We start from the raw sequence: 115,343 nt of genomic DNA on the forward strand, positions 1-115,343 counted from the left end.
CGGTAGTTGGTCTTGTATTAATTCTAAGGCTTCAACACAATTTCGCCCAACTCGACATAGCCCGATGGCGAGATCCACAATCCTTCAACATTCTTCGAGATCGCAACCAAGTTTTCCGAGCTCCGGAACGGATACAACGGCACTTCGTTCAGCTCGATTTGCTGGGCTTGCTCGTAGAGTATTTTGCGCTTATCCGCATCCTTCTCCTTACGTCCGTCCTCAATCAGTTTGTCGACCTCCGGATTGTTATAGAACGAATGGTTGCCCGGCAGACCGGCAGAGGAGCTATGGAACAAATTATATTGGTTGTAGTCCGCATCCCCCGTCGCATTTCCCCATCCGCTGATGAACATATCCGTCTCGCCCTTCGTTGCTGCTTCAATATACGCGCCAAATTCCATCACCTTGACTTCAAGATCGATGCCGATGCCCTTCAACTGCGATTGCAGCACCTCGGATACATTGACACGCGCCTTATTGTCGTTGGTGTACAGCGTCGCTTTAAACCCTTTGGCATAACCGGCATCCGCAAGCAGAGATTTGGCTTTGTTAATATCATAAGCGTATCCCTTCAGATTCGGACTGTACCCGATGACCTTCGGACCCAGCGTGGAATGAGACACTTTACCGACATTGTTGTACACCCCGTTGATGATCGCTTCTTTATCGATGGAGTAGGCAATCGCCTGCCTTACGCGAACGTCGTCAAACGGCTTCTTCTTCGTATTAAATCCAATATGGTCGACGGCAAAAGATTCAAAACGCCCCAACGACATCGTCGACGAATTCGATACGCGGTCGATCTCGGTAATCGGCAGTTGCTCGGCGATATGCGCTTCGCCTGTTTCCACCATGGCTACGCGGGTGGCGTCTTCGGGCACTGTCCGGAACACCACTTTATCAAGTTTTGCTTGATCTCCCCAGTACTTGTCGTTCCGCACCAGTATGATGTCTTGACCCGGCGTCCAGGATTCGAACGTGTAAGGTCCGGTCCCTGTCGGATGATTCGTCAGTTCTTTGCCGTACGTGTCAATGGCCTTCGGACTCAGGATGCCGCCCTCCGCGCTCGCCAATACGGACAACAGAGGGGCATAGGGGTATTCAAGCAGCATTTGGATCGTATAGTCGTCAACCGCTATGACTTCCTTAATCATGTTGAACATGTTGGCTTTTGGCGTAGGCTCTTCTTTGCTGGTGGCGCGCGCGATGGTCTTCTGCACCGCAGCGGCGTTGAATGGTGCACCGTCCTGAAACGTTACGCCTTCACGCAATTTAAATTCCCAGGTGAGATCATCGATCTGTTTCCATTCCGTGGCCAAAAGAGGCTTGTACTCGCTGTTTTTATTCAACTCGACCAAACCTTCGTACACCTTATGCTGTACAACCGCCATGGAATTGAGCTGGGTGCTGTAATGCGGATCGAGGTTGTTGGCGTCGCTTAGACGGGCAATGACGAGTGTTCCGCCCGTGGCTTGCTTCTCCGGTTCCGCTGGCGTGTTCGTCGCGGCCGGCTCCGCGTTATTGCCCGAGCAACCGGTAAAGAGCGCCAAGGCGAGTAACAGCGTTGATCCGATTTTCCATTTATTTCTAGACTTCATCGTCGTGTTCATCATCATGGTTCATCCCCTTTTTATTTTCTTAATGCAATGCTCCGGATACGATCCGGCCTTCCTTTAACACGGCTTCACGCTTCGCGCGGCGAGCGACCGCCTCCGAGGAGCAACTCGCGCGGACCAACACGCCGCTTGCTTCGTCACCGACGACTGGCCACGACCGGTTGCCGTCCCGGTCCAGCGGCAGGACGCCTCCCGTGATGTAGCCCAGCGCCTTGGCGAGGGGCCGCTCCGCGCTCCAACCGAACCGCTCGGCCAAGCGCCCCGCCTTCTCGAGAGCGTCCCCTTGGCCGAACGGCGACCAATGGTCGGTGATGCTGTCGTCCCCAAGCGAGACGCCGACCCCTGCCGTTGTCAGCAACGGTACCGGAATCGTCGGTCGGTTGATCGGCACCGTGGAGGTGATGTCGATGCCTTGGGCCGCCAATTGCGCAGCCACATCGGCTTGGACCTCCGGCGCTACGTCGGCCAGGCCAATCGCATGGGAAAACGTTACACGCCCTTGCCAGCCCGCGTCTTCCGTCAGTGCGGCCAGCCTCCTGAACGTGAACACGCCCAGGTGTCCCGGATCATGGATATGGATATCTACGGCGGCATCCGCTTCGACGGCTAACTCCATGATGGTGTGCAGCGATTTCTCGATATCCAAATCCACCGTGGCCGGATCCACACCGCCCATATGGGTTGCTCCCATACGCAGCGCCTCCCTTGCCAACCCTGTTACGCCGCTTCGTAACAAGCCGTGTTGAGGAAACGCCACAATCTCATGCGTGACTTTCCCCTTATAGGACTCTAGTGCCGCCAATGTCGCCTCCAGATTGCCCAATCCCGTGTAGGGATCCACATTACAATGCGTGCGAATATGGGTTGTGCCATGGCTAAGCAATAGACCAATTATCGCCTCCGCCCGCTCCCTGGCCGTCGGCAGCAGCTCCAACAACAGTGTCTCCTCCTGTTGGAGCCGTGAGAAGATGCTGGTTGCCGGTCTCACGGCTTTCCAAGGGCCGCTGTAGTAGGTTTTGTCAATATGGATGTGCATGTCCCGAAACGGCGGCAGCAGCAACATCCCGAAGGCATCCTGCTGAGGCAATGGGATATTCCCGGCGACGTCCCGCTGAGTCAATGGAATATCCCCCTCAGTGACGTTCCGCTGAGACAATGGGATATCCCCGCATCCGTCCAGTTCAGACAGCGGCGTCGTCCCTGGTACAATCTTGGCAATGACCCCGTCCTCGATCCGCAAATGACAGCGTTCCGTCTCGGTTCCCGTAATCCGCCCGTCTTCCCGCCGAAACCCTTTCTCCAGCGTCACATTCGTCAACCAATAAGCCGCTTCCTTCATGATTTCCCGCTCCCCTCTCGCTGCATAACTCTAAATGAACTCCGGAACAACACCTCCGCAGGCAGCTGCTGATAATCCCGGTCCATATAACTCCTCTTCAACCTGTCAAAATAAAGCTGACCCCGCACACGCAACCCCTCCATATCCACGCCGGGGATCATGCGGTCTTTCATCACGACGTTTCCGTCGATGATCGAGAGCAACACATCCCGCCCCGAGCAAGTGGTGAACATGGTGCGAATCGGGTCGTCGATCGTTCCGACATGGAAGCCGCTCAGGTCGATGGCGATGATGTCCGCCTTCGCGCCTGGCGCCAGGCGGCCGAGATCCGGCCTGCCCAGGTACGCAGCCCCGCCAAGCGTAGCCGCACGAAACACATCCGCGTATGAAGATTCGGCCACTTCGCCCTCGACCACCCGGGATAACATGCTTGCTGTCCGGATGTTTTGGAAAAGGTCAGGCGGGAACGTATCCGTCCCGAGCGCCAACCGAATGCCGCGCCGTTGATACTTGGCGAATGAATCTAACGCCGATCCGTGTCGGCCGATGATGAGCGGACAATGGATGACGGTTGTCCCCGTCTCCTGCAGTAACGCCGCGTCATCCCCTTCGCCATAGGGCGCGTGCCGGCTGCCCGAGACCACATGCGCATGCGGAATCGCGGTGCGCTCGCCTAGGAACCCCAGATCATACAGATGACGGATTGGTGTCTTCCCGTATTGCCGGTGGATTTCCTCGTACTCGAACAATCCTTGTGCCGCGTGCAATCGTACCGGACAACCCAGCTCATCGCTGTAGGTTTTCGTGCGCTGCAAGTTTTCCGGCGTCTGCGACTCGATTCGCTCCGGGGCAAGCATACCCCGAATTCGTCCGCCGTAGCTCCCGTCAAACGCCTTGACGAAGGCAACTGCCCGCTCTAAGCCGGCTTCGCCCTCCGCCTCATCCCAGTGCAAGACGATGGTCCCGTCCGGCTTTACTACACGAATGCCCGATTGATAACTTGGACCAAGATAAATGCGCAAGCCTAGCCGGCCCGCATGTTCCGCCGCGGCGGCAAGCTCCTCGTACGTCTCCGCCCAGCGCTTATAGAACACCGAGGTGATGGGCATCGCCGTCGTGACCCCGTGCAGGATCAGCTGGCTGTAGGCATAAAGCGACTTGAACGCCTCATCCTCCGGCGTCATCGCTTCCCTGCAGCCCTGCTGCACGTAGGCTTCGGACCATAGCAAATTGCGCTTTCGGTCTTTCCCCGCTTCCAGATGCACCAGGTCATGGTCAATGTCGCCCAGCGCGTTCAGGTCAATGAACCCCGGCGAGATCACCGCCTGACCTGCATCGATCACCTCATCCGCTTCCCCCGGATAGTCATGCCCGACAAACACAATCGTGTTACCTTCGTACACGACTTCCCCGTCGGGATACACGACATGATCCTGCCCGTCAAACCCGATGACGAATGCGCCTTTAATTAATGTTTTCATGATTCTGCACCTCCGCCTAGTAGCGTATTCACGGCCATTTGTAGCGATATCGCTACTATTTGCCGTCCTTCGGTCTCTCTACACCCCAACTGTAGCGATATCGCAACAATTCACTCGATCCACCACGCCTAACCACCCTATTGCCAGCCATTTGTAGCGATTTCGCTACTATTTGCCGTCCTTCGGTCTCTCTACACCCCAACTGTAGCGATAACGCTACAGATGGCTGGTACGTCCAACCACTCGCAAACCTCTTGATTGCCTGTTCCTATCTGACCTTACAACGCATCCGGGTCGAACCGCTTCTCGTCCACGTACGCCCGCACGCTGCCCCACATGTACTTGGTCGGCTGCATATACTTGCGCAAGCCCGCGCGTTCGATCGTCTCCTGCGCCATGCCGTTCGCTTCCTCCAGCACCTGTTCCTCATCCACAGTCAATACCCGCCGCTCATCCATCAGCAATTCCCCGTCCACCAGCACATGGCTCACATCCCCGGCAACCGCCTGATGGACCAGACGATGCACATACATATACTCCGGGGCCAAATGAGGCTGACGCATATTCACCGTAATGATATCCGCCTTCTTCCCGGCTTCCAGCGAGCCCAGCTCGTCATCCCAGCCGACACAACGGGCCGCGTCGATCGTCACCATCTCCAGCAGCTTCCCCGGCGGCAAATAATAATAGTCCTTCAGCGCAGCCTGGTGGACCATCTGCGTCTTTCGCATCGCCTGGAACATGTCGAACGAGGCGGCGGGCGCCGTCCCGTCCGTGGAAATAGCGACGGTCGCGCCCATCTCCATCAGCTCCGTTATCGGCGTGCGCGCCAGCACCTGACCGAAGCCGGGAGCGGATGATACATTTGTGCCCGTCTCCGCCAATATCCGCGCCTCGTCGAATGAGATCCCCCGGCAATGCTGCAGATGCACATCCGGCCCCAGCAGCGCGTTCTCCTTATCCTGCGCGGCCAGATGGATCATCCCGCCGAACGCGTCCGAGTGAATGCGCGTGTTATATTTCCGCGCAATCTCCCTGATCCTTTTGGCCTGATAACGATCATGATCCGTCAACCCGTACAACTGATCCGTAGGTGTAGGCGCCGAGGGATTAATCGAAGTCACAATAACAAACGGCGTAATAAACGCCCGAATCCGATCCCCATTGGCATGGTTCAACGCCTCTATAACCGCCTCCGCGCCCGCCAACACCTTCTCGTAAGTGACCTCTTGTGTAACCTGCTTCCCGTCTACCCAACGAGAGAACGGATGCGGCCAAGGCGGGTTGCACGGACCTGTGCACACAATCTCGCGAATCCCCGTCTCCGCATAAGCACGAGCATGATTCAGCGCGAACACCGGATCATCCGACCGCGGCATCGAGCCCAGCACACAAGCCCCCGTGGTAATGCCCGCTTTCAACCGCTCCAGCGCGTTTAGCTTCCCTTCGTAATACCAGAAATCATCCGTTACAAAATGCTTATAAGTTCGTGTCATAATCGGCATCCAGAAGGAGATATTGTCCATGGCAATGGTTTTGAAGAGGGAATGACCGCCGTGACCGTGCACATCTATCAGCCCCGGCAACACGCAATGATGCTTGCAGTCGATGACCCGCTTGGCCTCATACTTACCGACCAGATTCTCTGTATCCCCAACTTCCAGTATTCTCCCGTCCTGTACCGCCACCGCGCCGTCCTCCAAAATGCGCCGTTCCCCATCCATCGTAATGACGACACCATGCACCAGCAACGTATCAATCATGATCAGAAGACCCTCCCGCCACCTTGGTTCCGCGATAAAATACCATCACCCGGCGCGCCCGGCGAGCTACCGCTTCGGCGGAACAGCTCGCCTCGCACAGCACCAGGCTGGCCCCGTCCCCGACCCGCGGCCACACTTGCTCCCCGGCGTCGTTCAACGGTGTCACGCCGCCGGTGATGTAACCGAGCGCGCGCGACAACGCGAACTCGTCTACCCAGCGGAAGCGCTCGGCCAACCGGCCCGCGCGCTCCAGCCCATCGCCGTTGCCGAACGGCTGCCACGTGTCGAAGATGTTGTCGCTGCCGACGGCAACGGCAACCCCCTTCGCGCGGAGCAGCGGCACCGGAGGCAGCGTGCGGCGGTGGGGCACGCTCGTCACCACCGTGATGCCGGCCTCGGCCAGCAGCGATGCCAGCGCCTCGCCTTCGCGCTCAGGCACCTCCCCCAGTCCGAACGCGTGGCTCACGGACACCTTGCCCTGCAGTCCCGCTTCCACCGTCAGCGCGGCCAGCCTGCGGATCGTGAACGCCCCGAGATAATCGGGGTCGTGCAAGTGCAGGTCGATCCCGGCGCCAAAGTCGACCGCGATCTCCACCATCTCCTGCAGCGAGCGTTCCACGTCGCCGTCCACGGTCGCGGGGTCAACTCCCCCGACCAGCCCGGCTCCCTGCCGCATCGCCTCCCGCACAAGCCGCCCGGACTCGCTGCGCAGGAGTCCGTGCTGCGGAAAAGCCACAATCTCCGAGGATACCCTCCCCCGGTATTCCTCCAAAGCCTGTTGCACACCCTCCAGGTTGCGTGTGCCAACCTCGGGGTAAATGTCCACATGGGTTCGCACATGAGTCGATCCCGCCGCCAGCAACACATCCAGCAAACTTTCGGCGCGTTCCCGTGTCGACAAAGGCACCCCGGCCAGCACCTTCTTCTCAATCCCGCACCGCTCCACCACCCCGCTTGCGGGGAGGACGGCGCGCCAGGGCTCGCCGAGCAGGGTTTTGTCCAGATGCACATGCTTCTCTATAAAGGAAGGCAAGAGCAAATGACCGCCCCCTTCTACAATTGGAAGCAACCCTCCGCCCGTTGAAGTAGGATGAGACCCTGCAGGAATCTTCTCCGCAGACTCCGCCCCTGCGTGAACCGTCATTGCAGCGAAATCTCGCGCCGGCACGATCTCCGCAATCACGCCATCTTGGATGCGCAGATGCACCAATTCCGTTTCGGTCCCGTCCACGCGGCCCTCCTCGTCGTAAGTAAACCCGGTCTCCACTAACACATTCTTCAGCCAAAAAGCTCCTTCTGCCATCGTTCAACCTCCTGCGAGTTTATTACTCCACACTAGCTTCGTTCACCATCAGGTAGCCCGATGGGTTGATCCAGAACCCTTTCACCTTTTTGCTTATCGCCGCGTTGTTCTGCAGGTTCCGAATCGGGATGATTGCGGCTTCCGTCAGCTCAATCTCCTGCGCCTTGTGATATATTTCCTTCCGCTTTTCCGGATCCGTCTCTTTGCGGCCTTCCTGAATCAGCGCGTCCACCTCCGGATTGCTGTAAAACGTCACATTGCCCGTCGTCCCGTGCGATTCCGTCAGAAACATATTCGACTGATTATAATCCGCATCCCCAGTGGCGTTGCCCCAGCCCGTCATGAACATCTGCTGTTCCCCTTTGGCCGTGGACTCCAGGTAGGCGCCGTACTCCATCACCTTCACCTCTAGCTCCACACCGATCTCTTTCAACTGGGACTGCACCACCTCGGCCAGCGCGATCCGCTCCTTGCGGTCATTTGTCCAATATTCGGCCTTAAATCCGTTTGGAAACCCGGCTTCCGCCAGCAGCGCCTTCGCTTTGGTCACATCATAAGGGTAAGGCTGCAGCTTGTCACTGTATCCGAACACTTTGGAGCCCATGGTCGAATTGGCCAGCTTGCCCGCACCGTTATATACCCCTTGAAAAATATCTTCCCGCTGAATCGCGTGAGAGATGGCCTGACGCACTTTCATATTGTCAAAAGGCTTCTTCTTCACATTAAATCCGATAAATTCCGCGCCAAACGCTTCGCTCTTGTACAGATCGACAACGCCCGCGCCTTCCACCCGCGCCATCTCGGTCACCGGAATGCCGTCCGCAATATCCGCTTCGCCAGTCTCTACCATCGCTAGCCGCGTAGTGTCCTCGGGAACGACCATGTACACGACCTTATCCAGTTTCACCGGTTCCCCCCAATACCCCTCGTGCTTAGCCAAAACAACTTCCTCACCCGGGGTCCAAGACTCAAATTTGAAAGGGCCGGTTCCGGTCGGATGCAAGCTCAGCTCCTTGCCGTAGGTTTCCATCGCTTTTGGACTCATGATACTGGACTCATGGGACGCCAGCACCGACAATAACGGCGAAAACGGTGTTTTCAGCACTATTTGTAATGTGTGGTCGTCGACGGCTTTGATTTCTTGTACCATTTTGAACACGACCGCTCTGGGAGATTCCAGTGCTCTTGCAATCGTGGCCTTGACCGCTACCGCGTTAAACGGTGTGCCGTCATGGAACTTTACGTCATCGCGCAGCTTGAATTCCCAGGTGAGATCGTCGAGTTGTTTCCACTCTTTGGCCAGCATCGGTTGGAACTCCATGTTCTTGTCGCGCTGGACTAACATTTCATATACGGTACGGTGAATCACACTGGCGGAAGCAATATTAGTAATGTAATGAGGATCGAGCGATGTGGCATCGGAAAGCCGCGCAATTTTCAACGTCCCGCCCGCAGCCGCAGGTGCTGCTTCCTTCTCCGTGCCTGTTTCCGCGGTTGTTTCCGTCTTGGGTGCGTTCCCGTTCGATTTCATGTTCGTGTTGGTGCCGTTCCCGGATGAACAGCCTGCGATCCCTAAAGTCATTGCGCATATCAAAATAAAACTGCGAGCCGTTCTTGGAGCCTTTGCTAATCTCTTCAACATGGTTATTTCCCTCCCGCGTTATGAGTTGCACTCCTCACCGACTCTCTATCATGTTCGGTTATCTAACATTATATAGGACGAAATCGTCCGCGTTTTTCAGGATCTTTACCTTTTTTTATAGTTTCTTTACCTGTTGGGTGTTTTCTGTATCCAAATCAGAAGGGTTTTGTTAAATTTTCAGTAGGAACTTTAATTTGTGTCAGGTTATCTTACGTAACATATTCTTTTCAAAAATAACACTTAGGAGGAACTGCTATGCAGCAAGCCCGCGTCGAAGGTCCGGCCTGGAAGCTTTCTCAAACCACACCATCCGTTCGTTGGAAGCGCACCAGGGACTTTTACAAGAAACTCAGCAAGAACAAACTGTCGCTCACCGGAGGCTATATCGTTCTCTTCTACTTATGTATCGCTGTGCTGGCTCCGGTGCTTCCGATTGCGGACCCGTTCAAGATTGACCTTGTCCATAAACTGCAGACTCCGTCCCTTCAACACTGGATGGGAACGGACGATAAAGGCCGCGACATCCTGTCACGCCTCGTGTTCGGCACCCGCATCTCATTATCCGTCGGCTTTGTATCCATGTTTATGGGAGCCATAATAGGCACGTTTCTCGGACTTGTTGCGGGCTATTATGGGAGATGGGTTGACACCATCATCATGCGCGTTATTGATGTGCTTCTCGCCTTTCCCGGCATATTGATCGCGCTCGCGATCGTCAGCGCTTTGGGCGCCAGCCTCATTAATGTGATGGTGGCCGTAGGCATATACACGATTCCGCTGTTTGCCCGAATTGTGCGAGGATCTACGCTCTCGGTGAAACGGCTCGAGTATGTGGACGCGATCCGGGCGCTGGGCGCAACCGATGTGACGATCATCACGAAGCATATCATGCCGAACATTCTCTCGCCGATTATCGTGCAAGCCACGCTGCGTCTCGGGACGGCGATCCTGACTGTGGCCGGTTTGTCCTTCCTCGGACTCGGCGCGCAGCCGCCTTCTCCCGAATGGGGCGCGATGCTCAGCAACGGCCGCGATTTCCTCTTTACGGCGCCGCATATCGCGGTGTTTCCCGGTTTGGCCATCTCTACACTGGTGTTAGCCATCAACGTGTTCGGCGACGGGCTGCGAGACGCCCTGGATCCGCGTATCCGCAAATAGGAGGGGAAAGTGCATGCACATTTATCTTTTGCGCCGGATCATTCAGCTCATTCCGGTATTGCTCGGTGTTACTTTGGTTGTGTTTCTCATTATGCAGCTCATCCCCGGGGATCCTGCCGTTCTGCTCGCAGGCGAGGGGGCTACAGCGGAAACGGTGGCTGCCATACGTCACGAGCTGGGGTTGGACCGACCGATTCTGGTGCAATATCTGAGCTATGTAAGCGAAGTTGCGCGGGGGGATCTTGGTGAATCCATTCGCTCCAACCGCCCTGTGCTTGAGGAGATTAAGGTTCGCCTACCCGTCACCATCCAATTGGCCACCGCCAGTATCGTCATTTCCATCCTGCTCGGTCTGGTCGCCGGCATCATCTCCGCAACCCGCCAATACAGCGCTTGGGACACCGTGCTTATGCTCGTCGCTCTGCTTGGCGTCTCCCTGCCGAGTTTCTGGATCGGGTTATTGCTTATCTTTACGTTTTCCGTCAAAATGCACCTCCTCCCCGTAGCCGGCTGGGGCACGTTTCAGCATATGATTCTCCCGGCGCTGACCTTAGGCGCATCAGGGGCGGCCATCGTGGCCCGCATGACGCGTTCCTCCATGCTCGACGTCATCCGGCAGGATTACATCCGGACGGCCCGGGCCAAGGGACTGAAGGAGAATATCGTGATTTGGAAACACGCTTTGAAGAACGCTTTGATCCCGGTCATCACTGTGGTGGGACTGCAATTCGGGGCGATGCTCGGCGGAACGGTGATCGTGGAGTCGATTTTTGCCATTAACGGGTTAGGGCGCCTCATTGTGGATGCCATTCGTACGCGAGATTTGCCGATGGTGCAGGGGGGCGTGCTGATCGCTTGTTTTATTTTTGTCATGGTCAATCTGATGGTCGACATCCTGTATCGGGCTTTCAACAAACGAATTGAGCTTGATTAATCTCGGGGGAGGAATAGATATGGTGATGAACGCTGCGGTACAGCCATTATTGGAAGTGGAAAATTTACAGACCGTGCTTACGACCGAAGATGGTATGAACCGGGCTGTGAACGGGATCTCGTTTACGCTGCATCCGGGGGAAACGCTGGGCATTGTGGGTGAATCCGGCTGCGGCAAAAGCATGACCTCGCTCTCCATCTTGCGTCTCGTCGCTTCGCCGGGCCATATTGCCGGCGGGGCCATTCGGTTTCGCGGAGCGGATTTGCTGACGAAATCCGAAGCACAGATGAGGGAGATTCGCGGGAATCGGATCTCGATGATTTTTCAGGAGCCGATGACGTCGCTGAATCCCGTCTACTCGGTGGGGGAGCAGATTGCGGAGGTCATCCGCGTGCATCAAAAGCTAAGCCGCAAAGACGCTTGGGCGAAAGCGGTCGACATGCTGCGCAAAGTCGGTATTCCTTCGCCGGAGAAGCGCGCGCGGCAGGAGCCGCATGAGCTTAGCGGCGGCATGCGGCAGCGGGTCATGATCGCCATGGCATTGGCGTGCCGGCCGGAGATCCTGATCGCCGACGAGCCGACGACCGCACTGGATGTGACCATCCAGGCGCAGGTGCTGGCGATTATGAAGGAGTTGCAGCAGGAGTTTGGCATGGGGATGATTCTCATCACCCATGACATGGGCGTCGTCTCTGAAGCTTGCGACCGCGTGGCGGTCATGTACGCGGGACGAATCGTCGAGTACGCCACCACAGCGGAGCTGCTGCACGACCCGCGGCACCCGTATACGCAGGGGTTGCTGGAGTCGATCCCCAGCCTGGACGAGGACCAGGCGTCGTTGCCGACGATCAAGGGCACGGTGCCGAGCCCTTATCGGATGCCGGCGGGCTGCGCCTTCGCGCCGCGATGCCCGCATGCGCGGGAGCTGTGCAGGCAGTCGATGCCGGAGCTGACGGCCGTTGTCGGCGGGGCGGGCACTACGGGCGCCAACCCATCCGCGCTGAGCGAAGGGGACAACGCCACTTTGCACGCTGAGCAGAGTGAAGCGGCCATCGCCGCCAATCCATCCGTGCTGAGCGAAGGGGATAACGCCACTTTCCACATTGAGCAGAGTAAACATCCCTCCGTAGCCGAGCGTACTGTTCGATGCTGGATGGCCACACCACTGTGGGAAGCCTCCATAGAAGCGGATGCTGAATTCGAAGTGGCTGCTACTATTAATTAATTACGTAATTAACTCATAGAGTAACCATTTTCCTTCCTACGTTGCCCAGTTACATTATTTTCCTTGCTATTTTAATATATCAAGATAATAAAGTAGTGATTTACCTTCGTGTGCTGTCCGGACAGCACATGAAGGAAATTCGATACCTTATATCCTGAACATACCTCATAAAGGCTGAGAACAAAGAAAATAGACATTTCCTAAGCGAAATTCGTTACCTTAACCATCACACGTAGCTCAGATCTATCAGTAACCACATCAATTAACGAAAACCATAGTTACTAAAGCGAAACTCGTTACCTACCCATCACCGTTACCCTAGATCCACCAGTAACCAGATCCCCTGTGAGGAGCGTGAGCACCACATGACGAATACATCCACCCTGCCCCGAGAGTTAATGAAAGTCGAACACCTCAAGAAATACTTCCCGGTGAAGGGCGGCCTCCTTGGACGCACCATGCAGACCTTGAAGGCGGTGGACGATGTCAGCTTCTCCATCTATGAAGGGGAAACGCTCAGCATCGTCGGCGAGTCCGGCTGCGGCAAGTCCACTACCGGGCGCGCGCTCCTGCGGCTCGACGAACCGACCGAAGGGCAGATCCGCTTTCAGGATACGGATCTGCTCAAACTTGGAAAGCGCAAGCTTCGCCAGACGCGCAAAGACATGCAGATCATCTTCCAGGATCCGTTCGGCTCGCTGAACCCTAAACAAACCATCCAACAGCTCCTTTACGAAGCGCTGGACATTCAAGAGATTGTGCCGCGCGGCAAGCGCATCTTCCGCATCGCTGAGCTGATGGAACTTGTCGGGCTGCATCCCGACACGATGTACCGTTACCCGCATGAGTTCAGCGGCGGGCAACGGCAACGGATCGGCATCGCCCGCGCGCTGGCCGTCGAGCCCAAGCTGATCGTCTGCGACGAGGCGGTGTCCGCGCTGGACGTATCGGTACAGGCGCAGATCCTCAATCTGCTGAAGTCCCTTCAGCAGCAGCTCAAACTCACCTACTTGTTCATCTCACATGATCTGGCAGTGGTTAGACATATCTCGGATCGCGTCATGGTGATGTACCTGGGCAAGGTTGTGGAAATTGCCCCAAAGGCATCCCTGTTTCGGGCACCGCAACATCCCTACACTCAGGCTTTGCTGTCGGCGATTCCCAGTGTGCGCGCCACCTCGCCCAAAGAGAAAATCATCCTCAAAGGCGAGATTCCTTCGCCTCTGAACCCGCCGCAAGGGTGCCGCTTTCACACCCGCTGCCCGTTGGCCGTGGAGCGATGCGTAAACGAAGAGCCTCTCCTTATGCCGGTGGGTGCGGAGGGACATTTCGCCGCGTGCCATTTTGCGCCAAAAGATGCTTGTCATTCCGATTCCAACTAAGATACAGTAAATAGAAACACAGAATCCATGTCTTCCGAGCTGAGGTCCCGCAATGGTCCAATTTGAAGGGTTTACGATCCTCATCACTTTCTTCATCCTGTCGCCGATCTTGGGCGCGTTTACGTTGATGTTTTTGTTTATATTCGAACGAAGAATTGATCTGTTGGAGAACAAAAAGCTGGAATTGGAGCTGGAACGCAGCTTGCAGCAAGCGGTATATAATCAGTTGAATCAGCAGATCGAGCCGCATTTCCTGTTTAACACGCTGAATGCAGTGCTGAGCTTGGCCCGGTTGGGGCGCACGGAGGAACTGGTGAAATCCATCGAGTCGCTGTCGCTGTATTTTAAATTCAAGTATCAGACGACGGATCCGCTTATCCCTTTCTCGCTGGAAGCCAAGTATGCCGAGTACTATCTCGATATCCAAAAGCTTCGCTTCGGCCCCCGTCTGCACATTGACCGCGCCTATGAGTCAGGTATGGAGGACGCGATGATTCCCCCTTTCTTGCTGCAGACGCTGGTAGAAAATGCGTTCAAACATGGTCTGGAGCACCGGATGGGCGAAGCGCGCTTAAGCATTCAATGTCATGCCGCCCAAGGCGCTATGGAACTTATCGTAACAGATAACGGATGCCCTCCTTATGAAGGCGTACCCGAAGTGTCCGCCCTTCCGGCTGAACCCGCCGGACACGGATTGGATAATATCCGGAGGCGGTTAAAGCTTTATTTTGGCGAGAATACGGATGTGCGGTTGATCACTCAAGAAGAAGGCGGGACGGTCGCAACCGCCCGTTGGCCCCTGACTTACACACGTGAGAAAGAGGTGATGAGATGAATGTGCTGTTGGTAGACGACGAACCGTTGGAACTGGAGCAACTGGAGTTTCTCATCAAGCCTGAATTCCCGGAATGGGTGTTGTACAAGGCGCATGACAGCAGGCAGGCGATGGAAATTGCAGGGCAGGTGCCTGTGCACTTAAGCTTTCTCGACATTCATCTGCCCGGGGCGTCCGGATTGGAGCTGGGTCGGGAACTGAGGGCATCGCGCAAGGAAATGGACATGATCATGGTCACAGCCTATCAAAATTTCCAATACGCCAAAGAGTCCATCGGCCTCGGCGTGGTCGGTTACATCACGAAACCGCTTATTCAATCGGAATTTCTGGAGGCTTTGGAGAAGTATAAAGATCCGGGCAACAACGGCTTGGCGGCGGCAGGTATGACCGATGGAATTACCACCAAGAGTAGTGTATCTGGCGAGTTAGCTCGTTCCGGTTTCTCTTCCGGCTCTGCTCGGCACTCGGACTTGATCAAGCGGGCATTGGCTGTCATTCATGAGCGTTACGCGGAGCGACTAAGCCTGCAGGACGTGGCGGAAGCCATTCATGTGAATGCGACTTATTTGAGCCGGCGGTTTCATGAGGAAGTCGGACCCTCGTTCTCGGAATATATGATCCAGTATCGAATTGAGCAATCCCGAACACTGTTATTGTCCACCCGCAAATGGAGCATGTCGGAAATCGCGGAGCAGACGGGCTTTAACAGCCAGCATTATTTCAGCACGATGTTTCGCAAAGTGACTGGGGTAAGCCCCAAAGAATTTAGGGAAAAGGGGATTTGACCTCTTGCAGCCTCACCACTTCAATGACTATATCGCTACATCACTAAAGATTGGAACCAGTGCCGGCGCCGTTCTGCTGCTAACCCGTACTTTTGGCAACAATGCCATGTTGCTTCATCCGGAAGGGATGATTCGCTACGGCCTTGTCGGAGGCATCGGATACGGGATCATGGGCGCAATCGCATATCTGCTTCTGGGCATGCTGGCCCGGCGTGTGAAGAAAGAAGCCCCGTCCGCGATGACGATCGGCGATTATATGGAAGCCAAGCTGCAGCCGTTCGGATTTCGGTTGATGCTTGGCTTAGTTGCCTTTGGCGGGATGTTGGCGCTCTATGCGCAAGGCGTTGCGGTACTTGTGTTGTTGAAGGGGTTGTTCCCCGATTTTTATATTCCTGCGATGATGCTCTTCCTGCTCTTATGTCTGCTCTACGCAGGGATGGCCGGAATGCGCGGCATTCAGCGCATATCGATCCTGCAGATCAGTGTCATGTTCACCGTCGCGATCGCCCTGCCTGTGTACTTCTATATCCGCGACGGGATTGAACATATTTATTCTGGCATGCGGCTGTACCACCCTTACCTGTTGGTGTTCTCGCACAACGAGGGGTTTATGTTAATCGCGGCCGGGTTGGCAGTCGGCTTGGGTCATGCGCTTAGCGATCGTTTCGCTTGGCAGCAGCTGCTCGCGTTGGGCGAACGGAAAGTCACTTCCGCATTCGTAACCGCCGGCCTGATCGGGGCTATCTTTCCGCTAGTTCTTGCGTCGATAGCCATAACATCCATTTACAGCGGACTTATTCCGGACGGTGACTCGCTTGTTCCGCTGTTCATGGACAAGGTGCACTCGCCTTTTCTGGCCGCTCTGTTTATCGCCGGTGCCGTGTCCGCGCTCAGCGCTTTATTTGGCACCGAGCTGCAGGCATTGGTCAGCCTGCTCGTGCGGAATATCTTCAGCCCAATGCAGGATGAAGCCTCGGAACGCCAGAAAGTCACGATTGGCCGGAGAATGGCATCCCTGCTTGTGTTTGCTGTGTTTGCCAGTGTGATGTTATACACGCCGCCTTTGCCGGAATTGATCTTCTTCCTGGGCCTGTTCCATGCGGCATTGGTCACACCGTTGTTGGTGCTTATTTGGCAAAAAGATTCCTTAAGTAACCTCCTCCCTCTGTGCGCTATGGCCGGGATGATCGCAGGTTGTGTGGTGATGGGCAGGATAGACGGCATTCATGGCATCGTGTGGAGTTTGGCTGTGAGCGGCATTCTGGCCGTGGCGGTCATGGTGTGGGGCGAGCGGCGCAGCTTGTATGGTGAGCAGATTTAGCGAATCCGTGGAATATTTATCTCATATGAAATGATAAGGCTCCGTGTTAAACTAATTTAGCTAATGACAGCTAATGGTATGACAAAGGAGTTTTTTGGCAGGAATGAACATATAAGTCTGAAAAGAATAATCGCCGATTACGCTGGTGGTATCACGATTGGATTTTTATAGTATTGGATATCATCTTTGGTGGATATGTTCGCCCTAGTCTGATTGTGTCTCTCATTATTTCGATAATCGGCACAGCCTTAGTTGTGTCTCAAGTGAAGGAAACAATTGGACTCATCATAGGAAAATAAAGCCTCGATTAACCTCCCTCTCTGGTGGGTAAAGAAAAGTAAGTAAACTGGAGAGGATGATCACGAATGGGCCAAAGTAATCTTGAACGCAAAATCATCAAAGCCATGGACAACAATCCCATCGGTTCGTTAGCAACGGTAGAGGGAAAACTTCCGAGAAATCGTTATATGATGTTGTTCCACGACGGTCTCACGGTATATATGGCTACGGACAAAAAGACGCATAAAGTCGAAGAACTTGAAGAGAACCCCAACGTACATCTGTTGTTCGGCATGGAGAAAGAAATTGTGTCCTTGGAAGGTACATGCACCATCAGCGACGATAAGGACCTGCGCCACAAGCTCTGGAACAAGGAGTTCGAGAATTGGTACAGCGGCCCAGATGATCCGGACTATGTAGTTCTGGTTGTGGAGCCTTCACGAATTGAGTATTCGCTTAATTCGGAGGAAAACACGGAGATGGAAGTTTGGGAAGCCGAGAAAAGCAAGCAACTTCAATAATTATTCAATGTTCAAAAAAAAGGATCAGGACCTGCTCTGTTGGCAGGTCCTGATTTTATTTGGAAGAATTAAAAATTCTCTTGCGGTTATTTAGCAGCTAGGTTCAAGCCGACATTAGCCTCAAATTGTGTTGAGCTAGCTTTCAGCCGCTTGTGGTAGTAAATATAAGAGCCTGCAACGGCAATATACCCTACGATAAACACGATTAATCCTCCATTAATATCTCCAACAGCTATCGTTGAATACATCGCGCCCGTCAGATCAAACACGAAACCGGCATAGGCCCATTCTTTAATGCGAGGGTAACCCGGTATTAGAATCGCCAGCACACCGAGCAATTTAGCTACACCCAGGAACGGCAGAAGATAAGGCTGATATCCCAAATGTTCCATTAGCTCTACCGATTGAGGGCTGGATATAATATTTGGAATCGAACCTACCCCCATCAGCAAAATAACGATCGAAGTAAAAATCCAGTACAAAATTGTTTGTTTTCTCATTGTAATAAACACTCCTTATTAGGTTTAGTCTCCACCAGTCGATGAAGTGAATTTCTTTCTGAACCAAACATACCACATAAGGAATATTCCTGTAAATGAATATTTATATTTTTTTTTAACCTTACAAAAAAGCCGCGCTCCACTTAGCGCGACTTGTAACCAGAATACCTATGATTGCTTTTTGCCTCCCACAATACCGCTGACATCCGCCACAAATACTCTTCGGGTACCTCCCACGTAGGCGTTGAATGCAAACCGTGTGTAAGTTCGATCCCAAGCCGGGTGTGGATCTACGCGAAGTGTGAAGTCAAATGGCTGTTGTGTGGGCACGCGCGCAAGCAGCCTGTCATAACCGCTCTTAATATTAATTAAACGAATCGGCACTGTGTTGTCGCCAAAAGCGACCGTATCTTCTAAATAAGCATCGGTCAACAGATGAATGCCATCCGGATGCATCGTTGGGTGACCGGAGCCCTCAACCTCGTCCAGAAGCTTGCGCAAACCTTCCCCATCATATTGAACTTTCACGAACCGCAGTCCTTGGCCGTCGATGTTCAGATTCATCGTTAAGTGCTCTCCGTCCGGCGTCCAGTTGATATGATGGCCTCCCTTAGCCCACACATAGGAAGGGATGGCCAAGTGAATATCTGTTCCGTCGCTCTTCATCGTGATGACATGATTCTTCCGGATGGTTCTGTCCTTGTTAAACGAACGCAACACGAACAGTAACCGGGTTCCCTGAGGATTCCACTTGCACTGGAAACCGTAGTTCTCTCCTTCCATATAGTCATCCAAGTGGAGCTTGCCCTTATTGTGAAGCTCTTCCAGCATCGTTCGAATGGACACAAGCAGCCGGCCTCTACCGGTTTCAGTATCCGTCACATAAAGACCGTCATCCTCCGGCGCTCCTATATTTACCGGAACTTGATCTTCCGGCAGCATCACCCCGTAACCGACTTGAGTCCTCCTAGCCCGAGACGGGCACGTGGTGGCTGCCGTTCTGCCGTCTGGCGAAATCATGAAGATCCCGTAATCCAGAATTTTTCTTTCCCCGGTAAACGGATTCAGCTTGATCCCGCAAGCTTGCCATGAGTTTACATCAACGTCATTATAATAAAGCTCCTCATCGCTTACGCCCCATTGCACATTAGCGCCCACCTGGCTCTCCCATCCGCTCGTTGCGGCCGCTACACGTTCATCCCCCTCCCACAGATCGACGATGATGATCTCTCCCTGCTCCCCCGGCTCAGGGTTCCGATCTTCGAAAGGCATTCGGAACAGCCCAAGATAACGGCCTGAGGGACTGAATGGGGAGGTATCAAAAAATCGATGAATCACCCTTCCTTCATCAGGGGTTACACAGTGAATCGGAATAGAAGGTGCGTAATCGTTATATACAGGAAACTTATCTGATATGTTCATGAGCTTATTTACCTACCGCGGAATCATACCAAGCATTGACTTCCTCTGTAATCTTGTCGCCGCCCATTTTGTTCCACTTCGTCACAAACGCATCAAATTCATCAATCGAAGCTTTATCGTACACAATCTTCAGGAACGTCTCACTTTCCATCTTAATTAAAGATTCCCATTTGGACTTCATCGTCGGGGTTGGAGGACCCAGGAACAGGTTTGCCATCGTTCTATCCTTTTGTTGTAACGTGTGGTATGCTGCCTGCCATTCAATTACCTCTTTAGGATTACCGCGCTCTGCTTCAGGGATGGCGTTATATAATCTCGACTCATAGGGTGTTGAAGGCTTCTCACCGTTGTACAGCTTTATATACGAATTCAGTTCAAGTTCGGGATCCACATAGGATTGACCACCCAAAAAATATGTAGTTACGTTTATTCTTGTCTTGTCCGGAAAGTCTTCCTCTACCGAGCTTGCTTTACCATCCTTAATAACGTAGTCATAACCTTCAGCAAAGCCGTTCTCAAATTCACTGCCTTTCGCAGGGTCGCCTAGTTCATACATTTTGTTTAGGTAGAGGAAGAAGGCGTCAATATGTTTAAAGTCTTTGTTAATTAAGAACGCGCCGCCCGGGATGGTTGAACTCCTAAGTCCTGGTTGTCCGGAAGGACCTGCGGGAATCGGAAACGGTTTAGCAACAGCGCTTGGATTGTTCTTCTTCAAAAAGTTTCTTACGGCTATCGATTGGAAGGTAGGTCCGGTCATAATACCCGACTTCTGATTCCGGAACGTGTCATCGCTCTTTCCTACATCGATCAACCCTACATCCGGGGAGAGATACCCTTTCTTATACCAATCCTGCATCTTAGCCAGCGCCTGTTTCATCTCCGGTTGAACAGAACCGTACTCCAGTTTGTCACCGTTCCATTTGTTCCAATAATGCGGGATAACCCCATACCCGCCGAAAATCCAGCTTGCGTCTCCACGCCATTGTACAAACGGCATATTCGCATCCTTGATACTGATCGCCAGAGGGGGACTTACCTTTCCCGTGCCAAAATCGGTCTTAAGCATACCATCCATGATCTTTTCCAAATCATCAAGCGTCTTAGGCGGTTCCATCTTCATTTGTTGCAGCCAATCGGTGCGAATCCAGAGCAACGGATCATTCTGCTGAGCCTTGGAAAGCATCGGAATTCCGTATCGCTTCCCGTCTTTACTAACTTGTGCCCAGTACAAGGGATCTTGACTATATATTTGTTTAACTTTAGGGGAAGCGTATTGTTCGAACGCGCTGGTGATATCCATAAACTTACCTGATTCTATCAAATCGCTTAACAGCTGGGGATCTGAAATACTCATGACATCCGGCATCTTTTCATTTGCCGATAAATCCAGTCTTAGCTTCGTTGGGAATTGGTCACCGGAGGTTACCCATTTATACTTGATATCAATGCCAAGCTTTTCTTTAGCCCATTGGGTATGCACATTGTTTTCCAAGGTCTCGCCGTTTTTGAATCTGTGGGTAGCGCCTACAGAGCCAATCGTCGTTAACGTAATCGGCGGATCATATTTCCCTTTGCTGAAACCCTCGTTCGTTTCTGTTGGTGCTAAAGACGGTTGTTCATTGCCGCCGCCTGTGGAACATGCTGCTGTAAGTAGTGCGGTCACTAACAGGATTGCAGGTAGTTTCATCCATTTGTGTTTCATTGCATCTTACCCCTCTCAAATTTTGATTGCGCTTTCTTAACTGTTATGGATCTATCCTTTGACCGCCCCAAGTACAATCCCTTTCACAAAATATCGCTGGAGAAAAGGATATACAAGAAGGATGGGAAGCGTCCCGATAAAGATTTTGGCCGCTTTCAATGTACGTTCCGTCAGATCCGCGATATCCGTATCCGACACCGTTTTGGCGCTTAGGTCCGGCACCTTGATCATCGTTTGTAACAATGTGCTCATCGGCCAATTCTCTTTTTGCATATAAATCAAACCATCAAACCAAGCATTCCAGTGACCCACCATGACGAATAAAACGATAGTAGCAATCGACGGCATCGATATCGGTAAATACACACGAAGCAGTGTAGTGAAATGACCGGCGCCATCGATTAAACTTGCTTCCTCCATTTCCTTCGGAATGGCCCGAAAGAAATTCAACATAAGGATCATATTATACACCCCTAAAGCTCCCGGCAGCACTAAAGCCCAGATCGTATTCATCAGGTTCAGCTGTTGGATGAGGATATAGGAAGGGATTAAACCACCATGAAAGAGCATCGTGAACACGAAAAACCATGTAATGGCTCTCCCGCCTTTCAGAGACTCCATCTTCGACAATGGATACGCAGTAAGCACAGTAACCGTAATTCCGATGCTAACACCAAGGAACACGCGTAAGATGGACGAATAAAAAGCTCTCAAAAAATCGGCATCTCCAAACGTTCTATTATAGGAATCGAAGGTGAATTCCACCGGCCAGAAGGTTACCAAGTTCGCGCTCACAGCCAGCCCGCTGCTGAATGATAAGGCTAATACATGAAATAAGGGCAGTATACAGCTAATCGAAATCAAGCTGAGAAGGATGACGTTCAAGATGTAGAATACGCGATACGATCTTGACTTGTAGTACATATGGAACCTCCTAGAATATGCGATAGTTGGCAAAGCGGGAAGCCAGCGTATAGGCGATCATGATCATGATGAAGCCTACGGCAGATTTGAATAATCCAATAGCGGTTCCCAGACCGAACTGACTGTTCAATAATCCAATCCGATAGACGAACGTGTCTATAATATCTCCTTTATCGTAGACTAATGGATTATATAGATTGAAGATCTGGTCAAAGCCGGCGTTTAGCACGGAGCTCATCGCTAAGGTGCCCACTACAATAACAATAGGAATCAGCGCTGGTATTGTGACCGTCAACGTTTGTTGCCATCGATTGGCGCCGTCCACCTCCGCAGCCTCGTACAGTGAAGGGTCAACATTCGATAAAGCGGCTAGAAATACGATTGTAGCGAATCCGAATTCCTTCCAATTATCGGAGACGATGACAATGAATCGAAACCAATATCCATCCGCCAGAAATAGGATTGGATTCAGCCCTAGCGAAGGAAGTAAAACGGTATTGATCAGCCCCTGCGAGGACAATAAATCGCTTACAATTCCTCCAAAGACGACCCAGGACAGGAAATGCGGCAGATAGACCAGTGTCTGAACAGCCTTCTTAAATCCAACATGTCGGATCTCATTCAGCAATAAGGCAAAAACTACAGGAACCGCTAAGTTGACAATAATTTTGGCAGTTGCGATAAATAAGGTGTTCCATACCACCTGCAAACTATCTTCCCGTTGAAAGGCCGTCTGGAAGTTATCCCATCCAACCCAGGGGGATTTGGCAAAACCAAGCCATGGCTTGAAATCCTGGAAAGCAATGACCAATCCAGCCATTGGTAAGTATTGAAAAACAATTGTCAGTATGATGCCCGGTAGCAGCATCCAGTAGAGTACCGCGTTCCTTCTGAGTCCCATCCTCATCCTCCTTCTCCCCTAACTCAGCTTTACACTTGCAAGTTATCTGTTTATTTAGAGTAACACTGTCAGGCGTCAGACTAGTAGTAGAGGAATTTAACTTCAGGTATGTTATCTTAACCAATTCTCAAAAGTATTTACTTAGCGATATATTTGGTCTAGCATTTAGAATAATTCGCCACTACACCCATAGTCAGGAGAAATCTTATGCTGGAGAGATTCAATACGTTAAGCACATTTCTCAAAATTAACTTGCTGCTACTGATGCTGCTGCTGCCGTTGCTAGCTTTAAATTACTATTCGAACCAAACCAGCAACAAGGTGGTGCGCAATGAAATTATGCGGTCAAGTGAAACCTATCTATCCCTCTTGACGAGTCAGATTGATACAACCATTAATCAAATGTCCACGTTCGCTCTCGGCATGGGACGTGACAAGGTTGTCAAATCCTATATGAATTATGAGTCGTTTCAGCAACCCTATGAGAAGCTGATTATCGTAACGAATATTCTTGAGAAATTAAATCTAAACAGCTCATCCATGCCATGGACCAACCAATTTGCTGTGTATTCACCCATGACGAAGGACGCTATTTCGACTACAGGAAATGTTACCTATGATGCCGCTTTTTTGACCAAAAACTTAAAAAAGGACTGGCAGCGTCTTCCCGAAGATTACAGATACGGTCAACCTTACTTTATTCGTCATTTTGTCGAGCCCCCTCTTTCAGCCAGTCTAGACTTATTATCCGATCAGCTCATTACTGAAATTACTTTTCCGGTTTATGAGCTGGTAAAGAAGCTTGATCAGTTTAAGCATAAGGGGAGTGTGCATGATCCCTTCTTATTTAAACCAGGTGAGAAACCCATTGTGAATACTTCATCCAATGTGCCGCTCATCCACACGCTGGTGGAGCACATGACAGATCAATGGTTGAAGACTTCCGGCAATGAAACGATCGTGATGCAAGATAACAAGTACGTTATAACGTATCAGTTGTCCAACGATTTGGGATGGTACCTTATCGACTACGTCCCTCTGGATGAGGCGCTGGCGCCCATTAAACGATCCGGCCAAATCTTCACAGGGTCTGTATGTATTCTTGTTGTGTTGGGTCTGGCTTTTTCATTCTTTATTTACCGAAATGTACAAATTCCTATATTGAAGCTGATGACTAGCGCTCGCGCAATAGCCAGAGGGGACTTCTCTGCTCAGATCTCCTATCATGCGAAGAATGAATTTCACTTCCTTATTACTCAATTTAATACGATGGCCATGCAAATTAAGGGGTTAATTGAGACCGTTTATGAATCCAAAATACGGCTGCAGGAAGCCACCCTTAAACAGCTGCAATCCCAGATTGATCCGCACTTCTTGTACAATAGCCTCAATTTCATCCAATATAGCGCCAGAAAACACGATGTGGACGCGGTCATTTCGATGACTCTGCATCTGGGAACATATTATCGCTCTGCTACCAGGTTGGGCAAAGATATGACTACGCTGGGTGAGGAAATGAAGCTCATCAAGAGCTATTTGGAAATACACAAACTACGCATGTATGGAATGAACTACGAACTGATTCTTCCTCCGTCCATGGACAGTCTGGAGCTTCCGAGGCTGCTTCTTCAACCTGTCGTGGAAAATGCGATTATTCATGGGATCTCCAAGCGAAATCAACCCGGATTTATTAAGATAATGGCTGGGAACGACAATGGGTTCTTTCAAATTACGGTGGAGGATAACGGTGTCGGAATGGAGGCTGCTGAACAGCAGGAGCTGCTTGCCTTGATCTTGAATCCGAGTGATGATACCAATGTCTGCGGACTTTGGAATGTTACACAAAGGCTTATTCTTCAATATGGCGCCGAAGCAGGTGTTTCCATCGAGTCTTCTGAATATGGCGGTTTAAAGTTTGTCCTATACTGGACTATCCGCGAATTGGAGGAATGAAAGAAATATGATTCAACTATTAATTGTAGATGACGAGCGGCTGATTGCCGACTCATTAGCCGAACTGCTGCCTTGGGATGAGCTTCATATTAACCAGGTTTATCGCGCATACTCGGGTCAAGAGGCCCTTCAGTTATTGGATACACACCCTATTGATATTGTAATTACGGATATACGCATGCCGGAGTTTAGCGGACTTGAGCTCATCGAGGAGATCAGAAAAACAAACAGCCGAATTAAATGCATTATACATTCGGGGTATGCCGATTTCGAATATGCGAAGAAAGCTATGTCTTCCCAAGTAACCGAGTTTGTTATTAAGCCGGCAAGCGATGAGGACATCTTGAATGCGGTTAGGCGGATGATGAACCAACTTCAAGAAGAATTGCAGCTGCAGTTTTCACATCAGAAGGTATTTGACGCGTTGAAACAACAAGTGCCGCTTATGCGTTCCCAGTTTCTTCATGATCTGATTAAAGGCAAGAAGATCGGATTCTCCGAGCTTGAAAACAAGTTGGAACTTATGAACCTGTTCTTGCGTAACGATGATCCTTTTGCATTGCTAGTCATTCGATTGGAGGAAGGTTTTCAAGGGTTCGATCAAGGAAGTCTCTCGCTATATGAATACGCTATCTTAAATATTACGGAAGAAACGTTGCGAGAACATTTCCATGTGCTGACCACACGAGACGTTTATGACTATTTGATTGTCCTTGTCCAACACAAGGACCCAACGAATGGGGATTCCGGCCATGGTACCAGTAAATATTCCGTATTATTAGAGGAGATGGGGCTTAAGCTTCAGAAGAATGTAAACACGTTCCTCAAAGGGAAAATTTCTCTGATTGTCAGTCCGTGGGGATCCTTTCCTCACGATGTGCCTGGTCTATATCAGGCATCCATTACTACCGTTAGGCGCAATGTCGGTAATGACCGCGAAATTTTTCTGACCTTGACCGATAACAGCTTGAGTACGCAAGTGAAATCACTCCGCAGCCTATACGAACCCCCTTCATTAATGCAACTGTTCGATATAGGACAAAAAGAGCTGACATTATCCAAAATAGATACGATCATTAAAGAGCTTGAGGAGCATTGGGCCGATTCTCAGGAACATCTGTTAGAAGTTTTCCTCCACTTTGGCGCTGCCTTCACTTATGCCGCTCATAAGAACGGAAAATTACTCGAAGATTTAATTGGCAGTGATTACGAATTGCTGATTGCACGCAAACCTTTTTTGAGTATTCGCCAGCTAAAGAATTGGACTTCTAACGTTTCCGAACAACTTTATGAGGATCTGAACCGGGATTGGATTGATGCGAAAAGCAATACGGTAATGCAAATTCAACAATATGTAACCCATAACTTATCCATGGATGTGACCCTTCAAGCGATAGCTGACCATGTTCATATGCATCCTGTATATTTATCCCGAATGTTTAAAGCAAAAACCGGTGAAAATCTAAGTGATTATATCATTCGACTGAAAATGGAAATGTCAGCTTATTTACTTAAAGAAACCGACGCCCGGATCTATCAGATCTGCATCGAGGTAGGCTATCAAAACCCGCCCTATTTCAGTAAATTGTTCAAGAAATATTATGGCGTCTCCCCGCAGGAATTCCGTGAATCAACACCTGATGGATAGGCATTTTCGCAGAATAAAATAAGAAGCCTGGGCTCGTATGACGAGGCGGGCTTCTTACAGTTGGTCAGTCATGTCTTTATTTACTTGGCTCTCATCATTAGGGGATGGTCATCATTTAACTGCAGCAAATCCCACAGGTTCCCATATAGATCTTTAAATACCGCTACCATTCCATACGATTGTTCTTTGGGTTCGCGTACAAATTTAATACCTCTGGAGACCATTTCATTATAGTCCCGCCAGAAATCATCTGTGTTTAGAAACAGAAACACTCGTCCGCCAGACTGGTTACCTATGAACGGTTCTTGTTCGGGCTTAGATGCCTTGGCAAGCAGTATGGTGGTGCCGGTGGAACCAGGAGGAGCTACGACCACCCATCGTTTATCTTGTTCGGGTTGGTAGGTATCTTCGACTAAAGTGAAATTCAGTTTCTTCGTATAAAATGCTATGGCGTCATCGTAATCTTGTACCACCAGCGCGATATGTACTATCGATTGGAGCATCCTTTAACATCCTCCTAATTTAATTTTCCTTGCGGTAACATCTGATGTAGCTCAAGAAGTTTCCACAACTGGTCTGTCATGTCTTTGGCCGAGCAAGGCATCTTCTGAACAAACCACCACTCGATCACACCGACTGTCGCTGAACTTAGAAACTGCGCTAGAATATCCTTTTGCAATTCACCCAAGTCCATATGACTTTGATCGATTTGCTCGTGAATTCCCCTGATCATCAGCGCTTGCAAATGGTTTCTGAAGGAAGGAACGCCTTTGTTCGTAAGGAGTGTGGTGTAGAAGAGCGCATTCTGTTCCATCAGTTGGAACGTGCGCAGCAAGGTGTCTCTAGCGGGATACAAACCAGTTTCATCGGCGGGCGAGCAACTCTGAACTAACTGTTCCATATGAGTTTGCAAGCATTTATCCAACAGATCATATTTATCCGCATAGTGAGAGTAGATCGTTCCCCGGTTGACATCCGCGCGCTCCGCGATTTCATTAATCGTGATTTTCTCAAAATCTTTCTCCGCCATCAAACCAATCAACGCGTTCATTATAGCTTCCTGGTTTTTTTTAATTCTTCGGTCCAAGGTCATTCTCCTGTTCTTCAACTTAGTAGACATTTGGGAGTAATCTGTTGAATAATCAACAAAATCCATACATTTAACGATTGATTGGAGTTGACTAAGCTGATATCCTAATTATATTGGACACTTGTTCAAAAAACAACATTTGTTTATATGAATAGGGGGTACTCTTTTGAACATATTAGTTTTTGGCGCAGGCGTTTTGGGCAGTTATCTTGCTCATGCGTTAGTGCGTGGAAGAAATGATGTTACGGTACTTGCCCGAGGTAAGCGCGCGGAAGACTTGAGGCGGGACGGCCTTGTCATCCGCCATTATTTCCAGCGTAAAACCACGGTCGATCAAGTTAAAGTCATTCACGAACTGCGGGCTGATGAGCGGTATGACCTTATTTTTGTCGTGATGAAATATAATGATTTTCCTTCTGTACTGTCTATTTTGGCCGAAAATGTGAGCAGTAACATCGTACTTGTGGGAAATAACGTCGACGCCCGCGGCATGCAGACTTATATTGAACAACATAGCCCTGTTAAGAAACATGTGATCTTCGGCTTTCAGCTCAGCGGCGGACTTCGAGAAGCAGGCGGTCGTGTGGTCTGCATACGCGGAGGAGGGCAAATGGTGCTTGACGCGCTTGACGGTGATATTCCCTTCAAGCCCATGCTGGAGCGCGCTTTCCGTCATAGTAAATATAAATTAACTTATCTTGAAGATATCGATTCTTGGCTGAAGAGTCACGTCGTCCTCGTTGCGGCCATGAATTCCGCAGGCTATCTGCACAACAATGATTTCCTTAAAGTATCCAAAGACAAAAAGCTGTTAATGCAAGCCCTTTCGGCCATGGACGAGGGATTTCAAGTGTTAGAGAAATTAGGATTTGCGGTTATTCCGGCGGGTCAAGTTCGTGCTATTCGTCAACACAGACAGCTTGTATACTATGGTTTCAAAATCCTGCATCGGATGCCGTTTATGAAGTCGATGGAAGGATTTTTTGGGGAAATTATGGCCATCTATGAATCGTTCGAGAGTTTGAAACGAGCTTCGGGGATCGCTACGCCGAACTGGGATGAACTTGAGAAACGATCTACTTTGAAGTTTGCCGGAGAAAGATAAACTAACGCACAAATAACCCTCCGAAGTAAAGTAATCTTAAACTTTACTTCGGAGGGTTGTTCTAATAACAACGCACCTCATACACGCCCGCGGAAGGATCTCCGTTCGTGGCCAATATGACTATGCGCAGACGGTCGGTCTGTACGGGATGCTCAAGGGTATGTCGAACCAACCTCTGGTAGTTGCCTTCCATATGAACTAGCGTGGTCCAGGTATCTCCTACGAAAGCTTCAATCATGTAATCCTTAGGGCATTGCGGATCACGATAGAACGGTTGATATTTATGATATTCCTGATATATATGTCCGGGGAAAACAGTTTGAACCTCACGGATCGTCTGCATTTCTTGCCATTGAAGCTCAATGAAAGGCGGAACCGGATCCGAAGGATCAGACAGCCATACATTCGTATATTGATGCGGGCGAGTCACACCGCTGACCACATTCTCTCCGCCAAAACATGACTGAGCCGGTGTAATGCGGTAACTGAGTGTACCGCCATCGGATAGGTAGCGGCGCATTTTGCCCCCGCCCATGTCAAACGCGGACACGTGCCCCGGAATAACCGTGCCGGCTGAATGCCACTCCACGGATGGATTCGCTTCAATCTGCAGCCTTACATAGCGATGTTCTGCCGAAGAATGATGCCAATTCAGCTTCCACTCCACCCATTGCTTCGTACCTACAGGTACGATGAGTTCCGTCTGGGCATACACCTCACCTGTCTCTACCCGGTAATCCCAGATATGATCGACAGGCACAATGCTTGCCTGAATGCGTTGAGGCTGCTCAGACGTATTACTTAAACAGATCGAGATCGTATCGATGGTTCCTTGCTCGATAGCAATCCATTGTGCGCGCATATGCGTAAGCGGTTCAGCCTGTTGTTTACGGAGTTGCTGCTGCTCCGCCGAACGGAAGCCATTCGTGTAATCTCGATTCTCAGGTCCGACACCATGGACCATGGCCGAAGAACTCACGCTGATTGTTGCGGTCCTCGCCAAATCATGGTCATCTTCATTCTTGTAATTAGGCAGGAAACAGCCGTCACGAAGCAGATGTTGCTGGATGTTGACTACATTCGCACCTGTAAGCTCATCCAGATCCAGCTTATGCTTGACCGCATAAGCCAAGCCTGTACCCGCTGCCTGCCCCATCAACGCCGTCGTTGACATCACTCGGACGGTTCCTAGCGCGGCGTGAGTCACACTGACATTACGACCCGCCATCATCAGATTGCGGACGTCTTTAGAAACCATAATGCGGAATGGAATGCCGTATGGTCCGCAATAACTCTTTTGGGCATAATCGCTGGTCTCGCTATAACCCTCGGCGCTTGCCGGCTCCGCCGTTTCGGCGAGAAGGCCTCCAGGCGTGTGAAGATCCACAAACCATCCCCCATAGGCGATTTCATCTGGAAACACGGTGCGATTCTGAATGTCATGCTCCGTCATGAAATATTGGCCAAGAATCCGCCTACTCTCCCGTTTACCGGGGACTTGACCGATCCAATCCAATGCTAGGTTCGCTGTTTGTTCTTTTAACGCAGGGTCATGATTCTTCATCCAGTCCCATATGCCAAGCGTATGCCTGGTAAGTTCATGCCGAATTGTTTCATTATCATAGACGGTATTCCAGGGGATCCCGATTTCAATCCACCAAAAGCCCGATTCCGTGTCGTAAAAGGTGCGTCCTTGCTTATAAAAGTAGTCGGGGTCTTCGTGTTGGACAGCCCAGGAAGGCGCTTTGAAAGGCACGGGGCGTCCCATATCCTTGGCTCGAAAATGGATGGAACTCCCCATTGTATTAGAGCTCGCTTCAAGCGGAGCATGGGGCTCTCCGAATTCTTTTTTTCCCTCGGAGCCCCAACGCCATTCACATCCCGCCAGATCGGCAACTATACCATCTCCGGTGCTGTCAATAAAGTAATCACCTTGAATCTCAAGTTCCGTCTCCGCATTAGCTATTACAGCTCGTACAGAACGAATCTTCTCACCCTCCATCTGAACGCTTAGGACGGAGGTGTTCAGATGAAAGGTCAAGTTAGGCGTCCTTACCGCCATATCATACATAACCATATCCCACACGCTGTTAGTCCAGCCATTCTCACGAATCTTCTCATGATTGACAGCGCGCTCTTCAATAAGCAGCTCTGAAATGATGCCCGTTTCCCTCCCATAAGCGTGGAAGTTCGCCGCTCCGTGCGGGGTAACACGAATTTCCGAGGAACTGTTGCCGCCGAATACGGGTCGATCCTGAATGAGACAGGTGCGAGCTCCATGTCTGGCCGATGCAACCGCCGCGCAGAAGCCGGCAAGCCCTCCGCCGCAGACAACAACATCATAAGTTTGTTGAATTGTTTTCATAAGTAAGGCCTCCTGAAGGAAACTGAATTCGAATGGTAGTTCCCATACCTAAATAACTGTGAAAATGAACGCCGTATTGGGAACCATATTGAAGCTTAATTCGTTCATCTACGTTGCGAATACCGTACCCAAGCGCTTCCTCTCCCAATCGGGACAGTTGCTCAATCGTGTACTTATCCATACCGATTCCATCATCAATAATCTTGAATTCAATGATTCCGTTGTCCAGCCTGCCTGTAATCCTTATATTCAAGCGATTATTCTTATACCAGGCATGCTCTAACGCATTCTCAATAAAAGGTTGAAGAATTAATTTAACGGATGACTGCGACAGAATGTCCGGCTCTACATCATAGATGACACTGAATTTATCGTCATACTTGATCCTCTGAATTTCAATATAAAGCTGAACCTGCTCCAACTCTTTGGCGATCGATATCAAGGATTTCCCGTTGTTCAACGTCAATCGGTAAAACTGACTCAGCTTGATAATCATTTGATGCATCCGTTCAGGTTGTCCCAGCTGTCCTAAAGTACTGATCGCGGATAACGTATTATAGAGAAAATGCGGATTAATCTGAGCTTGCAGAGCGGACAGTTCGGCAGAGGTGCTTCTTAGCTTGGTCTCATACACCTCTTCAATTAAATGATTAATTGTAGATGCCATTTGGTTAAAGGAATCCGAGATTTTAGCGAATTCATCTTTGTCCTTGACCTGAATACGCTTTAAGTAATTGCCCTGATGGAAGCTGTCTATCGCGCTCACGATTTTCGTCACTCTTCTGGAGAAATATTGAGAAATAAAGGCTCCGATGATGATCAATACGATCATACTGCTCAAGCAAGCTACCAGTGTTGCGATCTTCAGCTTTCTGGCCTCCGCATGCATTTCATGCATGGGGACGTATAGAACCATCTTCCCTTGCATGACCGGAATTTCCTCTTCTACTTTCAAGTAGGCAAGGTTGTTCTTCAAGGTTTCCAGAGAGACAGCCCCCTTGCCCTCGGGTTCACTCTTGTATACGACATTTCCGGAATGGTCGAGAATCATGAGAACACTATCGTTGCCCGGCTTCTCCATATTGTCCGTATCGAACAATTCATGTATAGGGACTTGGATTCGAAGAACACCCAGGTTCTCTATAGGAAACCTGGAGATTTCCTTAAGATGACGTACGACGGAGATGACTCCGTTGTCCGCATCATTATAGAACTGCCCCCACTCGGATTGATCCTGCTTGAGTTTTGCCTTGTCATCCCAGGGCCGATTCTGAAGTCTTGAACTATGATAGATGCTGTATTGTTTACGGCTTAAATCCGATCGTCTCTCTTTGGAATAAATCTCGGGCAAGCTTTCATTATTTATATATAAACTAATATGAATCGTATGCGTGGAGAGCTGCAAGGCGGATTCAAGTTTAGGCTGCAAATATTCCGTGTATTCCTCCCAGGCAGTAAGGGGAGTCTGCCGCTTGTTAAGCAGCTTTTGAGTTCTTGCATCCCAGAACAGGAAATCCGATACTCGCTGTATATCCGAAATTCTAAATTCAAGGTTGCTGCGCAGCTGTTGGATGACCAGTCTCGTGTTTTCTTCGGTTTGTTGGGTCAAACTATTGATAGAAACTCTGTATGAGAAATTACCTACTGCGAGAATCGTGATGAGAACAAGCGAAGAAAAGGCGATAAGTAATTTATTGCGAAAGCTCATGATTACCCCTTCTTTCGATAGTCCCCGGGCGAGAATCCAAACCTTTTTTTGAATAATCGGTAAAAATGGGTCATATTCTTAAATCCCAATCGGTCCGCCGCCTCATAAATCTTCATGGTAGGATCATCCAATAACTGCTTCACCCGATCCAGTCTCAGGTTCAAAATATAGTCTGAAAAATGCATCGAAGTTTCTTCCTTGAACATTTGCCCCAGATGATTAGGCGAGTATAGAAAATGCTTGGCTAAATCTTTGAGTGTAATCCCTTCTTCATAATGTTCAAGAATATACAACTCTACTTTTTCGATCAGCTTCTTATTCCGTTTAGCCAATTTATTATGCAGCAATTCAGAGATTTGAAACATCCTTTTCCTCAGCCAATCCCGAAGATCCTGCACCGTTTCGAATTGATAAATAATATCCAGATCGTGAAAGTCCCACTCCAGCAAATCATAGATATTCTCATTCTTTTCGTTCAGGAAATCATTCACTTTTCCAAATACATAGATCGTGAAATGATAGACTGAATTGCGGCTCTCCAGCTTCAGAATGAGAGTTCCCAATTGCTCCAACAGGTCATATATATCAACCAGTTGATAGTTTTGGATAGCGTAAAAAAGCTGGGTTAGAAGATCATCTGCAGAACCCAGTATTTGTTGGGAGGATTCCAGATTAAACTGAGTCGTTGAAAAGGGAAGCACTCTTCCTTTGCCGTTGAACATTTTCTGTCCCAAGGCTTGATTGGCTTCTTCATAAGACTTTTTGATCGCTTCCAACTCGTGCACCGGATTACCGAGTCCGACGGTGATTGTAAAAGCGGAATGCTTGGCAACCTCCTGAATGAGATGCTCAAGCCACTCTATCGTCGCCTGGTTGGATTGCTCCGGAATTAATACACCCAGCCTCTTGTTCTCCAACACCGCATTTAAATAATTCTCCTTCTGAAGAAAAGTTGTCAGATAGGACATCGTTGTTTTGATCAACTGTTGATGCTCATCGGGTTGAGTCGATTCCAACCGTAGGTCGACGTCATCTAATTCCAGAACCGCCGCTCTCCAGTGGATTGCGGACTGAGTATCGTATCGTTGCTTAATTTCATGGATATAACCCAAGTCAGATTCGCCCTCAAACAGTTGTTTTATGGCATTGTTCGTGACAATATGCCTTGTTGCGCCCCATTGATCCTTTAAGAGATTAAAGTCTCGTTCCCTCTCAATTCGCTTGACGGCATTACCCAGCGTCTCAAGAAGCTCGCTATAATCGATCGGTTTCAGAATATATCCTTCTACGCTGAATTGTATAGCCTTCTTGGCATACTCGAAATCCTCGTAACCGCTAATAAAGATAAAGATAATGGAGGGCTTGATCAGTTTGGTTCTTCTAGCCAACTCTAAGCCGGACATAATCGGCATCTTGATGTCCGTTATGACAATATCCAGGGGTATGTCCTGAATATAATCCAGCGCGGTAAACCCGTCATTGGCTTCAGCCACTAGCTGCAGATTAAGCTGTTCCCAAGGGATGAAGGTGCGTAATCCTGTGATTTCAAGTTGCTGATCGTCTACGATTAACACATTAAGCATTCGTCATCACCCTATCGAAGGTTTAAATCCTAATAAAATGGAGGATATACTAAGTATACCCCCCTCATTTTACTTTTTGTACAACTTTAACTTAGCCGCTAACTTTCTTCAAATTTTCTTGCCATTTGTCCGTCATGTATTTCAGAACTTGATCATACCCTGCTGCTTCTGCATCAGTTTGCGCTTTATTGATAATTTGAACAGCTTGTTCACTGGTATCTGCAAAAATAGCACGAGCATAGGCCTCTTTCATAATATCTTTGACTTGACCATAGATGATTCCCAGATCTGTGTCCGGCATAGGCTGAATACCCTCAAATTCAGTAGTATCATAGGAGCTTGCTTTCAGAACCTTAATCGCGGAAGGTCCGTCAAATTGACTTGGCTTCTTCTCTACATAACGTTCTTCATTCAGATCAATCAGGTTTTGATGCAATATGGAGTTTGCAAAATAGTTACCGGAACCAATCTTCAACTTGTCTTTATCCGCCTGTGTAATCGTCTTCGCTTTGTCATTAGGAATCGGTACGCCGTCAGCGTCCGCTTCATCCCACAGCAACCCTTTCGGTCCGAACGTAAACAACTGCTGCCCTTCTTCCGAGGTAGCCCAATCCATGAAGGCGAAGATTTTCTCGGGATCCTTGGCATTCTTCGTAATGACGCTCACATTCCAACCCAGCGTTGAGAAATTTGCCGGTTTAATCTTCGCTAGATCCAGTCCTTTCCCATGAAGGGGCGGGATAACCTGGTAGCCATGGTCAGCATTCTTTTCCGCCAAGACGGCATGACCTTCTTGTACCTGGAAGATATTATTTAGTCCTACTACGGCTACTCGGCCAGTCTTTAACTTTTCCTGGAGCTGATCACTTTTTTGCGTAAAAGCATCCTGTGTGATCAACTTCTCATTGAACAATTTGTTCAGCTGTTTCACTGAATCTAACAACGCAGGATCTTTCAGTATCGATTGGAATTGATTGTTTTCAGGATAAGCTTTCAAGTTATCTAGGAAGAATGTCGTCTTCTCCTCGCCATATCCTGAGTAGATAAGATTGCCTGCCTGGATAATACCGCCAGGGGAAAGCTCGCCGGTTTCCAGCGGGATGACATTCGGATAAGCTTCCTTCACTTTCTTCAGATAAGCTTCAAGATCTTCGTAGGTTTCCAATTTAGGCGAACCCAGCGCCTTGTAAATTTCTTTGTTTACAGCCCAGCCTGTATTCCCGTTTGCGCCGCCATACCAGTTCGGAAAGCCGTACAGCTCGCCGTCAGAAGATTTCAACAATCCCAGCGTTTTATCTCCTGCCCATTTTTTAAGATTCGGGTATTTATCGACGTATTTGCTAATGGGAACCAATTGTCCTGCCTGAACTAATTTCTCCATATCCGCGCTGCGATCCAACGTGATTACATCTGGCAATTGGTCTGACACAATCATCGTGTTGAACTTCTGCCCTGCTGCGCCGCCGGATTGAACGTATTCGATATTGACGCCTTTTTGTTCCTTAATCCATTGGGATGTAGGATCCTGAGCCCATGGTTCCGGTACAGCCCAATCGTAGTGAATATACCAGCTAAAGTTCAGACCGCTTAGTTCCGCCAGAGCGGATGGATCAGAATTCTCTTCATTCTTAGCCGGGGCATTTGTTGCTGTATTCGTTGCTTCATTCGTGCCCTTACTCCCATTGTTACCCGAGTTGTTACTGCAGCCTGCCGCTACAAGACTCATGACAATTAAAGCGATGGCGATTACAAATATCAATTGTTTAGACCTTCTCATCTTTTTTTCCCCTCTCAAATTACAATCTATATGTGGAACAAAGGCATTGCCTCTGCTGACACCGTCTCTATTCTTTCAGAGAACCGATTAAAACACCTTTGACAAAGAATCGCTGCAGGAATGGATATACCATAATAATAGGCAAGGTGGTCACCATCATCGTCGCCATCACGAGCGATTTGGTGGAAACTCCCTTTAATTTCCTTACGAACTCACTAGCTTCTCCCCCTGCGGACGACAGTTGTTCCGACATCGCATTGGAATTAATGATCTGATTTAACAAGGTCTGAATTGGAACCAACTGGGGATTGTTAATGTAGATCGATGCTGTGAACCAATCATTCCATAAGCCGACAGCCGTAAACAGAGACAGCGTGGCGATAACCGGACCGGAGATCGGAACGATAATGGAGAAGAAGGTGCGAATATGATTGCATCCGTCGATCTTCGCCGCTTCCTCCAGCCCTTCCGGCAGTTCTTGAAAGAACGTGCGGAATATAATCAAGTTCCATACAACAATCATTCCCGGTACCACCAGAACCCAGAAAGTATCGATCAAGTGCAAGCTTCTAATCAGGATAAAGGTTGGGATTAAACCTCCGGTAAAGAACATCGTGATGATACACATCACCATAAAGAGTTTGCGCCCGATTAAATACTTCTTCGTCAGACCGTAAGCGAACATGGCCGTAAACGTAATCGACAAGAACGTTCCCACCACTGTCCGCAGGATTGAAATGAAGAAAGCCTGCACCAGCCGTTCGTCCTTAAACACAACTTGATAATTCTCCAATGTGAAAACTCTCGGCCAGAATGTAATGCCGCCCAGCGCAGTATCGGAACCTACATTAAAGGAGATGACGAGGCTGTTCCAGAAAGGATACAAGGTTACGAATGAAAGGCCCAGCAAGATCACGACAATGACAGCATCAAATATTCGATTAGCTATATTCAACAGAAGGACCTCCTACCATAAGCCTGTTCGCCCCATACGACGAACCAAGAAATTTGCAAGCACTAGCAGCACAACACTGATTACGGATTTAAATAATCCAACGGCCGTAGCATAAGAGTATCGCTGTCCCAGTATGCCGACTCTGTAAACATAGGTGTCTATGACATCCGACACGGGTCTCAGTAAGGTATTAGCGCCGTTATTGGTCAGATTCAAGATATCATCAAAGCCGGCATTTAATATACCCCCAATGTTCAGAATCAAGAAGATGATAATAATAGGGGTAATGCATGGAATCGTAATACTGAAAATCTGTCTAAATCTTCCCGCTCCATCTATTGAAGAAGCCTCGTACAAATGTGGATCAATGCCCGCGATCGCCGCGAGATACACAATAGCCCCGAAGCCGACATCCTTCCACACCCCGGTTGATACTAAAATTCCCCAAAAGTAATCTGAAGTTGATAGCCAGTTTATAGGTTCATCAATCATCCCGAGCTTTTGCAATAAAATATTGATACTCCCGTTGTCTACGGAAAGCATGGAAATGACAAAGCTGGAAACGATAACCCAAGACATGAAGTGAGGCAAGTACGATACGGTCTGAACAAATCGCTTGAAGCGAAATCCCTTAAGTTCGTTCAGAAGCAAGGCTAGCACGATGGGCGCCGGAAAAGCAAAGAGAAGCTTCAACAGGCTGATGGAAAGCGTATTTCGCATGACGCGATAAAAATCAGGGGAGTTTATGAACGTTTCAAAATGCTTCAGCCCCACCCATTCACTTCCGAGAAAGCCAGAGAATATATTATAGTTTTGAAAGGCCATCAGAACGCCCCACATCGGAACATAGCTGAACAGGAGAACTAATAGAAATCCCGGGATCACCATCACCTGCAAATCAAGTTGGTCTATGTAGGATCGGAACCAGCCTTTCCTAGCGGGATAAAGTTTCTTTTTATTTGGTGTTGCTGCGAACTCTGACTGCATGATACTCTCTCCCAACTCTTTTTATTTTCATTATAGGTGTATCCTACTTAGGGAGATATGTCCCCGGGCAACGAAAACATATACGAAAAATCGGGATCCCGATAAACGAAAGAAGCCGCATCTACGCGGCTTCCGTAGATACAGCTTCTTTACTTATGCAATAATTGATACTTCTTAGGTGTATCCCCGAATTTTTCTTTAAAGATTCGAATAAAATGATTGGTTGAATTATAACCAAGTTTATTGGCAATTTCTTGTACAGATAAGTTATTTTCCTTCAGCAGCTTAGCGGCTTCCGTTAATCTGCATTCGGTTAAATACTCCGTAAAGTTAATACCCGTACTTTTCTTAAACAACTTCCCTAAGTAATTTGATTTGAAATTCAATTCATCAGCTACCCGTTCTAAGCTGATATCATCGTATAAATGAGCTTGAATATAGTCTTTAATTTTCATTTCGATGTTGTGATGAATACTTAGCTTTCTTTCATCAATGGACTCAATTGCTCTCTCAACTAACCCGTTTATCCACGCCATTACTTTCTCTATGTTATCGAATTCCTTATACTTCTCTCTAATATCGTAACCAAAGTGTTGTACGGAAGGAAGTCCCATAAACTCAATGGCGCTTTTTATCTTAACTAACAGGTCTGAAAGTAAGAATTTACAGTAATCTACCGTATACAGCCCTCTAGTCATTTCATTCTCCAGTTCCGTAATGAGATCTTTGGCCTTCTTCTCATCACACATTCGAATGCTTGCTTCAATTTCACTAAGAATGTCTAAAGAATTACTTGAAGAATGACGTAACTGAATACTTAAGTCTGAATAGGACAGAATTCGGTTATGGGGATACAAATACTTATATTCAAGTGCAAGATTGGCTTGCTGAAACGAAGTGGATATCGCTTCATCAACTAACTCGTAAGTCTCCCCGTGAGACAACATATAACCTCTGTCATAAATCATTTCAATACTGTGAACGATCTTGCTGATGACTTCAGTTTCGAAAGTTGTTTCATTCAGAAAAACGATCCCATTAATCTGTTTGCCGTAATCCTTAATCGCCCACACTTTATAACCCTCATTTCCACTTGACTCCAATAATCCTATTAAGTGATATGAAGAAGCTTGCTCTTTATCAAATGCCTCCATATTCGGGGTTTGTATGACGAAACTAATCAATCGTTTCCATCTGTTGCTTTCCATTCCCATATCGGAGCCTAATACGTTATGATTCGAAATGAGATCATTATGAAGCAAACCCATAATATAATTATGCCGAATGACAGGTTTATTAATTTCAACCATTTGATTTAAATTAACAATTTGAGATGAATAATCTCCTATTACACTCCGAATAGGTTTATGCGCCTTTCTGGTAAGTATGTAAGATATGAGGATACTAATTAATAAAAAAATAATTACGAAAGACATGAGCCAGTTTCGCAATTCATATGTTTTCTTATAGAATAAATCTTTGTTTACAAGCGAAACATAACGCCAGTTATTAATTTCTGATTTCTCAAATGTAATCATTGTTGAGTTGCCATCTAACTCATCGTTGAACATCCCGCCTTTTTCCGCGGATATTACCTTTTCGATCCAAGCTCCCTGATATTTTTTAAGATGATCAAGCCCAAGATTCGTTTGGTTGTTTGCAATCATGTTTCCTTGTTCATCCATAATTAGAATAAGACCATCCGACGGATTTCTTAATGCTGTTAAAGACTTTCTCAATTTAGCGTCGCTGATATGAATAGCTATGGTTGCCTTTCTTTTCTCCGGCGGAGCAAAATATGGAATACTTCTAACATACGTTATAACCGACTCGGATTTCTCTGAGTCTATAATCCTAGGAGGCAACCACTTTACTTGCTCATCTGAATTTCGGAATCCTTCCACCCAGTCTATTCTTGAGCCTATTGTACACGATTGCTCACTCATAAAACATAAACGTGAATTATAGAAAATCACATTGTCATTCTTATAATAGACATCAATCGAATCCACGTTCGGCATATTACTTTGAATACTATTTAATTGATTAATGACATTTAGAATAGATTTGGAGTCGTTGCGAATGGAGTCTTCCATTGGCTTAATCAAACTATCGTCTTGGAGGGAGTCAACAAAGTTATTTTGCACTAACTTCACACTATCTTTTAAGTATTGTTCATCTATTGTATTGCGGAACTGTTTAACAGTCTGCAAATTAATGTTCTCCAGTTGCTCATTAAAGGATATTGAGAAGTACTGATAATAAATAATTACCGGAATAAAAGTGACCAGCACGACGATGACCACATTAAATATAAACAGTCTTGGAAAAAAATACGTTTTTACTCCATGTTTCTTCAGACTCATAATGGGCCCCCCTGCGTTCATACAAGATCATTCTATTTCATTATACTGTTCAACTAACTAACATAAAAATTAGAAGCAGGTTAGTTTTAACCTGCCTCAAAATTACACTTTATTCAATATGAGTTTGGTTCATTACATAACTTGCATCACGCAGTAAGTAATCTGCTGCTTCACTAAAAATATGCTTACCCTTCTGAGCGCGAACTTCTTCCATGAATCCAGTAAACTGACCATGGGTGAGCTTCATCCTTAGACTATTGGCTATCCCTTTATTATCAATCCAATGATTTGCTTCAAAACGATTGATTAAGGATTGCAAACTTGTGATTGATGCGTAGGTTTGAAAGGTTACCTTAGTTAATTGGGCGTTCCCCGCCAGATCCGTAGCATTGACAACTAACGTATGATTGCCAAGATTTAAAGAATACAATTCTATACCATGTCCAACATCATATGCAACAGCATCCAGATACGCGGATGTCATTGAGGCATCCACCCCAGAGTAATTATCTTTCATACGGATTATAGGAAACACATCTTCACTATTCAATAACGTACCATACACAATGCCGGTTACAGAGATATTAGGCGCAGTCTGATCTATATGAATCAAAGCAGATTGTGTAGTTTCCGCATTTCCCGCTTTATCCACCGATTTATAGAACAATGTATGTTTGCCGTCTTCTTGATAAGATACTGGGGTCAGGTAGGGTAGCCAATTCAGCCCTCCGTCCACACTGTATACGGTTTTCTCCACTCCTGAACCTGTATCCGTGGCGTTAAGAGTTACTGTAACCGGTTGCACGTACCATCCATTAAGTCCATCTGGCGCTAAAGGGGATGATATTAACTTTGTTATGGGAGCATCTAGATCCGTTTGATTCCGCAAGGTTACATTTCCCCATCTGGATGTGTTCGAATACCCCGCGCCTTTCGGATCACTCCATATCGCCGTGCTTGTTCTGGATCCTACGCCGTTGTCGTCATTGACTTGTGAATCAAATCCAATCACTTTTCCTTCTGCTCCTTCAATAGTCTTAAAGGGAATCTTAACTTCTACTATATAACCAGTAGATGTTATTGCGGTTTGACTTATAAATTCACTCACATTCCCTTGACTTCCTATTGACTTCTCATTCTCGAAGTTAATTCTGTACTGCCTGTCATCCTTCTCGTGCGATGTTGTCTTTGCGTTATTTTCGTCAAGGAAAACTTCCACAGAATCTTGTTGATATGGAATAACATTTAACTTGCTTAGAAGTGGATCTGTAACTTCGGTAAAGACATATAAATAGTTCTCGTCCCATAAAATCCGGGTGCTGGCTGTCGCCCCTGAAGTTACAGGTGCTGTTAGGTTGTCAATGAACTGGTTAACCTTTATGACTGGAGCTGTACCCCAAATACGATCCATCGTACCATCAATAACAGGTGTCCCCTTGTACGCCAAACCGCTCTTAGGTGTGAAGATCATAGACTTCCTTACGGCTTCAATATCAATGATATCGTTTCCAATAGGATTTTCGTTGGTATAGCTGGACTCATACGCCCCTATATCGAACTTGGTTCCCTTCGGACGAGAGGCTTTATTGTAATCTTCCGACGGTGCCAATGTCTGTGTGCCTCTGTCGATAGCCGGCGAATTAGAGTGGAGTTTGAGAAAATCCGCACTTAACGGGTTTAATGAAAGGAATTTAGGATCGGCTATAACGTCATTTATCCCGATAACTCCAGGCATACCATTGTAATACAGGTTATTCGCATAAATTACAAACTCGCTTCCGCTCGAGCTGTTGAGCTTATAATTGGCTTCGCCTGGCCGGAGATCCCTTGCATATACTATATTATTAAAGATGTTAATGTTATCCGACCTGCTCGCGAATAGCTGAGCGTAGGATAGATATGGATTTAAATTATTATTGTATAAAGTATTGTTGATAATGTCTACGTTCGCTGAATTGAAGGAGTGAATACCCGAGCCTCCGTTATTATAGGAAATGTTATTTTCCACGAGGGTTTTCCCTTTATAAGCCGGATAACTTTTCCCCGTATTTTTATTATAATCGATAATGATCCCGTTTCCGTCTGAATAATTCTGTACCGCGCCCCACTTCACATTGGTTTGATTATCATGAACTTTATTATTGCGCACAATACTTTTGTAGCCCGTATTCACGTCAATATCCACCCCGCCTAGAACACTTATTCCGCTTGTAGCATATATCGTGTACCAACAATTGTTGTATATGTGATTATTATCGATTGTCACGTAATCTGCAGCGAGAGCATTAACACCGGCGCCCGGCATATCATGTATAACATTGTTACTAATTATTATATGATGGAATGGATTAAGCCCTTTTTCTACAGCTGATCTGCTATCGATTGATATGCCATTGGTATTCGTATTCGTGAATCTCACATCTCCATAATTTACGGGACTACCGCTCTTGACACTGTCAACATAGTAATTATAAGCTTGATTTCCATCTTCTACTGTAAGACTTTGGTTATTTCCTTTAACCTCGATGCCGTCGATTTTAATATAATTAGCCTGTATCATGATCGCGTCCCAACCGGTTTGCGCGAACAGTACAGGATGTGCTCCTGGTGCCGCTTTATAAGTAATATATGCCGGCTCATTAGTTTCAGGATGAATCGCTCCCGACTTGGTGATCGACAACATTCGGCCTCCACCAGTGTAAGTCCAAGTCCCGTCCATTAAATAAATCGTATCGCCTGGCGCAGATAAATCTGCTGCCTTCTGTAAAGATCTGAATGGCGCATTAAGCGACTTTCCTGGATTGTCATCATTTCCGTAAGGGCTTACATAATAGTTCACGGGTTCTCCGATTGATACCCCGGTATGAAACAATTCCCCGGGACTAGCATGAATGACCGGAGCAGTTCCTGGTAGATTTGAAGCGGATACTCTGATGTTATCTACCAACACTGTCGATTCAGCATGTACACCTTTTTTAATAGTAAGCATGAATGCCGCTATTCCTGAAGTGTAGTCTATATTTCGGAGTGGTTCACTATGTACCAGCTTGGTTGAAACACCGTTGCGTTCATGGTAAAGGTCGTAACTTTTACTATCGGTATGCAACACTAGCTTTAGAGAAAAGGGTTGGTCAACATCCCAAGTGGTTCTGGCTGCCATGGAGCCACTTATGTTATTGGAGGAACGCGCATATATGTTTCCATTCTTTGAGATTAAAACCATACCGCTTCTTGAATCACCCCAAGTGCCATTGATCGAATTCAGTTCGTAGTCCGCATTCCGATCTTTAAGCGTCAAATCGGCTTCCAACGTATAACTGTTATATCGTGTGGACGCATCCGATGCCCAGCTTGGATAAACGGGGAAACCAATATCTCCTGCTTGATCCTTGTTCGTAGTCACTTCCACCCATCTGGAGCCGTTCTGCTCAACGATCTTCATAGTAGAAGGAGAAGCCGCATCAAGAAGATTAGACTTAATTACAGAACCCGTAGCTGTCCCGGCAATGATTGAATCAGAATCCGTTGTTTCAAAGGTCGTAGTTCTTAGAACGCGTACATCCGCAGCGGGCATGTAAGAATCTCTCTTATCATTAGAGTATGAAATTCTAACATCGTCATAACGTATACTGGTAGCAGTTGCAGCCGCTGTACCCACAGCTTCAATATTATAATAAGCGATTCCGGATTCTAGAAACTTATGATTGTTATAGTTCATTAAAGGCTCTCCGCTGGCTAGCATATTCGTAATGCCAGTTGCTGTATCGGTGAGGAACAGGTCGTATTTATTGATGTCCTTATAAAGGTCCAGTTTCACCTTGTAGGCGGTGCCTGCTGTCCAGTTTCCCCGTTTAGCCCAGATTGTCTGAGATATGGTTCCTGATTTCACTTGTATATCGCCGGTAGGCAAGAATTTGGCAATGGGCAAGTTCTGCAACCAGTCTCCCGGTATCACCTTCAAGTCAAATTCTTTGTCTTGATTGCTGAAAGTAATAGAACCCTCGAATGAAAACCGATTTCCGGTTAGTTGCACGCCGGAGTTTGCGCCATAATAAAATCGGGTCTTACCTTGTGCAGCAGCCGGCACGGTAATTTCCATTGCACGATTTCCGCTAGGATCCGCTACAATCTTACGCACGAAGGAAGTTTCGGTACCCACCATCGTGGGAATCGGATTTATATCCGCACCTACAGCAAACTTACCGAAATTTGGATCTGCCGTCTCGAAAGTGTGACTCTGAGTAACTGTCGTAGCCGCGGAGGCTAGATTATTAGTCGGCGGAAAGGTTACACCAATCATTGCAAGCACAAGTGTGAACATGGAGATGTAATATCGATATCTTCTCATCCTTTATTCCTCCTAATTAAAGAGAAGAAACAGATTATTATCAACCTGCTTCTCTCTATTAATGTAACAAATGTTTACTGACCGATATTTTTATTGTAAATGTCATTTACTTCTTTCTCGATCTCATCGCCGCCGTTAGCTTTAAATTTCTGGACAAATTCATCAAATACATCTGGGCTTGCTTCGCCAAGGATGATTTTCAAGTAGTAGTCATCGGTTAATTTGGTTAAATTCACCGCATGTTTTCCATAGGCATCCACAGTTGGAGCAGGAAATGGCACGTAGCCTGTTGTTTTCACACGATCCGCAAACTCATAATTAAATGCGTCATTCTTCTTGTTAAAGTCGGGTGACTCTATCATATGGAATACGGATATTCCTTTTTTGTTAGCATCGGCTGTTGTGATCGCAGGATTTAGACTTATGATGTTGCCCGACTCATCTTTCCAGTCTTCGCCTTCAACACCCCTAAATGTGGTTGTATAGTAGCTATAATCCGTAATTGAAGCCTCTGCCATTTTCAAAATGGTTTCCACTTTCCTAGGATCTTTAGCCGCTTTCGTAGTAATTCCCACAGGAACGGAGTTTACTCCCCACTGAATCGTACCGGATTTGCCGTCAGGTCCGACCGGAGGTTTCCCGAAAGCGATTTCAGCAGTTGGCTGCGATTTCTTAAGGTTCTGGAATAGCCCTCCACCCAAATCTGTTGAGATCACTGGATTTAACGTATCTCTCCAATGGTAATACATACCTTTCCCTGTTAAAGAAATCCGATTATTTAGCATCGCGTTGGATTCCGCCCAGTACCCTCCCGTATTCTCCGAAGTAATAAATTCCGGATCAATTAATTCAGCTTTATACCATTTATGAAGGAGCTTAAGCGCATCTTTCATCTCAGGTTGAATCGCGGCAAATGTAATCTTACCATCTTTCTGGATGTAATCCAGATTTACAATTCCTTTACCTGCATTCTTGAAATCAGATATTCCGGGGTGTCCGAAGGCGCCTAAAATGGCAGGTAATGCATAATCAGACAAACCATAGGTATCTTTTTTACCATTCTGATCCGGATCATTATTACGAATCTTCGTCAGTGCCTCTTCGAATTCTTGAAGTGTCTCGGGTGTTTTCGTTATCCCGACATTCTTTAACCAATCCTTGCGCCAAATCAGTGATGTGGGATAGTCGCCATTAATATTGACAGAAGGTAAAGCATAGATTTCGCCGTCACTTTTCACAGTGTTCCACAGCTCATACTTATCAATTAACGCTGCGTAGTTAGGAGCAAATTTCCTTATGGTATCTTCGGATATAGGGGCCAACACGCCATTGGATACGTACTTATTAATCGTGTTGTAATCTGGCTTAATGTACATCACGTCAGGCATTTCACCAGCTGCCAGCTTTACATTTAATGTATCCACCCATTTATTCGTGTCAATGTACCAAATATTGTATTGGGCATTGAATTTTTCAGAAACCATCTTCTGAATTTTCGTATCCGGGTCTACTTGACCAAATGAATTATACGCTAGCCAATCGATCGTTACCGGTTCCTGAGCTTCCGAAGTGCTGGTTGGCTTAGATGTTGTTTCGGTTGTATTTACCGCCTCCTTATTCGTACATGCAGCAAACATACTTGCTGCAAGCGTAAGGGTAAGAATTACACCTAGCGTCTTTGCAGTTTTTTGGGACATAGAAAACCCTCCTGTTATTTGTTTGTATAAAATCAACCCGAAAATCCGGGGAAAAACCCAGTTCAGTTATCCTTTAATGGATCCAATTAACGTTCCTTTTACGAAATACTTTTGCAAAAAGGGATACACACAGAGAATAGGCAATATGGAAACAACCAATGTGGCCAGCTTCATGGATTGTGTGTTAACATTGGCTATTCCAGTTTCCGTTCCCGCCGCGGAAACATCACCATCCAGAACAATCTTACGCAGGATCAACTGAAGAACTTGTTTATGCTCCGACTGAATGTACAACATACTATCAAACCAGGCGTTCCAATGATATACCCCTGTATATAAAGCCACCGTCGCTAAGACAGGCATGGATAATGGCAAAATAATTTTCCTTAAAATGTAGATATCATTCGCCCCATCCATCTTCGCGGATTCTTCCAGCGCTTCCGGAATTTCATGCACGAAATTTCTTACAATCAGAAGTAAGAAGGTGCTGACCGCTCCAGGCAATAGCAAGGACCAAATACTGTTCATTAACCCAAGGCCTTTCACCAACATATAAAGCGGAATCATTCCGCCTGAGAAAAACATGGTCAGAACAATAAACCCTGTCCAAAACGTTCTATGCGGCAATGTTTTTTTGGAAAGCGGATACGCCCCCAGGAACGTTAATGTAACCGTAAGTATAATGGCTAGAACGGTTCTAACGATCGTATTCTTGTAAGAAATCCATATTAATTCGTTATGGAAGACTTGTTTGTATCCCGCGAAATCGAAGGAGGTAGGGAAGAAGTGAAAGCCATAACTGTTTACTACTTCAATCGGACTCATAGACAAAGTTACAACTTGCAGAAATGGCAGTAGTGTACAAATGGAGAGTAAGGACAATATTACATATACGAAACCAATAAATATTTGATCAGACAACTTTTTTTTAGCAATCATGTTCACACGCTCCGTTCTGTCTGTACCTGTAATTCTCTAGAAAATTGTCTCATCACTGAACCGCTTTGCTATAAAGTTTGCAGTTAACACAACGATAAGCGCGATTACATTCTTGAATAAACCCACCGCAGCCGCATAGCTGTAATTCATTTTTTGAATGCCCTCTGTATACGTATAAGTTCCAATAACATCACCCACACTCATGACCTTCGCGTTGAGCATGTTATAAATCTGATCGAAGTCATCATTAATAATCTGACCTGATGTCAAGATAAGCAGGATGACAATCACCGGTGTGATGGATGGTAAAGTAATATACCAGATTTTCTTCAATCTGCTAATGCCGTCCACATCCGCCGCATCGTACATTTCGGGATTAATTCCGGCAATCGCAGCAAGATATATAATGGCGCTAAACCCTACTGTTTTCCAAATTTCGGTACTGACCAGAATCGTGCGAAACCAATCTACGCTAGCCATAAAGAAGATAGGCTTAAATTCAAGCATGGTAAGAATAATGTTGACAGGACCGCGGCTGGGAGACAGAAACTCTGTAATAATCCCGGAAAGTACAATCCACGACAGAAAATAGGGCAGATAAGTGATGGTCTGAACTGTTTTCTTAAACAATGGTTTTCTCACTTCATTAATCATGAGAGCAAGGATGATCGGAGCCGGAAAGCCAAAGAGCAACTTATAAAAATTAACAATCAATGTGTTCTTCAGGACAGGGATAAAGTACAATCCCGTAAATAACTCTTTGAAATTATCAAGTCCCACCCAAGGACTCCCGGAAATTCCCTTCATAATTTTGTAATCTTTAAACGCTATAATTACGCCGTAAATAGGAGCGTAATGAAAAATGATGTAATACAGCAATACTGGAGATAACATAATGAAGAAGTACTTGTGATCTAAGTATCTTTGGGCTGTATTTCTCCGTTTCAGAGTGCTGCTTACGCCCTGTGTTTTAATCAACTCCGTGGCCATATTATTCATCTTCCTTCTCCAACCTCTCTTCTCATTATTTATTAAATCTATTTTGTTAACGTTTTCTTTTTGTTCTGTGCCTAATTTAACCCCATGTAAACCCTTTCATCAATAGCACATTTGTGAAAATATAACGATTTACTTCTACTTACCGGGAATTTGCTCGAATTTAAAGTGATTGGAGCCGTTAAGCGAAGCATCTTTCATCCTGAAATTCAGCCTGTAAATACAATCTCCCCACACTTTATTCATCCATATATCGGGTGTATCGATTACTTCAACTGAAAACTCTAATGCCATAGCGTCATAGTGAAGCAGGACATTTCGGCCATTTTGAACGAATAGTACAATCTTTCCTTGCGCCAATTCTTCTTGCACGCAACAAGTCAGCAGATGCCACTCATTACAGGAACTTTCTTTATGAAATTGGAACTGATCTTCTACGGTGATGAGCGAGTCCAGTTTTCGTTCCAAGGCTACATTACGAATCCAATAAATCAATCCCGTTTCAAGCGGATATGCATCCGTAATATCCATTGTAAGACTTGCCCTTTCTTCATTGGAGGAATATGTAACCGATTTGGCTTTATATGCCGGACCGGGTAGCTGCTCATATCCTCGGATTGTCGGCACATTATGATAAGAGGATTTCATGGTCCATAACGAATACCGCTCTTCGCTGAACGTCTTCTTGTTATACGAATTTACACCAGCATCAATAATTACCGGTTGCCCGTCGGAATATACGATAAATTGTCCGATATCGTTGTGATTATGACTTTCATCGTTATGCCCCCCTTTAGCTGCCAGATATAGACCGGTTGACGAACCGTGTCTTTCTCTTGCTGCCATCACCTCAATACCGTCCATCCAAACATCACGTAAATAAGGCACCGTGATTTCCCGGTTAATCATTTCTTTATATAATTGGATCTCGGAAAGCATCCGAGACATAGGAAACCATGCTTGTTGCTTAAATTTCTCCTCTGAAATCTTATATTGGTTGGCTGCCTGATTCATAAGGAGTTCATCTTGAATAAATATTCCGTACTTATACGCGAGTGCCGATTGAAAAGCGTATATTTTGGCAGAACCATCGGCAAAATTTATAAAATAGGATTCATTGATATGAGTTTTATAAATAAATCTGCCTATTTCTTGTATATGCGCGTCCTTATAAATATCAATCCATCCATCTGAAGCATGATGAAGCAGCTCCAGACATTCCAGCAGCGAGCCTCCCGCGCGATCCCAATAGGATGTACCTTCGTCACAGCCGCCGTCCTTCTCATATCCATCAATGAAAACATCTAAACTGCGCATCACTTTACGGAACATCTGCGCTCTCTCTTCATGATTATCTTCCAGCAATAAAACGGCTGTAAGGATGCATGAATTTATCCAGGGATTCCAATTATTTACCGGCTGACGGGCAAATCCCATCCAGCGATAATCATCTCTTGTCATATATGGATCCAGGACGCGCGTTTGTACCGTTTCTTTAATTCGCAAGTTGACCATGGGAGCTATTTTTTCGATCTTGGCATGCAACAAATAATAGGCCCAAGAAAGGAGTGCCCCTGTTTCCGCCGATCGCAATTCAACCATGTGCTCTTTTCCATTAGGCAGCACAGCATTGTCGTTGTGCATGACGCCAATCCATGAGGTTTCTTCACAAATACACCAGATACCATTCAGAATATCATCCGTAAATCGGTCTTGATTCTCTATACATTCCGCCGTAATTAAAGTACCCAGTGCGGATCTTCTAGCTAAATAAGCGTTATCCATACGATCAAAATAACCCGTGCGTGAGAATTCCATATAATACTCTGCTGTTAACGCAGGCCATTCATAAGCTAGATATCGTTCTCCCTTTACAATCAAACTTTTCTTTACTTCAGCAGGAATTTCTGTCCAAAATGTGCGCTCCGTCACAGGCGGGAATAATGTGAACTGTTCTTTACGAATGAGGTGTTGTTCTAAATCTTTACCGCCAAATTTCCCGAAAATCATATACCTGTTCTCCTTCTGTTAGTTATTTGTTAAGCAAATTGCTCAGCAAGCATTTCTGCCCAGCGAATGTTGGCATCTTTGGTTCTTCCCGCGATATGTGGAGTGTGAACGACATTGTGGCGGTTAAGTAAAGGATCATGAAGAGGCAGCGGCTCCAGATCGAACACATCCGCCGCTAAGCTGATTTCATCGGCAAGTACTCTTCTTCTAAGCTCGTTTGTATCGCAAATCCCCGCTCGTGTTACAAGAATAATCAAACATCCCTTAGGCAGCGCTCTTATGATTTCAGCAGTAACCAGACCTTCTGTATCGGGGGTTAACGGGACCATAGGTACGAAGATATCGGCATCATGCGCGAGTTTCTCTAAATGCCATTCTTTCCGACTTCCCGCGCGATGAAATGAAGCTTCACTTGCGAAAGGATCCCATGCTGCGACATCCGCTCCCAAAAACCGAACAAAGCTGGCATAACGGCTTGCAATGTTTCCGGCTCCTATCATGCGTACTTTCTTACCTTCGATCGTGCCATTAACAAAGTTGGGATCGTCACTGAATTGTTCGAGCGGAAAATCCCATGCATTCAGGTTCCCGATGATCTCCATATGCGCTTGAGGAATACGTCTTAGAGCCGCAATCGTAAGACCCAGGGCGAATTCGGAAACAGATTGTGCCCAGTATCCTGCCGATGGTTGAACATACTGGAAAATTCCCATCTCTTTTAGCTTGGCAGCTATTTCCTGTGATGGTTGCGCACCATATGGACCCTCTCCGATGTAAATTTCTTTAAGCGCTGTGAAATATGTTAAATCTTGTTCAGTTACGGTAACCGCTAAGATTATTAGCTTTGTAACGGTGGATGGTTCAGGGACAACTTCAGCAAGAATGCTATTGGAATCTTGTTGCAGTCTTATGAATGATACATGACCTAAGCGTTGCAATAGTTGAGATAATCGATCTGCTGTGTAAGGCCAAATGCGATCGAAATCAGGATGAACAATTATAACGGTTCTCATTGCGCTTTCCTCCTATTAAATAATGTCCAGCTCTCTTCGACCTTTGATATCGGAATGTCACCCGTAAAAATCAAAACATCATATTGAAATGTGCAAGTTTCTCCTTGTTGGATTGTCCAGGCCCCTGCAATACTGCAACTTGGGCATATGCCCAGCTCACCGTCAACTCTCCAAGGAACAGGATGTTCCAAATTCATTGAATGGTCCATAATCGCTATTCCGGCCACACCATCACGATCCGGAATCTGCATCTGTACCGCAACCCATCTTGCCCGCTTCCCTTCTGCTTCCTCATTGATCTTCCCCTCGCTGTTAAGAGCCATTCCGCCTGACTCTTGCCTATAAGGCATTCGAAGAAACAGCCCTCCATAAGGGTAATGGCCCAAAGTTAAATCAACTTCAGCATACATTTGTAAATGAAGATACATCTCATAGTGATCCCCGAGATCATTGAATTCCCAATTCTGGGTTTCTTTAAAGAGTAAATTGCCTTGAGGATCACGATAATCCGTCTCCACGGACCAGGTTACCTGTTGTTCCGTTACCTGTGCTTCTTTTATTAAGCGTGGATGAAATGTACCGTCAAGATGGGCGCGCGCGGGATTTAATCCTTCGCTCCAGAAACCATAGCCATTCACATCATTGAGCCCGATATACAATCCATGCTGCCAAGGGTGATGCGCTGGAGCATTTTCTGTTAACTCGCCCTTTCCATCCGGCGCCATTATCGGGTGGATATATGGCCTTCGATCTGATTCAGCATGTTGAACTAGTATGGCTTTCTCTTCACCGGTTCGATAAATCCGAATCTGGTCCTTCGTGGTTTCCGCAGTGAGTTGTAATGACTTGTGGATAAAGTTCATATGCTTCTCCTTCTTTAATCAATAATAATGTTAGCGGTTTCTTTCGGTCATGCACTCAATATAATCGTTAACAAAGCTGTGTTACAATGCGAAAATAAGGAATAAATCACCTTATTCTTCTTTGTCTTCTCCTAAAGGAAAAATGGCGGCTTTGTGCAAAAATAGTGATTATCTGCATGTAATACAAATCAGACGAAAAAAGCTGCATCTACGGCTTCCGTAGATACAGCTTCAAGATCAAGATAATTTTATGGAGTCACGGGCGACTCTATCACGTAAAAGTCATCGCCATACGTTGTTCCCGCGTTATTGTAAATATAGATGAGTGCTCTGGAATTGCTTGAGCCGGTAGTGAAGGTGAGCGTTTGTTTCGTATAGACGCTGGTGGAGATGGCCCCTTTTTTCTCCGTTCCTCCGTAATTCTTCACACCGATAAATCCGCCACCGCCTGATGTGCATCTACTGCTGTGCATTCTCCTGCATTCATTGCAGCCTGCATACTTATAATATTCGCTTCGATAATCCAATCAAAATTTGTTACCATATATATGGTCACTCTCCTGTACTTAGATTTGCGCACGGCAAATTAAGGGTAGCATAGCGGAGTTGTATTAAATAGGGAGAGTATTATTTAGCTCAAGTTATGTTTAGAGTACTTTTTTAAAGAAATAATGCTTTGCTCCATCCGGTGCGTTTTCAAGGATAGCATATTGGTCATATCCATTTTTTAAATAAAACTCCGGTGCTTGAAAACTAAAAGTATTGTTCCACTTCTGCTAAGAGTTGTGTCCCGATTCCTTGTTTCCTCAAATCCGCATCAACCCATAGAATATCAACTTCTAACCAGTTCCAACATATCTCAGCAAGAACGCCGCCCATTACGTTACTTTGTTCGTCTTTAACAGTAAGATTAATTTCTTCATATCGGGATGCCAAATGCTCCGGAACGTGCTTTGCGTTGTATTCAATACCCCCCTTAATTAGATTTCAACTGCATCAAACTCACCCACAGAAAATCCTCACCAAAGTGTTCGCTAGGCTGCGTAATCTTCTTCATCGCTCGAAAGTCGACAAACTCAAAATCATCTGCAAATATATCTCTAAGCCTTTCCTCGGTATACCCAATTCCACCTTTAAGACTTCCAGAGCGATAAATTTCCCAATCCGAAGTATCCTTTCCACCTGCAGTGTTAAAGCACACTAATCCGAAATGGCCGTGAGGCTTAAGTGCCTTCTTCAAAAATTCCAAATAAGTTAACCGTCGGTGTGGCGCTAGATGATGCAACAGTCCGCAATCGTATATAAAATCGTATGAATTCGGATTAAAGGAGAAATCAAATACGGACTCGCAATGAAAGTCAATCTCAATAGCAGCTTCGCGCGACCTTTCCTTAGCCCACTGAATCGCATTTTCTGAAAGATCTATGGCATCCACCTTACAACCTTGCTGAGCCATGTATATTGCATTTCGCCCTGGACCACATCCCATTTCCAGCACTCGACCAGGCATAAGACCATTACTGAAATACTCCACCAAATTCTCATCAGGACCTGCAACTCTAAAAAAAGGAACATCTTTTTCCCGATCAACATAGAAGCGCTCCCAGAATTCTTTGGGATCCCGCAACAAGTGATCAAGCATCCCCATCAGATCTTCATAGTTCAAAATAGACTCTTTCAATTAACATCCACCTCCACCTATATTTTACTGCAAATTGGAACTATGTAGGAGAATTTTATCCCCGGACGTCAAAAAGGGACTTGGCGCAAAATTCGCCAAGTCCCTTCATTTAAAAACTAATGCAAACTACGATACCCCGTCAAACACGATATAGATCGTGTCATCTCCGTTCTTCGTCCGCAAGCCGTTCCACCCCGCCGCATCGGTTATACCCGAATCGTTGGATAGCGTATATTTCTTCCCCGCTTCAAGCGGTGTCTTCAGTTGCAGTGTTACTTCGGTTACGATTTTGCCGGTGTTGTTGACGCCGTCCGATTCAATCTCAAGCTCAGCACCGCCCTGCAAGCGTAAATTAAACAAGGCTTTAGAGATGTTTTTGACAGGCTCGCTAAAAATCACTTTCACCGAATTTCGATTAACCGGCGTGACTTGCTTCACATAAGGAGTATGGTTCTCTACCTCAGTACCGGCAAATGATTTCCGGTTCGCTCCGTCCGAAGTGACCAGACCCGGGATGTTGGATACGGACACTTCATAAACATGACCTACACGCAACAGATTCGGATTCGCATCGCCGGTTCGGAACTGCACCGTCACCGCATGGTCGGTACCTGATTTCCGCTGAACGAAGGTTTTCCAATCTTGAAGCGACACTTGCCCGCCATTGTCCTTCACACTTTGAATTCGCAGGGCCGACACTTCACTGTCCGAAAGAGCCCGATTAAAGTAAACTTCAATGGTGTTCTTATTCATCGTTCCGATGGACTGCAGTTGTACCGCTTTCTGCGGATTGGAGATGCCCCCGAACGACCATTCGCTGAGCGTTTCCATATGGTTTCCGCCCAGGTCCACAATATCTTTGACCGTTAATTTATACAAGGTGGCGTCTTTCTGCTGCGATGTGGTGATAATGACCGTCTTGCCGTCATCTTGCAACGCCAGACGTTGGATCGACAAGCCGTTATTAAGGCTATAAAAGCCGGGATTGCGCGCTTGGTCCGGGTTGACTTTTTCACTAAAAACAAGCGTTAAGGTTGCATCCGGATTCAGTTTTGCCGAAGTCACTTTAGGCCGGTTACCGTCCTGATTTCCTATGAAAGAAACCACTTTGTCATCCATCACATTGCCTGATAAATCTTTAATTCTACGGATCGTTAATTTATAGGTTTTACCGTCCTGCTGCTCTGTGGTCCCGAGTGTCACTTTGCGCTTGTCTGAAGATACATTGGCGGACAGAACTCGAACACCGTTGTCGATCGTATAATTCCCTTCCGTCGTTGCCGTTCCTGCATCCACGGGTTCCTGGAATGTAATCTCCACGGTGCGCTTTGGAAGATTGACGACAGACGTAACTTGCGGTTTGCCCGAATCATCTGATAATGCTTTATACTTTCGTTCTGATCCGTCGATGTACAGGGAGTAGGTTTGATTGTAATTCTGCTTATTGGTCAACAACACAACCGTCAACCCGTCCGCGCTTAACGTTGCTTGTTGAATAAACACACCGTTGCCGCGGTCGTCTTTCAAAACAAATCTGGATTTATCCGCCGATTTAACAGCAGTGTTGAATGTAATGAGGATGATGTTGTTTTTTAACGGCACTACGGATTTCACTGACATCGGTACCTTATGAGTGTCTTCATAGACAGTGTACGCCGCTTCCACCAACAACCCCCGGGTCGCATTGTCCGTATAATTAGCCCGCGGGGAGAACCACTTGCGATCCAGTGCGATGGCTACACTGCTTGCCGCCCATTTGGACACGTACCCGTTCACTTTCGTCGAACTGGACCCGGAAATGCCATACGTCCTTACGAGGACCGTGGCCAATTGCTCCGCGCTAACTTTCGTAAGCGGCTCAAAGCGCCCGTTGCTTACGCCTTTCATTAACCCCGCCGCGCTAACCGCAGCAATCTCGTCGAACGACCAGCGCGTCTTGAGTACATCGTTGTACTTCGATGCCGTCGACTGATTCGAAGACAACTCCAGCAACCGAAACAGCACAGCCGCAAACTGTTCCCTTGTCATCGACTCGTTCAGCCTCGAGCTCCCATCGCTAAACCCGGCAAAGATCCCTTTGTTCACTAACACCTCATATTTCTGGTCTACCGTTAAATCCGCCGCAAAAGCCACAGGTGTTACCGCACTTAACATCAGAAGCAGAACTAAGCCAAATGACATGACTTTCCTCATTAATTACGCCTCCTTAGCGTGAAATTGGGTCATTGTGAATACCCGTTATACGCTGTTAAACCCATTTTTGTTGCTCGAATCTCCCGATACTTTCAAATACAGGTCTAACGTCCTTCATGCTGTCGAATGGTGTAAATCTCGACATTATGCCATAGTTCTGTTATTCAAGAACGCAAAAAAAGCCCCGTCAGGGACTCTGATAGAATCACTTGCTATATTTTAGACCCTATTCCAGTCATACTCCATAATTCTTGCGGTGCTTAGCGCTCTTTCTTCACCAAACAATCTCTCTATGACATACAAAGAGGCATCCATACCTGCAGAAACGCCTGCGGATAACACGATTTTTCCGTTATCAACATATCTAGCTTCCTCTAAAATTTCAGCTGAGGGGAGGATGGCCCTTAATTCGTTGATTGCCAAACGATTTGTAGTCAGTTTTAATCCATCCAATAGGTCGGTCATTGCAATGATTAAAGCTCCTGTACATACGGATAGAACAATCTCAACTCTATGGAAAGCCTCTTTGATCCAATCTGTGATAACAACATTATGCATTTCCGTTCTTGCTCCCCATCCACCAGGTATGATTAAGATGTCTGGCTGTGGACAGTTAGCAATGGTGTACGAAGGGTTTATACTAAGTTGCCCCAATGCAATTACTGGGCGGTTGTGCTCCGCGACTGTATAAACATTCAGATCCTTGCCTCTGTTACTCCCTGTGATAAACACCTCAAACGGCCCTACAAAATCCAACGGCTCCACACGATCATAAATCAAAATAGCTACATTTTTTGCTTGGCTTTCCTGATTCATAACATCATCTCCATCCTATGTATGAAAGACCGTTACTTGGGGCCACTTGCTCTTTAAATTCTTTTGCACAATGCGCTTTTCATATATGGCAGCCAGTTCCGGAGAGGATTGAAATAACGGGGTTGGTTTAATGTTCATCTCCAGCACATCTTCAAGCCCCCACGGCGTAGTCACAATCACTTGATCCCACACATCCAGCTTTAAACCCAACCCAGTCGCGGTCTCGGGAAACTTAGAAATCGCATCCTCGGACGAAGTATACGGCGGTATGTCATTTACTAGATGCATCCTGGCTTCATTCTTTACTGACCATGGAATGGTTGGCGCGAGCTGTTGTAACCGAAGTTCAAGTTCTTTTTCATAACCTTCATCCACTTCCGCTGGGTCAAAAAAAATCACATCCACATCCGCAAGCGGCGTCCGCTCTCTATATCCGTGAAGGGTGTCCCAAATCTTGGAGCGAACGAATCCCGCACAAACCCACCAATCGGGGAGCTCTAGCGTCTTAACCGTTTTCAGGATGTCCATGATCCATCCGTCGGTTTGGAATAGGAGTAGAAGATCTTCTTTATTTTGAATCAAAATGGTGCTCCTTCCGGACTTAACCCAGTTTTTTAGTAAACAGAATCTCCAACGGTTCATTCTCTAACAACAAACAACCCGCATCACGATAGCTGAGACGTCTATAAAAGTGCTGTGCCTCTTCATTAGCCAATGTGGATGTCATCACAAGCTTGTACCCTTTCTGTACCATCTCCCGCTCCCAAAATAACACCGTTTCCTTCCCCCATCCCTTCCCTCGAAAAGGCTCATCAATCCAAAGCATGTTCATGAAAGGGGTATTGTCCCAGAAGTAACTGTAAAGCATCCATCCAACAGCATCCGCTTCAACTCGTAGAATGTATATCTCATTGGCTTTAATTTTCGGCAAAATTAAGCTCTCTAAGATATGAGAATCCCGTGTTTTGATATATTCATAGTCTTGTTCTACCGCAACAGTAATGTGCCATTGGGCTACTCCTCTCCACCGCAAGTTACAGATCTGTACCCGGCGTAAACACGCCAACCACTTCGAAATATAAATCTTCTAGTCGATACTCCTGCTCATCGAGAGGCAGCGCCTTAAACTCGTCGGTAAGGGTATATGCCTCACTTGTGGGATAGGGTCTCCAAAAAGTTAACCCAATTTCCCTGAATTTATAGAGACAGCCGGATTCCGTATAATCATTATATTTAGCAACCTTGCTTACATGCTCAACAATACGGTCCGCTAACGTGCAGAATACATCCAGTCCGTCATATTCAACATGGAGTCCACTCGCAATCTGAATAAAGTTCGCCCTACCCTCACTGTCAAAATCAATCCGGCCATACATCATATAATTTCGATCAACCGCAAACAGTTCTTGGTGCGTCATCCCCAGTAGATAAGGACCTATAGATTTCCCGGGTATTACTTTCATGGAATTCATGGTTTGTCTTCGCCTCCCCTTTTTATTGCGTTCGCTCTTGTGAGTTTATCAAGAAAAAGCTTTACTTGCTAGGAAATAAAAACCGGCTCAGCCTAGTGAAATCTAGGACCAAAGCCGCTCAATATGTTATACTTTGGATAGAATGTTAGGGGATAGGGCGTTACGACCGCCCTACCCTGTGATTCAAGCGAGTGCCTCAACTGTGATTCCAGTTGGGGCTTTTACATTTTTAGGCGTTCTTTCAATGCATTTTACCAGTTGAGCCCGGCTGTCAGCAAATTAAGAATCGCGCTAAGAAGTAAAAGCAGCTCACTAGTTTATTCTATTATTTCTTTTCTGAGCTAAAATGAAAATGATCGTTAAAAGAATATACAAAGCTAGATTGGTAGGTTTAGCTATACCATAGTATAGGGATTGAAAAATTCCGCCAACAATCATAATTAAAGCAACCACCGTCAGTATTTTACTTACTCTAACATGGCTTTTTTTTAATCCAAAAGTAAGGAATAACATAAGGGCTATTACTGGGACTAAAAATAAGCTTAAGATGACCAAATATGCCGAAATCATATGTTATCCTCCAATTACTCCTCAACCCACTTATAAGTCAAATACTCATCTTTATTCTCTGTAAATGGAGACTTATTCTTAAAGTACAATACATCTCCTGAACGCTTCACAAAAGTCAAATGATCGCCCCTATACGGAACATCATTAACCTCGACGTACTCTTGTTCCTCTTTTGACAGCAGCTTTTTGTACAATGCAGTATTGGTACCGAATTTACGATCGATCAGCATAAGGATGCCGCTGTCGTTAGGACGAATCAGCAATATATCCTCATCCATGCCTTCCACAAAATACTCATCTTTCTCCCCGCCCAGCTTCTGTAGATCCAAAGTTTCTGTTTCCGCACCTGTGCCGTCTTCAATGAGTCTTAACGTGTGACCGTCGGTAATCAGTAACTGATTGTTAACGTGTCCCACGTTCTCCTGAAACCTCATCCAATAATGGACATGCGATTGATGTATGACAGCGCCGTCTTTCATGATCACCGAGAATGTTCGATTGTTAATATGCGGTTCACCATAGTTATCATTCAGGGTCAGCTGCAGCAGTCCGCCCGGCGTTGTGCGAAATCGAAAAGATAAGTACTCATAGATAGGAGCTCCGAGCTTCGCCAACTTCTTCTCCCTACCCTGTCGGTCTACTACGTACAACGCCGATTCCTTAGGTTCCACAATATAGGTCAATCCGCCATGTTTGGCAGAGTAACTTCGGTACGTATTGAGCCCGTGTGCGGTAATTGTTCTGGTCTTGGCATCCCACCGCAGCGCATCGGATTCAATAGCACGCGCCAGAAACCGTATAGGGATATACAACTCTTCCTGATATTTAAAAGGAGCTCCTCCCACATCCGCCAACTTCCCGTCCAGCATCCCGGCGGAACTTCCCACACGAACCGCGAATTTCTTCTTCCAACTATCGAAGGCTGCCCGACGACCGTTGTTGTCCCATGTCAACTTGAGTCCCGATGAACTAAGTGTTTGTAGCACGGGCACATAGACAACGCCTTGATGTACAACCGCTTTGCCGTCGTTCGTGCTTTTGTTATCCCAACGCAATGTATAATTCACATTTATAGAATCAGCCTTTATCCATGTCGGATCTATGAATGCAGCAGTAATCATCATTAAAGCGATGTATAGTGTCTTCTTCATTTTTAAACACCACACCTTTCCGTTTATCTACACTTTAAGACGTGTTACAGGTTGCAATAGTTTCGCAAAAGGATAGCAATCAACAAGTAAAAACCGCTCCCCATGAATAGAAGAGCGGTTCTTGTTCCTGAAATTTGTTTATACGGTACCGAACACGATTTCGTTGGCTTTGCTCAGCACATTCTCATCTATCGGCTGTTCCAGCAATTCCACATTCTCCAGCAAATGCTTTACATTCTTCGTCCCGGCTAACACAGAAGAGATACCGTCCGTTTCATACAGGAAGCGCAGCGCCAAGGCGGTCAAGAGTGATGCATCCCAATTCACTAGCTCATAAAGCTCTCGCAACCGTCCATGTTCCTCCGGATTCGCCTTCACTACCGGATGCGATCTGGCCGTCAACCAACCGTATCCGAGCCCGCCGCGGATGAAGACACCGATGCCGGATTCTTTGGCGCGCTTGATATTGTCGGCATTCCCGGTGTTTAACAGATTATATTCCATCTGCATCACATCGAAGTCACCGCTCTCGATACAACGGGCTGCCAATTCACCGTCAATCGAGGCACCTAAGTAACCGATCTTGCCTTCCTTTTGAGCATCTTTCATGGCTGCTACCGTTTCTCCATCATCCAGCACCTTCTTCGGGTCAGGTCCGAAATGGATCTGCATGATATCGATATAGTCGGTCTTCAGCAGTTGCAGACTGCGGTCAATCGAAGCTTTCACGGCCGCATAGGAGAAATCGTAGTACGTATCCGGTTCCCGGTTATGTTCGCCGCATTTGGAAGCAAGGATATACTCATTCCTTCTGCCGTAGAGAAACGTACCGATCCGCTCTTCACTCTTGTGATAAGCGCTTGCTGTATCAATCAGGTTAATGCCTGAATCCAGCACCCGGTGAAGCACTGCGCCCGCCGTCTCTTCATCCGGTCTTTGAACGGATTCACCAGACCCGATTCCCCAGTCCCTTCCGATTTCAAGCGCCCCGAAACCAAGAAAAGTCACTTCTTTACCGATTCTGTCGATGTAGCGCTTATCCAGTGCTTTTATACTCATTTACAAATCCCTCCAATGTTCTTAAATATCCTCTTTGAATATGGGCAAAATGTTGAGGCTAAACCCAAATGTCTTCTGATTCAATCGGTAAGGCTCCAACAACTGGGGTCCGCAGGAATTGGATCCTACACCGCTCATTTGATAATCCAGATGAACAAACGTCTCTTTCGATTTTCGCAATTCATGAGAATGGGCTGCGCGCGTCAACTCGTCTGAAGTGTAGTGAGAAACATTCATCGAGAAAGCTTTCGGTGAAGTGAAATGTAAGCCCATACCCAACTCACTGGATACCGTAGCCCACTCGGTTCCATACCGGGAGCCGTTCTCTTGAGGCATAATGTAATTCTCAAACATAGAGTCTACGGTGGTAAGGTACCTTCCGCGCTTGACACTATTACGTTTATCCACGTAACTCTCATGGGGACCATTGCCGTAGTATTCGACCTCTTCATTGCCTTCGGGCATGGTTAACCTCAAACCAAACCTTGGTAGATACGGAAGCTCCTCCCGAACCTCAACCTGGGTATGCAGCCTAATCTCCCCGTTGGCATAAACAGTCCATATGGCTTCACCTTGCATAATCGGCCTTCTGATATATCCACCCAAGGAATACGTGACACGGATCTCAACTTCACCGGTTTCTTGTTTCTTCCATGTCGACTGGTATAGTTTCATACCGGCACGATCGTAGCCTTCGTCGATCCATTCTTTGCGAATATACATATCATTATCGGTCGGAGCCCTCCAGATAGTGAACTCGGCAGGCTGGCTGATCATGTCAACCTCATTGCGGCTGATTCGGACAAAACAGCCATGATACATGTCGAAAATATGCTGAAAATCCAAACCATTCATCATCAGTTCGTGGCCCTGTCTGTGTACATAAAGTCCGCTGTCGCTGTATCCTTGGTGAGATGACGAACGAATTTCTTTTTCAACCGTAACAGGCAGTTCAAACTGCGCAAATGACAGTTCCTGACCCGGTACGGACCCGATGGTTCCCTCCTCGGCGATACAAGTAAGAGTCACGATAACCTGTCCTTTAGCAGCTTCCGGCAGAGTATAAGGAACTTGAATAACCTCATGCTGTTGCGGAGGAACTATGTATTCACCCAACTTGCCTTGAGCCAGCAGCCTTCCCTCTTCTTCCATCTTCCAAAATAACGCTATCCCTCTCAGGTCCCGGAAATCATATAAGTTGGTGATCTTCACCAGTCCCTGAACCAGATCCACGGCCTCGAAGCGAACCGGAGCAAGCACTTGTTTGAGCTCCAAGAGCCCGTTATGCGGTAACCGATCGGGCGTAACGAGGCCGTCTATACAGAAATTCCCGTCGTTCGGCTTATCGCCGAAATCACCGCCATACGCGTAGTACGGTGTTCCATCCGAAGTCCGCGCCTTCACGCCGTGATCGCACCACTCCCATACACAGCCGCCCATCAGCTTTGGATAACGGTAAATGACGTCCCAATAATCTTTCAGGTCTCCCGGGCCGTTCCCCATGGCATGGCTGTATTCGCATAAGAACATAGGCTTCGTATTTGCCGGCTCGGCGGCATATGCCTCGATCTCGCTCACCGATGCATACATCCGGCTCTCGATGTCAAGGCACTCCGTGTTCTCATGCCCTTTATAGGCCGGTGCCGCACCTTCATAATGAACCGGCCGCGACGAATCCCTCTGACGGATCCAGTCCGCCATGGCAATATGATTCACATCATACCCGGACTCGTTTCCGAGGGACCACATCACGATACATGCCTGATTTTTATCCCGTTCCACCATACGCTCAGCGCGATCAACGAAAGCCTGTTGCCACTCCGGATCAGCCGAAAGTTTGTGAAAGGCTCCCTCCGCCCAGTTCTCCGCTATGCCGATGCCATGGCATTCGAGATCGCCTTCATCGATGACATAGAACCCGTACTCATTACATAATTCGAGAAAGCGGGGATCATTGGGATAGTGGGCGGTTCGAATTGTATTGATATGATGCTGTTTCATAAGTTTAAGATCACGAATCATATGGTTTATAGGAATCGTCTGCCCCAGCTCAGGATGAGAGTCGTGACGGTTGACGCCTTTCAACTTCACCGGGCGACCGTTAATCCGGAACACGCCGTCAACAATGTCCACTGAACGTATACCCACAGAAAATGAGAGTACTTCCTCTCCGCTGTACAGGGACAACTGATACAAATAAGGCTGCTCCGCATTCCACAGTACGGGTTCATGAATTTGGAGCCTCATGGCTAAGCTGCCATGCCCTTCGATTTCCGAACGTGTGATTTCATTTCCTTCCGCATCGTACAGTTCAGCCCGAATGTTCTGCTTACCGGTGGCCTCAATTTCCAATTGCAGCGAAACGGAAGCATAATCCTCATCGAACTGCTGTCGAATGAACACATCTCTGATGTGAGTTTTCTCCCTTGCCAACAGATAAACATCCCTGTAGATCCCCGAATATCTCCAGAGGTCCTGATCTTCTATGTACGTTCCGTCACACCACTTTAATACCAGAACCGCCATTTTGTTCAGACCGCTGTGGACATAGTCCGTAATATTGAACTCCGCCGGAATGCGGCTTCCTTTGCTGAAGCCAACAAACACGCCGTTAACCCACAAATAAAAACAGGAGTTCACACCCTCAAACACCACGTATTTCTCTTTGCCGTCCCATGTATCCGATATTCTGAACTCTCGAACATAGCTTCCCGCGGGATTGGTGTCGGGCACATAAGGCGGATCACAAGGAATCGGATAATTTACATTGGTGTAATGAAGCTGATCATATCCTTTGGCCTGCCAGCAGGATGGCACAAGCAGCGTGTCCCATGCCGAAATATCAGCTTCTTCCCGGTAAAATGATTCTTCTACCTTCGCAATGCTGTCATAATATTTGAATTTCCAGTTCCCATTCAACGTCTGGTAATAGGGCGAGCGGCCCCTTTTCCGTTCCTTAGCCGAAACGGTGTCTGCGTAAGGAATATAGTAAGCGCGAGGCTGTTCACGGTTTACATGCAACAAGCGCGGATTTTCCCAATAGTTCTCAAGTGAAATCATAAGAGTCACTCCATTCTTATAGCGTTTATAGCGTGCTGCTTACTGTTTAATACGTTAATTTGAAATCAACTCAATGATGAACCTGAACTTAGCGTCTTCCTCATACCACATTGGGAAATTGGTACCCCATTTGTTGTTATGAAGGCATACATGGAACCCATTTTGCAGCGGAGCAAAAGTATTGTCGAATTGAAACAATCTTCGATCTCCCGGCGAAATCAGCGGGGCATCAAGAGAGACCAGACGAACCCTGCCGTCTGCTCCATGGTAATTCATTCCCCCGTCATCGCATGCATGGAGATTTCGAGCTCCGTTCTTCACTACATGCAAGGGCGATACGTTTGCTCCCAGTTTGCTCAGGGTCCACAAATTCGGATTATCTGCCAGGAACGGGAAAGACAGCCACGAAGCTTCCGGAAGACGGTTGGCATCTTTATTGAACCAATTCAACGAGATTTCTATGCGCGGGTAATCCAAAGGGAAGCGATACTGCAGCTCCAGCGAGCGCGGCGCTCCGCAGTGTTCCGCGGCTTCAGGAGGCATCGTTACGCAGGCGATAACAACGTCAGCCTCCGCTTCCTGGCGGTAGTAAAGCTGCGCCCCGAACGGGCAGAACTCTTGATGCCTCGGCTGAGGATTTGCCCATTCAAACCCAGGCTTGCCGAAATCCGCGTCCGCCCAGCCGTGAGTCCAGCTATGGTTCACGTTATAGTCGCGGTTCCATTGCTGGATATCTTCATGCGCATATGTTTCGTATACATAGCTTCCCAAACCCGTCCGGCCCTCTCCGTCAGCCCAAACTTTTCCCGCCGCGTCTGACAGTCTCATCAGGGATCCGTCATCTCCAAAGGCAACTTCGAAAGTACCCAGCTTGTAGTTGTGCTTGGTTTGCAGCCTTTGGGTGCCGGCTGTGTTCTCCCGTTCCGGCCGAAGAACCAGCAAAGCATTCATGGCATCCGTCTTCAAATTCCCCGGCAAATGTCCCACTGCTTGAGAGATATACTCTCTTTGCTCTTTCCAGGAGTTCTCGAAAGCCGCGTAACTGCGCATAGCGGCAGCCTGCTTCCGTTCTTCGTCTGTCATCGCATCAGACTCATTCATGGAGAAGAACTTAAGATATGCATATCTATCGGGAATAAGCTTAGGATCAACCAAGTCCGCTTCCCTTGCCGCACGAAATTCTGTTTTTCCGTAGTTCGAGAAATCAGGGAGATACTTCTTCAGGTCCATGCCCCAGGTATGCTCCGCCACCATGAGTAATTCGCCGCTGAACTTCGCGTCCTCCTTGCTTCCCTCAACCCATTTCCCTTCACCGATCCAGTTGCTGCGAAGGCGTAACAGTTCCCGATAAGCAGCTACTTTCCAAGGGTCTGTGCCCGCTCCGTGAATCCAGGTATCCCCAATCTCCTCCGTTACCACGGGCAGATTTTCCTTCAGTTCCAATAACTTCGCGGCAAAGGCATCCATGGTCGATGCTCGAACCTTCGCTCCCGGGAACTGTTCTTGCAGCTCACGGAACTGTTGCCGGATCTCATCAGGTCCAGGAGGACCATGGTTATCACCGGTATGAGCGAAGACAAGCACATCCTTCAGACCTTCGATCTGCAGCACTTCCCCGTAATTCCCCGCATAATTCACAACGACCTCGGAACCGTCAGCCGCCCTCCACCGGAATACGGACGGTACGGAAGGAACCTTGGATGCAGGATTCACCCCAAGGTGAAGGTAGTGAATGCCCGCTTCGGCCAATAGCGGAACCAGCCCGATTGTATGTCCTGGGACGTCGGTCATCTTACCCGCAATCGTCTTCCTGCCGAATCGGCGATCCAATCCTGCAGCAATGGATAATCCGTACCTGCATAGGGATTCGTCAAGCAACTCCGTATGTGTAGTAAACGGCAGCCCGTGCCAGGCAATATACCCTTTCCGGATTGCATCCTCCATGCGCTCCCGCTCCGCAGGACCCGCAGCGTTCAGATAGTGATTAATCAGCCAGGATCCTGTGGTCCATACGAACCCTGCGTCCTCCCCGGACAGCGCCAATTGTTCCGCCGTCTCTATCGCTTTCGGAATAAAGGAAGTAACGTATTGCTGAATCACGTTCTCCGCCAAGTCGGTAAATCCGATATCCAGATGTGTTTTGAAAACAACATGTACCGTTTCAATCCCGCTCTTTCCGTTCATAGATGTTCCTCACTTCAAAGAACAAGCGGACGGGGTTTCCCCGCCCGCATTGTCTTCAAGATTTATTTTTTGGAGGCAAGAAAAGCATCAATCTGTTTCTGTGCTTCCGCTAACACTTTATCAATCCCCGCTGCTTTATACTCTTTAATGATCTTTGGAATGGTAGTTTCCGGATCCAGAGATCCTGCCACCATAGCACCGGTATATTTAATGTCGATATTGGACATCGCGGCTACTTCTGTCTTCACCGGCTCGGAATTGAACACGAATCCTACCGTTGCCGTTGGTTTAGCTTGATCGTTAAATTCCTTGTATTTATCCCAGATATCAGCTGGTGTTCCTTTGCGAACAAGGTTGATAAAGTTGTTTCCCACAAGCCAGGTGCGTTGCAAATCATATCCCGTAGTCTGTCCTGTTTGGCCTTCCGGATAATCTATAGTGCCGTCAGCCTGTTTCACATAATGCTCGCCTTCGATACCGAAGTTCACAAGATTGCTCACAACAGGATCTGTATTCAGAAGTTCAAGGAACATCAGGGCGCGCTCAGGATTTTTGGAAGTGCTGGAAATGGCTTGCATAACCGTGATGGCATCGTTCGTATCGAAATGCGGTGAGATCAACGGCTGGTTCACAAAATCAAATTTGTTTTGAGCGCCTGATTTGGTCTGCATTTCCGCATAAGGTTTGCCGTAACCGAAATTCAATACGGATTTACCTGCGACTAAAGCAGCGTTGTTATCAAAACCCGCGATCGGCGCGTCTTTAAAGATGTAACCTTTGTTCCACCAATCCCGAACCACTTTCGCGCTTTCCATATATTCCGGCGTTTCAAATATATTTACAACTTTACCTGTTGGATCGTCGAAACTGATCCATAGAGCGCCGTTGTCACCCAGAATCGGGTAGTATCCGGTTCCGGCAAAACGCGCAGGGTTAAAGCCGATCGTGCCTGCTTGCGGATTCAATTTCTTAGCCGCTTCCAGGTATGGGGCGAAATCAGCCGGTTTCTTTGCGCTTGCAAGATCGAATCCGGTTTGCTCTACAATATCTTTTCTAACCGTCGCGTCAAAGGAAGCACCCAGTTCCTTCACTACAGGAACAGCATACAGCTTGCCGTTCATAAGAGCAGCGTCGTACAGTTTGTCGGAGAGAAGTTCTTTGAGCTTCGGCGCGTGCTTCGGAAGCAGTTCCGTAATATCAAGGAACGTCCCTTTAGCTACGTAGGTCTGGTAAGGTGTCGACCATCCTGTAACCGAAACGATGTCCATCTCTTCACCTGAAGCAAAATTCAGATCAATTTTCGTTTTATAATTGGCGTAAGAGATCAATTTCAGGTGAATTTTGGCGTTAATTTTGTCGGCGAGATATTTGTTAAGTTCCTCTTCTACCGCTCCGACGTCCTTCTGCTCATCCGCTTCGATATACCAGTTCAAATCCACAGGCTCCAGCTTCGGTTCAGCCGTATTCTCCCCGGTTGCTTCTACATTGCTTCCGTTCTTGGCGTTTCCGGTATTGCCGGCTTCATTCTTGTTGCCGTTCCCGCTGCATCCCGACAGCATCATGCTAATCGCTAATACGGTTACCGCGGTCAAGCCTAGCAGCTTTCTTTTCTTTCTCATATTGTTGACCTCCGCCTTCTCTAATAAATTCTGTATGCTAACCGGTTGCCCGGGACTAGCCGTTCATAGTTACTCTTTTACCGCGCCTACCGTCAAACCTTTCACGAAAAATCTTTGAAAGAACGGATAGGCGAACACAATCGGTCCGATGGTAATCATGGCAAGCGCCATTCTGGCGGACTCGCTGGGCACCATCTGGGTAAGCTCATTCTTGTACTGAGCAAGATTCTGTGTAGAGTTCAGGAAATCCAACTTGGCTTGAACCTGGTACAGTAAATATTGCACCGGCATCAGACTTCTGTCATTTACAAAAATGAGGGCGTTATACCAATCATTCCAGTAGCCGATGGCGAGAAACAGACCAATGGTCGCCAGACCGGGTTTGGCCAGGTGAACCACAATGCTGAAGAAAATCCGGAACTCGCCGGCGCCGTCAATCTTGGCTGATTCCACAAGAGAATCCGGTATGTTGGAAGTAAAGAAGCTCTTCATCACGATGACGTAGAAGGCGTTTAACGCACTCGGTAAAATCAGAACCCAAATCGTATTATTCAGATGCATAAGCTTGGTCCAAGTAATGTACCACGGAACCAGTCCCCCGTTAAACAGCATCGTAAAGAAGACAATAAAGGCGAATACATTGCGATACTTAAAGTCTCTTCGGGATAGCACGTAACCATAGAAAGCGGTAATTAAAGTCCCCAGCAGGGTCCCGACAACGGTTACAAATACGGTTACGCCGTAGGCTTGAAGAATCGTCTGGTAATCGGCTAACACAAACTTATAGGCATAGGCGCTGAATTTTTCCGGAAACAGACTATAACCATTGACGGCTACTGTCTCTTCATCGGAAAACGAAATGGACAGCACCAGTAGAATCGGGATAATACATGCTACCGAGAAGAGCATAAAGAAGGAATTCAGGATCCATCCGCTCATGCTCGGTTTGGATTTGGATAGATTTGCAGTTCGCTTTACTGCTGTATGTGTTGCGTTCATATCGTCACCGCCTAAAATAATGCATTATCTTTACTGTAACGCTTTACGAGCATATTCGTGAACACAACAAGCACAAATCCAATGACGGCTTGATACAGCCCTGCCGCGGATGCCATGCCGATATCCCCCATTTTGATCAGCGAGTTATAAACAAAGGTATCCAGGGTTTGTGTAGTAGAATACAACGGTCCGTTATTTCGTGTAATTTGGAAGAAGAGACCGAAGTCTGAATAAAAGATTTTGCCGATAGCCAGTAAAGTAAGAGTCACCATCAAGGGCTTGAGGAAAGGGATCGTGATATAAATGATCTGCTTCCACCGGTTAGCACCGTCAATTTCGGCTGCTTCATAGTAGTCCCTGTTGATTCCCATAATCGCTGCCAAATACAATACCATACTGTACCCGACGTTCTTCCACAGGTTGACTATAATCAGAATTATCGGCCAACGCCCGGGCTCGGTGTACCAGTCTATATCAGCGAAGCCTAGTTGATTTAGAATCATGTTGGCATAACCCTGGGCAGGATTCAGAAAAGCGTATACCAGATAGGACACGACAACCCAGGATAAGAAGAAGGGAAGAAACGTAACATTCTGGTAAAACTTCATCAACCTCCGGTTGCGGATCTCATTCAGGGCGATCGCAAGCCCCACGGAGAAGATCAGTCCCAGGGAGATAAATGCCAGATTATACAGTACCGTGTTCCGGGTAACTTCATAGGCAGCGGTGCCTTTTGTGAAGTATTCAAAATTTTTGAAGCCCACGTTCTCGCTGTTAATCAAATTTACAATGAAATTCCCCGCCGAATATTTGATGTTTTTGAAAGCTATAAACACCCCGACCATCGGAATGTAATTGTTAATCAGCATGAGCAACAGCCCCGGCAGCAGCATCAGGAATAAAGCTTTGTTCTTGATCAGCTCTTTCAGGAAGCCGCTTAACGCTCCGGCTCTTCGTGTTTTCTGCATGTCTCCTACTCCTCTCTCGTCTGTTAGCTTTATTATAGACGGCGTGCCGGAGGACTTGAATAAAGGAACTATGGATGACGTTTGAAAACTATGAATGTTTGTAATAAAAAATTAAAAGCACCGGGAGAAGGTGCTCCCGGTACTTCTGCTAGGTTCATTTACTTCGATTTATACATCGCATTTAATCTGTCCGCTTCTTTCCGCAGCTGCTCTTTCATGTCCGCGCTCCCTTCCAGAACAGACACATATGCATTCCATCGATAGGGATCGTTTACAAACTTCGGCTCCGATAAATCCAATTGATCCTTGTCCCCCGGCAGAAATTCGTACGCATGGAGGATGGTGGAGAAGCCTTGATTAACAATGCCTTTTCTAACCGGCAGCGTTCCCGCGGCCATATACAGTTTTCGTTGAAAGTCATGGGAGTAAATAAACTTCCAAAGGTCCGCAGCCTCTTGGTTGTGAGCAGAAAAAGCATTAACAGCGTAGGATGTTTCCGGCTGTACAGTTAACTTACCTTCCGATGAGAGGGCGGATTGCTCAACAGGAGGCATAGCAACTCCCCAACTAAACGTTTGTCTTGTTTTGCGGACAAGATAGGCGAGGTCGTCGCTGGAGATCATCATCATGCCAATATCACCATCGGAAAATTGAGTTAGAGCCGTATCTCTTTTTAACGCGCTAAAGCCCGGAAATAACGTCCCGTCCTCTTTCATTCTCTTAAACATCTGAAGCAGCGGCACATAGTCTTGAAGGTCGTAAGCATTCGTCGTTGGATTGAAAAGCTCTATTCCGCTAAGCACAGCTGGAATCTCCATCGCCTGACGGAAACCATGCCAGTCGTCACCTGCGGCAATCGCAAATCCGTACTGTCCGTCCCCAACCCCTGTTTCACTTATCTGTTTGGCGTAGTCTTCCAACTGTCCCCAGGTTGACGGAGGTTTATCCGGCGACAAGCCCGCTTTAACAAACAACTGCTTATTATAAATCATTCTGGAGGTGGTAACGGAAGAAGGCAGCGTATATAATTTGTTGTCATGTGAGATTTTGGATGAGTACTGGACCGCCCACTCGGGGTAAGCTTCCAGCAGTTGATCGGCAAGCATCGGCTTTAGATCCACGAGCCAATCTTTATAAATATACGTCATCAGCATGTTTGCGGTTAGACCCATCAAATCAGGGCCTTCTCCCGTGGTCATCATCAGATTCACGGTTTCTTCGTATTTATCATCGGGAATCTTCTTTACTTGCAGGTGATAGGGCTTCTTCTCATTTTTTACATATTCCTGCAAAAGCTGCTCCACAACATCCTCATTCCCAGATGAGCGAATAGCAACGGTTACGGTTTTCTCATGGGGAATCGGCTCATTCTGTGTTTCTGAATAGTTAACTGTATAGTCAGCCTGTCCGCATCCGGAAACGAATAGAAGGAACCCTAGCGTGAGCCTTATACTCTTCATCTGTACTTCATTCCTCCCGCTTTATCAAAAAAACGTGTGTATTGTTTTTACTAATTACAGTAGAATAGTGAAAATAGATTGTCAATAAAACGCTTACTTTTACATGAGCGAGGAGGATTTCCTATGAACGCCTGGCTGGCTAAATTACGCAGCATTCCCCATAGCAGCATAAGGACCCGGCTCCTTCTCTACTTTATCTTAATTGCTCTTGTGCCGACTACCATCATTGCAGCTGCCGCCTATTCCAAATCTACTTCTGTAATAACCAGTAAGGTCGATGCATCCATCACCCAGAATCTGAGACTGATTAACGATGCTGTTATCCAAAAATTAGAGTCCGTAAACGACATCTCTACCTTTATCTATTTAAACCCGGACTTCATCGAGATCTTATCTACGGACCGACCGGACAAATACGCCCGATTCGATGACGCCAACCTGACGCAGGAACGTATAGAATTTACGAACGAGATCGCGGCTCTGGACAAAATGCTGACAACGTTCACCACTGAAAATATGTCCAAAACGGTTTTATATCCAAAGTTATTTATGTATAACCGTCCGGAATACATCCAAAGCCGATTTACGGACAAGATATCCGATCTAGGAGAAATTCAGGATCAGAAATGGTATCGCGCGCTCCCCAGACATTTTAAATACACCGTAGTCGGCCCTAACCGGATTATGACCCAGACGGGAATGAAAGACACTATTCGAATCGCCAAGCGGTTGTACGGACTGAAACACTATCAAATTCCATATGCCGGTTTACTGACCATCGACATTCCTGTTGAAGATTTTGTTTCCATATTGGAGGATTTCGAGCCGACCCCCAACAGTCTGATCTATATTGTAGACCAACAACACAAGGTGAATGTAGCTGCAGACCCGATGCAATTCGGCAAGATTTCGCCCTATGCGGATACAGTTCCTCTCATTTCTTTAGGCATTTCGTCACAAATCAGGAACTTGAACGGCGCGTCCATGCTGGTATCCCAGAAGAGAATCGATGAAACCGGCTGGACGATCGTCTCTCTTTCCCCTATGAAGGAGTTGCGCGAAGAGCTTCATTCCTTCACCAAAATACTGTACGGTGTCATTCTTCTCTGTGCCCTGTTGGCCTTGGCAGGCGCGCTGTACTTGTCCAACCATATCTCGATGCCCATCATCAAGCTGGTCAAATCTATGTCCAACGTAGGCGAAGGCAATTTCAACATCAGTTTGAATTACAAAAGAAAAGATGAGTTCTCTTATTTGATTTCCTCTTACAAAACGATGCTAGCCGAAGTGAAGCAATTAATCGATAAGCTATATATCAGTGAAGTGAATAAGAAGGAAGCGGAATTAAAGGCGCTTCAAGCGCAAATCAATCCGCATTTTCTCTATAATACATTGGATTCCGTGAACTGGCTGGCCATCGAGCACAAGGTGCCTGAGATCAGCAAAATTGTGACGTCCCTGTCCGACTTCTTCAGATACAGCCTGAACAAAGGACATCCGATTATTTCCCTGGAGGAAGAGATTCGGCAAGTCGAAAGCTATCTTCAGATTCAGAAAATTCGATTCGAGGATAAATTCGATTACTCGATCCATGTTCCACAGGAACTGCTCAGTTGCCTGACGGTAAAACTGACGCTTCAGCCCTTGGTGGAGAACTCCATTCTGCATGGGATTCAACAAACGTACGAGAAAGGCTGGATTACAATCGAAGCCGTCCTGAAAGAAAGCGACATTCATATCATCATTTCCGACAACGGGGCCGGGGCTGACACAAGCGAGTTGAATCTGCTGCTCAGTGAAGCTGCGGAAGGGACAGGACATTCCAAATCTTACGGTTTGCTGAATGTCAACGCCCGCTTGAAACAGACGTTCGGCGCCGGTTACGGAGTATACTTCTCAGACAATGAACCAGCCGGAGTCATTGCCGTAATCATCATACCGGCTGTCTATACAATGGAGGGATACCCGCATGCTTAAATTGATTATCGCAGACGACGAGAATAGAATCCGAAGAGGACTCCGCAGCGTGTTACCATGGGAGGAGTTAGGTGTGGAGGTAGCCGGGGAAGCAGGGGACGGGCTGGAAGTGCTTAAGCTGTGCCGAGAGGTGCAGCCGGATCTGCTGCTGCTCGATATCCGCATGCCCATGATGGACGGGCTGGAAGCCGCCATTAAGCTCCGCGAAGAAGGAAATGCGGTGCGCATTATATTCATCAGCGGCGTGGAGGATTTCAGTTATGTAAAGACAGCGCTTGATATTGAAACGGAAGGCTATATTCTTAAACCCGTTAAGATTGACGAGCTCCAGAGTAAAGTAGACCAAGTCTTGCAGAAAATTCATAGAGAACGAAACAGTCGTGACATGCTGCACAACTTAAAATTGCAGCTGCAGCAGAATCTCTCGGTGATGCGCGACAAGTTTCTGGGAAACCTTATTTCCAGCGTCTACATGTCAGAGAGAGATGTGTGGGAAAAGATCAGCTATTTCTCCCTTCCTTTCCGTAAAGGTGAGCTCGCGCAGATTGGCGTGCTCCGAATCGATGATTATGAGCAAGCCATTGATAAATTCATGGAAGAGAATAAACAGCTGCTATCTTTCTCGGTGGCGAATGTGACAGAAGAAATTATGAACACCCATCAGGCCGGCGTCTCACTTCAGTTAAGCGAGAATGAATTTCTTCTGATCTTCAGTCACCCGGCATACGCTGAAAGCGCCTATCTTGAGGTTTGCGAAGAAATTCGCCTCAATATAAAGAAATATTTAAAAGTGTCGGTTTCCATCGGTGTGGGCTCGCCCGTGCAGGATCTCCTCACCCTGCAGGCTTCTTACCAGGAAGCCGGCTATGCCTTGGAACACCGCTTCTTTACGGGAAACGGATCCATCCTGCATATCAAGGATATTCAGCTGAATGCTCCCGGTTCGGATTATCCGAATTTGCGACCGCTGGAGAACGACATTATCAATGCGCTGAAACTAGGGCATGTCCATGAAGTAACCGCTAAGTTAAATGAAGCATTTGACTACATAAGCAACCGTCCGTTTAAGGTAGAGTATGTACAAAGCATTTGCGTCGAGCTGATTAGTATGGCTTACAGAAACCTTCAGGAACTGGATGAACAGATCGAGGACGTGATGGGGAACCGTGCCGGCATTATTGATCAAATCTACGGTACAATGCACATCCTGGAACTTAGGGAATTCATGATTGGTACGTTCAGCAAGGCAGCTTCTTATTTCTCGGAAAGGTACATGCAGAAAAACAGCAAGCTCGTCGAGCGAATCAGGGAGACCATCCAGCAGCGGTACATGACCGATGTCAGCATTGCCGATCTCTCGAAAGAAGTGTATTTATCCGCAAACTATATCGGCCTCATCTTCAAGAGAGAAACCGGAGAGACCATTACCGAATTCTTAACGAAAACCCGTCTAGAAGCGGCTAAACACTTGCTGAAGACGACCGATATGAAGATCCTGGAGGTATCCGAAACGGTAGGTTACGAGAATCCTCAATATTTCAGTACGGTGTTCAAGAAGCACACCGGCATTCATCCGCAGATGTTCCGGAAGGCTACGGAAGTGTCACAATAATAAAATTCAAAGCCGGAGAGCGCACTCTCCGGCTTTCATAATTGTATGTTAATGTTCCCAAGGCATCGTTACGGTTTCCCCTATACGTTCGCCGCGGAAAACCTGCTTACCCTTCTCCGATAAGCCGTCGTAAGTATCCTGCGGAATCCGGATATAATGCCCGCTGCCAAACCAGGTCCGGTTATAGATTAAGGCTATATTCGTTCTCCTCCGATCGGAGCGGTTCGGCGTTCCCCTATGCCACATCCGGATGTCGCGGATGACGATTGAACCGGCCGGCATCAGAATTTTTTCGGACAACATGTATTCTGCAGCTCTGACGATATCTACATGCTTATTAACGGATCCGTCCAGCGTGTCATGGTTCGTCCGGTCCCCGTTCAGATGGGTTCCTCCCGGCCATATTTCCAAAGGCCCGTTCTCTTCGGTTGTATCAACTAACGGAACGTTCAGCACCAAGCTGTACGCCGGGAGCGCGGCAGAATAATCCGGAAACAAAGGCATAATATCGCTGTGCACATTCTGATAATCGGATCCCGGCATAGGCGTATCGGAAGCGAAATAAACACATTTGTGATCCTGCCCGAGAAGCTCATCGATAATCGCCATCGCCAGCGGGTGGGCAATAATATACTCATGATTGAACGGCGCCTGAAAAGGCAGATGCATCTGTGCCCGGTTCGTTCCGGTGTTGTACCCCTTCTTCTGAATGTACTCGTCGAACAAAGGATCGAACGCCTGACGAAGTTCCTCGATAACGGAATCAGGAACGACTTTCTCCAGCAGCACGTAACCGTTCACTTTCACTTGTTCTACCGCAAAGGCCAATGTCTCCGGCTCCAAACGCAAGGTTTCCAGCTCTTTAGGGGATAGTTGAATTTTCAATACGGGTCCCTCCTCTACTTCAGATTCGCCATTTGCTCTTTATTGCGCTCAGCAAACACCTGATTAATCTTGACAAGCGTCTCGTCTGTCAGTCCGTTCTGTTCCGCATAGTCCACCATATCGGTATATAGCTTCTCGAATTGCTCATCCGATTGGGCGGTATACACTTTCTTCATGGCATTCTCGAAGCCGGCGCGGGCTGACCAGAACTTCTTCACTTCAGGAATTACATCCGAGAAATTGTCAATAAACCAACCTTCCGTAGGAACTTGATTAAGCCCTTCCACATTGCCGTACCAGTAATGTTGGTCCCAATTCTCTCTGGTCACTTTAATGTCAACAGCTTCTTTAGTCCTCTTATCCGTAGCTAACGTGAAAGGATATTGAGGCCATACCTCATTCCGAAGTCCATACTTATCTTTGTAAACGGTGTTCGGTCTTGCCCCGGAAGTGGCATCCGCAATATCTTTATCGATAAATGTCCGCTTTCCGTTCTCCTCCTTGAATAACCCGGCGCTGCGCGGACCGTAATATGCCAGATTCTGTCCGGCTTTGGTGTAGGCAATATCGTAAAATCTTAAAATCTGGGGAAGATCCTCCGCTTTAATTCGATTTTTGAAAAATGAAACCGGTGACAGCCCGGTAGCATTATAAGGCTGTACAAACTTCTTCTCATCGGGAGGAACATCTAGATATACCTTGCGGTATTTATACGTCTTGCCCGCTTTAGCGAGTTTAGCACGGTCGGGTTCAATCCAACCCCATGTCATGGCGTATTGTCCTGTATCTTTCTTCTCATTGAATTGGGTATCCGTCTGGATGATGGCCTCCGGTTCGGCAATCTGCTCTCGCACCAATTCATTCCACTGTTTCATGATGTCTTTGTACCATGGCTGTTTAAACATGTAATCAACCGTTTGGCGTTCCTTGTCCCAATAGGTAAAGTAGTTGTTGTCCATTTGAACATGCGTGTTATACCCATTTAAAGTTCCGGACAGAATTGTGCCGATCAGCCAGCTGTCGGACCCGTTATGAGTCCAGAAAGGGACGACATCTTTCCCGTTCTCTTTCAGATTCAATTTCTTAATTTCTCTAAGGAACTGAATAAAATCAGCCATGCTCTTAATAGGCACATCCAAATATTCTTGCTTGGAAAGATTGCCATTCTTCTGTTCCATCAAGGCACCGAGCTCGTCGTAACTTTTGGCTTGCGGGTAAATTTTCTTAAGAATATCATCCCTCACGAACACGAACCCTCTGCCGGGCACATCGCCGCCGGTAGCCTGTTTGTATTCCAGCGGATTTGCGAAATCTTCTTTCTTCATTAATTTGGTGTTAATAAATGACCATCCTGCCACTTGGATGGAGTACAACTTCCCCTCTCTCTTGGAGCCCTTTAAATCCAGTTGAAAGGCTGGATTATTAATGAATTTCCAGTAATTTGGCATGTATTTGGGAATCAGGTCCGTCAAATCGTACAGCAGATCTTTTTCGACTAATTGTTCAAACCCGCTTCTCGAAAGCCCTTCCACTACATCCGGATAACTGTTCGTCGCTACAATTTTCGTCATCTTTATTTCATAAGAATCCTGCCCTCCGTTATCAAAGGAATTCTCTCTGTCCATCGTTACCCCGGTCGCCCGTAACAGCTCAGGCAGCACAACATCCTGTGTAGGAATTACCTTTGCGCCTGTACCGTTCCCGCCGGCATACCAGAATTTCAGTTTAATCTGCTTTCCCTTCCAGTCCGGCATATCCGAAGTATCTTCCACTCCTTCATAAGGATCTTTCTCCAGATTTGCCTCAACAACGGGGGAAGCTTCCCCATCTTTCGGTTTTACGGCCGTGTTCGGCTCATTGCCGTTGCTGGACATACATCCCGCTAACAGAGATAACACCAATGTCATGCTCAACAGCAGTTTCTTCCTCTTCAATACATAAGCCAACTGAATCCCCCCATAATTAAAATTATTGTTATTCCCTGAATGTGTAATCAGGAAAATGGTAAACCGGACAAAAACTACTCTTTGACGGAACCAATCATCGCGCCATGCAAGAAATATTTTTGCAAGAAAGGATAGACGCAAATGATAGGCAGCGTGGTAATGATGACTTGTGCAGCAACTAAAGATTCCGGAGTAACGACATTCAATTTGGTCAAAGCGCTTACATCTCCGCCTCTGGAAATCGTGTCACGGATGAGTTGGTTAATGCGCTCGCTTTCTTTAATGATTTCAGTCAATTTATACTGCAGCGTATATAAACTCGAATCGTTAACGAAATATAACGTCGTCGTCCAATCATTCCATTTACCTACAGCCGTCCAGAGAACAATGGTAGCCAGTATGGGTTTGCACAGCGGTAATATGATACGGAAAAAGATGGTGAAGTCATTGGCCCCGTCCATCCTCGCGGATTCTTCGAGACTCTCCGAAACGGTAGAAGCAATATACGTACGAATGACTATGAAATTGTAGAAAGAAAATCCGGCCGGAATGATATACACCCAGAAATTGTTCAGCAGATGGGTTTGGGAATAAAGGATATAGGTCGGAATTAACCCCCCGCTGAAGAACATGGGAATGACCAGAAAGATCAGGATTTTTCCGCGTCCTACCAGTGTTTTTTTCTTAAGCGCATAGGCTGCAAAAAATTGAATGAGAACCGCGTAAGCCGTGCCTAATACAACGATAGCCAACGTTAACATGAAAGCGCGCACAAGACTGCTGTCGTTGAGAAGGGTTACATAATTGTCCAATGTAAACACCCTGGGGAAGAAGGTAATTCCCCCAAGCGATGTGTCTCTGCCATCATTAAGAGATACGGCAAACACGTTCAGATAAGGCAACAGCGTTATAATGAGGATAAAGAACATAAACGAATAATTGAACCACTGAAAAACTTTATATCCTCTGGTCTGGCCTATCATCGGGCACCTCCTCTGTTACCATATGCTTACATCGGTTAATTTTTTGGCTAGACGGTTGGACAAATAGATGAGTAGAAAGGCAACCAACCCCTGAACAAAGCCGAGCGCTGTCGCCATGGAATAATCCCCTTCCGCAATCCCCTGCCTATAGACCAAAGTGGAGATCACCTCGAAGTTGATAAAAGCGTTCTGCAACCCATAAATCAGCTCGAAATTGCTGTTAAAGAGATTGCCCAGACTCAGAATCAGGAGAATTACAGTGGTAGGCAGCAATCCGGGCAATGTAATGTGCCGTACCTGTCTCCATTTGCCAGCACCGTCTATCGTAGCTGCTTCGTACAACTGAGGATCGATACTGGTCAATGCAGCAAGATAGATAATCGAGCCCCATCCGAACTCTTTCCACAAACTGGTCAGAACGACATTCGGTACGAAAAAGGACTGATCGGTAAGAAACAGCTGACGCTCCGTATCAGGACCCAATATGGCAATCCGGATATCGTTTACGATGCCGTATTTAGCAAATATGGTGTATAAAATCCCTACCACAGCGATCCAGGATAGAAAATGAGGCAGGTAGCTCACCGTCTGTACAAACCTTTTAAAATATTTGACCCGAACCTCGTTAATGAGAAGAGCAAATATGATCGGGACCGGGAAGCCAACCGCCAAGCTTAATATACTGATCCATAACGTATTCCATATAGCCTGGGAAAACGCGGGAACCTGGAAAAGTCTTTCGAAATTGGCGAACCCTACCCATTCACTCCGGAACTGATCGAAAATATCCCAGTCCATAAAGGCAACAACCAGACCCGGCATCGGGAGGTAGGAAAAGAAAAACACTAGCAGCAGTGTAGGCAGTAACATCAGATACAAATATCGATCCTGTTTCATCTGTTTCCATCTGCTGGATCGCTGTTTTTTCAGCGCGGCAAGCCGCCGCTCCTTTGTTGTTTCTACTACCGAACTCAAGGGCATCTCTCCTTTATAAAACGCTTTCATATTTATAATTATAGAGATTCGTCTCCATTGTGTAAGATTCGAAATAATAAATGATATAACGGGAATTGCAACAAAAAACGGCTCATTACAGAGCCGCAAATCCCTCTCTATTTCCGTCCGGCAGATAAAGCGTCACCTCCGTACCTTCTCCGTTCCGGCTGTGAATATGTATCCGGGCTTCGTCTCCGTAATAGAGCTGGAGCCGTTGTCTTACGTTTCTCAGCCCGTAACCGCCGAACCTGACAGGCTGGTATTCCTCCAGAACGGCTAACTTCTCAGGCGGTATGCCGTTGCCGTTATCCTTCACGGTGAGCACGAGAAACCCTTCTCGCTTCTCGGCTTCCACCACAATGCGGCCGCCTCCCACAGACATCCCGTTGATCCCGTGCAGCACCGCGTTTTCTACAATGGGCTGAAGCAACATCTTGCTGACAATACGATGCTCCGTACCGGGTTGACACCTGATTTCGTAAATAAAATCCGAATCATAGGCGAATTTCTGCAGCTTTAAATACTGGCTGATGAGCTCGAACTCCTCTTCTACCGTCAGCTGCTCTCTTCCCCTGCTCAGCGACCCCCGATAATACCTCACCATAGCATCGATTGTTTCGCCCAAATCCGGGTCAGGATAGGCCCACTTAATGGCAGAGAGCGTATTGTACAGGAAATGCGGATTGATCTGCTCCTGCAGCACTTGCAGCTGCAATTTCTTGCGCTCCTCCTTATCCTTCAGAGATTGTTGATGATACGTACGAACTTCCTGAAGGAATTCATAGAGCTTTGCATGAATTTCCGCGAATTCATCTCCGCCTCCATGCCTGAAATCAATATCCGTGGAGATTAAGGTATCGATATTACGGTTGAAACGATTAATGAGCAATTTGAGCCGGAACGTCAGCCTGGAAGTTACCGTCATGACGGAACCCGCAATGATCAGGAAAGCGGCAAACATCATGAGTGCAATCTGGAATGTCGCTTTCTTCAGCTTGCCGGCCACAACTCCTTCCGGGAGAAACAGAATCATTTGGTGTTCGCTGAACTTGACTGTTTGGATTATCACATCGTCAGGTCCTTGATCTCCTGCGGATACATAGCCATAGGCTATCTGGAGCGCCTCTTTCCTTCCGATGTCATTAGCCTTTAAAATCTGAATATGCTGTTCATCATGAACATAAGCGGCAAACGCCCCTTTCGGAAGGTCCATACTTATGGAACCGGCCAATTTGGAAGCGGGTACGGTGAGCCGAATGATCCCTTCAGGTTTGTCCGCTACTTGCAAGAGCTTATAGATCATGACGTCGAATGTATGCGTCTCCGGCTGCCAGTTTCCTGCCTTATATACCATATCTCCCTGTGACTGTTCTATTACTTTCCGCAAAGCAACATCAAGCCGATCTGTTTTTTGGATCAGTCCGCTGTCATATACATGTTGATCGTAAGCAAAGATGCTAATATGGCTCTGGTCATTATTGCTCTCCAATGCGGATAAGATCGAATTGACGGATTCATAGCTTGTAAAAGTCTCAGTAAGATCATAAGATCCGATCTGGTTCAGTACTTCACGAAGATAAGAATGATTGCTCAGATATAACAGCTGATGGCTGCCTGTCAAATACAGATCGCTGATTGAATCGCCATTGAGCCGTAATTGTTCGGTGTATAGGGAAAGCGTTTCACGGCGTTCATCCGATCGAATTTGCAGCATATAAAGCGTGCCCAAAATGCTTAAAGGCAGCAATGAGAAAACGAGAAGCGTCAATGCCAGCTTCTGACGGAACAGAAATCGCCTACCCCTCATCCTTTACTGCTCCTCTTTTCTTCCAAGCTCCGTTTGTATTCTTGGGGAGTCATCCCCGTATAATCCTTGAATTTCAAGCAAAAGTGTGATTTATTGGTATACCCGCTCTCCTCCGCTACTCTGTAGATTTTACTGTCTGAAAAAGCCAGAAGCTCCTTCGCCTTTTCCATGCGCAGTTTCGTTAAGTATTCGAAGATGCTCTCACCAGAGGCTTTACGGAACAGATTATTCGCATGGACCGAGCTGTAATTAATCGAGGCAGCTACATCGTTTACCGAGAGCTTTTCATGAAAATTTTCCTTCATTAGCGCTTTCATTTTATCGGTAAGAATACCCGACACATCCTGATCTCCTCCGGTCAATCTCTCGGAACATCCATCCAAAAAAGTTTCCAGCAGCTCCAGCAGTTCTCCGGCATGGGAGACCGTTGCTATCCGATTCCTTACTTCCAAATCAGCAGCCTTCTGACTGGACGCAGAAGCAGGACCCACTTCCCCGGTTACCCATTCCGCAATGGAAATTAACGTAGACGCGAAATGTCTGACCGCCTGCTCATCCCCTCTATGCCCCATGGCATGAATATGACGGTTCAGAAACTCCCTTCTTTCCTGTGCCGACCCGTAAAGCAGCAGTTGCTTCGTATCCCGGTACAGGCGCTGTAAATCCCCTGTTTGGTCATCGGTACTGCCCTCTTCCCCAAGCTCTTCATAGAGTACAAATGTTTGTTTCTTGTTAAAAAAAGTCGTATTCATCGCCGTAATGCTCTGTAAATACAGCCTGGACAGTTGTTCCAGGGAGTCGCCTGGTCCGCTGACCCCGAAAGCCGCCGGCAATCCTAAATTAGCGGAAACAGCCGAAGTAAAGTCAACAACCTTATCAATTACATCCCCTTCCTCCGATGCATACACGGCTGAAAACATATGTTTCCCCTGCTGCACCAGCTCCAATGGGCGGATGCTTTCAGGAAGCGTGCGGATTAAATTTCGGATAGAAATAGCCCCCAACATCTGTTCCTCCAGCGTCCGGTCTCGGTCGGAATCATCTACACGCAGCGTAACAACGCGAATGCAGCCTTGTTCCGGAACTGTAATTCCGAGGAGATCGATATACTGCCTCAGGTCCTCCCCATCTTGGTAACTGCCAAAGAGCAGCTCCCTAAACAACTGTTCCCGATAGGAAGGAAGCGCTTTGTCCAGCTGTTCCCGCAGTTGATGTTGTTTACTCCGCTCTTCCTTCTCCTTATCCAAGATCCCGGCTACCCGCTCCAACGCCTTGACCAGTTCGTCTTTGACGATCGGTTTCAATATGTAATCATGCGCATGAACTTCAAGAGCCGACTTGGCGAAGTCAAATTCGTGATACGCGCTGGCAAATAGGACTTTAATGTGTGGAAAACGATTCGACACCGCTTCGGCCAGCTCAATACCGTTCATCACAGGCATCATGACATCGGAAAGCAGTATATCGCACTCTTGATCTGGAAGCGCATTCAAACAAGCGGATCCGTTTGCGTATGAAGCTGTCACTTTAAATCCCGCATCTTTCACGATCAGTTCTATTCCCTTACGGTCTCTTGGATTGTCATCAACAAGGATCAGATTGTACATAGTCGCCCCCTGGTCTCCGCTAAGTTCTTAAGTCCATTATAACGCGCCATAATATTGGGATATATGGAAAAACTATGATTCTCATGTGAAAATCAACACATTATCATAGAGCCTCTTTAATGAAAGGAGAGGGCTTGCCTTAGGCAGCCCCCTCCCCTTTTACAGCCCGTTACCTTCTGTTCTCTCACCCTTACCGTTATCATGTTTCGTTCGTACTTGAAGGGCGGGGCTTAGCGGAGATCGATGTCCGTACTCGTTTATAGCCTGAATAGAGAATGTATACTGCGTATCCTTGTTTAGATTCTGAATTACGGCCGTTAGCACGGAAGCCGTTGTCACTTTCGTTACTTTGCCATTCATATAAAGTATGAATGAGACGACAGGCTCATCTACTTTGCCTGGTGTCCAGCTGAGACTCACGGAGCGTTTATCATAACCTGTTACCTTTAATAAAGGCTCGGTTACGATTACCTTCTTGAGAAACAGGGAGACTGCCGCCTTCAGCTGATCCGCAGCGGCATCTATATCCGCTTGCGGCAGACCGGCGGCTCCTTGAACAACGGCTTTGGCATCATTCACTTGTCGTGCAAGCTCCGAATATTCCCCGCTGCTCGATTGCCCAGGATTGCTTCCTGCGTGATGGTTAGTTAATGCCTCCTCGGCTTCGGTTATTTGCTTTTCCAGCAGATCTGTGTCGTGCTCCTTATAGACGGTTACCGGCAAGGTTACCGATGTGCCTTGATAGGAAGCTGTTATCACAACGTTACCTTTGCTTAGAGCTTTAGCTGTTCCATCGCTTTGCACGGAAAGAATACTAGAGTCGGAAGACTTCCAATCTACATTGTCTTTCGTAATATCCTCACCCAGAACTCTTGCCGCGAGATGGAGCGTCTTTCCTGTCTCCCATCTGGAGGAGGTTTGATGCACCAGCACACGCAGTTCTGCCAGACCAATCCCGCTGCCGTCCGTCTTTTTCATCCTGATATAACGATATAAAGAAGGATCCGCAACAACTGCAGTCCATATTTCCCCTTCTGGGAAGGCGTCTCCGCCAGCAAGGCCAAGGGTTTTAGCGCTGCTAAAATCGGGTTCATTGGAACCAAGCACAGCGAATCCTTTACGCTCCCATTCGATATTTCCCGCCCTAGGGACGACCTGAATCTTATCGATCGCATAGCCGTCTCCCAAATCAACCTGTACATATTCGTCATTGCTCCAGTTCTTTACAACATAAGCGGAATTGAAATTTCCGTCGTTGATGTGGGCCGCTTTGTACTGATCCGAATATTCACTCGTTGCTATCGCGGGCTTACCTTGAGCGACATTAGCATAAATGGCGTTATCCGGCTGAGGAATAACACCGTACACTTCAACTTCCGACGCTGACAGCTTTACCGCCGAAGCCGATGTAGTCTCCAAAAGAACATATCTGTAAATAGGCTTCCCGCTGAGCTTTACCTTTACTGTACCGCCGTCCGTTTTGATGTATGTTTCCAGTTTTACTTTGTCGCTGTAATCTTCACTATTCGCACCGTACACCGTTATTCCGTTCCATGCGGCCGATTCTGTTTCAGCTCCTGCAGATATAACAATACTGTTTAGACGATAGGCTGCGAGCAAATCCAGTCTGATGAAATGCTCCGATTCATAAGATGAGGTCCATACTGTGCTGTTATCCTTATTGCCATCCACAAGACGAGCTGCCGAATCCTGACCCGAAGAAGCCTCCACCGGTCTCTCTAACGCGACATTCACCAGCACCGGTTTGGAAGGAACGACTTTGACCTCCGCAAGCGCAAGAGGCTCGCCTGAAACTGTTTTTTGGATACGCACATAACGGTAGCCGTTGTTCTCCTCCACAAGGAAGGAAGCTATGCCTCCCGGCGGAACCGCCTCCTCTCCCTGTTCGCCCAGCTTGACCGGATGGGTAAACGCAGCATCATTAGCGCCCAGAACCTCGAACTGCCTTCTCTCTTCCGCTGTAGACTCTTCCGGGAAACGAATGTCTAACTTATGAATTGGCGTTGATTCCAGCAGATCAGCCTGCCACCATACAGACGAGTCCGCGCTGCCCGATCTCCAGCTGGTAATACTTAAACCGTCCAAGGCCTGTTCCGGAGCATGGCCTGGGGACGAAGAAGAAGCTGATGCCGGCCTATTCATGGCGATGTTGGTTCCCGTCTCCTTGGAAAACGCGGGATAGGCCGGCGGTGCCGGAATGAATATAGACGGCTTTCCAGCCTTGGGACTGGTCGGCGGACCCGGCAGAACGCTGTTCTCATAGACCTCGGCTGTAGCGGCCTTAGTCAACACCACCCGCTCGATGGCATTCTTTGTATTGGTATTCCAAATATGAAGTTTATGAATCCCCGCCTGCTCCACGCGGACTTTCAATCCGCCATTCTTCCAAGCGAACGTATCCGGGAAAGCGATCGTCCCCATCTCTTGCTGATTGAAACCGACTTTAACTGTACCCTCTTTGGCTAAGACAAATACAAGATAGTCTCCGGGAGTCTGGAACTGGATGTCATACGTAAGCTCCGGTAATTCAGGAGCGGCGAGAACCGGTCTTGTCATCTGTTTCGGATGCGTAATCATTCCGTATTTGGCGCTTCCGGTTCTAGGCGCGTTAATCCAACCCAGATAACTGTAATCGGCCGCTTCCGTTCCCTTGTAGCCGGTGAACTCCGTCGCATCAAATACGGCAAGACCGTTCTTCTCCTCAAAAGGAGCCTTGGCCAAGTCCCGGTCGATGCTCGAAGAGTAAGGGTGAAACAAATACGTATCCTCGACAAAGACACCGGAGCTGCGAATGAATGGAATGTCCTTACGTTCCAGCAGCACCTTCACCTGCTCAAGCAGATCTTTGTACTCCTGCTGAAGACCGGCCCCTGCTATAATCGCTTGAGCGGCCGCAGGCCAATTCCCATCCGGGTGAATGTGAACGTTCTCAATACGGACATTGGGACCAGGGCTATAGTTAACGATATTACCTGTGGTTGTATATAAATCAGTTATGGTTATGTTCGATACACCATTCAGATTATATGAGGTATAGTCCCCGCGTTCCGCGTCCACAACGTTATCCTCATTCACAAATCCGCTGCTGCTTTGATCGTGATAAAGCGCCGCCGTGTTGAACGCGCCTCCGACATTCATCACATAATTCCCTTTTAAGCCTGCATTCACATGGGAACTCATCGAATAGACCGCCCCGCCGTCCACCGTTTTGCGATTAACATTAAACAGCTTATTATAATTGACCTTGAGATTGCGCAGCGAATCCACGCTGCCTGACCAGCCCCAGCCTACGGAAATTGCCGAGTAATTCGCCCCGTCCACATCGTTATACTCGATAGCCAGGGTGTCATAGTAGAATGCGGTAATGGCCGCCGATCCCCAGAATTGCGAACCGATGTCACGCAGTACATTATTGCTCACGGTGATTCGCTTCGGCAAGCTTGCACCCGCCTGGGTAAGCGTTCCGTGCGACGTGCTTCCGATATTCACCGCTCCGCCCGCGATGTCATTAAATATATTTCCGGTGACGGCAAGATCCGATATTCCTTGCTCCGCATTAATGGCGCTTTTTCCGATCCGTTCGAAGGTGTTGCGGGAAATCGTGACTTTGTCGGCGTAGTTTACGTTAAATACAGCAGGAATGATATCTTCCATCGCGCCTTTTTCATTTACGATCGTTGTGGATTGTACGGAAGCAAACCCTCTGCTGTTCACAACTTCCCAAGTCGCATTGGAGAAAGTAATCCCCTGAAAGGCAAGATTACGCACCCTTTTGGTATTCGATAATCCAGTAATATTAATAAACGCTTCCGCCTGCGGAATCTCAATTACGGCTGCATTCAGGTCCACTCCGGGCTGAGGCTTGTAATAAAGGACAAGCGCCCGTTTATCGAAATACCATTCTCCTTCTTCATCCAGTAACTCCAGCGCATTTTCAACTATAAAATACTTGTTGTAATAGGAATCGAAATTATGATTTTGGATATAGGTATTCATGATTTCACTGGTAAAGTTGACTTTAGTATAGGTATCTCCGCGAGTCATTCCGCTTACAGGCAGAATATAGTGACGCCATTGCGCCAGCATGCTGAAGGATAAGTCCTGAGGGAACGCAAAGCCGCCTGCAGGAAGCAAGTCGTTGGCGACCATCAGACTGGTTCTTTCTCCTTCGATGCCCGCTGTTTTCACAGGTGCCGATTTCGCGCGTTGCTGACGCTTTCCGTCCACGACGAGTTCTCGCATATCCAGCACGGACGAATCCGCCTGAATACGATAAATGCCGTCGGTATAAGGTTCCCATGTTCCTGATACCCCTTTGCCGCCTTCAATCACAGGCGTTTCACCGGGAAAAGCTTGATAGCGAACTTGAAAACCGTTCTGGCCGGAATCAAGAGGGCCAAAGTCCACGGGACCGTCCACCCGATAAACTCCACCGCGCAGATTAACGGTAATATCACCCTTCATAGTTCGGGTCTGCAGGCGCACCGCATTTCTGGCAGCCTCCAGTGTGCGGAGAGGCGACTCCTGTGTGCCTTCATTGGAGTCGTCGCCTTCAGGAGACACGTAGAAAGTATCTCTCTGTACTACAGGAGGCTGCTCCGCAAGGGAATCCGCGCTATATATGACCGAGCTAGCGGAAACACCGCGGCTGTCCGATGCGAATACATACCAATCGGCTTCTTCGGCTGCCGCTTCGGCGGGAAGGACGGCTCCATAACTTCCGTCAGCATTCGCTGCGGCCTGCACCTCCGTCCAACTGCGCGTTGTCCAGGAAGCGTCAGGCGAGCTGTAATATAATTTGAAGTTTGTCACTTCTGTTCCGCCGGATACGCTAAAGCGTATTTGGATGCTGCCGTTCGCCAATGGTTTAGAGCCTTCCACCTGTACTTTTGGCGGTACTGCCCCTTCCCCTTTGAGATGATAATCGAAATACAGCTGTTCCTGAGCGGATTCATCCGCCAAATGCGCAAGCGTGTGGTCATCGTTAGGAGAGAACACCTGATTGACCGGTCCGCTGATTCGATCCAGCGTATCCATGACCGCAGTCGGCCAGAAGTACGAATCGTTGGTGGCTGCCGCGACAAAATAGTTGGCCGTAAGCTGTTGGGCTCTGCGTCCCGCATCCAGATCCTTCAGCCATTTCATTTTCTCCAGCCGGTTCCAGCCGTCCAACAGTCCTTTAAAATAGGAGCCATGGTCGTAGAAACCGCTGCCGTAAATGGAATACGCCGCTTTTACATCGTCCCCGAGCAAAGAACTGACCATGGTCGTTGTATAACCGCCCCAAGAAATCCCTTTCATCCCCACATTACCAGGCTGAATCTCAGGCTGTGCCTTCAGAAGATAGAACGATTGCAGCGCTGCAACCTCCGCCTCAAATATAGAGCTCGCGGAAGCATCCGGCAAAGCTCGCAGCTGCCGTAACCCGTAAGGCTCGCTCTTCCAAACCCCTGTAGAATCCGGAGAAGCCCATTGGCTGTTCGGATCCGCTATGCCCGGAAGTTCCGGTGCAATCGCTATATAGCCCCGCTTGGCATATTCCTTGGCTCCCCCTTCATCAGCTGTTCCCGCTCCGCCATGCAACACAAGTAGTCCCGGGTAACTTCCGGATGCCGTTGGCCTGGCAATCAGTGCGTAGATTTGATTCTGCCGGCCTTCCTCAAGGTCGGATTGAAATAACACCCTCTTGATACTGATGGTACCTTCCGTGCTCTCGCTGATCACCTTCGTCACAACTGGCGCCTGGCCGGTAAGGAAAGACGCGAAGAGATCCGGTGAAGTGGGCGCTTCCGCTTCAGGCGCCGGTTTTACGGTTAGCGGTAAGGAGAGCGTCTTGCCTTGATAAGCCGCTGTAATCGTTGTAGTTCCCTTGCTATAAGCGCTAATTTTACCGCTGCTGTCCACAGAGGCAACCCCTTGGTTCGAGGAGGTCCATACCGCCTCGTTTAATCCGATGTCCGTTCCGCTGAACCGCGGCACAACCTGCAATAGATCCGAAACGGCCATCTCGTAAGCGGTTGACTGAACAAGCACCCGAAAATCGGTTAAACCCACCGATTTGGTATCCGTTGTTTTCACCCGTACATACCGGTATGGAGCGGGATCCGTAACAACGGCGTTCCACAAGTTGTCGAACCCCTCGCTTCCGATAGTCCCGATGACGGCACTCTCTTGGAACGAAGCATCGTTCGACGCCAGAATGCTATAATTTCTGCGTTCCCAATCAATCCCGTCCCTCGGTACCAACTGGAGTTTGGCAATCGAGTATTCCCGGCCAAGATCGACTTGCCAATAAGCGTTGCCATCCCAGTTCGTGACCATAGGAGAGGAATTGCCGTCATTGCCGTTCTCCGCGGCATAAGCCCCCTCCAATACACCCGAAGCCGTCACGGGTTTCCCGAGCGCGACATTCGTATAAAGGGCATCTTCAGGCTGCGTAATCGAGCCCATTACATTCACCTCGCTGAAACCCAATGAATCCGGAATGGTTTTTTCCAACATGATATAGCGGTATGGAGTTGTGTCCGAAACCGGCAATGTCATACTGTACGCAATTCCGCTCTCCGGAACCTGGGCAATGGCCACCCGGTCACTATAATCCGCCTGATTGGCCCCATATACCGAGACTCCTACTGTTTCCCAGAGTGTCGATTCGTATCTTGCATTCAGCTGAATTTCATGTAGTTGAAAGGATTGGCCCAGATCTATTTTCATCCATGCCGAAGACTGTCCCCATTCGCTGTACCAATGCGTATCAGCATTTCCGTCCACCAGATTTCCCGCTTCTTCGGCCCTGGATGAAACCGTTACCGGTTTATTCGAAGACACATTCTGAACCGTCTCTGCCGCGGCCGCCGCCGGAATAGCGGGTTGGAGAATCATAAGCAGCGTTTGAAATAACATAGCCAACACTGTAAACGTAGATACCATGCGCATGCCGGTTCTCTTGATCAACATTCAGCATTCACTCCCTTTAGTTTAGAAAATGTTTAAGAAACAAATAATAGCTGTCCAGTACAGATCGCTGCTCGCCTCCTCCTCCAATGTGAAGCGCTTACATTCGTGACTCTCATTTATTGTAATTCTCTCCTTTTGCCAGGAACAGACACGATAACGGAAATGTTATAACGGTTTTTTTGAACAATAGCTCGGCTTTATCATTTTCCGTTAGTCGATTTGCGTTTTCGTCCCTTTACTTCCGTCTGGAACCCACGCACACTGAGGATGTAGCAAAATGTAAACGCTACTAAACACAAATCCAAGGATGAAGGGAATGAATTTATGTACAGGTTAAAAAAGAAAGTCGGCCTTATTTTTCAACTCTTGTTAGCGGTGTCACTGATTTGCTTTGCGTTACCCGCTTCGGCGGCTTGGCAATGGACGAATGATTACAAATATTACATTTTTGATAACAACTATGCGGCGCCTCCCGGTACGGTAATGAGCAGTTGGATTTCTTCTGAAACTTCCTGGGGAGGCAGCTATGACTTTAATGGCGGTTCCGGGGGCATTGGCGCAGGGCAGTTGAACCGGGGATTATGGCCATGGACAACGGTGAGCACACAGAATTCACAGCTTCCCTTCCGAATCGATGATCCTGATCGAAGCGCCTATTCGTTCTGGCAGTTCGGCCTCACGCCCGTTAACAGTCCGGGGTGGAACATGTATTGGGAAATATTTGCCCACAGCAGCAGTACCATCAACCCGGAGACAATCTCATTGGATCTGATGATTCATCCGACGTATGACAATACCGATGACTTTGGAGATTATTACGGTGATTTTTATGATGTTTACGGTCAACAATGGTATGTCTATATGTCTCCCTTCGGAGGAACGGACATTCCCCTTGTACATTTCGCCAAAGCGGAGAAATCAACGGAGTTAACCGTATACTTTGACGGGTTTTGGGACTATTGCGTAACTCAGGGCTGGGGACAGTCCTCAGACTATATTGGAAGTTTTGGCACAGGAATGGAGGCAAGGTCGGGATCGGGAAGCTTTGAAACAACCTATTATATTCACAATATCTATTAATTCCGCATTTAAAATAAAACAAACCTATCAGCCCGACGGGCTAATAGGATTGTTCTTGCTAACTATTCTTATTCAGTAACAGCTGGATGGCCTTCCCTGACAAGGGAATAAATCCATTCACCGAACAACGTGTTCGCCCAGGCAAACCAGGGTCTCGTGAATTGACTTGGATCGTCCACATGGAAGCCTTCATGCATAAAGCCGGTATTTGCCGTTGTCGTCTCCAACATATGGACCAGACGCTTAATCTCTTCATCGTCCGTTGACGTCAAACCCTGCATGACTAGCGCGATCGGCCAGACATAACCTTCCGGGGTATGCGGACTTCCGATTCCTTTGGCATATTCCCCTTCATAGTAGGAAGGGTTGCCTTTACTAAGCAGGAACTTCCTTGTGTTGCGGTAAACCGGATGATCCGAACTGACATAACCGAGATACGATGCGGACAGCAGACTAGGCACGTTCGCGTCATCCATAAGGAGATGATTGCCGAAACCGTCCGTCTCGTATGCGTAAATCTTCCCAAACTCCGGATGATGTACGACGCCGTATAACTCGATGGCATCCTTGATTTCCGTTCCCAATGTCATAGATAACTCCGCTAACCGCTCGTCCGAGTAAATGACCTTGGCGATTTCCTCAAGATAACCGAGAACGACGACCGCGAACATATTGGAAGGAATGAGATAATTAAACGTGCAGGCATCGTCGCTCGGGCGAAAACCCGACCACGTCATCCCGGTGTCATTAACCGGTCGGCCTTTACCTCCTGCAGGAATCGTATCGAACGACACATAAGGGTTCTTGCGGATGAAGGAGTAGTCCGATTCTTCCGCATGACGTTGTTCAATCTTCCATACTCGGATGATCTCGTAAGCGGCATCGCGGAACGCGCTGTCAAATACCGAAGAGTCAGCCGTCGCCTTCCAATAGAGATAGGCTAGTTGGATTGGATAACAGAGAGAATCGATTTCGTATTTGCGCTCCCAGACGGTGGGATGCGAATGAGTCTCGTCTTTATGTCCGTTGCCGTTCGCTTCCTTATTAAAGGCATTGGCATAGGGGTCTAGCAAGATATAAGCAACCTGCCTTCGAACGACGCCGCTAATAATGCTACGAAGCTCCTCGTCTTCCTTCGCAAGTTGAACGAAGGGTCTCAATTGGGCGCTGGAATCCCGCAACCACATCGCGGGGATATCGCCCGTAATGACGAAAGTCGTATCGTCATCTAGCATCTCCACCGTGGTCTCCAGCGTATTCGGATAACATTGGAGAAACATCCTTCGAAGTTCCGGACGATGAGTCAGTTTCTCGGAAACTTCGTTAAGCGCTGCCGTTACGGCTGCTGGCAATTTTCTATTCAACTTCTGGGTCATCTTCTCAGCCTCTTTCTTGTGTGTTACTCGCGAAGAAGATGGCACGCACTTCCGTGTGCGCCATCTTCTATGTTTTTACTCTTAATAAATTTTAATAGAAGAAGCTTGATCGTTAACCTCGTCGCCAATCCACGGCTGATCAGAGGTGAACGTCCACTTCGTCCCTAAGTAATTGTCGTGCTCATACATCTCGACGGTCCACCCGGATGGAATTTTGAGAGAAGTCACCCAATCGTTCTGAATACCTGCGGCTTGCAGCTGCCCTAATGTGTAATTCCCCTTCCCCAGCGATCCGGATGCCCCTCCGTAATCAATATCCTCATAGAATATGGCTTCTGAACTTCCGCTCGTGCCTTTCACTTTAAAGCCGATTACCGAGTTGGCGGGAATGTTCAGCGTCGTCGTAATGGAACCATTGTTCACGGTAACCGCTACGTTTTCCTTGATCGAGGTCGCATCATTATTAACGGAAGCTTCATAAATCTCCAGCGTCGCGTTCCCGTCAGCCAATCCCGTGTTATTCAATGTTACGCTGGCTGTATTCGTCGTTGTGTCACGATTAACCAATACCCCAATTTTGTCACCGGTGGAATTAACCGCCCCTAACGCGCTGGAGATATTACTGTATGAGGTGCTTTTAATGCTGCTATCCCCGTCTCCAAGACCGACTTTCGTAGACATTAACCGATAGGTTCTTGTCTTAGGAGATAACACGCCCCCTTGCTCGATATGCCAGAATGGATAGTTGTGATCATACTTTCCTAATGAGAACAGATAAGCTCCCTCCGTGCCGACCTTAAACATGTCGTTCAGTTTTAATCCGACATAGGAGATGGTCTCGTCTCCCGTCGTATTGATCGGTGTTCCTCCATTTGTCGGTCCGTTAATGCCGGCGTCATAATTCCATTCGGTGACATGAACGGGAAGGTTCGGTTTACCGCGGTTCGCCGCCCAACCTCTCCAGTCGTTTACAACATTCGAAATTGTCCCTTCTCCGTTGTAAACATGGAAGCTGATGAAGTTAAAGTTATCCCGGTTGCGGGGATCATCCAGGATATATGTAACATAAGCAGGCCATCCAACCCCGCCCGCGAGCGTTGGGCCTCCCAGTTCAACCGTGTTCTGTGTATCGGTTGCCCTCACGGCATTCGTGACATGGTAGAAGATTTCATTGTAAGCACCGGGATGATTGTTGCCCGATTCATAAGGACTTCCGCTCAGGTTCAATGCGGATGGATTATCCGGCTCGTTCCAGATCTCGACAAGCGAGACTTTTCCGTGATAGCGCTGGTAAACCTTCTTGACAATGTCCTCGTACACTCCCCAGTCCTTGGGAACGCCGGATACGCCGCCGCTGTGGGTCAGCCAAGGCGGAGCGCCTGTAAAGAGCAGCATAATCTTGAATCCCTTGTCGTACCAAGTATTCAAAGGATCGATTGCGCCCCAGTTCCAATTATCCGGATTCTGAATGTCGTTCACGTTATTCTTGTAATCGGTTAAATTCGTATTCTCAATCAAATGTTCCATCCAAGCCTCGACTCTAACCACCTTGAAGCCAACATCCTTGAGCTGCTGAATGGAAGCCGCATCGTTCGGACCGTTCCCTACCCCGCCGAATACGTCTGCGTGTCCGGCTGCGATCGTATTGTTGTAATCAATCGTAACGGAACCGTTAGCCGCGCTTGCCGTGCCCGGAACAAGAACTCCCATGAGCAGACATGCTGTCATTAATATTCCTGTGAACCTGCCTTTACCTTTTCTCATCATCCTACCTCCATATTATAAAAATAGTATTGTTGCCTAGCTCTCAACCAGACTACCACTCAAATTTATGATCACCCCTCTCTCCCAAAAAAACTGAAAGCGCTTAATTTAAGTTCTTGTTTAGTATAAATTAGACCGTACGAGATTTAAATAAAGAAACCTCGAAAGCAGTTTGTAAATCAACAATGATCCGTGAATGTACAGAAACCCGGATGGCCTAAGGCTAACCGGGTTTCTAAGACTATAATTTGAGAACATCGTCTGTTAACTTGAGTTCATTTTCGCTTAATTCCAGGTTGTTTAACGCGGCGATATTGCTATTACATCAATTACCTCTATCTCATTCTTTCAGTTCCAAGGTCCGAACTTGATAAGGAATCATTCCCACTTGAAGCCCTGTCTCTTCTATCCTATGAACTTTATCCATCGGTTCCTCCAATAGATTAGTTTCTTGCCACGCGCTCAATGGTAAATGGAGATTAAGCTTAATGGACTCGCGCACGCCTCCCGATTCATAAAGTCGGATAATGGTGCTATCCCCGTCCTCAGAACGCTTGATTGTATCCAGGATAACCCCCGTAGCCTCCACATGGATAAAACTATGACGAAATGGAAGTTTACCGGATTTACTGTAGGAAGAACCTTCTACAACGATCAGTGAATGATTAAGTTCATAGCCTTCGCGAACAATATTCGCTTCCCGCCTGTTTCCAAGGTGAGGGTAAAGTGAGTACGTGAACTGATGATCTCCTTGATCCGCAGTTCGATCCGGCCAATCCGACGAACGCAACAAAGATAAGCGTAGAACGTTTCCTTTGATGTCGTACCCATATTTGCAATCGTTCAGGAGGGCGACTCCATAATTGTCTTCAGACAAATCCGCCCAACGATGCCCGCAGACTTCGAACTGGGCCCGGTCCCAGCTGGTGTTCGTATGTGTCGTTCTCTCAACAGCACCGAATGGAATCTCATACGTGGCTTTAGAGGATAGGATGTCCACCGGAAAAGCGACCTTAAGCAATTTATGCTTCTCGTTCCAGGAGACGCTTGTTTCGAAATCAATGCGACGGGAATCTCTGTAGAAAATGATGTTTTGTGTAACCGATGAACGGTTTAGTTGCCATTCAAAGCGGAGAATATCACGGTTCTCGCCACTATGAACGACTTCGGCGCTTTTGAGCGTTGGCAGCTCTGCAGGTTGCTTCTCAAAGCGCGGATCTATATCCCACGCGTCCCAGACAAGGGGCCGGTCGTGGAACATCTGCAACTGATTGGCCGGTTGACCCGAAATGAGAACTTCCCTGCCAGCTTCCTTATCATAGAGACGAACGAGTTCTCCTCGATCATTCCATTCCGCCGAATACAAGTTCGTTTCCCAAATCCCATCAAACGTGATGACTTGCTCTTGTTCCTTGTTATGTTCCTTGTTATGTTCCTCCGCTTGCCTTAACCAAATCGTTGCGTAACCAAGCGAAGGTATTCCCGGAACAAATACACAAAGTTCGTACATCTCGGTTCCAATCACACGAAGATCCGTCTTTAGGCGAACCCCGCTCTCATCGTATGCGAAAACGTTAATGAGTTCAGATCCTCCTGTTATGGTGACAAGACTTTCCCTTTTCCAAGATAAACTATTAAATATGTGATAAGCTTTCCCGCCGGCGGCCGATACTTCTATAAAGCCTGCAAGAGCTGCAACCGCATCTTTTTGAGCTTTTTCACCAATGTCAAAAGCCTCAGCATAGTCTTGTTCGGAACGTTCATAGACCTCTTGAATAGAGGTTCCTGGAATAATGTCATGGAATTGGTTCAGCAGCACTTGCTTCCAGCCTTTGGCCAGCGCTTCGGAGGGGTAGGCGCCCCCAAATAAAGTATGGATGCTGCTCCAGACCTCTGCCTCCCTGTACAACGCTTCCGCTTTACGATTCCATCGTTTGTTCCGGGCATGTGTCGTATAGGTTCCCCTATGGAGTTCCAAATACAGATCCCCTGTCCATGTCGGCAATTCTGTGCCCGAGCGGGCAGCATGATCGAAAAATTCGTGCGCAGTACCATGTCTGGCTGATGGAAGACCGGGAAGGTTAGCCGAACGTTCTACGTTCTCGATCATTTCACGGGTAACCCCGCCGCCGCCATCCCCGTAACCATATAGCAACATCTGCTCAGGGTGGCATGATTTCTGTTTATAATGGGACCAATGATCATTAATTTCTACAGGATGCGTCTGCTCGTTTAATCCATGATTAATAAAGGATAGAATGCGAGTGCCATCGATTCCGACCCAATGGAATAAATCGTAAGGAAAGGCGTTCGTATCGTTCCATCCCATCTTGGAAGTCATGAAGTATTCAATGCCTGCCAGCTTCAATAGCTGAGGTAAAGAAGCGCAGTATCCAAACGTATCGGGCAACCATTCGATCCGGGGAACCGCTCCAAACTCCTCACGGAAAAATTTCATTCCGTGTAATAATTGTCGTACCAATGACTCCCCCGAAGGAATGTTCAGATCCGGTTCTACCCACATGCCGCCAACGACTTCCCATCTGTCCGAAACAATATGACGTTTAACTCTGTCATACACATCGGGATAGTGCTCCTTAGCGTAGGAATAGAGCTGAGGCTGGCTTTGGGAATATACAAATTTGGGATACTCATCCAATAAAGTGGAGGCCGTCGAGAACGTCCGGCTCACTTTACGCACCGTTTCTTTCAGCGGCCACAGCCATGCCGTATCGATGTGAGACTGGCCGACCATTAACATGGTTCCTGCTGCTGAAGTATGTGATGCAAGCCGCTCTTTCAGCTTCAACTCCGAATCTAACCATACATTCTGATCATTCCATGACCCAGGCTCTCCGAAACCGTGATCATCCATGACTTGATGCAGTTCACGAATAATGGCCAATTTAGCCGCATCTGTATCGGGAAGAAGTTTCGCGGCCTCCGCGTATACATAAATCGTATACCGGAAGCTTTGCAACGCTTCGTTCGGCGCCACCAGTCGGCTTTTCGCTAAGTATAAAGGCGGCGGATCTGTCTCTTTCGGAATATGATCCGTGAAACCACTCATTAATTCCGAGGGATATCCCGGAGGGTTATACCATTCGATACGCAGTAAAGCAGAACCCGCCGCAATCACTTCGGCATGGAGCGGAATGTAGCTGCGATTGCCGTCCAACCCGTGATAGGGAATACCATTCACATATAAGAGCCCTTCTCCGCCTCCGCCATCAATCCACAATCCAACCTTCCCGCTTCGCCATGACGGAGGAATGTGGATTTCCTGTTCCAGGATAAAAGTTGTGCCCCGATCTGCCAGCCAGTCTCCTTCGGTCACCAGACGACTGTCTTCTTGGTTAGAGACGTAAAACCCGGGGGCTTCGTAGCTGCAAGTTTTGAACGTCCATGGATTGAGTTGAATTTCGGATAGCCATTCATTTTCCTTTAATTGACGGATAAAGCGCTCAATTCTAAGCATTAAGAATATCCTCCCTATTCCGTTAATTACATAACAATTCGAATCGTCTTGATCTCGAATGCGCTGAACCGCAACCTCACTGCACCATTGTCCGATTCCAGGGAAGCGATCGTTTCCTCCATCAAGTTCGTTTCTTCGATGGAAAGGTACGGGTGAGCCACCTGCAAATTCACATTTGCCTGACCTCCGGACGTTTCATATAAACGAATGATGAGGCTATGATCATCCTCGGCTTGTTTCACAGCTTCGATCATAATATGTGGATGGTCCACCTTGTACAGCGAATCGGAAGCCGCCATAGTCCCCGATTTACTCGCCGGTTTAACCGAACGTAGTGGCGTATTCAACTCGTAACCGTCTTTATACACTAGCGCTTCCGCGCAGGAGCCCGCATGGGGAAGGATCGAATACACGAATTCGTGCACAGCTCTGTCCGCCAACGGATCCGGATACGCGGGACTTCTTAACAGATTGATATCAAGCACACCATTCTCGACCCGATGACCGTACTTGGAATCGTTCAACATCGTAACGCCATAGCGGCTCTCCGACACGTCAATCCAATGGTGGGCGCAGATCTCATCCCTAGCGGTATCCCAAGATGTATTGCGGTGCGTCGGTCGTTTAATGGAGCCGAACTGAATCTCGCTGGTTACTAAATCCGTTGCGATAGCAAGCGGAAAGGAAGAACGAAGCATCTTGTCCGATTCCTGCCAATCAACACGTGTCTCGAATACGATTTGTCTGCTTTCCGAAGACAGCTTCACGCGTTGTGTCAATTCGGAATTCCCGAACACGTAATGCTGCTCCACCACTGCGTAAGGTCCATCTATATATGCCTGAGTAGATGCCGGTTGCAATTCAATCGACGCGCGCTCGCGGTAGTCGCCCGGGAAATCCCACGCATCCCCGCCCCGGTCATCGAACAAGACCAGGTTGTTTCCAGTCCTGCCTCCTTGCAGCAGCTCTCTTCCTTCCCTCTTGTCGAACAGGGAAACGATTACGCCCGCTTCATTCAGCACTACGCGAATTTCTTCATTCTCGATCCCTTCGCTTGATGCTTTCAGTTGAACGAATTCAGTTACACCAACAACCTCTTCGGGTTCCACGGCGCAATAACCCATAGAAGGTACGACGGCTTTCATCCAACCTTTCTTAAGCTGGACCCACTCCGCGCGTTCCCAAGGCAGAGAATTGAAGTAAACGACAGGGTCCCGGTAGTCAGATAAATTAAGGTTATTGGCGATCTCCCCGTAAGCGACCTCAATGCCCTTCTCTACTGTTTTCGTAATCTCCTCATATCGAGCCAGCGATTCATCATAAACCCGTCCGATCGATGATCCCGGCAAAATATCATGGAACTGATACAACAGCACTTCCTTCCAAATCTCCTCGAGCTCCTGCTTCGGGTAAGGGACAGCGCATGCCCGTGAAGCGAACGAGGCGGCAAACTCCCATTCACGAAGTGATTTCTCCAGCCTGCGGTTAAACTTCTTGTTCCGAGCCTGCGTAGTCAACGTTCCCTGATGCTTTTCCAGGTAGAGTTCGCCCTTCCACGTTTTGTAATGGGACGCCCCTTCTTGCAATTTATCCAGAAAATCGATGGACGGCTCTTGCTCAACAGGCGGAAGGCCAAGCAGATTCTTCTCCCGTTTCAGTCGCTCCAGATGCTCTTCACCCGGTCCGCCGCCTCCGTCACCGATTCCGAACAACATGAGGGCGCGGTCGGAAACCCCGCTATCGTGATATTCCTTCTCGATCTTCACCAGGGAACGAGGGGCGGACGGTGAATTGTAAGTATCTTCAGGCGGTAAATGCGTCAGCACCTTGCTTCCGTCGAGACCTTCCCAGAAGAACGTATGATGCGGATAATCGTTGTACATATTCCAAGAGAGCTTCTGCGTGACCATATAGTCGACACCCGATTTTTTGAGAAGCTGAGGGAGACTCGCGGAATAACCGAATATATCAGGTACCCACAACATGCGCACGTCAATACCAAATTCCTGTTTAAAGTATCGTTTCCCGTACAAAATTTGCCTGACTAACGCCTCGCCTCCTGCCACGTTGGAATCCGGTTCTACCCACATGGCGCCTTGAACTTCCCAACGCCCTTCTTTAATTCGTTGTTTAACGGATTCGAAGAGGGCAGGGTAATGCTGCTTGATCCATTCGTATAGCTGCGGTTGGCTAGCCCCGAAGACGTAATCCGGATATTTCTCCATCATGCGCAAAGCCGTCGCGAACGTTCTGGCTCCCTTACGAATGGTCTCGCGAATCGGCCATAACCAGGCTAAATCCATATGGGCATGTCCTATGGCGCTGACGCGGATTGTCGGATCCCCGCCCCGCTTCTTCAACTCAACCGAGAGACGATGTCTTGCCGCACCGACCGATTCCGGCGTTATATCCATAAGAACATGAGAAACTTCGAATAATGCCTGCAAAATCTGTTTCTTACGCGATGACTCATTGGATAATTGATCTGCTAATTCCATCAAAACTTCCAAATCATAGTACAATTGCTTATTCTCTTCGAGGCAAACCGCGATCAAAGCTTCCTTCAGCTTACCGCTCCGATAACGCCCGAACAGATCGTTACATCCGGCATCGCCCCATAAGTCGATACGTTCCCCGCCCTTCGCTTGCTCGGCAACATATACAACTCGTTTGCCCGGCAATCCGAGGGCGTAGTCGTATTCAGAATTAATATTCGTAAGCCCTTGATAGGGAGAACCGTCGGCATCAACCACGCAGAGCTCCCCATTCACATCGATAAGCAGCACGACGGACTGACCGGCAGCGGCGGCGGGAACGATTCCTTGGAAATGGAACCAAGCGCAGTCCCACAACTCTCCCCACGGATCGCCCGGGTTAAGTGTAATAGCTTTGCCTGATGTTCTCTCCTCGTAGGGCACAGGCTCCTTCGTCACCCAAGCTTGCACGGATAACGATTCGATGGGCTGATAGATGGATTGTTCAATACGATCCTTTAAGGAATGGAATCTTTCGACGGTTAATGACTCATAGGGCATAGGATTCACGCTCGCTTCACTCAATTGTAAAAACTTACTCTATTATGCCAACCGCCCGGAACTTTTGTAATACAAATTACTCGAATTTCATTTCAAAAACATTAAACTTTCTCTCCCGATATTACATGAAAGTATATCTCACATAAACCTTACATAAATATAGAAAACTATTCTATTTGCTCTCTTTTTGCTATAAACTGAACATGTTACTACCATTTCATGGAGGTGCGTATTCATGTTCAGTTGCAAGAAGTGGACTCAAGTTACACTCAGTCTGGCACTAATTCTAACCCTTTTGCCAGGTATGTCCTTGGCCAAACGGACAGATGCACAACCTGAGCTCCAAGCATCGGGAACGACTGCCTACATCTCGGTAGCCGTTGCCACACAATGGACCTTGTCCGGAATGAACTCAGTTCGTCCAGTCGATGCACCCGCTCTCAGTAATCCGGTAGATATGCGGGCATGGACAAGAAACATGACACTAGCAGAAAAAACACAACTCTCAACGAACGGAATGTTAGAGACGGAAGCCTTGTACGGCCATAAAGTGATGATTACACAAGACCTTGGGGAATGGGTAAAGGTTCAAGTCTTAGAACAACCGACACCAAGAGATCCTATCGGGTATCCGGGTTATATGCCTAAACGTCAACTGACTACAACCCTTAGCCTGGATGCGTTAGCGGGGAATCGGCAAGCTGTCGTTACTACAAACTTCGGCATGTTGTATGATAACGAGTCGTTACAGGTGCCTTTCTTAGAACTTAGTTTTAATACGAAGCTCCCTATTGTAGGCGAGAACAGTACGCTATATTTAGTAGCAACGCCCGATGCAGGGAATAAATGGATTAAGAAAACAGAGGTTAACGTACTTACTCCCGGCGCGCCTCCTGTACCCGTGAGTCAGCAAGATCTGGTGAACACCTCACGCAAATTTATCGGACTACCCTACTTATGGGCAGGGGTTTCCGCTTACGGCTACGATTGTTCAGGCTATACATACAGCATTTATAGGGCACACGGGATAACGATCCCACGCGATGCAGGGCCCCAATCCCAAGCGGGTACCGCTATATTGAAGAGCAATCTTCAACCGGGAGACCTAGTGTTTTTTGCCACCAAGAATGGAAAGGGCACTGTCCACCATGTAGGAATGTACATCGGAAACAATCAAATGATCCATTCACCGAACTCCGCCTCTCAAATTCATATCGCCTCGCTGAGTGAATCTACTTGGTTGAGAGAGTATGCGGGAGCCCGGCGTTACTTGCCGTAATGATAACTTCGAAGATATTCTAAAATCCCAAAAGACCGCCGTTTCTTCAAGAAATGGCGGTCAATCAAATTAAAACTATTTCTTCCCAAACAGCGCGTTCATCTGCTCCAACATGTTCCCGCCGCCCGTCAGCGAGATATGCCCGATCTTCTCACAGATCTTCTCCACAAACTCCAGCTCCTTGAGCCGATACAGCGTCTGGTTCTCGTCCATCAGCTTCGCGGTGTTGAGCAGGCTGCGGGTCGAGGCCGTTTCTTCCCGGCGGGTGATGAGGTTGGCTTGGGCCTTCTTCTCCGCGTAGAGTACGGTATTCAAGATGTCCTTGATTTCCCCAGGGAGTATAATATCCTTCACCCCAGCCGAAACGAACTCCACCCCATACCCCGCCTGCTTCTCCGCCAACCGCGACATGACAAAAGCCGCAATCTCCTCCTTCACCCGCAGCAATTCATCCAACTTCATCGTCCCCACATACTCGCGCAAAATCAACTGCAACAACACATACAACTGATCCTCCATCGAGCGAATCTGCAACACCTTCAGTGCATCCGTCACACGGTATTGGCAGACGAAGTTTAGGCGAAGCGTGATTTTGTCCTCCGTCATCATCTCCTGCCCCAACAGATCCAATTGCTGCTGCCGCAAATCCGTCGTCCTCACCTCCACCTTCACCGGTCCGCGCCAGAACACATACTTCCCCGGCCCCAATTCCCGCTGCAACACATGGTTGTAATACAATAGCCCCGTCTCGTGCGCCTGCACCTCTAGCCCCTGCACATACCCGGCCAACTTCGGCACAATCGCCGCATCCACCTCATCGGACAACATCGGATCACCCAGATCCACACGCACGAATCGATTCGCCCGCATCACGTTCCAGAACGCATACTGCCCCGAGGTCAACACGCCCGCGAACTTCCCGTCTTCATACCGCAGCACCAGCTCCGAGTCCGCCACATCCACCACGTCCACATCCTGCAACAACGCCGCATCCCCGAGAAACCCCTTCAGAGCCTTCCCTTCGACAGCCAAAGGCTTCGCCGCATCCACCACCGCAACCGTCTGCCCCAGAACCGACCACACCGTGTACGTCTCCGGCAACAGATAGCGCGCATAACTCCCTTTATGGAACAAAAGACCGCGTTGGTCCTCTTGAATCGTCACTTTATTAAACATATGTACTTCCTCCCAACACATAATGAAGTGTGACCGTACTTGGAAATGCTCCCGGCGCTAATACGGAGTCGGCTTAAGTGCAGGCGGGGCGCGAGCTTAAGGAACCAAGACGATGGAAGCGAACATCCGGCACAAACGCTGCCTTCATCCCTGCCAACACTCCAATGTTCTCCAAAATGCTTCGCACACCCTCCCGCGCGGGATCCGCCTTCTGCTAAGTTCAGCCCCGGTTGCCTCACCCGCAGGTGTGGCTGAGCATTCCCTTCCGGGTCTTAAATTTTTTAAGTGCCCTTACGGGCTCCAACCATGATCGCTTGAAAGGCGAGCGGGGAATTGAACCCCTTGGGACATGGCCCCTTACCGGTGTACAGTACACCTGCGCCAACCCGGCGCAAGTACTGCGGGAGCATCTGAACTCCCTGCCCAAGGTACAACCGGCAGGTTGCCATGTCGGATATCCTGATTATCACCCGAAATCGGGCCCGCGAACATGGCGAAAGTATTACGACACTTCAAGTTTTTCTTTATTCCCACCTGCGAACGGGACTGCTACAATGGAATGTACATGCAATGAAACGGGGCGAGGGCGCGTGGCCAGAGAGAGTTTTGACAAAGAGATTCAACTGCTGAGAGTGATGTCGCAGACCGGCGGGGCGTATACCCGGCAACAGTTTGCGAAGCGCATGGGCATCTCCGTACATACCTATGACAAAACCATCCGCCGCCTCAAAGACATCGTCCGCATCGTCCGGAAACGGGCACCGGGGACTGCCAACGAGGAGTTGGCCGATTCCCTGCGGAACGATTATTACAACTCACCGGATCCGATCTTGTTGATGCTGTTCCGGGCTAAGTCCGTGAAAGAGTCGGAAAGCCATCGGTTATCCCTCATCGTACAGACGCTGAACGGACAGGCGATGACGACGATGGAGCTGTTGGATGCTTGTTGCGCGGGCGTGGATGAGGCGTTCCCGATGCCGGACGAGAAGACCATTCGTTCCGACCTCAAGTATCTGGAGGACGTAGGCGTGGTATACCGGGAGCCGGGCGGGCGTCCCCACCGATATCAGCTGGATCTGCGGCTGCTTGCGGACTTGTCCGAGGAGGAGCGCACGGATCTGTACGACTTCGTGGACGTCATGGCGAACACGCAGATTCCTTCGGTTCAAGGGTTTCTCCTGCGGGATAGCTTGAAGCGGACGGTGGGTTCGGAGCCCCCTTTTGCCTATAAGTATCATTATCCCTCCCGCCTTCTGGACGAAGCGCATCTGTATCGGTTGTTGGCGGCCATTCAGGCGCGTCGCGAGATTCAGTTCGTGTATTACTCCCCCAAGTCCCGCACCAGTTACGGTTCCCGCAATACCAATCCCCTCTTCGAAAGCCAGAGCAAAGGCCGCGCGGAACGGGTCCTTCCGATGAAAGTGATCTATGACCATCAGTATGGGCGGTGGTATGTGGTGGGCATGAATGCGCGGCAGGGGCTGATGATCTTCCGGATGGAAGGGCTCACGGAGTTGGAGGAAGGCGAGGCGGTGGATGAGGACGTTTATGGGCAAAAGCTCGCTGTCGTCGAACAAAAACTCCGCCTCAGTTGGATGGTGGATACGACTGCGCCGGTGGTGATTCGTGCGCGGTTCTTTCATCCCGGGCCGTCGGAGAAGAACTTCGTGAAGGAGCGTGTGCTCATGCAGGGGCAGTGGGGCGTGATCACCGAGGAGGACGAGGCGTCGTTCGTGTATGAGATTACCGTGAACGGGATGACCGAGATCAAGCCTTGGCTGCGGAGCTTCGGGTCTTCATGTGAGGTGCTGGAACCCGCGAGGCTGCGGCAAGAGTTTATTGCGGAATGGAAGGAGTTGCAGGGGTATTATGAATCCGTTCGAGAAGATATTTAACTATCAGATCCTGTCGCGGATGGAGGGATCGGGGGCTGTAACCATCACGTCACATGAGCGGACGTGGTTGCGTGCAATGCTTGCGCATCCCGCGGCAATGGATGCATTCGAGGCGTCGACGTTGGCGAAGTTGCGCGAGGTATTGGCGGGCACTGGAGTATCCGAGGCCGATGAACTGTACCTGGGCCTGCAGGAGAAAGCAGGCTACGTGCAACGCCAAGTGTACCGCCCCTTGTTGCGCGTGCTGCGACGCATCATTGTAAGCAAGGATGGTGTGCGGATCTCCTACATCCTCAAGAACGGCACGGTACGTCAAGGTTTGCCCGGGTATCCATGTAAACTCGAATACTCCATGGTCAAACGCGAATGGTACCTGCATTGGCTCAACACCCAGAACCACTCCTTCATGTCCACCAAACTGCGCAACATCGTAGATGTGGAATCAGTCGAGGTTCCGGCAGAACTGGCGGAGAAGTATGAGGAGAAGTTGGGGACCTTGGCGGAGGCTCGCCAGCGATCGGCGGAGATTCAGGTGGTGCCCGAGTATAACGTCGAGCTGTCTCGTATTCTCTATGCTTTTTCTTGTTTTGACAAGGAAGTGCGATACGACGAGGAACAAGATACCTACACGATCAAGCTGACGTTCTCCAAGGATGAAATGGAATTCATCTTGAGCAAGGTCCGCTTTCTAGGCAAGCGGGTGTGCGTGGTCAAAAATAAGGCCATGCAGGTTCGCATGGCCGAGACCGCAGCGATGGCGCTGGGGCGTTATGGTTGATCTTATCTGGTAAATCATCGTCATGTTTTAACTTGCTCATCTGTGTAATCATATTTATATTTGTGTTAGCGTGGTTACTTATCACGTACAACAACTATCCTTATTAAAGGTTCATTATAATTTTTTAGCTTTTACGTTCTTTAATACTCGTTACAATCATATCTACTACACTTTCCAAATTCCGTTTTACTTCATGTTCCCAGAAGCGCATTACTTTCCACCCCATGTTTGTATAAATTTCATTAATCTGCTGATCACGTCGTCTGTTTCGCTCTATCTTAGGTACCCAGTACTCTGGGTTAGTCTTAGGGGCTATATAATGTTCGGGGCAACCGTGAAAAAAGCATGAATCCAAAAAAATTACAATTTTATACTTTTTAATTGATATGTCAGGCCTACCTGGTAGGCTCTTGCTGTTTTTTCTAAACCTTACACCGTGTCTCCAAAGCGTCTTTGATATGCGTTCTTCTAACTTAGTTCCCTTAGATCGAATGTTCTGCATATTTTTCCTGCGATGTTCCGGCTTTAGGTTATCCATAAGTTTTTCCCCCATTGGATGACTAAGGTTCAATATAAAGAAAGTCCCTGAACATGTTCAGGGACGCATGACGCATCATATTTATATAAGCACGAGTTCTTCTAATTGAGATTTTCTAAGCATGTCATCTATATTCCATTTAGGAGCAACAGAATCATATTCTATACCCGCGAAGGTTCTCATTATTGCCTCAAGGACCATTTTAGCACCCTCTGGTGGAACAGCCATTCCAACTTGTTGACGTACTTTCTCTTTTGTTCCCTTGAAAAGAAAATTGTCAGGGAATGTTTGAAGTCGTGCACGTTCGCGATTGGTTAGAGCTCTTGGTTCTTCCCAATGGTACATAGAAGTGCCCCCACCACCGCTTCCTGTTACGGTATACGATGGAGTACTACGGTCTAATCTGCGGTAGATCTGACTCATTTTGGCACCTTTCACTTTCAATCGCATCTCTTCAGGAATTCCTTCGTACCATGCATTCTGTCCTTCAGGGATATGCTTAAGGAACTGTATAACTCTAGCGTTATGAACTGGCATATCATGATTAGGTGTATCTTTAAATATAGGGTCATTCATTAACGCTTCAAATGAAGTTTTATATGAAAACTCTCTTCCAGGTCCATGTGTAGGTGCAGGAACTTTAAATTCCATGTTTAAGTCTCTGCGTATTCCAACAATTAAGATTCGTTGACGTGATTGCGGAACACCATAATCAGCAAAATTATATAGATGTGGTGTAAGTCTATAACCGCCAAAATTACCAGCCTCGGACATATCTGTTAGTATTTTTATAAACGCTTTACCTTCGTTTGCACTCTGTAATCCGCCTACATTCTCAGCAATAAACCACAGAGGATTATGATGGTTCATTACTTGTATTCCGTAAGAATACAGCGGCCCAAAAGTACCATCAAATCCCTTCTTCTCACCAACCTGACTAAAGTCGTTGCAAGGAAACCCATATATAAATCCATCTATATTCTCAAGTGTATTAATATTCAAGTTACGCACATCGCCTCGATGAACGGTTTCAGGACGATCAGGACATATATTATACGTATATGTATCACAAGCACTCTCGCAATAATCATTCGACCAAGTATGCTCGATAGAAAATTCCTCATTTGTCACTGGATGAATAACTTTCACCTGTTTTGCGCCCCAAGCAAATCCTCCAGGACCGTTAAAGAGTTCGCCCTTTTTAAATTTCATAGTTATTCCTCCTTACTTTAAAGCTATTATACCACTTCATCTTCTTCTCTACCAGAACAAAATGCGAACAAAACACGAACATAATCCGTGTTTTGTTCACTTATTAATTATACACTTAATGATCTATATATTAATCACCCATATCATCATTAACATCATAGTAAACAATATTACTAGGTAATTTGATATTTGGTACCCACAATTGCTTTCCATCCCATCCTTTGTCCCCCGTCACTTTATAGACAGTCATTATTACCTTGTCTTGAATAGAGGCACCTATTTTCCAATCATTTGGTGACAGAAGTGCTCCGGTTCCTTTTGCAACATTTCTGTTCCTGCGAACAATGAGTATTCCCTGAGATGTAGGCTGTTCTGCCAATATAGAGTTAATAATGGAGGAAAACGCATTTACACGAAAATCTTCTTCTGAAGTAATGTGATTTAATATTTGAATCATGAGTTTCATGCTTACTTGATAATAATCTACCGTTTCATCGAATCGTGCAAAAAGCTTATCTAGTTCCTCTATAGTGTTATTATCTGGTGAGAATGGATAGTAATTCGTTCCACCTGAGATAATAGCAACTCTCTTATTATCAAGTACATTCTTTCTTGTAGCGGCTAGGCCCTCAGGGTAATAAACTTTAATATCACTTAGGCCGCGTTCAACTTGAGATATAAGCGAGTTATTTGTGGAATTTATATCAGAGAATAATTTGTATAAAGTTTCATCAATAAAAACACTCATTAAACCAGCATCTCGATCATATCCGAACATACGACTATGCTGCCACATGGTATCCGCTTGTGGTTTTTTTGCAGTTCGTGTATATAGTATTGTTTGTAATCCAGGGAAGGTTACGCCCCTTCCTAGTGTATTGCCGCCTATTAAAATATTTGATCCGATTTCATAATCTCCGCTTGAAACATAGGAGGATCCGTTCATTACATGCACTTTTATTTCGTTGTTCTTTAATAGCTCTTTAATCTTAGTGTGTACCTCATCAAAAGATGCACGTCTGTATTTCTGAGGATGCTTGCTATTGTATACTTTTTGCAATTCTAGAATAAGCTCAGCATTATTAACATTCTCTTTACAATGCCTAAGCTCTTTAAGTACATTATTCTCATATTCTTTGTGAACAACAGTGCGGACACTTGGATGAATTAAGAAGTTACATACCTTACCCTCAGAGATTAAAATTTGAGCTGAGTTTACTAGATGATGAATAATTGCTGACCCTATCGGCTTATCAAGATTGTCAGTGAATTCAATACAGCCTGGAATGCCTTCTTTAGGAAAGAAATAATCACCACCGAAATATCCTACGCCTGGACGGAAATAGTAGGTAAAATACGGGTGCCATCCTGAAGCCTTTGTTTGTAGGAATATTGATTGAGGTGTCCCTGTAACCTGAAGATATATGCTGCTTGCAGCTTTAGTTTTTATTTCATCCAAATATTTATTGATTGAGGATTTCTTATCTTTATTAACCAAAGTATTTAGAGAAGCTGCATCAGCTTCGTCGTCAATGATAAAAAGTGGATTGCCTTTCATAAATCCAGTTGAAGCCAAGATATTAGTCCACTGCTTCAATGTTCTAGCATTCTTCTTCAGGACAATTATTGTAGGCTTCATTAAGGAATTAAGAGAAAATACCTCTGAATCATATTCATCACAGACACAAAACCCTTTTAAGTCTGCCCGAACTCTATCTATGGTCTGTTGCTGGAGCGCAACATTATCTGTCGTGAGAATAATAAATACAGGAAATCCCAAATCTGATGCAGCGGAGATAATACCAAACATTTGACCTGTCTTTCCTGATTGGACATTTCCAAATAATAGACCTATTTTGTGATCAGTAAATGAAAAATTCTCCAGGTATGTAGGTGCAACATCATATACGGTTTCTTTTATGGACTCAGCAAGTAGCAGGTTCCCTCTATGCTGAATAGTCTCCAGATAAGTATCTAAATATTTCAAACTCTTTCCCCCTGAACAGTTTCCGTACTGCTTGGAAGAAATGAAAGCATCCAAACTTCCATTACCGTACCGTCTTCCATAGTAGTTGTTTCATTTGTCTTTGTTAATGTAATACTCTTTCTACCGTACTTATCTAGTAGTTCCTCTGTTATTAATCCTTTAAATGTTGAATCAGCAACAACATCATTAACTGGTTCTACAATTCCTGAGGCAACAAGACGCCCTTTAATCCAGCGTCCCATTATTTTAAGATCATCTTTGGAGTATAAGTTTTTATTGTTATCACCACATGTCCAAACTTTGAATTTCCAACCATCGTCAGTAACCGCCATGATAGGGGTTTTATACTCTGGATATCCAGGTAACGTACGAATTTCTTTAGCTACCACTACTTCACTTTCCCACCAAACTCTTTTGCGGCCACTAGCATAACATACATTTATATTTGAACCTCTCATCTTTAAGTCGGCGTGGTTTGCTGGAACCTTTAAAGGGATTTCAAAAGAGATATTGGAGATATTTCGTTTGTAAGCACCTACTTCATCTGAGGTAACTTTTGTCACGAATTCTTGGCCGACCAGTGCATTATTTACTTCCCGCACCAGTGGAATTGTAACTTCTTCAATGTTAGCAGAACAATATTGCTCTTTTAATTTATTGATTATCTTTGTTACTTCTTCGATTTCATCTGGGATTTCAGTAACTGTTGATACCTCATATTGCCGTAAGTTCGAGGCCTCTAGTTTAATTGCACCTAAGTTATTGGATCCAATTATTGCAGCTTTCGGGTGTCCCTCTTTGTAAAAGGTATAAAGTTTACCATGATATTTAAAAGCCTTCACAATCCTTACTTCACCAACACCTGACTCCATCCATTTTTCATTGAGCGATGTAGCAGCATGATAGGTACCCTCTGGCATACCTTCTAGAAAATACATACCAATGTTTAGGCATACATTGCTAATGCCATTATCTTCAACAATACTTTGCAATTCCATTAAAGCTGCTTTTGAAACATAACCAACCGCAATCTCCAATCTGTCACAGTTGGTTGCTGCTTCTTTAAAATAATCAATAAATGTTTGTTGCCCTTCTTCCATTCGTAGAGGTAAGATGTTTGAGTATAGTAGTCTCATGTTAGTCTAAGCTCCCGTATTACCAGTTTTCTTTTTTATCCAATAAGCATTCGACTAAATCCTTCCACTTCCTTTTTTGGTTCAAATTAAGCAAACCAAAACATTCATATTTATGAAAGGGTAAAAATTTTTTAATAATTTATAATAATTCTACAATTTAAAATTCAAAGAAGATGATCCCTGAGGATTCAGTAACCACCTTCTTTCAATTGCAATAGTTGAACATTTAAGCTCTATCTTGAAAGGTAACCTCTAAAATAACTCCTTCATAAACAATCCAATAAGCATCTTGGCAACTTCCTGATCTATCTGCAATGATTGACTTATTTTCTCGGGATGCTGTCTATCTGATGATCCGTACGTATCGAGTTGAAATATCTTTTTACCTTCCAGTTCAAATGAAGTGTACGTACAATTGACTGTTGAATGAATGGAATTTCTCTCTTTATCTAAACGGATTATCTTTTCTTTTTGAATAAGTGCCATTGTTAAACCTTCTCCTTTTATGCAGTCCAACCTTCTATCTTGGCTTTATCTATTAGATTAACAAGTTGTTGACTATGAACTTGATTAGGCAACTTAGAAGGAATTAGGCATGCTATTTTCAATGACTCTCCCTCTAGAATTGATAATTTCATATTATTATTATTTAAAAACTCCTTCATTTGTTTCCAATAATCAGCGCCTAAATTTACTACCTTCATTTGCGCCTCAATCCCTGATATTACCTTTTGCTCTTTTTTTGCTATCTTGATCTCAGACTTAAGTTCATCTTTAGCAACTAAAACAGTTACAAGTTCATCAAGCATTTCAACGTCTAAATCACTAATTGCCTTCCAGCAAGCATCACGTTTGCACCATTGAGTAACGTTAGCTATTCCTCTTGATGGACTTGTAATAGAATTAAATACTTCCTTAGTAATTACAATAAGTTGCTTTGTGAGCACTTCATTAATTGATTGTTTATTCCAGATATAATTAAAGTCTAATGTCAACTTAGGGTAATTCCTTTGAATTAAATGTGACAATAACGCTATTGAATAAGTTACTATATTGGCTCTATAACCTTGATCGTACCAAGGCTGTTTAGTCACAAGACTTTCTGTGTGTTTAAACAAAATATATAAAGCAACCGAGTCTTGAAAATATTTTTCGTTAAACGATTCTTCGGATACTGACCATTCAGCGTCAATCTTATTAGCGAACTCAGTAAAGTTTGTTTGCGCTCCTTTACTAACAGTATGTGGTAGACAACGCCAAGAATTGCGTGCTTTCGCCAAGTCAGTCTTGCTCAATAATTGCGCTTTAGGATTTTGCAATAAGAATTTGTTACGTTCACCCTTACTCATTTGCATTTGAGCTTGGAGATACTGTCCTCTTGCTCGCTCATAAAACCAATGGGTATCATGTTGTGCTCCGCCCACTGCAGGAGCATATAACCTTCTTGATATCTGCTCCATTCTAACATGGTATGGATGGGTGGAGAAGAAATCAGCATCACTGACCTTGTTTTGACTATTTGAAGATCTAGATATTTTTTGCATTAAGTCATATGTGGAATCTATACCTGTATTTATTGCTGTTAATTTCATTTGAACGGAAATATTATCTAAGTTGGCTTTATCCTTATATCTGGCGTTAGATAATGAAGCGGTAGTTTGGCCGCCGTTAATAATTTGAAAATCAGATACCCGAGTAATAAATTTACCGAAAGTATTACTCTCGACTTCAACTACATTGGCCGTCGCAGAGATTCCGTTATTAAACGCAAAAAACATCTTTGGTGATGTGAGGATTGTCTCCCTTATCTTTTTATTCACTGAAACTTTAGTACTTAGAAAAGACCTAACATTCCCTTCTAATAACTGCGCACCAAAATTGTCATAAATGTCAGCAAGAATTGTCCCCGGAATTACAGAGAGAAATGACTTATAATGATCATTATCAACCTCATCTGTTTCTAAACAAGGTAATCCATTGGGAACAAATTCTTTAAAATTTATTTCTATACTTTCTCGACCAAAATCTGCTAAAACAACATTATATAATCTCTCTATGTCCCAAATTTGAAATTCAACATTTGCATTCCCTAATTGTTTTATAGAGAAGCTTTCAATTTTCCCGCTCATAAATCCGTCAGTATATAATAAGATTTTATATTTCCTAATCCTATCTTTATTATTTATAAGAATGTCTACTAAATCCGATGCTGATGTACTAACTTCTATTTTTGACTGAAGGTTATTACCTAGTGACTCTTCAACAAAACGCAATGGTAATTCAAATAGACTCTCTGCCTCTGTTTTTGTTAAAGTCCTATCTGCCTCATCACCAATGAAGTCTGCAACAACAAGGTTCATAGTTAAATCAAGCTCATCATAAGAATAACCATCAACTCTTATCTTTCTTCTTCTCAATCCGGTACCAGTATAAAATGATGCTTCAAAATCAGGTATAACTTCTGCATTGGTTAAATAATTACTAAATATATTCACAAAAGCCGCACAAGATCCGTCACCGTAAGTAGCAGCGGTTGACCTAATATCTTGTAAAAAGTCATGTCGAAATGTTGATATATCCATAATGACCTCCAAATAAACTAATGAACAACTTTCCATGCTTTAATCGAAGCAAGGTCTAATTTATAACTCGCTTCTGTTATGTGAACAGGCAAACTAGCTCTCGTTATCTTTGGAAAACCATTAACGACATCATACTCATCAGGAATATTGTTAAATTTGTACCAAATAGCATTATATCCTGGATTATATACATACCCTGCTTTGAGAAGCTTATCTTTAAAAGTATCAGATGAGTCTAAACATAGCTTGTTTAATATGTTCTGGACTAAATGGTTGATTGTAAGAGCATCTTTAGCGTTTGGAGCAGTTTCATCTATTCTATAAACTATTAATTTACCAGGCAGTAGATTATCTAACTGTTCTATAGAAGATATACTTACCTGATTTGAGCTAACTGTTGTTGCTTTAACTTCTGCCCATCCAGTAGAGTAGAAAAAATCTTGGTCAGCTCCTTCTGGACCCATCCAAGCTTGAATAGACTCCAGCGCCCCATTAATATTATTTATCTGTTTATCAAGGTAAAGCAACTCACCGAATAGCCCTTTTAGTTTTGACCCATCCATGATTCCAGAAGGAGTTGCTTTTAATAGATTGAGCCATTGTTTATACCTATATAGGACTTTTTCCAATCCATCTTGATTGCTATTAATATTGCGTGAATATTCAATAAGATCTATACATAACAGTTCATATACTTCTTCATGTTTTGGATTAGTTAAATTGAATAGTATTGTCCATTTATTATCAAATCTTAAACGACATGTTACTTCAATTGACTCAGATGAGCGAATATTTGTAGGTTGTCTATTACTTATTAACAATAAACTTTTGTTATATGGGTCTTGATACCCCAAGTACCATTCCATTTTATGGGTTGCATCAACTCTAATATATCCTGATTTATCGGATATACTTTCCCACTTTTTTTTGATTTCTTCAGTATCCATCATCGTCGTCCTCATCATCATCTATATCCATCCAATTCCTAAGCTCTACAACGTTTACCATATAATTCACAGTTTCCACATTACCAATACCGGGTATACCAATGCCTATTGCGTATAATATATCAGGAATGTTCTTTCCTTCTTTTTTACTTTCAATAATATGTAACATTAATAATGGATTTCTGTCTTCTAAGAGATATTCACTATCAGGAACATTCTTGTCAGGATTATTAGCCTTGAAATTCTTGTCAATTTCCTTAATTCTGTCTAGGGACAAACCTGCTCTAGTTAAACCGCCAGAACCTACCCTGACTTTTGTTCCCGAGATCCTTAACATACCGTCTGATTCGTCTACTGTGCGTTGTTGCAATTTCGTTGAGAAGTTGCCAATTGCATCAACTAAATCAAGCTCAATATCACTAGAACCTGAAGGTAAAATTACATCCCACGAACTTAATTCTGATTTATTATCTATGTAACTGGCTAAAGCTTTACCCTGAAATGCCAAATGCCATGGATGAGTATCAAAGCTACTAAGTAACTCTACAACTAAATCCTTTTTTACACCTCTCCACAAAAAACCTTTAGGTGAAGAATTAACTTCTCTTGTAACGTCGAGAC

80 protein-coding genes and 1 pseudogene (1 of these 81 cut by a window edge) are annotated in these 115,343 nt (G+C 46.9%); 17 read left to right on the top strand and 64 right to left on the bottom strand.

What is annotated here, in order from left to right; genetic code table 11:
* Positions 1–23: 23 nt before the first annotated feature.
* From SY83_RS01300 to SY83_RS01325, 6 genes are all read right to left on the bottom strand, one after another.
* Positions 24–1,598, bottom strand: coding sequence for a glutathione ABC transporter substrate-binding protein (locus tag SY83_RS01300; protein ID WP_068610738.1), 1,575 nt, complete (start codon positions 1,596–1,598; stop codon positions 24–26).
* A 40-nt stretch (positions 1,599–1,638) separates the two neighbouring features.
* The gene (locus SY83_RS01305; RefSeq protein WP_068603520.1) at positions 1,639–2,955 is read right to left on the bottom strand and encodes an amidohydrolase; all 1,317 of its coding nucleotides are present in this window, start codon (positions 2,953–2,955) and stop codon (positions 1,639–1,641) included.
* Positions 2,952–4,436, bottom strand: a complete 1,485-nt coding sequence (locus tag SY83_RS01310) for an amidohydrolase family protein (RefSeq protein WP_068603522.1) — start codon at positions 4,434–4,436, stop codon at positions 2,952–2,954. Before SY83_RS01310 ends, SY83_RS01305 begins: the two co-directional genes overlap by 4 nt.
* 278 nt (positions 4,437–4,714) lie before the next feature.
* Positions 4,715–6,199: an amidohydrolase family protein gene (locus SY83_RS01315; protein ID WP_068603523.1), complete on the bottom strand. Its 1,485-nt coding sequence runs from the start codon at positions 6,197–6,199 to the stop codon at positions 4,715–4,717.
* Positions 6,192–7,502 carry an amidohydrolase gene (locus SY83_RS01320; protein WP_068603526.1) on the bottom strand — a complete coding sequence of 437 codons (1,311 nt, stop codon included), beginning with the start codon at positions 7,500–7,502 and terminating at the stop codon, positions 6,192–6,194. Before SY83_RS01320 ends, SY83_RS01315 begins: the two co-directional genes overlap by 8 nt.
* 22 nt (positions 7,503–7,524) lie before the next feature.
* Positions 7,525–9,144 carry a glutathione ABC transporter substrate-binding protein gene (locus SY83_RS01325; RefSeq protein ID WP_068603528.1) on the bottom strand — a complete coding sequence of 540 codons (1,620 nt, stop codon included), beginning with the start codon at positions 9,142–9,144 and terminating at the stop codon, positions 7,525–7,527.
* Between the two features lie 255 nt (positions 9,145–9,399).
* Between SY83_RS01325 and SY83_RS01330 the strand changes: the two genes are divergently transcribed.
* The 8 genes and pseudogenes from SY83_RS01330 (at position 9,400) to SY83_RS01365 (ending at position 17,584) form a co-directional block, all read left to right on the top strand.
* Positions 9,400–10,302, top strand: coding sequence for an ABC transporter permease (locus SY83_RS01330; RefSeq protein WP_068603530.1), 903 nt, complete (start codon positions 9,400–9,402; stop codon positions 10,300–10,302).
* Positions 10,303–10,315: 13 nt separating this feature from the next.
* Complete coding sequence (nikB, locus tag SY83_RS01335) at positions 10,316–11,236, top strand: nickel ABC transporter permease (RefSeq protein ID WP_068603532.1); 921 nt, start codon at positions 10,316–10,318, stop codon at positions 11,234–11,236.
* A gap of 25 nt (positions 11,237–11,261) precedes the next feature.
* Positions 11,262–12,206, top strand: a pseudogene (locus SY83_RS01340) (ABC transporter ATP-binding protein); the annotation flags it as partial.
* 620 nt (positions 12,207–12,826) lie between these two features.
* On the top strand, positions 12,827–13,843 hold the full coding sequence (locus SY83_RS01345) for an ABC transporter ATP-binding protein (protein WP_068603533.1): 1,017 nt from the start codon (positions 12,827–12,829) through the stop codon (positions 13,841–13,843).
* Positions 13,844–13,895: 52 nt separating this feature from the next.
* Positions 13,896–14,678 (top strand): sensor histidine kinase, encoded by a 783-nt coding sequence (locus SY83_RS01350; protein ID WP_068603535.1) that lies wholly within the window; start codon positions 13,896–13,898, stop codon positions 14,676–14,678.
* Positions 14,675–15,463 (top strand): response regulator transcription factor, encoded by a 789-nt coding sequence (locus SY83_RS01355; RefSeq protein WP_068603536.1) that lies wholly within the window; start codon positions 14,675–14,677, stop codon positions 15,461–15,463. Before SY83_RS01350 ends, SY83_RS01355 begins: the two co-directional genes overlap by 4 nt.
* Before the next feature lie 4 nt (positions 15,464–15,467).
* Positions 15,468–16,784, top strand: coding sequence for an SLC5/6 family protein (locus SY83_RS01360; protein ID WP_068603538.1), 1,317 nt, complete (start codon positions 15,468–15,470; stop codon positions 16,782–16,784).
* Between the two features lie 365 nt (positions 16,785–17,149).
* Positions 17,150–17,584 (top strand): pyridoxamine 5'-phosphate oxidase family protein, encoded by a 435-nt coding sequence (locus SY83_RS01365; protein WP_068603540.1) that lies wholly within the window; start codon positions 17,150–17,152, stop codon positions 17,582–17,584.
* Between the two features lie 86 nt (positions 17,585–17,670).
* Here SY83_RS01365 and SY83_RS01370 read toward each other — a convergent pair whose 3' ends face one another.
* The 5 genes from SY83_RS01370 to SY83_RS01390 all read right to left on the bottom strand — a co-directional run bounded on the left by SY83_RS01370 (position 17,671) and on the right by SY83_RS01390 (position 23,033).
* Complete coding sequence (locus SY83_RS01370; RefSeq protein ID WP_068603542.1) at positions 17,671–18,084, bottom strand: DoxX family protein; 414 nt, start codon at positions 18,082–18,084, stop codon at positions 17,671–17,673.
* A gap of 168 nt (positions 18,085–18,252) precedes the next feature.
* Complete coding sequence (locus SY83_RS01375; RefSeq protein WP_068603543.1) at positions 18,253–19,506, bottom strand: TolB-like translocation protein; 1,254 nt, start codon at positions 19,504–19,506, stop codon at positions 18,253–18,255.
* A gap of 4 nt (positions 19,507–19,510) precedes the next feature.
* A complete protein-coding gene (locus SY83_RS01380; protein WP_068603545.1) occupies positions 19,511–21,208 on the bottom strand; it encodes a type 2 periplasmic-binding domain-containing protein in 1,698 nt (565 codons plus the stop codon).
* Positions 21,209–21,259: 51 nt separating this feature from the next.
* The gene (locus tag SY83_RS01385; RefSeq protein WP_068603547.1) at positions 21,260–22,132 is read right to left on the bottom strand and encodes a carbohydrate ABC transporter permease; all 873 of its coding nucleotides are present in this window, start codon (positions 22,130–22,132) and stop codon (positions 21,260–21,262) included.
* Positions 22,133–22,142: 10 nt separating this feature from the next.
* Positions 22,143–23,033, bottom strand: coding sequence for an ABC transporter permease (locus SY83_RS01390; RefSeq protein ID WP_082882244.1), 891 nt, complete (start codon positions 23,031–23,033; stop codon positions 22,143–22,145).
* Between the two features lie 207 nt (positions 23,034–23,240).
* Here SY83_RS01390 and SY83_RS01395 point away from each other — a divergent pair, with 207 nt between their 5' ends.
* Both SY83_RS01395 and SY83_RS01400 read left to right on the top strand, forming a co-directional pair.
* Positions 23,241–24,986 carry a sensor histidine kinase gene (locus tag SY83_RS01395; protein ID WP_068603551.1) on the top strand — a complete coding sequence of 582 codons (1,746 nt, stop codon included), beginning with the start codon at positions 23,241–23,243 and terminating at the stop codon, positions 24,984–24,986.
* 7 nt (positions 24,987–24,993) lie between these two features.
* Positions 24,994–26,634: a response regulator gene (locus SY83_RS01400; RefSeq protein ID WP_068603552.1), complete on the top strand. Its 1,641-nt coding sequence runs from the start codon at positions 24,994–24,996 to the stop codon at positions 26,632–26,634.
* Between the two features lie 80 nt (positions 26,635–26,714).
* Here SY83_RS01400 and SY83_RS01405 read toward each other — a convergent pair whose 3' ends face one another.
* Positions 26,715–27,137: a VOC family protein gene (locus SY83_RS01405; protein WP_068603554.1), complete on the bottom strand. Its 423-nt coding sequence runs from the start codon at positions 27,135–27,137 to the stop codon at positions 26,715–26,717.
* Positions 27,138–27,151: 14 nt separating this feature from the next.
* On the bottom strand, positions 27,152–27,721 hold the full coding sequence (locus SY83_RS01410; RefSeq protein ID WP_068603557.1) for a TetR/AcrR family transcriptional regulator: 570 nt from the start codon (positions 27,719–27,721) through the stop codon (positions 27,152–27,154).
* 169 nt (positions 27,722–27,890) lie between these two features.
* Here SY83_RS01410 and SY83_RS01415 point away from each other — a divergent pair, with 169 nt between their 5' ends.
* Positions 27,891–28,829 (top strand): ketopantoate reductase family protein, encoded by a 939-nt coding sequence (locus SY83_RS01415; protein WP_068603559.1) that lies wholly within the window; start codon positions 27,891–27,893, stop codon positions 28,827–28,829.
* A 61-nt stretch (positions 28,830–28,890) separates the two neighbouring features.
* Here SY83_RS01415 and SY83_RS01420 read toward each other — a convergent pair whose 3' ends face one another.
* The 31 genes from SY83_RS01420 to SY83_RS01565 form a co-directional block, all read right to left on the bottom strand.
* A complete protein-coding gene (locus SY83_RS01420; RefSeq protein WP_068603560.1) occupies positions 28,891–31,194 on the bottom strand; it encodes an FAD-dependent oxidoreductase in 2,304 nt (767 codons plus the stop codon).
* On the bottom strand, positions 31,169–32,902 hold the full coding sequence (locus SY83_RS01425; RefSeq protein WP_068603562.1) for a sensor histidine kinase: 1,734 nt from the start codon (positions 32,900–32,902) through the stop codon (positions 31,169–31,171). Before SY83_RS01425 ends, SY83_RS01420 begins: the two co-directional genes overlap by 26 nt.
* A gap of 2 nt (positions 32,903–32,904) precedes the next feature.
* Positions 32,905–34,485, bottom strand: coding sequence for a helix-turn-helix domain-containing protein (locus SY83_RS01430; protein WP_068603564.1), 1,581 nt, complete (start codon positions 34,483–34,485; stop codon positions 32,905–32,907).
* A gap of 91 nt (positions 34,486–34,576) precedes the next feature.
* A complete protein-coding gene (locus SY83_RS01435) occupies positions 34,577–36,262 on the bottom strand; it encodes an extracellular solute-binding protein (RefSeq protein ID WP_068603566.1) in 1,686 nt (561 codons plus the stop codon).
* Between the two features lie 67 nt (positions 36,263–36,329).
* A complete protein-coding gene (locus SY83_RS01440) occupies positions 36,330–37,217 on the bottom strand; it encodes a carbohydrate ABC transporter permease (RefSeq protein WP_231891350.1) in 888 nt (295 codons plus the stop codon).
* A gap of 12 nt (positions 37,218–37,229) precedes the next feature.
* A complete protein-coding gene (locus SY83_RS01445; protein ID WP_068603571.1) occupies positions 37,230–38,204 on the bottom strand; it encodes an ABC transporter permease in 975 nt (324 codons plus the stop codon).
* 149 nt (positions 38,205–38,353) lie between these two features.
* Entirely contained in the window at positions 38,354–40,570 is a 2,217-nt protein-coding gene (locus tag SY83_RS01450) for an AraC family transcriptional regulator (protein ID WP_068603573.1), read from the bottom strand.
* Positions 40,571–40,679: 109 nt separating this feature from the next.
* The gene (locus tag SY83_RS01455) at positions 40,680–44,918 is read right to left on the bottom strand and encodes a sugar-binding protein (RefSeq protein ID WP_068603575.1); all 4,239 of its coding nucleotides are present in this window, start codon (positions 44,916–44,918) and stop codon (positions 40,680–40,682) included.
* A gap of 74 nt (positions 44,919–44,992) precedes the next feature.
* Entirely contained in the window at positions 44,993–46,615 is a 1,623-nt protein-coding gene (locus SY83_RS01460; protein ID WP_068603577.1) for an extracellular solute-binding protein, read from the bottom strand.
* A 66-nt stretch (positions 46,616–46,681) separates the two neighbouring features.
* Positions 46,682–47,554: a carbohydrate ABC transporter permease gene (locus tag SY83_RS01465; protein WP_068603579.1), complete on the bottom strand. Its 873-nt coding sequence runs from the start codon at positions 47,552–47,554 to the stop codon at positions 46,682–46,684.
* 36 nt (positions 47,555–47,590) lie between these two features.
* A complete protein-coding gene (locus tag SY83_RS01470; RefSeq protein WP_068603581.1) occupies positions 47,591–48,553 on the bottom strand; it encodes an ABC transporter permease in 963 nt (320 codons plus the stop codon).
* A 135-nt stretch (positions 48,554–48,688) separates the two neighbouring features.
* The gene (locus SY83_RS01475) at positions 48,689–50,560 is read right to left on the bottom strand and encodes a heparinase II/III domain-containing protein (protein WP_068603583.1); all 1,872 of its coding nucleotides are present in this window, start codon (positions 50,558–50,560) and stop codon (positions 48,689–48,691) included.
* A 29-nt stretch (positions 50,561–50,589) separates the two neighbouring features.
* Positions 50,590–51,573: an NAD(P)-dependent oxidoreductase gene (locus SY83_RS01480; RefSeq protein ID WP_068603585.1), complete on the bottom strand. Its 984-nt coding sequence runs from the start codon at positions 51,571–51,573 to the stop codon at positions 50,590–50,592.
* On the bottom strand, positions 51,570–52,298 hold the full coding sequence (locus tag SY83_RS01485) for a DUF6807 family protein (RefSeq protein ID WP_197479932.1): 729 nt from the start codon (positions 52,296–52,298) through the stop codon (positions 51,570–51,572). The genes SY83_RS01480 and SY83_RS01485 overlap by 4 nt, the downstream gene beginning before the upstream one ends.
* Positions 52,299–52,684: 386 nt before the next feature.
* The gene (locus SY83_RS22950) at positions 52,685–52,909 is read right to left on the bottom strand and encodes a hypothetical protein (RefSeq protein ID WP_157279760.1); all 225 of its coding nucleotides are present in this window, start codon (positions 52,907–52,909) and stop codon (positions 52,685–52,687) included.
* Positions 52,910–53,189: 280 nt separating this feature from the next.
* Complete coding sequence (locus tag SY83_RS23710) at positions 53,190–53,372, bottom strand: GNAT family N-acetyltransferase (protein WP_331709971.1); 183 nt, start codon at positions 53,370–53,372, stop codon at positions 53,190–53,192.
* A gap of 40 nt (positions 53,373–53,412) precedes the next feature.
* Positions 53,413–54,117, bottom strand: coding sequence for a class I SAM-dependent methyltransferase (locus SY83_RS01495; protein WP_068603588.1), 705 nt, complete (start codon positions 54,115–54,117; stop codon positions 53,413–53,415).
* Positions 54,118–54,243: 126 nt separating this feature from the next.
* Positions 54,244–56,310, bottom strand: coding sequence for an Ig-like domain-containing protein (locus SY83_RS01500; RefSeq protein WP_068603590.1), 2,067 nt, complete (start codon positions 56,308–56,310; stop codon positions 54,244–54,246).
* 219 nt (positions 56,311–56,529) lie between these two features.
* Positions 56,530–57,126, bottom strand: a complete 597-nt coding sequence (locus SY83_RS01505; RefSeq protein ID WP_068603591.1) for a DJ-1/PfpI family protein — start codon at positions 57,124–57,126, stop codon at positions 56,530–56,532.
* Positions 57,127–57,141: 15 nt separating this feature from the next.
* Complete coding sequence (locus tag SY83_RS01510; RefSeq protein WP_068610740.1) at positions 57,142–57,711, bottom strand: nucleotidyltransferase family protein; 570 nt, start codon at positions 57,709–57,711, stop codon at positions 57,142–57,144.
* A 16-nt stretch (positions 57,712–57,727) separates the two neighbouring features.
* Positions 57,728–58,129 (bottom strand): GNAT family N-acetyltransferase, encoded by a 402-nt coding sequence (locus tag SY83_RS01515; RefSeq protein ID WP_068610742.1) that lies wholly within the window; start codon positions 58,127–58,129, stop codon positions 57,728–57,730.
* A 31-nt stretch (positions 58,130–58,160) separates the two neighbouring features.
* Positions 58,161–58,589 (bottom strand): hypothetical protein, encoded by a 429-nt coding sequence (locus SY83_RS01520; RefSeq protein ID WP_197479933.1) that lies wholly within the window; start codon positions 58,587–58,589, stop codon positions 58,161–58,163.
* A gap of 321 nt (positions 58,590–58,910) precedes the next feature.
* Positions 58,911–59,168 (bottom strand): hypothetical protein, encoded by a 258-nt coding sequence (locus SY83_RS01525; RefSeq protein WP_068603594.1) that lies wholly within the window; start codon positions 59,166–59,168, stop codon positions 58,911–58,913.
* Between the two features lie 14 nt (positions 59,169–59,182).
* On the bottom strand, positions 59,183–60,319 hold the full coding sequence (locus SY83_RS01530; RefSeq protein ID WP_068603596.1) for a stalk domain-containing protein: 1,137 nt from the start codon (positions 60,317–60,319) through the stop codon (positions 59,183–59,185).
* A gap of 138 nt (positions 60,320–60,457) precedes the next feature.
* Complete coding sequence (locus SY83_RS01535; protein WP_068603598.1) at positions 60,458–61,378, bottom strand: aldo/keto reductase; 921 nt, start codon at positions 61,376–61,378, stop codon at positions 60,458–60,460.
* 21 nt (positions 61,379–61,399) lie between these two features.
* Positions 61,400–64,438, bottom strand: coding sequence for a glycoside hydrolase family 2 TIM barrel-domain containing protein (locus tag SY83_RS01540; RefSeq protein ID WP_068603600.1), 3,039 nt, complete (start codon positions 64,436–64,438; stop codon positions 61,400–61,402).
* Between the two features lie 54 nt (positions 64,439–64,492).
* The gene (locus SY83_RS01545) at positions 64,493–66,622 is read right to left on the bottom strand and encodes a DUF5054 domain-containing protein (protein WP_068603602.1); all 2,130 of its coding nucleotides are present in this window, start codon (positions 66,620–66,622) and stop codon (positions 64,493–64,495) included.
* Positions 66,623–66,684: 62 nt separating this feature from the next.
* A complete protein-coding gene (locus SY83_RS01550) occupies positions 66,685–68,241 on the bottom strand; it encodes an ABC transporter substrate-binding protein (protein WP_068603604.1) in 1,557 nt (518 codons plus the stop codon).
* 69 nt (positions 68,242–68,310) lie between these two features.
* Positions 68,311–69,240 carry a carbohydrate ABC transporter permease gene (locus SY83_RS01555; RefSeq protein ID WP_157279761.1) on the bottom strand — a complete coding sequence of 310 codons (930 nt, stop codon included), beginning with the start codon at positions 69,238–69,240 and terminating at the stop codon, positions 68,311–68,313.
* Positions 69,241–69,251: 11 nt separating this feature from the next.
* Complete coding sequence (locus SY83_RS01560) at positions 69,252–70,208, bottom strand: ABC transporter permease (RefSeq protein ID WP_068603606.1); 957 nt, start codon at positions 70,206–70,208, stop codon at positions 69,252–69,254.
* 158 nt (positions 70,209–70,366) lie between these two features.
* Positions 70,367–71,668 carry an ABC transporter substrate-binding protein gene (locus SY83_RS01565; protein WP_068603608.1) on the bottom strand — a complete coding sequence of 434 codons (1,302 nt, stop codon included), beginning with the start codon at positions 71,666–71,668 and terminating at the stop codon, positions 70,367–70,369.
* 123 nt (positions 71,669–71,791) lie between these two features.
* Here SY83_RS01565 and SY83_RS01570 point away from each other — a divergent pair, with 123 nt between their 5' ends.
* Together SY83_RS01570 and SY83_RS01575 are read left to right on the top strand one after the other, a co-directional pair.
* On the top strand, positions 71,792–73,645 hold the full coding sequence (locus SY83_RS01570; RefSeq protein WP_068603611.1) for a cache domain-containing sensor histidine kinase: 1,854 nt from the start codon (positions 71,792–71,794) through the stop codon (positions 73,643–73,645).
* Entirely contained in the window at positions 73,638–75,257 is a 1,620-nt protein-coding gene (locus tag SY83_RS01575; RefSeq protein WP_068603612.1) for a response regulator, read from the top strand. Before SY83_RS01570 ends, SY83_RS01575 begins: the two co-directional genes overlap by 8 nt.
* A 48-nt stretch (positions 75,258–75,305) precedes the next feature.
* On the opposite strand, the gene SY83_RS01580 is transcribed toward SY83_RS01575, so the two are convergent.
* The 7 genes from SY83_RS01580 to SY83_RS01610 all read right to left on the bottom strand — a co-directional run bounded on the left by SY83_RS01580 (position 75,306) and on the right by SY83_RS01610 (position 90,459).
* Positions 75,306–76,142, bottom strand: coding sequence for a phytanoyl-CoA dioxygenase family protein (locus tag SY83_RS01580; protein WP_068603614.1), 837 nt, complete (start codon positions 76,140–76,142; stop codon positions 75,306–75,308).
* A gap of 14 nt (positions 76,143–76,156) precedes the next feature.
* Positions 76,157–78,088 (bottom strand): type 2 periplasmic-binding domain-containing protein, encoded by a 1,932-nt coding sequence (locus tag SY83_RS01585; protein WP_068603615.1) that lies wholly within the window; start codon positions 78,086–78,088, stop codon positions 76,157–76,159.
* A 74-nt stretch (positions 78,089–78,162) separates the two neighbouring features.
* On the bottom strand, positions 78,163–79,071 hold the full coding sequence (locus SY83_RS01590) for a carbohydrate ABC transporter permease (protein WP_068603617.1): 909 nt from the start codon (positions 79,069–79,071) through the stop codon (positions 78,163–78,165).
* A gap of 15 nt (positions 79,072–79,086) precedes the next feature.
* Entirely contained in the window at positions 79,087–80,046 is a 960-nt protein-coding gene (locus tag SY83_RS01595; RefSeq protein WP_197479934.1) for an ABC transporter permease, read from the bottom strand.
* A gap of 115 nt (positions 80,047–80,161) precedes the next feature.
* Positions 80,162–81,874: a sensor histidine kinase gene (locus SY83_RS01600; RefSeq protein ID WP_068603619.1), complete on the bottom strand. Its 1,713-nt coding sequence runs from the start codon at positions 81,872–81,874 to the stop codon at positions 80,162–80,164.
* Positions 81,871–83,481: a response regulator transcription factor gene (locus SY83_RS01605; protein ID WP_068603621.1), complete on the bottom strand. Its 1,611-nt coding sequence runs from the start codon at positions 83,479–83,481 to the stop codon at positions 81,871–81,873. Before SY83_RS01605 ends, SY83_RS01600 begins: the two co-directional genes overlap by 4 nt.
* A gap of 159 nt (positions 83,482–83,640) precedes the next feature.
* Positions 83,641–90,459, bottom strand: a complete 6,819-nt coding sequence (locus tag SY83_RS01610) for a discoidin domain-containing protein (RefSeq protein WP_068603622.1) — start codon at positions 90,457–90,459, stop codon at positions 83,641–83,643.
* Positions 90,460–90,825: 366 nt separating this feature from the next.
* Between SY83_RS01610 and SY83_RS01615 the strand changes: the two genes are divergently transcribed.
* The gene (locus SY83_RS01615; RefSeq protein ID WP_197479935.1) at positions 90,826–91,539 is read left to right on the top strand and encodes a thymidylate synthase family protein; all 714 of its coding nucleotides are present in this window, start codon (positions 90,826–90,828) and stop codon (positions 91,537–91,539) included.
* Positions 91,540–91,607: 68 nt separating this feature from the next.
* Here SY83_RS01615 and SY83_RS01620 read toward each other — a convergent pair whose 3' ends face one another.
* From SY83_RS01620 to SY83_RS01635, 4 genes are all read right to left on the bottom strand, one after another.
* Entirely contained in the window at positions 91,608–92,915 is a 1,308-nt protein-coding gene (locus SY83_RS01620) for a glycoside hydrolase family 125 protein (protein ID WP_068603627.1), read from the bottom strand.
* Positions 92,916–92,996: 81 nt separating this feature from the next.
* On the bottom strand, positions 92,997–94,679 hold the full coding sequence (locus SY83_RS01625) for a hypothetical protein (RefSeq protein WP_068603629.1): 1,683 nt from the start codon (positions 94,677–94,679) through the stop codon (positions 92,997–92,999).
* A gap of 340 nt (positions 94,680–95,019) precedes the next feature.
* Positions 95,020–98,157, bottom strand: a complete 3,138-nt coding sequence (locus SY83_RS01630; RefSeq protein WP_068603631.1) for an alpha-mannosidase — start codon at positions 98,155–98,157, stop codon at positions 95,020–95,022.
* Positions 98,158–98,183: 26 nt separating this feature from the next.
* Positions 98,184–101,216: an alpha-mannosidase gene (locus SY83_RS01635; protein WP_231891351.1), complete on the bottom strand. Its 3,033-nt coding sequence runs from the start codon at positions 101,214–101,216 to the stop codon at positions 98,184–98,186.
* 211 nt (positions 101,217–101,427) lie between these two features.
* On the opposite strand from SY83_RS01635, the gene SY83_RS01640 reads away from it, so the two are divergent.
* Positions 101,428–102,471, top strand: a complete 1,044-nt coding sequence (locus tag SY83_RS01640) for a C40 family peptidase (RefSeq protein ID WP_068603633.1) — start codon at positions 101,428–101,430, stop codon at positions 102,469–102,471.
* A gap of 75 nt (positions 102,472–102,546) precedes the next feature.
* On the opposite strand, the gene SY83_RS01645 is transcribed toward SY83_RS01640, so the two are convergent.
* Entirely contained in the window at positions 102,547–103,647 is a 1,101-nt protein-coding gene (locus SY83_RS01645) for a slipin family protein (protein WP_068603635.1), read from the bottom strand.
* Between the two features lie 590 nt (positions 103,648–104,237).
* Here SY83_RS01645 and SY83_RS01650 point away from each other — a divergent pair.
* On the top strand, positions 104,238–105,542 hold the full coding sequence (locus SY83_RS01650; protein ID WP_068603637.1) for a helix-turn-helix transcriptional regulator: 1,305 nt from the start codon (positions 104,238–104,240) through the stop codon (positions 105,540–105,542).
* The gene (locus tag SY83_RS01655) at positions 105,517–106,320 is read left to right on the top strand and encodes a WYL domain-containing protein (protein WP_068603639.1); all 804 of its coding nucleotides are present in this window, start codon (positions 105,517–105,519) and stop codon (positions 106,318–106,320) included. Before SY83_RS01650 ends, SY83_RS01655 begins: the two co-directional genes overlap by 26 nt.
* Positions 106,321–106,444: 124 nt before the next feature.
* Here the strand turns inward: SY83_RS01655 and SY83_RS01660 are convergent, their stop codons facing one another.
* The 8 genes from SY83_RS01660 to SY83_RS01695 form a co-directional block, all read right to left on the bottom strand.
* Positions 106,445–106,858: a very short patch repair endonuclease gene (locus SY83_RS01660; protein WP_068603641.1), complete on the bottom strand. Its 414-nt coding sequence runs from the start codon at positions 106,856–106,858 to the stop codon at positions 106,445–106,447.
* Between the two features lie 81 nt (positions 106,859–106,939).
* Positions 106,940–108,070, bottom strand: a complete 1,131-nt coding sequence (locus SY83_RS01665) for a DNA cytosine methyltransferase (protein ID WP_068603643.1) — start codon at positions 108,068–108,070, stop codon at positions 106,940–106,942.
* 130 nt (positions 108,071–108,200) lie between these two features.
* Positions 108,201–110,057, bottom strand: a complete 1,857-nt coding sequence (locus SY83_RS01670) for a Z1 domain-containing protein (RefSeq protein WP_068603645.1) — start codon at positions 110,055–110,057, stop codon at positions 108,201–108,203.
* Entirely contained in the window at positions 110,054–111,157 is a 1,104-nt protein-coding gene (locus SY83_RS01675) for a restriction endonuclease PLD domain-containing protein (RefSeq protein ID WP_231891352.1), read from the bottom strand. Before SY83_RS01675 ends, SY83_RS01670 begins: the two co-directional genes overlap by 4 nt.
* 288 nt (positions 111,158–111,445) lie before the next feature.
* Complete coding sequence (locus tag SY83_RS01680; RefSeq protein WP_068603650.1) at positions 111,446–111,679, bottom strand: hypothetical protein; 234 nt, start codon at positions 111,677–111,679, stop codon at positions 111,446–111,448.
* A gap of 17 nt (positions 111,680–111,696) precedes the next feature.
* Positions 111,697–113,775 carry an AIPR family protein gene (locus SY83_RS01685; protein ID WP_068603652.1) on the bottom strand — a complete coding sequence of 693 codons (2,079 nt, stop codon included), beginning with the start codon at positions 113,773–113,775 and terminating at the stop codon, positions 111,697–111,699.
* A 17-nt stretch (positions 113,776–113,792) separates the two neighbouring features.
* Entirely contained in the window at positions 113,793–114,725 is a 933-nt protein-coding gene (locus SY83_RS01690; RefSeq protein WP_197479936.1) for a PD-(D/E)XK motif protein, read from the bottom strand.
* A protein-coding gene (locus tag SY83_RS01695) for a Z1 domain-containing protein (RefSeq protein WP_068603654.1) crosses the window boundary here: on the bottom strand, positions 114,712–115,343 show its final stretch. The gene runs 2,086 nt beyond the window's last position; only the last 632 of its 2,718 coding nucleotides appear in the window; its start codon lies off the right edge, out of view; it ends in the stop codon at positions 114,712–114,714. Before SY83_RS01695 ends, SY83_RS01690 begins: the two co-directional genes overlap by 14 nt.

This window comes from Paenibacillus swuensis (genome assembly GCF_001644605.1).
GTDB classification, from domain to species: Bacteria; Bacillota; Bacilli; order Paenibacillales; family DY6; genus Paenibacillus_N; species Paenibacillus_N swuensis.

What these genes read in the sequence shown, in the direction of transcription:
- SY83_RS01300 (WP_068610738.1), bottom strand. Translation starts at nt 1,598, where the DNA reads ATGAAGTCTAGAAATAAATGGAAAATCGGATCAACGCTGTTACTCGCC.
- SY83_RS01305 (WP_068603520.1), bottom strand. Translation starts at nt 2,955, where the DNA reads ATGAAGGAAGCGGCTTATTGGTTGACGAATGTGACGCTGGAGAAAGGG.
- SY83_RS01310 (WP_068603522.1), bottom strand. Translation starts at nt 4,436, where the DNA reads ATGAAAACATTAATTAAAGGCGCATTCGTCATCGGGTTTGACGGGCAG.
- SY83_RS01315 (WP_068603523.1), bottom strand. Translation starts at nt 6,199, where the DNA reads ATGATTGATACGTTGCTGGTGCATGGTGTCGTCATTACGATGGATGGG.
- SY83_RS01320 (WP_068603526.1), bottom strand. Translation starts at nt 7,502, where the DNA reads ATGGCAGAAGGAGCTTTTTGGCTGAAGAATGTGTTAGTGGAGACCGGG.
- SY83_RS01325 (WP_068603528.1), bottom strand. Translation starts at nt 9,144, where the DNA reads ATGTTGAAGAGATTAGCAAAGGCTCCAAGAACGGCTCGCAGTTTTATT.
- SY83_RS01330 (WP_068603530.1), top strand. Translation starts at nt 9,400, where the DNA reads ATGCAGCAAGCCCGCGTCGAAGGTCCGGCCTGGAAGCTTTCTCAAACC.
- nikB (WP_068603532.1), top strand. Translation starts at nt 10,316, where the DNA reads ATGCACATTTATCTTTTGCGCCGGATCATTCAGCTCATTCCGGTATTG.
- SY83_RS01345 (WP_068603533.1), top strand. Translation starts at nt 12,827, where the DNA reads ATGACGAATACATCCACCCTGCCCCGAGAGTTAATGAAAGTCGAACAC.
- SY83_RS01350 (WP_068603535.1), top strand. Translation starts at nt 13,896, where the DNA reads ATGGTCCAATTTGAAGGGTTTACGATCCTCATCACTTTCTTCATCCTG.
- SY83_RS01355 (WP_068603536.1), top strand. Translation starts at nt 14,675, where the DNA reads ATGAATGTGCTGTTGGTAGACGACGAACCGTTGGAACTGGAGCAACTG.
- SY83_RS01365 (WP_068603540.1), top strand. Translation starts at nt 17,150, where the DNA reads ATGGGCCAAAGTAATCTTGAACGCAAAATCATCAAAGCCATGGACAAC.
- SY83_RS01370 (WP_068603542.1), bottom strand. Translation starts at nt 18,084, where the DNA reads ATGAGAAAACAAACAATTTTGTACTGGATTTTTACTTCGATCGTTATT.
- SY83_RS01375 (WP_068603543.1), bottom strand. Translation starts at nt 19,506, where the DNA reads ATGAACATATCAGATAAGTTTCCTGTATATAACGATTACGCACCTTCT.
- SY83_RS01380 (WP_068603545.1), bottom strand. Translation starts at nt 21,208, where the DNA reads ATGAAACACAAATGGATGAAACTACCTGCAATCCTGTTAGTGACCGCA.
- SY83_RS01385 (WP_068603547.1), bottom strand. Translation starts at nt 22,132, where the DNA reads ATGTACTACAAGTCAAGATCGTATCGCGTATTCTACATCTTGAACGTC.
- SY83_RS01390 (WP_082882244.1), bottom strand. Translation starts at nt 23,033, where the DNA reads ATGGGACTCAGAAGGAACGCGGTACTCTACTGGATGCTGCTACCGGGC.
- SY83_RS01395 (WP_068603551.1), top strand. Translation starts at nt 23,241, where the DNA reads ATGCTGGAGAGATTCAATACGTTAAGCACATTTCTCAAAATTAACTTG.
- SY83_RS01400 (WP_068603552.1), top strand. Translation starts at nt 24,994, where the DNA reads ATGATTCAACTATTAATTGTAGATGACGAGCGGCTGATTGCCGACTCA.
- SY83_RS01405 (WP_068603554.1), bottom strand. Translation starts at nt 27,137, where the DNA reads ATGCTCCAATCGATAGTACATATCGCGCTGGTGGTACAAGATTACGAT.
- SY83_RS01420 (WP_068603560.1), bottom strand. Translation starts at nt 31,194, where the DNA reads ATGAAAACAATTCAACAAACTTATGATGTTGTTGTCTGCGGCGGAGGG.
- SY83_RS01425 (WP_068603562.1), bottom strand. Translation starts at nt 32,902, where the DNA reads ATGAGCTTTCGCAATAAATTACTTATCGCCTTTTCTTCGCTTGTTCTC.
- SY83_RS01430 (WP_068603564.1), bottom strand. Translation starts at nt 34,485, where the DNA reads ATGCTTAATGTGTTAATCGTAGACGATCAGCAACTTGAAATCACAGGA.
- SY83_RS01435 (WP_068603566.1), bottom strand. Translation starts at nt 36,262, where the DNA reads ATGAGAAGGTCTAAACAATTGATATTTGTAATCGCCATCGCTTTAATT.
- SY83_RS01445 (WP_068603571.1), bottom strand. Translation starts at nt 38,204, where the DNA reads ATGCAGTCAGAGTTCGCAGCAACACCAAATAAAAAGAAACTTTATCCC.
- SY83_RS01450 (WP_068603573.1), bottom strand. Translation starts at nt 40,570, where the DNA reads ATGAGTCTGAAGAAACATGGAGTAAAAACGTATTTTTTTCCAAGACTG.
- SY83_RS01455 (WP_068603575.1), bottom strand. Translation starts at nt 44,918, where the DNA reads ATGAGAAGATATCGATATTACATCTCCATGTTCACACTTGTGCTTGCA.
- SY83_RS01460 (WP_068603577.1), bottom strand. Translation starts at nt 46,615, where the DNA reads ATGTCCCAAAAAACTGCAAAGACGCTAGGTGTAATTCTTACCCTTACG.
- SY83_RS01465 (WP_068603579.1), bottom strand. Translation starts at nt 47,554, where the DNA reads ATGATTGCTAAAAAAAAGTTGTCTGATCAAATATTTATTGGTTTCGTA.
- SY83_RS01470 (WP_068603581.1), bottom strand. Translation starts at nt 48,553, where the DNA reads ATGAATAATATGGCCACGGAGTTGATTAAAACACAGGGCGTAAGCAGC.
- SY83_RS01475 (WP_068603583.1), bottom strand. Translation starts at nt 50,560, where the DNA reads ATGATTTTCGGGAAATTTGGCGGTAAAGATTTAGAACAACACCTCATT.
- SY83_RS01480 (WP_068603585.1), bottom strand. Translation starts at nt 51,573, where the DNA reads ATGAGAACCGTTATAATTGTTCATCCTGATTTCGATCGCATTTGGCCT.
- SY83_RS01485 (WP_197479932.1), bottom strand. Translation starts at nt 52,298, where the DNA reads ATGGCGCCGGATGGAAAGGGCGAGTTAACAGAAAATGCTCCAGCGCAT.
- SY83_RS22950 (WP_157279760.1), bottom strand. Translation starts at nt 52,909, where the DNA reads ATGCACAGCAGTAGATGCACATCAGGCGGTGGCGGATTTATCGGTGTG.
- SY83_RS01500 (WP_068603590.1), bottom strand. Translation starts at nt 56,310, where the DNA reads ATGAGGAAAGTCATGTCATTTGGCTTAGTTCTGCTTCTGATGTTAAGT.
- SY83_RS01505 (WP_068603591.1), bottom strand. Translation starts at nt 57,126, where the DNA reads ATGAATCAGGAAAGCCAAGCAAAAAATGTAGCTATTTTGATTTATGAT.
- SY83_RS01520 (WP_197479933.1), bottom strand. Translation starts at nt 58,589, where the DNA reads ATGAAAGTAATACCCGGGAAATCTATAGGTCCTTATCTACTGGGGATG.
- SY83_RS01525 (WP_068603594.1), bottom strand. Translation starts at nt 59,168, where the DNA reads ATGATTTCGGCATATTTGGTCATCTTAAGCTTATTTTTAGTCCCAGTA.
- SY83_RS01530 (WP_068603596.1), bottom strand. Translation starts at nt 60,319, where the DNA reads ATGAAGAAGACACTATACATCGCTTTAATGATGATTACTGCTGCATTC.
- SY83_RS01535 (WP_068603598.1), bottom strand. Translation starts at nt 61,378, where the DNA reads ATGAGTATAAAAGCACTGGATAAGCGCTACATCGACAGAATCGGTAAA.
- SY83_RS01540 (WP_068603600.1), bottom strand. Translation starts at nt 64,438, where the DNA reads ATGATTTCACTTGAGAACTATTGGGAAAATCCGCGCTTGTTGCATGTA.
- SY83_RS01545 (WP_068603602.1), bottom strand. Translation starts at nt 66,622, where the DNA reads ATGAACGGAAAGAGCGGGATTGAAACGGTACATGTTGTTTTCAAAACA.
- SY83_RS01550 (WP_068603604.1), bottom strand. Translation starts at nt 68,241, where the DNA reads ATGAGAAAGAAAAGAAAGCTGCTAGGCTTGACCGCGGTAACCGTATTA.
- SY83_RS01555 (WP_157279761.1), bottom strand. Translation starts at nt 69,240, where the DNA reads ATGAACGCAACACATACAGCAGTAAAGCGAACTGCAAATCTATCCAAA.
- SY83_RS01560 (WP_068603606.1), bottom strand. Translation starts at nt 70,208, where the DNA reads ATGCAGAAAACACGAAGAGCCGGAGCGTTAAGCGGCTTCCTGAAAGAG.
- SY83_RS01565 (WP_068603608.1), bottom strand. Translation starts at nt 71,668, where the DNA reads ATGAAGAGTATAAGGCTCACGCTAGGGTTCCTTCTATTCGTTTCCGGA.
- SY83_RS01570 (WP_068603611.1), top strand. Translation starts at nt 71,792, where the DNA reads ATGAACGCCTGGCTGGCTAAATTACGCAGCATTCCCCATAGCAGCATA.
- SY83_RS01575 (WP_068603612.1), top strand. Translation starts at nt 73,638, where the DNA reads ATGCTTAAATTGATTATCGCAGACGACGAGAATAGAATCCGAAGAGGA.
- SY83_RS01590 (WP_068603617.1), bottom strand. Translation starts at nt 79,071, where the DNA reads ATGATAGGCCAGACCAGAGGATATAAAGTTTTTCAGTGGTTCAATTAT.
- SY83_RS01600 (WP_068603619.1), bottom strand. Translation starts at nt 81,874, where the DNA reads ATGAGGGGTAGGCGATTTCTGTTCCGTCAGAAGCTGGCATTGACGCTT.
- SY83_RS01605 (WP_068603621.1), bottom strand. Translation starts at nt 83,481, where the DNA reads ATGTACAATCTGATCCTTGTTGATGACAATCCAAGAGACCGTAAGGGA.
- SY83_RS01610 (WP_068603622.1), bottom strand. Translation starts at nt 90,459, where the DNA reads ATGTTGATCAAGAGAACCGGCATGCGCATGGTATCTACGTTTACAGTG.
- SY83_RS01620 (WP_068603627.1), bottom strand. Translation starts at nt 92,915, where the DNA reads ATGACCCAGAAGTTGAATAGAAAATTGCCAGCAGCCGTAACGGCAGCG.
- SY83_RS01625 (WP_068603629.1), bottom strand. Translation starts at nt 94,679, where the DNA reads ATGAGAAAAGGTAAAGGCAGGTTCACAGGAATATTAATGACAGCATGT.
- SY83_RS01630 (WP_068603631.1), bottom strand. Translation starts at nt 98,157, where the DNA reads ATGCTTAGAATTGAGCGCTTTATCCGTCAATTAAAGGAAAATGAATGG.
- SY83_RS01640 (WP_068603633.1), top strand. Translation starts at nt 101,428, where the DNA reads ATGTTCAGTTGCAAGAAGTGGACTCAAGTTACACTCAGTCTGGCACTA.
- SY83_RS01645 (WP_068603635.1), bottom strand. Translation starts at nt 103,647, where the DNA reads ATGTTTAATAAAGTGACGATTCAAGAGGACCAACGCGGTCTTTTGTTC.
- SY83_RS01655 (WP_068603639.1), top strand. Translation starts at nt 105,517, where the DNA reads ATGAATCCGTTCGAGAAGATATTTAACTATCAGATCCTGTCGCGGATG.
- SY83_RS01660 (WP_068603641.1), bottom strand. Translation starts at nt 106,858, where the DNA reads ATGGATAACCTAAAGCCGGAACATCGCAGGAAAAATATGCAGAACATT.
- SY83_RS01665 (WP_068603643.1), bottom strand. Translation starts at nt 108,070, where the DNA reads ATGAAATTTAAAAAGGGCGAACTCTTTAACGGTCCTGGAGGATTTGCT.
- SY83_RS01675 (WP_231891352.1), bottom strand. Translation starts at nt 111,157, where the DNA reads ATGGAAGAAGGGCAACAAACATTTATTGATTATTTTAAAGAAGCAGCA.
- SY83_RS01680 (WP_068603650.1), bottom strand. Translation starts at nt 111,679, where the DNA reads ATGGCACTTATTCAAAAAGAAAAGATAATCCGTTTAGATAAAGAGAGA.
- SY83_RS01685 (WP_068603652.1), bottom strand. Translation starts at nt 113,775, where the DNA reads ATGGATATATCAACATTTCGACATGACTTTTTACAAGATATTAGGTCA.
- SY83_RS01690 (WP_197479936.1), bottom strand. Translation starts at nt 114,725, where the DNA reads ATGATGGATACTGAAGAAATCAAAAAAAAGTGGGAAAGTATATCCGAT.